Annotated in this window: 109 protein-coding genes (2 of these 109 cut by a window edge); 61 read left to right on the plus strand and 48 right to left on the minus strand. The window is 69.3% G+C overall.

The window, feature by feature from the left end:
* Positions 1-51 carry the 3' portion of a DUF1348 family protein gene (locus ACQHIV_RS04275; protein ID WP_427891859.1) on the plus strand. Its footprint begins 330 nt before the window's first position, so the window shows 51 of its 381 coding nt (coding positions 331-381); its start codon lies beyond the left edge, outside the window; its stop codon occupies positions 49-51.
* A gap of 263 nt (positions 52-314) precedes the next feature.
* Here ACQHIV_RS04275 and ACQHIV_RS04280 read toward each other — a convergent pair whose 3' ends face one another.
* Positions 315-869, minus strand: coding sequence for a TetR/AcrR family transcriptional regulator (locus ACQHIV_RS04280; RefSeq protein ID WP_427891861.1), 555 nt, complete (start codon positions 867-869; stop codon positions 315-317).
* Positions 870-967: 98 nt separating this feature from the next.
* Between ACQHIV_RS04280 and ACQHIV_RS04285 the strand changes: the two genes are divergently transcribed.
* Positions 968-1,885, plus strand: a complete 918-nt coding sequence (locus ACQHIV_RS04285) for an NmrA/HSCARG family protein (RefSeq protein WP_427891863.1) — start codon at positions 968-970, stop codon at positions 1,883-1,885.
* A gap of 4 nt (positions 1,886-1,889) precedes the next feature.
* On the opposite strand, the gene ACQHIV_RS04290 is transcribed toward ACQHIV_RS04285, so the two are convergent.
* On the minus strand, positions 1,890-2,297 hold the full coding sequence (locus tag ACQHIV_RS04290) for a VOC family protein (RefSeq protein ID WP_427891865.1): 408 nt from the start codon (positions 2,295-2,297) through the stop codon (positions 1,890-1,892).
* A 63-nt stretch (positions 2,298-2,360) separates the two neighbouring features.
* Here ACQHIV_RS04290 and ACQHIV_RS04295 point away from each other — a divergent pair, with 63 nt between their 5' ends.
* A complete protein-coding gene (locus ACQHIV_RS04295) occupies positions 2,361-3,095 on the plus strand; it encodes a helix-turn-helix domain-containing protein (RefSeq protein ID WP_427891867.1) in 735 nt (244 codons plus the stop codon).
* Between the two features lie 11 nt (positions 3,096-3,106).
* Here the strand turns inward: ACQHIV_RS04295 and ACQHIV_RS04300 are convergent, their stop codons facing one another.
* The 4 genes from ACQHIV_RS04300 to ACQHIV_RS04315 form a co-directional block, all read right to left on the minus strand.
* The gene (locus tag ACQHIV_RS04300; protein WP_427891869.1) at positions 3,107-3,847 is read right to left on the minus strand and encodes an SDR family oxidoreductase; all 741 of its coding nucleotides are present in this window, start codon (positions 3,845-3,847) and stop codon (positions 3,107-3,109) included.
* Between the two features lie 74 nt (positions 3,848-3,921).
* Positions 3,922-4,752, minus strand: a complete 831-nt coding sequence (locus ACQHIV_RS04305) for a hypothetical protein (protein ID WP_427891871.1) — start codon at positions 4,750-4,752, stop codon at positions 3,922-3,924.
* A gap of 100 nt (positions 4,753-4,852) precedes the next feature.
* Positions 4,853-5,494, minus strand: coding sequence for a nitroreductase family protein (locus ACQHIV_RS04310; protein WP_427891873.1), 642 nt, complete (start codon positions 5,492-5,494; stop codon positions 4,853-4,855).
* Entirely contained in the window at positions 5,491-6,396 is a 906-nt protein-coding gene (locus tag ACQHIV_RS04315; RefSeq protein ID WP_427891874.1) for a LysR family transcriptional regulator, read from the minus strand. Before ACQHIV_RS04315 ends, ACQHIV_RS04310 begins: the two co-directional genes overlap by 4 nt.
* Before the next feature lie 140 nt (positions 6,397-6,536).
* On the opposite strand from ACQHIV_RS04315, the gene sfnG reads away from it, so the two are divergent.
* From sfnG to ACQHIV_RS04345, 6 genes are all read left to right on the plus strand, one after another.
* A complete protein-coding gene (gene sfnG, locus ACQHIV_RS04320) occupies positions 6,537-7,622 on the plus strand; it encodes a dimethylsulfone monooxygenase SfnG (protein WP_427891876.1) in 1,086 nt (361 codons plus the stop codon).
* Positions 7,619-8,893 (plus strand): SfnB family sulfur acquisition oxidoreductase, encoded by a 1,275-nt coding sequence (locus ACQHIV_RS04325; protein ID WP_427891878.1) that lies wholly within the window; start codon positions 7,619-7,621, stop codon positions 8,891-8,893. The genes sfnG and ACQHIV_RS04325 overlap by 4 nt, the downstream gene beginning before the upstream one ends.
* A gap of 10 nt (positions 8,894-8,903) precedes the next feature.
* Positions 8,904-10,058, plus strand: coding sequence for an LLM class flavin-dependent oxidoreductase (locus tag ACQHIV_RS04330; RefSeq protein ID WP_427891880.1), 1,155 nt, complete (start codon positions 8,904-8,906; stop codon positions 10,056-10,058).
* Positions 10,055-10,558 carry an NADPH-dependent FMN reductase gene (locus tag ACQHIV_RS04335; protein ID WP_427891882.1) on the plus strand — a complete coding sequence of 168 codons (504 nt, stop codon included), beginning with the start codon at positions 10,055-10,057 and terminating at the stop codon, positions 10,556-10,558. Before ACQHIV_RS04330 ends, ACQHIV_RS04335 begins: the two co-directional genes overlap by 4 nt.
* On the plus strand, positions 10,555-11,058 hold the full coding sequence (locus ACQHIV_RS04340) for a flavin reductase family protein (RefSeq protein ID WP_380190911.1): 504 nt from the start codon (positions 10,555-10,557) through the stop codon (positions 11,056-11,058). The genes ACQHIV_RS04335 and ACQHIV_RS04340 overlap by 4 nt, the downstream gene beginning before the upstream one ends.
* 503 nt (positions 11,059-11,561) lie before the next feature.
* Positions 11,562-12,452: a quinone oxidoreductase family protein gene (locus tag ACQHIV_RS04345; RefSeq protein ID WP_427891885.1), complete on the plus strand. Its 891-nt coding sequence runs from the start codon at positions 11,562-11,564 to the stop codon at positions 12,450-12,452.
* Positions 12,453-12,454: 2 nt separating this feature from the next.
* Here the strand turns inward: ACQHIV_RS04345 and ACQHIV_RS04350 are convergent, their stop codons facing one another.
* On the minus strand, positions 12,455-12,814 hold the full coding sequence (locus ACQHIV_RS04350; protein WP_427891887.1) for a winged helix-turn-helix transcriptional regulator: 360 nt from the start codon (positions 12,812-12,814) through the stop codon (positions 12,455-12,457).
* 127 nt (positions 12,815-12,941) lie between these two features.
* On the opposite strand from ACQHIV_RS04350, the gene ACQHIV_RS04355 reads away from it, so the two are divergent.
* From ACQHIV_RS04355 to ACQHIV_RS04375, 5 genes are all read left to right on the plus strand, one after another.
* The gene (locus tag ACQHIV_RS04355; RefSeq protein WP_427891889.1) at positions 12,942-13,502 is read left to right on the plus strand and encodes an NADPH-dependent FMN reductase; all 561 of its coding nucleotides are present in this window, start codon (positions 12,942-12,944) and stop codon (positions 13,500-13,502) included.
* A gap of 94 nt (positions 13,503-13,596) precedes the next feature.
* The gene (locus ACQHIV_RS04360; RefSeq protein WP_427891890.1) at positions 13,597-15,306 is read left to right on the plus strand and encodes an ABC transporter substrate-binding protein; all 1,710 of its coding nucleotides are present in this window, start codon (positions 13,597-13,599) and stop codon (positions 15,304-15,306) included.
* Positions 15,303-16,406: an ABC transporter permease gene (locus ACQHIV_RS04365; RefSeq protein WP_427891892.1), complete on the plus strand. Its 1,104-nt coding sequence runs from the start codon at positions 15,303-15,305 to the stop codon at positions 16,404-16,406. The genes ACQHIV_RS04360 and ACQHIV_RS04365 overlap by 4 nt, the downstream gene beginning before the upstream one ends.
* A 119-nt stretch (positions 16,407-16,525) precedes the next feature.
* Positions 16,526-17,281 carry an ABC transporter permease gene (locus ACQHIV_RS04370; protein ID WP_427891894.1) on the plus strand — a complete coding sequence of 252 codons (756 nt, stop codon included), beginning with the start codon at positions 16,526-16,528 and terminating at the stop codon, positions 17,279-17,281.
* Positions 17,278-18,936 (plus strand): dipeptide ABC transporter ATP-binding protein, encoded by a 1,659-nt coding sequence (locus ACQHIV_RS04375; RefSeq protein WP_427891896.1) that lies wholly within the window; start codon positions 17,278-17,280, stop codon positions 18,934-18,936. Before ACQHIV_RS04370 ends, ACQHIV_RS04375 begins: the two co-directional genes overlap by 4 nt.
* Positions 18,937-19,156: 220 nt before the next feature.
* Here the strand turns inward: ACQHIV_RS04375 and ACQHIV_RS04380 are convergent, their stop codons facing one another.
* Positions 19,157-20,287 (minus strand): acyl-CoA dehydrogenase family protein, encoded by a 1,131-nt coding sequence (locus ACQHIV_RS04380; RefSeq protein WP_427891898.1) that lies wholly within the window; start codon positions 20,285-20,287, stop codon positions 19,157-19,159.
* A 114-nt stretch (positions 20,288-20,401) separates the two neighbouring features.
* Here ACQHIV_RS04380 and ACQHIV_RS04385 point away from each other — a divergent pair, with 114 nt between their 5' ends.
* The 12 genes from ACQHIV_RS04385 (at position 20,402) to ACQHIV_RS04440 (ending at position 36,242) form a co-directional block, all read left to right on the plus strand.
* Entirely contained in the window at positions 20,402-22,033 is a 1,632-nt protein-coding gene (locus tag ACQHIV_RS04385; RefSeq protein WP_427891900.1) for an ABC transporter substrate-binding protein, read from the plus strand.
* Positions 22,030-23,070, plus strand: coding sequence for an ABC transporter permease (locus ACQHIV_RS04390; RefSeq protein WP_427891902.1), 1,041 nt, complete (start codon positions 22,030-22,032; stop codon positions 23,068-23,070). Before ACQHIV_RS04385 ends, ACQHIV_RS04390 begins: the two co-directional genes overlap by 4 nt.
* 305 nt (positions 23,071-23,375) lie before the next feature.
* The gene (locus ACQHIV_RS04395) at positions 23,376-24,185 is read left to right on the plus strand and encodes an ABC transporter permease (RefSeq protein ID WP_427891904.1); all 810 of its coding nucleotides are present in this window, start codon (positions 23,376-23,378) and stop codon (positions 24,183-24,185) included.
* Positions 24,182-25,798 carry a dipeptide ABC transporter ATP-binding protein gene (locus ACQHIV_RS04400; protein ID WP_427891905.1) on the plus strand — a complete coding sequence of 539 codons (1,617 nt, stop codon included), beginning with the start codon at positions 24,182-24,184 and terminating at the stop codon, positions 25,796-25,798. Before ACQHIV_RS04395 ends, ACQHIV_RS04400 begins: the two co-directional genes overlap by 4 nt.
* Positions 25,795-27,087 (plus strand): acyl-CoA dehydrogenase family protein, encoded by a 1,293-nt coding sequence (locus ACQHIV_RS04405; RefSeq protein ID WP_427891907.1) that lies wholly within the window; start codon positions 25,795-25,797, stop codon positions 27,085-27,087. Before ACQHIV_RS04400 ends, ACQHIV_RS04405 begins: the two co-directional genes overlap by 4 nt.
* Entirely contained in the window at positions 27,077-28,315 is a 1,239-nt protein-coding gene (locus ACQHIV_RS04410) for an LLM class flavin-dependent oxidoreductase (RefSeq protein ID WP_427891909.1), read from the plus strand. The genes ACQHIV_RS04405 and ACQHIV_RS04410 overlap by 11 nt, the downstream gene beginning before the upstream one ends.
* Positions 28,312-29,856 carry an LLM class flavin-dependent oxidoreductase gene (locus tag ACQHIV_RS04415; RefSeq protein ID WP_427891911.1) on the plus strand — a complete coding sequence of 515 codons (1,545 nt, stop codon included), beginning with the start codon at positions 28,312-28,314 and terminating at the stop codon, positions 29,854-29,856. Before ACQHIV_RS04410 ends, ACQHIV_RS04415 begins: the two co-directional genes overlap by 4 nt.
* Positions 29,853-31,607, plus strand: a complete 1,755-nt coding sequence (locus ACQHIV_RS04420) for a hypothetical protein (protein ID WP_427891913.1) — start codon at positions 29,853-29,855, stop codon at positions 31,605-31,607. The genes ACQHIV_RS04415 and ACQHIV_RS04420 overlap by 4 nt, the downstream gene beginning before the upstream one ends.
* A gap of 10 nt (positions 31,608-31,617) precedes the next feature.
* Complete coding sequence (locus ACQHIV_RS04425; protein WP_427891914.1) at positions 31,618-32,658, plus strand: aldo/keto reductase; 1,041 nt, start codon at positions 31,618-31,620, stop codon at positions 32,656-32,658.
* A gap of 1 nt (position 32,659) precedes the next feature.
* Entirely contained in the window at positions 32,660-33,670 is a 1,011-nt protein-coding gene (locus ACQHIV_RS04430; protein WP_427891916.1) for an aldo/keto reductase, read from the plus strand.
* Positions 33,667-34,923, plus strand: coding sequence for an LLM class flavin-dependent oxidoreductase (locus ACQHIV_RS04435; protein WP_427891918.1), 1,257 nt, complete (start codon positions 33,667-33,669; stop codon positions 34,921-34,923). The genes ACQHIV_RS04430 and ACQHIV_RS04435 overlap by 4 nt, the downstream gene beginning before the upstream one ends.
* Positions 34,920-36,242, plus strand: a complete 1,323-nt coding sequence (locus ACQHIV_RS04440) for an NtaA/DmoA family FMN-dependent monooxygenase (protein WP_427891920.1) — start codon at positions 34,920-34,922, stop codon at positions 36,240-36,242. The genes ACQHIV_RS04435 and ACQHIV_RS04440 overlap by 4 nt, the downstream gene beginning before the upstream one ends.
* Here the strand turns inward: ACQHIV_RS04440 and ACQHIV_RS04445 are convergent.
* A complete protein-coding gene (locus tag ACQHIV_RS04445) occupies positions 36,231-36,413 on the minus strand; it encodes a hypothetical protein (protein ID WP_427891922.1) in 183 nt (60 codons plus the stop codon). The two genes, ACQHIV_RS04440 and ACQHIV_RS04445, sit on opposite strands and share 12 nt — an antisense overlap.
* Before the next feature lie 80 nt (positions 36,414-36,493).
* On the opposite strand from ACQHIV_RS04445, the gene ACQHIV_RS04450 reads away from it, so the two are divergent.
* The 3 genes from ACQHIV_RS04450 (at position 36,494) to ACQHIV_RS04460 (ending at position 38,598) form a co-directional block, all read left to right on the plus strand.
* Entirely contained in the window at positions 36,494-37,216 is a 723-nt protein-coding gene (locus ACQHIV_RS04450; RefSeq protein ID WP_427891924.1) for an ROK family protein, read from the plus strand.
* Positions 37,198-37,962 carry an N-acetylmannosamine-6-phosphate 2-epimerase gene (locus tag ACQHIV_RS04455; RefSeq protein WP_427891926.1) on the plus strand — a complete coding sequence of 255 codons (765 nt, stop codon included), beginning with the start codon at positions 37,198-37,200 and terminating at the stop codon, positions 37,960-37,962. Before ACQHIV_RS04450 ends, ACQHIV_RS04455 begins: the two co-directional genes overlap by 19 nt.
* Positions 37,963-38,058: 96 nt before the next feature.
* Positions 38,059-38,598: a GNAT family N-acetyltransferase gene (locus ACQHIV_RS04460; RefSeq protein WP_427891927.1), complete on the plus strand. Its 540-nt coding sequence runs from the start codon at positions 38,059-38,061 to the stop codon at positions 38,596-38,598.
* A 45-nt stretch (positions 38,599-38,643) separates the two neighbouring features.
* Here ACQHIV_RS04460 and ACQHIV_RS04465 read toward each other — a convergent pair whose 3' ends face one another.
* Positions 38,644-39,498, minus strand: coding sequence for an SDR family oxidoreductase (locus tag ACQHIV_RS04465; RefSeq protein ID WP_427891929.1), 855 nt, complete (start codon positions 39,496-39,498; stop codon positions 38,644-38,646).
* A 129-nt stretch (positions 39,499-39,627) separates the two neighbouring features.
* On the opposite strand from ACQHIV_RS04465, the gene ACQHIV_RS04470 reads away from it, so the two are divergent.
* Together ACQHIV_RS04470 and ACQHIV_RS04475 are read left to right on the plus strand one after the other, a co-directional pair.
* Entirely contained in the window at positions 39,628-41,031 is a 1,404-nt protein-coding gene (locus ACQHIV_RS04470; RefSeq protein WP_427891930.1) for a dihydrolipoyl dehydrogenase family protein, read from the plus strand.
* A 60-nt stretch (positions 41,032-41,091) separates the two neighbouring features.
* Complete coding sequence (locus tag ACQHIV_RS04475; RefSeq protein WP_427891931.1) at positions 41,092-41,832, plus strand: hypothetical protein; 741 nt, start codon at positions 41,092-41,094, stop codon at positions 41,830-41,832.
* A 40-nt stretch (positions 41,833-41,872) separates the two neighbouring features.
* Here the strand turns inward: ACQHIV_RS04475 and ACQHIV_RS04480 are convergent, their stop codons facing one another.
* The 3 genes from ACQHIV_RS04480 to ACQHIV_RS04490 form a co-directional block, all read right to left on the minus strand.
* The gene (locus tag ACQHIV_RS04480; protein ID WP_427891932.1) at positions 41,873-42,349 is read right to left on the minus strand and encodes an NUDIX hydrolase; all 477 of its coding nucleotides are present in this window, start codon (positions 42,347-42,349) and stop codon (positions 41,873-41,875) included.
* Between the two features lie 440 nt (positions 42,350-42,789).
* The gene (locus ACQHIV_RS04485; protein WP_427891934.1) at positions 42,790-43,362 is read right to left on the minus strand and encodes a hypothetical protein; all 573 of its coding nucleotides are present in this window, start codon (positions 43,360-43,362) and stop codon (positions 42,790-42,792) included.
* Positions 43,323-44,783: an ArnT family glycosyltransferase gene (locus ACQHIV_RS04490; RefSeq protein ID WP_427891936.1), complete on the minus strand. Its 1,461-nt coding sequence runs from the start codon at positions 44,781-44,783 to the stop codon at positions 43,323-43,325. The genes ACQHIV_RS04485 and ACQHIV_RS04490 overlap by 40 nt, the downstream gene beginning before the upstream one ends.
* Before the next feature lie 477 nt (positions 44,784-45,260).
* On the opposite strand from ACQHIV_RS04490, the gene ACQHIV_RS04495 reads away from it, so the two are divergent.
* Entirely contained in the window at positions 45,261-45,620 is a 360-nt protein-coding gene (locus ACQHIV_RS04495) for a hypothetical protein (protein ID WP_427891938.1), read from the plus strand.
* 12 nt (positions 45,621-45,632) lie between these two features.
* On the opposite strand, the gene ACQHIV_RS04500 is transcribed toward ACQHIV_RS04495, so the two are convergent.
* From ACQHIV_RS04500 to ACQHIV_RS04510, 3 genes are read right to left on the minus strand one after another with little or no spacing between them, the layout of a single operon-like run.
* Complete coding sequence (locus tag ACQHIV_RS04500; protein ID WP_427891939.1) at positions 45,633-46,310, minus strand: CE1759 family FMN reductase; 678 nt, start codon at positions 46,308-46,310, stop codon at positions 45,633-45,635.
* Positions 46,307-46,768 (minus strand): MarR family winged helix-turn-helix transcriptional regulator, encoded by a 462-nt coding sequence (locus ACQHIV_RS04505; protein WP_427891941.1) that lies wholly within the window; start codon positions 46,766-46,768, stop codon positions 46,307-46,309. The genes ACQHIV_RS04500 and ACQHIV_RS04505 overlap by 4 nt, the downstream gene beginning before the upstream one ends.
* A gap of 1 nt (position 46,769) precedes the next feature.
* Positions 46,770-47,957: a CE1758 family FMN-dependent luciferase-like monooxygenase gene (locus ACQHIV_RS04510; protein WP_427891943.1), complete on the minus strand. Its 1,188-nt coding sequence runs from the start codon at positions 47,955-47,957 to the stop codon at positions 46,770-46,772.
* A gap of 107 nt (positions 47,958-48,064) precedes the next feature.
* On the opposite strand from ACQHIV_RS04510, the gene ACQHIV_RS04515 reads away from it, so the two are divergent.
* Positions 48,065-48,421: a YciI family protein gene (locus ACQHIV_RS04515; RefSeq protein WP_427891945.1), complete on the plus strand. Its 357-nt coding sequence runs from the start codon at positions 48,065-48,067 to the stop codon at positions 48,419-48,421.
* 33 nt (positions 48,422-48,454) lie between these two features.
* Here ACQHIV_RS04515 and ACQHIV_RS04520 read toward each other — a convergent pair whose 3' ends face one another.
* Genes ACQHIV_RS04520 through ACQHIV_RS04550 form a run of 7 tightly spaced genes read right to left on the minus strand, consistent with a single transcriptional unit; the run spans position 48,455 to position 53,853 of the window.
* The gene (locus ACQHIV_RS04520; protein WP_427891947.1) at positions 48,455-49,282 is read right to left on the minus strand and encodes a sterol desaturase family protein; all 828 of its coding nucleotides are present in this window, start codon (positions 49,280-49,282) and stop codon (positions 48,455-48,457) included.
* 5 nt (positions 49,283-49,287) lie between these two features.
* On the minus strand, positions 49,288-49,992 hold the full coding sequence (locus tag ACQHIV_RS04525; protein ID WP_427891949.1) for a FadR/GntR family transcriptional regulator: 705 nt from the start codon (positions 49,990-49,992) through the stop codon (positions 49,288-49,290).
* A gap of 54 nt (positions 49,993-50,046) precedes the next feature.
* Positions 50,047-50,517, minus strand: coding sequence for a nuclear transport factor 2 family protein (locus ACQHIV_RS04530; protein ID WP_427891951.1), 471 nt, complete (start codon positions 50,515-50,517; stop codon positions 50,047-50,049).
* Positions 50,507-51,133, minus strand: a complete 627-nt coding sequence (locus ACQHIV_RS04535) for a CoA transferase subunit B (protein ID WP_427891953.1) — start codon at positions 51,131-51,133, stop codon at positions 50,507-50,509. The genes ACQHIV_RS04530 and ACQHIV_RS04535 overlap by 11 nt, the downstream gene beginning before the upstream one ends.
* 1 nt (position 51,134) lies before the next feature.
* Entirely contained in the window at positions 51,135-51,908 is a 774-nt protein-coding gene (locus tag ACQHIV_RS04540; RefSeq protein ID WP_427891955.1) for a CoA transferase subunit A, read from the minus strand.
* On the minus strand, positions 51,905-52,675 hold the full coding sequence (pcaD, locus tag ACQHIV_RS04545) for a 3-oxoadipate enol-lactonase (protein WP_427891957.1): 771 nt from the start codon (positions 52,673-52,675) through the stop codon (positions 51,905-51,907). The genes ACQHIV_RS04540 and pcaD overlap by 4 nt, the downstream gene beginning before the upstream one ends.
* A complete protein-coding gene (locus tag ACQHIV_RS04550; RefSeq protein WP_427891959.1) occupies positions 52,672-53,853 on the minus strand; it encodes an acetyl-CoA C-acetyltransferase in 1,182 nt (393 codons plus the stop codon). Before ACQHIV_RS04550 ends, pcaD begins: the two co-directional genes overlap by 4 nt.
* A gap of 78 nt (positions 53,854-53,931) precedes the next feature.
* Between ACQHIV_RS04550 and ACQHIV_RS04555 the strand changes: the two genes are divergently transcribed.
* The gene (locus tag ACQHIV_RS04555; protein ID WP_427891961.1) at positions 53,932-54,810 is read left to right on the plus strand and encodes a LysR substrate-binding domain-containing protein; all 879 of its coding nucleotides are present in this window, start codon (positions 53,932-53,934) and stop codon (positions 54,808-54,810) included.
* Here the strand turns inward: ACQHIV_RS04555 and ACQHIV_RS04560 are convergent.
* Entirely contained in the window at positions 54,807-55,622 is an 816-nt protein-coding gene (locus ACQHIV_RS04560) for an IclR family transcriptional regulator domain-containing protein (RefSeq protein WP_427891963.1), read from the minus strand. The genes ACQHIV_RS04555 and ACQHIV_RS04560 overlap by 4 nt on opposite strands.
* A gap of 125 nt (positions 55,623-55,747) precedes the next feature.
* On the opposite strand from ACQHIV_RS04560, the gene ACQHIV_RS04565 reads away from it, so the two are divergent.
* Genes ACQHIV_RS04565 through catC form a run of 5 tightly spaced genes read left to right on the plus strand, consistent with a single transcriptional unit; the run spans position 55,748 to position 60,129 of the window.
* Positions 55,748-56,302 (plus strand): flavin reductase family protein, encoded by a 555-nt coding sequence (locus ACQHIV_RS04565; protein ID WP_427891965.1) that lies wholly within the window; start codon positions 55,748-55,750, stop codon positions 56,300-56,302.
* Positions 56,299-57,846, plus strand: coding sequence for a 4-hydroxyphenylacetate 3-hydroxylase family protein (locus ACQHIV_RS04570; RefSeq protein WP_380199844.1), 1,548 nt, complete (start codon positions 56,299-56,301; stop codon positions 57,844-57,846). The genes ACQHIV_RS04565 and ACQHIV_RS04570 overlap by 4 nt, the downstream gene beginning before the upstream one ends.
* Positions 57,847-57,857: 11 nt before the next feature.
* On the plus strand, positions 57,858-58,703 hold the full coding sequence (gene catA, locus ACQHIV_RS04575; RefSeq protein WP_427891967.1) for a catechol 1,2-dioxygenase: 846 nt from the start codon (positions 57,858-57,860) through the stop codon (positions 58,701-58,703).
* Positions 58,703-59,839: a muconate/chloromuconate family cycloisomerase gene (locus tag ACQHIV_RS04580; RefSeq protein WP_427891969.1), complete on the plus strand. Its 1,137-nt coding sequence runs from the start codon at positions 58,703-58,705 to the stop codon at positions 59,837-59,839. The genes catA and ACQHIV_RS04580 overlap by 1 nt, the downstream gene beginning before the upstream one ends.
* Positions 59,839-60,129: a muconolactone Delta-isomerase gene (gene catC / locus ACQHIV_RS04585; RefSeq protein WP_427891971.1), complete on the plus strand. Its 291-nt coding sequence runs from the start codon at positions 59,839-59,841 to the stop codon at positions 60,127-60,129. The genes ACQHIV_RS04580 and catC overlap by 1 nt, the downstream gene beginning before the upstream one ends.
* On the opposite strand, the gene ACQHIV_RS04590 is transcribed toward catC, so the two are convergent.
* Positions 60,122-60,946: an alpha/beta fold hydrolase gene (locus ACQHIV_RS04590; RefSeq protein WP_427891973.1), complete on the minus strand. Its 825-nt coding sequence runs from the start codon at positions 60,944-60,946 to the stop codon at positions 60,122-60,124. The genes catC and ACQHIV_RS04590 overlap by 8 nt on opposite strands.
* 84 nt (positions 60,947-61,030) lie before the next feature.
* Between ACQHIV_RS04590 and ACQHIV_RS04595 the strand changes: the two genes are divergently transcribed.
* Complete coding sequence (locus tag ACQHIV_RS04595; protein ID WP_427891975.1) at positions 61,031-61,417, plus strand: winged helix-turn-helix transcriptional regulator; 387 nt, start codon at positions 61,031-61,033, stop codon at positions 61,415-61,417.
* Here ACQHIV_RS04595 and ACQHIV_RS04600 read toward each other — a convergent pair.
* From ACQHIV_RS04600 to ACQHIV_RS04610, 3 genes are all read right to left on the minus strand, one after another.
* Positions 61,310-62,155 (minus strand): hypothetical protein, encoded by an 846-nt coding sequence (locus ACQHIV_RS04600; protein WP_427891977.1) that lies wholly within the window; start codon positions 62,153-62,155, stop codon positions 61,310-61,312. The genes ACQHIV_RS04595 and ACQHIV_RS04600 overlap by 108 nt on opposite strands.
* On the minus strand, positions 62,155-62,610 hold the full coding sequence (locus ACQHIV_RS04605; protein ID WP_427891979.1) for a hypothetical protein: 456 nt from the start codon (positions 62,608-62,610) through the stop codon (positions 62,155-62,157). Before ACQHIV_RS04605 ends, ACQHIV_RS04600 begins: the two co-directional genes overlap by 1 nt.
* Before the next feature lie 75 nt (positions 62,611-62,685).
* Complete coding sequence (locus ACQHIV_RS04610) at positions 62,686-63,081, minus strand: Dabb family protein (RefSeq protein ID WP_427891981.1); 396 nt, start codon at positions 63,079-63,081, stop codon at positions 62,686-62,688.
* 72 nt (positions 63,082-63,153) lie between these two features.
* Between ACQHIV_RS04610 and ACQHIV_RS04615 the strand changes: the two genes are divergently transcribed.
* Complete coding sequence (locus ACQHIV_RS04615; protein WP_427891982.1) at positions 63,154-63,786, plus strand: TetR/AcrR family transcriptional regulator; 633 nt, start codon at positions 63,154-63,156, stop codon at positions 63,784-63,786.
* Between the two features lie 132 nt (positions 63,787-63,918).
* Positions 63,919-64,833, plus strand: a complete 915-nt coding sequence (locus tag ACQHIV_RS04620; protein WP_427891984.1) for a PEP/pyruvate-binding domain-containing protein — start codon at positions 63,919-63,921, stop codon at positions 64,831-64,833.
* A 19-nt stretch (positions 64,834-64,852) separates the two neighbouring features.
* Here ACQHIV_RS04620 and ACQHIV_RS04625 read toward each other — a convergent pair whose 3' ends face one another.
* Complete coding sequence (locus tag ACQHIV_RS04625; protein WP_427891985.1) at positions 64,853-65,728, minus strand: universal stress protein; 876 nt, start codon at positions 65,726-65,728, stop codon at positions 64,853-64,855.
* 180 nt (positions 65,729-65,908) lie between these two features.
* On the opposite strand from ACQHIV_RS04625, the gene ACQHIV_RS04630 reads away from it, so the two are divergent.
* The 4 genes from ACQHIV_RS04630 (at position 65,909) to ACQHIV_RS04645 (ending at position 69,093) form a co-directional block, all read left to right on the plus strand.
* A complete protein-coding gene (locus tag ACQHIV_RS04630; protein ID WP_427891987.1) occupies positions 65,909-66,469 on the plus strand; it encodes a hypothetical protein in 561 nt (186 codons plus the stop codon).
* Positions 66,466-67,377: a universal stress protein gene (locus ACQHIV_RS04635; RefSeq protein WP_427891988.1), complete on the plus strand. Its 912-nt coding sequence runs from the start codon at positions 66,466-66,468 to the stop codon at positions 67,375-67,377. The genes ACQHIV_RS04630 and ACQHIV_RS04635 overlap by 4 nt, the downstream gene beginning before the upstream one ends.
* 9 nt (positions 67,378-67,386) lie before the next feature.
* Positions 67,387-68,319, plus strand: a complete 933-nt coding sequence (locus tag ACQHIV_RS04640; protein ID WP_427891990.1) for a universal stress protein — start codon at positions 67,387-67,389, stop codon at positions 68,317-68,319.
* Between the two features lie 120 nt (positions 68,320-68,439).
* Positions 68,440-69,093: a response regulator gene (locus ACQHIV_RS04645; protein WP_427891992.1), complete on the plus strand. Its 654-nt coding sequence runs from the start codon at positions 68,440-68,442 to the stop codon at positions 69,091-69,093.
* Positions 69,094-69,250: 157 nt separating this feature from the next.
* Here ACQHIV_RS04645 and ACQHIV_RS04650 read toward each other — a convergent pair whose 3' ends face one another.
* The 3 genes from ACQHIV_RS04650 to ACQHIV_RS04660 form a co-directional block, all read right to left on the minus strand.
* Positions 69,251-69,793: a flavodoxin domain-containing protein gene (locus ACQHIV_RS04650; RefSeq protein WP_427891994.1), complete on the minus strand. Its 543-nt coding sequence runs from the start codon at positions 69,791-69,793 to the stop codon at positions 69,251-69,253.
* A 207-nt stretch (positions 69,794-70,000) separates the two neighbouring features.
* Positions 70,001-70,342 (minus strand): hypothetical protein, encoded by a 342-nt coding sequence (locus ACQHIV_RS04655; RefSeq protein WP_427891996.1) that lies wholly within the window; start codon positions 70,340-70,342, stop codon positions 70,001-70,003.
* A gap of 167 nt (positions 70,343-70,509) precedes the next feature.
* Positions 70,510-71,196 (minus strand): VOC family protein, encoded by a 687-nt coding sequence (locus ACQHIV_RS04660; protein ID WP_427891998.1) that lies wholly within the window; start codon positions 71,194-71,196, stop codon positions 70,510-70,512.
* An 80-nt stretch (positions 71,197-71,276) separates the two neighbouring features.
* Here ACQHIV_RS04660 and ACQHIV_RS04665 point away from each other — a divergent pair, with 80 nt between their 5' ends.
* Entirely contained in the window at positions 71,277-72,689 is a 1,413-nt protein-coding gene (locus ACQHIV_RS04665; protein ID WP_427892000.1) for a M1 family metallopeptidase, read from the plus strand.
* An 11-nt stretch (positions 72,690-72,700) separates the two neighbouring features.
* A complete protein-coding gene (gene hrpB / locus ACQHIV_RS04670; RefSeq protein ID WP_427892002.1) occupies positions 72,701-75,202 on the plus strand; it encodes an ATP-dependent helicase HrpB in 2,502 nt (833 codons plus the stop codon).
* Between the two features lie 5 nt (positions 75,203-75,207).
* Here the strand turns inward: hrpB and ACQHIV_RS04675 are convergent, their stop codons facing one another.
* The gene (locus ACQHIV_RS04675) at positions 75,208-77,154 is read right to left on the minus strand and encodes a GTP-binding protein (protein WP_427892004.1); all 1,947 of its coding nucleotides are present in this window, start codon (positions 77,152-77,154) and stop codon (positions 75,208-75,210) included.
* Positions 77,155-77,315: 161 nt separating this feature from the next.
* Between ACQHIV_RS04675 and ACQHIV_RS04680 the strand changes: the two genes are divergently transcribed.
* Positions 77,316-77,630: a chorismate mutase gene (locus ACQHIV_RS04680; protein ID WP_427892006.1), complete on the plus strand. Its 315-nt coding sequence runs from the start codon at positions 77,316-77,318 to the stop codon at positions 77,628-77,630.
* 33 nt (positions 77,631-77,663) lie between these two features.
* On the opposite strand, the gene ACQHIV_RS04685 is transcribed toward ACQHIV_RS04680, so the two are convergent.
* Genes ACQHIV_RS04685 through ACQHIV_RS04695 form a run of 3 tightly spaced genes read right to left on the minus strand, consistent with a single transcriptional unit; the run spans position 77,664 to position 80,481 of the window.
* A complete protein-coding gene (locus tag ACQHIV_RS04685) occupies positions 77,664-78,461 on the minus strand; it encodes an SDR family NAD(P)-dependent oxidoreductase (RefSeq protein WP_427892008.1) in 798 nt (265 codons plus the stop codon).
* The gene (locus ACQHIV_RS04690) at positions 78,458-79,528 is read right to left on the minus strand and encodes a pyridoxal-phosphate dependent enzyme (protein ID WP_427892010.1); all 1,071 of its coding nucleotides are present in this window, start codon (positions 79,526-79,528) and stop codon (positions 78,458-78,460) included. The genes ACQHIV_RS04685 and ACQHIV_RS04690 overlap by 4 nt, the downstream gene beginning before the upstream one ends.
* Positions 79,525-80,481 carry a succinylglutamate desuccinylase/aspartoacylase family protein gene (locus ACQHIV_RS04695; protein ID WP_427892011.1) on the minus strand — a complete coding sequence of 319 codons (957 nt, stop codon included), beginning with the start codon at positions 80,479-80,481 and terminating at the stop codon, positions 79,525-79,527. Before ACQHIV_RS04695 ends, ACQHIV_RS04690 begins: the two co-directional genes overlap by 4 nt.
* A 110-nt stretch (positions 80,482-80,591) precedes the next feature.
* On the opposite strand from ACQHIV_RS04695, the gene ACQHIV_RS04700 reads away from it, so the two are divergent.
* A complete protein-coding gene (locus ACQHIV_RS04700) occupies positions 80,592-81,575 on the plus strand; it encodes a Gfo/Idh/MocA family protein (RefSeq protein WP_427892013.1) in 984 nt (327 codons plus the stop codon).
* On the opposite strand, the gene ACQHIV_RS04705 is transcribed toward ACQHIV_RS04700, so the two are convergent.
* The 10 genes from ACQHIV_RS04705 to ACQHIV_RS04750 form a co-directional block, all read right to left on the minus strand.
* Positions 81,553-82,581 carry an ABC transporter ATP-binding protein gene (locus ACQHIV_RS04705; RefSeq protein ID WP_427892015.1) on the minus strand — a complete coding sequence of 343 codons (1,029 nt, stop codon included), beginning with the start codon at positions 82,579-82,581 and terminating at the stop codon, positions 81,553-81,555. The two genes, ACQHIV_RS04700 and ACQHIV_RS04705, sit on opposite strands and share 23 nt — an antisense overlap.
* Complete coding sequence (locus ACQHIV_RS04710; RefSeq protein ID WP_427892017.1) at positions 82,578-83,579, minus strand: ABC transporter ATP-binding protein; 1,002 nt, start codon at positions 83,577-83,579, stop codon at positions 82,578-82,580. The genes ACQHIV_RS04705 and ACQHIV_RS04710 overlap by 4 nt, the downstream gene beginning before the upstream one ends.
* Positions 83,576-84,475, minus strand: coding sequence for an ABC transporter permease (locus tag ACQHIV_RS04715; RefSeq protein WP_427892019.1), 900 nt, complete (start codon positions 84,473-84,475; stop codon positions 83,576-83,578). Before ACQHIV_RS04715 ends, ACQHIV_RS04710 begins: the two co-directional genes overlap by 4 nt.
* 13 nt (positions 84,476-84,488) lie before the next feature.
* Positions 84,489-85,445 carry an ABC transporter permease gene (locus ACQHIV_RS04720; RefSeq protein WP_427892021.1) on the minus strand — a complete coding sequence of 319 codons (957 nt, stop codon included), beginning with the start codon at positions 85,443-85,445 and terminating at the stop codon, positions 84,489-84,491.
* 6 nt (positions 85,446-85,451) lie between these two features.
* The gene (locus ACQHIV_RS04725) at positions 85,452-87,080 is read right to left on the minus strand and encodes an ABC transporter substrate-binding protein (RefSeq protein ID WP_427892023.1); all 1,629 of its coding nucleotides are present in this window, start codon (positions 87,078-87,080) and stop codon (positions 85,452-85,454) included.
* A 109-nt stretch (positions 87,081-87,189) separates the two neighbouring features.
* Positions 87,190-87,960 carry an SDR family NAD(P)-dependent oxidoreductase gene (locus tag ACQHIV_RS04730; protein ID WP_427896403.1) on the minus strand — a complete coding sequence of 257 codons (771 nt, stop codon included), beginning with the start codon at positions 87,958-87,960 and terminating at the stop codon, positions 87,190-87,192.
* Positions 87,960-88,877, minus strand: a complete 918-nt coding sequence (locus ACQHIV_RS04735) for a dihydrodipicolinate synthase family protein (protein WP_427892024.1) — start codon at positions 88,875-88,877, stop codon at positions 87,960-87,962. Before ACQHIV_RS04735 ends, ACQHIV_RS04730 begins: the two co-directional genes overlap by 1 nt.
* Positions 88,874-89,266 (minus strand): RidA family protein, encoded by a 393-nt coding sequence (locus ACQHIV_RS04740; protein WP_427892026.1) that lies wholly within the window; start codon positions 89,264-89,266, stop codon positions 88,874-88,876. Before ACQHIV_RS04740 ends, ACQHIV_RS04735 begins: the two co-directional genes overlap by 4 nt.
* Positions 89,267-89,283: 17 nt before the next feature.
* A complete protein-coding gene (locus ACQHIV_RS04745; protein ID WP_427892028.1) occupies positions 89,284-90,771 on the minus strand; it encodes a M81 family metallopeptidase in 1,488 nt (495 codons plus the stop codon).
* Complete coding sequence (locus tag ACQHIV_RS04750) at positions 90,768-92,087, minus strand: aspartate aminotransferase family protein (protein WP_427892030.1); 1,320 nt, start codon at positions 92,085-92,087, stop codon at positions 90,768-90,770. Before ACQHIV_RS04750 ends, ACQHIV_RS04745 begins: the two co-directional genes overlap by 4 nt.
* A 155-nt stretch (positions 92,088-92,242) precedes the next feature.
* On the opposite strand from ACQHIV_RS04750, the gene ACQHIV_RS04755 reads away from it, so the two are divergent.
* Both ACQHIV_RS04755 and ACQHIV_RS04760 read left to right on the plus strand, forming a co-directional pair.
* Positions 92,243-93,139 carry an SMP-30/gluconolactonase/LRE family protein gene (locus ACQHIV_RS04755; protein ID WP_427892032.1) on the plus strand — a complete coding sequence of 299 codons (897 nt, stop codon included), beginning with the start codon at positions 92,243-92,245 and terminating at the stop codon, positions 93,137-93,139.
* Positions 93,140-93,144: 5 nt separating this feature from the next.
* The gene (locus ACQHIV_RS04760; protein WP_427892034.1) at positions 93,145-93,915 is read left to right on the plus strand and encodes an IclR family transcriptional regulator; all 771 of its coding nucleotides are present in this window, start codon (positions 93,145-93,147) and stop codon (positions 93,913-93,915) included.
* Positions 93,916-93,959: 44 nt separating this feature from the next.
* On the opposite strand, the gene ACQHIV_RS04765 is transcribed toward ACQHIV_RS04760, so the two are convergent.
* Complete coding sequence (locus ACQHIV_RS04765; RefSeq protein ID WP_427892036.1) at positions 93,960-97,028, minus strand: exo-alpha-sialidase; 3,069 nt, start codon at positions 97,026-97,028, stop codon at positions 93,960-93,962.
* A gap of 208 nt (positions 97,029-97,236) precedes the next feature.
* Here ACQHIV_RS04765 and ACQHIV_RS04770 point away from each other — a divergent pair, with 208 nt between their 5' ends.
* A complete protein-coding gene (locus tag ACQHIV_RS04770; protein WP_427892038.1) occupies positions 97,237-100,008 on the plus strand; it encodes an FG-GAP-like repeat-containing protein in 2,772 nt (923 codons plus the stop codon).
* Positions 100,005-100,646, plus strand: a complete 642-nt coding sequence (locus ACQHIV_RS04775; RefSeq protein ID WP_427892040.1) for an SGNH/GDSL hydrolase family protein — start codon at positions 100,005-100,007, stop codon at positions 100,644-100,646. The genes ACQHIV_RS04770 and ACQHIV_RS04775 overlap by 4 nt, the downstream gene beginning before the upstream one ends.
* Positions 100,647-100,650: 4 nt before the next feature.
* On the opposite strand, the gene ACQHIV_RS04780 is transcribed toward ACQHIV_RS04775, so the two are convergent.
* Positions 100,651-101,523, minus strand: coding sequence for a MurR/RpiR family transcriptional regulator (locus ACQHIV_RS04780; RefSeq protein ID WP_427892042.1), 873 nt, complete (start codon positions 101,521-101,523; stop codon positions 100,651-100,653).
* A gap of 142 nt (positions 101,524-101,665) precedes the next feature.
* Between ACQHIV_RS04780 and ACQHIV_RS04785 the strand changes: the two genes are divergently transcribed.
* The 7 genes from ACQHIV_RS04785 to ACQHIV_RS04815 all read left to right on the plus strand — a co-directional run.
* Positions 101,666-102,424: a sugar isomerase domain-containing protein gene (locus ACQHIV_RS04785; protein ID WP_427892043.1), complete on the plus strand. Its 759-nt coding sequence runs from the start codon at positions 101,666-101,668 to the stop codon at positions 102,422-102,424.
* Between the two features lie 52 nt (positions 102,425-102,476).
* Entirely contained in the window at positions 102,477-103,880 is a 1,404-nt protein-coding gene (gene ngcE / locus ACQHIV_RS04790; RefSeq protein WP_427892045.1) for an N-acetylglucosamine/diacetylchitobiose ABC transporter substrate-binding protein, read from the plus strand.
* The gene (locus ACQHIV_RS04795) at positions 103,858-104,778 is read left to right on the plus strand and encodes a carbohydrate ABC transporter permease (RefSeq protein ID WP_427892046.1); all 921 of its coding nucleotides are present in this window, start codon (positions 103,858-103,860) and stop codon (positions 104,776-104,778) included. Before ngcE ends, ACQHIV_RS04795 begins: the two co-directional genes overlap by 23 nt.
* Positions 104,779-104,786: 8 nt before the next feature.
* Positions 104,787-105,590, plus strand: a complete 804-nt coding sequence (locus ACQHIV_RS04800; protein ID WP_427892048.1) for a carbohydrate ABC transporter permease — start codon at positions 104,787-104,789, stop codon at positions 105,588-105,590.
* Positions 105,587-108,184 carry a glycoside hydrolase family 20 zincin-like fold domain-containing protein gene (locus ACQHIV_RS04805; protein WP_427892050.1) on the plus strand — a complete coding sequence of 866 codons (2,598 nt, stop codon included), beginning with the start codon at positions 105,587-105,589 and terminating at the stop codon, positions 108,182-108,184. The genes ACQHIV_RS04800 and ACQHIV_RS04805 overlap by 4 nt, the downstream gene beginning before the upstream one ends.
* An 11-nt stretch (positions 108,185-108,195) precedes the next feature.
* Complete coding sequence (locus ACQHIV_RS04810; protein ID WP_427892052.1) at positions 108,196-110,481, plus strand: DUF4838 domain-containing protein; 2,286 nt, start codon at positions 108,196-108,198, stop codon at positions 110,479-110,481.
* Positions 110,482-110,577: 96 nt separating this feature from the next.
* Positions 110,578-112,699: the 5' portion of a glycoside hydrolase family 20 zincin-like fold domain-containing protein gene (locus ACQHIV_RS04815; protein WP_427892054.1), read on the plus strand. 455 nt of this gene lie beyond the right edge of the window; the window shows 2,122 of its 2,577 coding nt (coding positions 1-2,122); the start codon lies at positions 110,578-110,580; its stop codon lies off the right edge, out of view.

Consider the following 112,699-nt stretch of genomic DNA (forward strand, 5'->3'; position numbering starts at 1 on the left):
AACGTGAACGCTTGGCTGCCGCGATCCGTGACTACTTCGCGGACTGGATAGCAGCCCTGGAGTCCGCGCTCACGCGCGCCGGTCATCCTCGACGGGCAGCCGGTACGCTCGCCGCCGACACCGTTGCCGGATCCAGGGCGCCCTCATCGTCAGCCGGGCCTCCGGTCGACCGGAGGACTTCAGAGGGTCGCTGGCCCGCCTCCATGACCGACTCGGCCCGCCCACGACGGCAGCCTAGGCCGAACCCTGCTGGAGACCTTCGATAGACCGAAGCCAGAGATCGCGTGCGCATCACGTGCGAATGCAGCACGGCATCAGAGGATTTGTGGGCTGAGTCCGTTGACGGTGAGTTGGAGGAGTCTGTTGGCCTGGATGGCGGGTGTGGGGTAGTGCTCGGTCGCCAGGGCCAGCCCGACCGCGAGCGTGATGAGGTCTTCGACGGTCACGTCGGCGGCGACGATGCGTTCGTTTACCGCGCGCTGTAGGAGCGGGCCGGCGGCGTGTTCGAGGGCTTTGGAGCAGCTGTTGTTGTGGGTGTCGCCGTCGTAGGCGAGTGCTTCGGCGAGGCCGCGGGCGGAGACGCAGTAGTCGACGACGTCGCCGAGCCAGTCCAGGAGTGCGGTACGGCTGTCGTCGCTGCTGGACAACTCGTCTGCTCGTGCGCACAGGGCGGCGATGCGCTGGCGGGAGACTGCCTCCAGGAGCGCGCGGCGGGTGGGGAAGTGGCGGCGCACGGTGGCTGAGCCGACGCCGGCGATCCGGGCGATCTGTTCCAGGGAGGCGTTCGGGCCGTGGGTGGCGACTTCTTGCTCGGCCACGGTGAGGACTCGTGCGTAGTTGCGGCGCGCGTCCGCACGTTGCTCGACCATGCGGTCACCTCCGGGTTGCTATCTGGCGGGGTCCGCCATATCGTAGCCGATGATAAGTGGCGGACCCCGCCATTTGTATCCGATCCAGGGAGTGAACGATGGCGAACGACTCCGCGCCGGTCCTCGTGACCGGTGCCACCGGGAGGCAGGGCGGTGCGACCGCCCGCGCCTTGCTGGCAGCAGGTGTTCCGGTACGGGCGCTGGTCCGCGATACCGAGGCAGAGCGTGCCAAGGCGGTCGAGGCGCTGGGCGCCGAGCTGGTGCGGGGCGATCTGCGTGATCGCGATTCGGTGGTGGAGGCCGCGACCGGTGTTCGGGCCGTGTTCTCGGTGCAGATGCCGGCTTTCGAGGGGGACGGCTTCGATTTCGCCGGTGAGGTTGCCCAGGGCATCAATCTCGTTGACGGTGCGATGGCTGCTGGTGTCCAGCAGTTCGTGCATACGTCGGTGTCGGGCGCTGGTCAGCATGTCGATGCGCCGGGCTGGGCCGAGGGCCGTTGGGCGATGATGGAGCCGACCCTCGGCGCGAAGGCTGCCATCCAGGATCACGTCCGTACGGCGGGATTCCCGGCCTGGACGCTACTCAAGCCGGCGTTCTTCATGGAGAACTTCCTGCCGTCCATGGCGTTCCTGTTCCCGCGGGGCATCGAGGGCGGCCTGGTCAGTGTCCTGAAACCTACGACCCGGCTGTCACTCATCGCGGTGCACGACATCGGGACCGCGGCCGCTGCGGCGATCGCCGATCCGGAACGATTCAACCGCGTGGAACTCGAGCTGGCCGGAGACTTCCTCTCGATGGCAGAAGTCGCCGCCGCGCTGTCGAAGACTGTCGGAGTCGAACTCGCTGCGCCCGACATGACCGAAGCCGAGGCACTGGCCGCCGGGATGCCGCCCATGGGCGCCTCACACGAGTGGCTGAACGCAGTAGGCCAGCCGGCACGGCCGCAGTACGCACAAGAACTCGGCATCCCGCTGACAACCTTCAACGCGTGGCTCCACGACAACCTGAAGCCGTAACCGGTCAGCGGTGGTGGACGTACTCGACGATGGTGCCGTCGGGATGGCGGACGGTGAAGCCACGGCCGACGGGTACGTCGATGGGTTGATGGACGACCTCGGCGCCGAGTGCCAGCAGGCGCTCGAAGTAGACGTCCGCGTCGTGAACCAGTTGCGTCCCGACAGTACGGCGGAACGGTTCCAGCGCGTCGTCGTCGCCTTCGATGATCAGGAAGCCGCCCACGGCTGCGAGGGAGAGCCCGCGTGCGGGGTACGGCATCCGCATGTCCGCCTTCACCTGGAGCAACGTTTCGTAGAAGGTGACCGTGGAGCTGAGCTCACCCGGTGCGACGAAGACCCGGATGAAGGTGCGCGGGTGCTGTAGCTCGGACGAGTCCGGGTTCAGCCGCCACAGAGTGTCGTTGTTCGTCATGACCTCGAGCCTGCGGGATCGAGCAATCGGTAGCCAGTCAGGCGGAAGTCATAGGCTGGAAGAGTGAACGGTGCGGCGCTCGGCGCATTTCTGCGGGCTCATCGTGGGTTGCTGGACCCGGCTGATCTCGGCATTACAGGCAATGGACGCCGTCGTACGCCGGGTCTGCGGCGCGAGGAAGTCGCTGAGCTCGCCGGGGTGAGTGTTGCCTGGTACACGTGGCTCGAGCAAGGCCGCGTGTCAGTCTCTCGCCAGGTGATCGACGCTGTGTGCCGCGCGCTGCGGCTGACATCGGTCGATCATGACCATGCGTTGGCGCTGGCCGGCTTTCGTGCCGTACCCCGCGCGGCTGTGCCGGATGCTGCGTTGGCCACCATGATCACGGCGTGGCCGGACAGCCCTGCCCTGGTACTTGACGAGCGGTTCGACATTGTCGCCCGCAACGAGGCCTCGGTGACGGCCTGGCCGGAGGTGCACGGGAACCTGTTGCTGCTGCTGACCGCCGACCAGCACACACAGCATCGTGTGGGGGCCTGGCATGAACTGTCGGTCGACCTGTTTCGCCAGTTCCGTCTGTACGCCGATACGCGTCCAGATGACACTCGGGCTGCCCATGTCGTGAAGGAACTGCTGACCGCGCGACCCGACCTGTCGGCCTGGTGGCAGTGCAGGTCGGTGCGCGAGTTCACGCCCAGAGCGGTGGAAATGCGGACACGGGACGGCCTGAGATGGCTCGAGCTGGCGCTGCTACGGTCTGGCGGCGGCTGGGTCCTCGTCGGCACGCCGGTGGCCAGGTAGATCGCCGACGGTCAGAAGGTTGTCGTGATGCCGCCGTCGACCGCGAGGGTCTGACCGGTGATGAACGACGCCGCGTCGCCCGCGAGGAAGACGACCGCTCCGGCGATCTCCTCGGGCCGGCCCCAGCGACCGAGTGCCGTGCGACTCCGTAACCAGTCCGTCCACTGTGGATCCGACGCCAACTCGGCGTTGACCTCGGTCGCGAACGTTCCTGGCGCAATCGAATTGACGGTGATGCCGTGTGGACCCAGGTCCGCGGCGAGGGCCCTGGTCAGTCCGTCGAGCGCGGCCTTGGCGACCGGATAGGCGACGTCACCGGTACGTCCGAGTTGTCCCATCACCGACGATACGTTGATGATTCGTCCGGATCGGCCGGCTTCGATCAGCCGTTGGGCAACGCATCGGCTGAGCGAGTAGGCCGACGCCACGTGTACGTCGAGCATCCGTCGGAGAGCTGACGAATCCAGTACGCCGAAGCCACGCCGGTCGCGGTGTCCGACGTTGTTGACCAGGATGTCGACCTGCCCGAGGCCGGCTGCCGCGGATCGTGCCGCATCGAGATCGGTGACGTCGAACGCGGCATACTCGACGTGGCCGGGTATCTCGCTCGCCGCCGCGCTCAGCGTGTCCGCGTCGCGTCCGTTGAGCACCACCCGGGCGCCGACGGAGGCGAGCCCGCGGGCCATCTCGAGTCCGAGACCGCGCACCGATCCGGTCACCAGTGCGGTGCGTCCGTTCAGCGAGAAGTCCACGTCGCCACCTCCGATGAACCGATTGTTTCAGTCATGGTAGGCCGGACAGCGGCGCAGTCCGAGCGATATCTCGATCAGGCGCAGTCCGTATCGAGCAGTGGGGAGCGACTCAGCGCTGCGCCCTGCTCGACAGGGAGGTTCGGGTCCGCGGACCATGCCGACCAGGAGCCGACGTACAAGCCGATCGGCTGGCCGATCACAGCGGCTGCGAAGACGAGCAGCGAGCTGGAGACACCGCCGCCGCAGTAGGCCCCGACGTGGTGGCCGCCGATCGCGCGCCGGTGGAGGAACCACTTGCGGAGATCTGTTGCTGGGCGCCATCGTCCGTCCGGCGCGATCAGCTCGGCCGAGTATCCGTACGGCGGTCGAACGTGGGGGATCACCGAGGAGTAACCCGCCCAGGTGAGGGTGAACCACGCGCGGGTTGCGGAGGAGAGCTCCTCGACGCGGCGCGTGTAGACGACGATGTCGTCGGTTGGCCGGACACCGCGTCCGTGGAGGCACCCGGCGAAGTCGTCCTTGACGGAGGTGGTGACCGCGCTGGGGATGCTGCCGTCGATGGGATCCGGGCCGTCCGCCATCGCCCGCCACGGAGCAACCTGGGGGACGAAGACGACTGGGAGGCTGTCCTTCAGGGCGTTGTAGATGCGGCAGCGCTTCTTGTACTCGGCGACGAGTTGGTCGGCGGTCAGGTCGTCGACGCCGTCGATGAAGCACTCCATGATCAAGGTGCCGAGGTAGTCGCCCTCGACCTTGCGCTCGATCCGGGCGAAGATCTCCACCTGTCCTTCGGGCTGCCCGCTCTCGACGAAGTCGTGCCGCAAGGCGTTCAGCGCGCAGGACACAAGTGAGGTGACCAGTAGGTCGAGTGAGCTGGCTTCCTCGCCGGGGCCGCCGCTGCGCACGGAGCCGTCGGAAACGATCTCGTAGCCCGGTCCGCTGAGCGTGTAGCGGCCGCGGACCGCCCGGGTGGCGTCGGTCCCACGGGTGTGTCCGGTTCCGGGATTACCACGTGTCGAAGTGGAGGATTTCGTCGAGGGGTTTGCGGGCGGCGGGTTTGAAGGTGGTTCCGATCGAGTAGGCGGTGGGGATCAGGACCGCCTGGCGCAGATTGCCGGGGAGCTTGAGGAGTTCGCTGATCTCGGTCTCGTACTTGAGGTGCAGTGTGGTCCAGGCCGTGCCGAGCCCGCGGGAGCGGGCGGCGAGCATGTAGCTCCAGGCGGCGGGCAGGATCGAGCCCCACAGTCCGGCCTGGTTGCCGGCCGGCAAGGTAGCGGCTTCGATGCAGGGGATGACGAGCGCCGGCACATCTCCCATGTGCTCGCCGAGATACGACGAGCTGCTGCGGACCCGCTCCTGAACCGCTGCGCGTTCTGGATCCACCGTCGGCTCGGCGGCGTCCCGGTTGGCGAAGTAGGCCTGCAAGGATCGGCGGTAGTAGTCGCCGATAACGGCGCGCTTGTCAGGGTCCGTGATCACCAGCCAGTGCCATGTCTGGCCGTTGCTTCCGGACGGGGCCTGTACGGCGATGTCGATCAGTTCCCGGATCACCTCCCGCGGCACCGGTCGTTCCAGGTCCAGTCGCTTGCGAACGGTTCTTGTTGTGGTGAGCAACTGATCTGCGGACAGGTCAAGCCTGGAATTCATGCGGACAACCTTTGGGAGTTGAGAGTGGTCAGCGTGGTGACGAGGTCGCGGACGGCGGGTGACGGGCGCCCTTGGCGGCGTTGCAGGAGGACCATGGTGACGAGGGTCCGGTCGCCGGCGATCGGGCGGCTGGTGATCAGGCCTGCTCGGGTCAGCGGGTCGTCCACAACGCTGTAGTCCGGCAGTACGGTCAGGCCGAAGCCCTCGACGACCATCGTCTTGCCCATCTCGGCACCGTCGGTGCTGTGCCAGTCGCGGGGCAGCGTGGAGCCGAAGATCCGGTGTGCGAAGCGGTGCATGACGTAGCCGGCGCGCATCCCGACGAAAGGCTCGGCGCGCAGTTCGTCGACCGTCACCTCCGCGCGGGAGGCCAGCTCGTGTCCGGTTGGCATGACCACGACCGGGTGCCCGTGCCGGACCGGCGTACCGTCCAGGCCGGGTGGTGTGTCGTCGCCGCTCAGCAGGTTGACGAGACCGACGTCGAGACCGCCTTCGGCGAGCGAGGTTTCGATCTCGCTCTGTTGCAGGTTCCGGATCTCGACGGTCGCGCCGGGCCGGATGGTCTGGAACTTTCGCAGTGCGGGCAGCAGCAGGGACGACGTACCGGCGTTCACCGTGCCGATACGGAGCATGCGGGCGGCAGCGGTCTGGTCGCCGGCGGCGGACTTCAGCCGGTCGACGGCTTCCAGGACCTCGATCATGTTGCGGAGCAGGTCGCGGCCTTCGGCGCTGATCCGGGCGCCGGAGCGGCGCCGGTCGAGCAGTGGTACGCCGAGTTCGCGCTCGAGTTTCGCGATCGCCTCGCTGAGCGCGGGCTGGGAGACGTGCAGATGTTCGCTGGCACGGCGCAGCGAGCCGTGCTGGGTCACGGCCGCGATGAACTCGAGCTGCTCGATCCGCATCTCCACCTCCGTCGTCCTCGGATCCGCCGATGCGGTGATCGGCGATAGCTGGCAGCAACTCCCTTGAACCTCCTCCATTGTCCAGTAATCCTGTCGACATTGGGTGTCGAGTCAGAACGTGAGACGGGCGGAGCGAGGACATGACCAGCGGAGACGCGCTGAAGTTCGCCTACTGGGTGCCGAACGTGAGCGGTGGCCTGGTGGTCAGCAAGATCGAGCAGCGCACGGACTGGAGCTACGAGTACAACAAGCAGCTCGCACAGCTCGCCGAGAACAACGGCTTCGAATATGCGCTGACCCAGGTCCGTTACATCGCGTCGTACGGCGCGGCGTACCAGCACGAGTCCACGAGCTTCAGTCTCGCGCTGCTGCTGGCGACCAAGCGGCTGAAGGTGATCGCGGCGATCCACCCGGGGATGTGGCAGCCCGGCGTACTGGCAAAGTTCATCGCGAGTGCCGATCAGATGTCCGGTGGTCGGGCCGCGATCAACGTGGTCAGTGGCTGGTTCAAGGACGAGTTCACCAAGCTCGGGGAGCCGTGGCTGGAGCACGGTGAGCGGTACCGGCGCTCGGAGGAGTTCATCCGGTATGTACGGGAGATCTGGACGTCGGAGCACGCCGAGTTCAACGGTGACTTCTACCGGCTGCACGATTTCGATCTGAAACCCAAGCCGGTGTCGACCCCGGAGATCTTCCAGGGCGGGAACTCGAGCGACGCGCGGGGGATGGCCGGCCGGGTCTCGGACTGGTACTTCGCGAACGGCAACACGCCCGACGGCGTCGCGGAGCAGATCCGCGACGTCAGCGACGTCGCCCAGGTGCACGGCCGGTCGGTGCGGTTCGGGGTGAACGGGTTCGTGGTCGCCCGGGACACCGAGGCGGAGGCCCGGGACGTGCTGCGGGAGATCATCGACAAGGCGGACCGCGAGGCGGTCGAGGGCTTCGGTGCCGCGGTCAAGCAGGCGGGGCAGTCGACCTCGGACAAGAAGGGGATGTGGCAGGACTCGGAGTTCGCCGATCTCGTGCAGTACAACGACGGCTTCCGTACCGGCCTGATCGGTACGCCGGAGCAGATTGCGGAGCGCATCGTCGAGTACAAGCGCCGTGGGGTGGACCTGTTCCTGCTCGGCTTCCTGCACTACCTCGAGGACGTCGAGTACTTCGGCCAGAAGGTCCTACCGATCGTCCGCGAACTGGAGGCGGCCGACCGAGAGCGGGTCGGATGACGCTCACACCCGCGAACGCAGAACAGACGCAGAACCTCGACGCAGACAGGACACCACGCGGTTCGGTCCTCGGCGCCGAGGAGGCAGGGACAGTGCCGGTGCTTGGTGCGGAGGAGGCGGTGCGCGTCGCCGGGCGACTAGCGGCGCAGATCGCTGCGGGTGCCGCGGAGCGGGACTCTCGGCGGATCTTGCCGGTCGGTGAGGTCCGGGCCCTCGCCGAGAGTGGGTTGCTGGCGATCAGTGTGCCGGAGGCCTACGGCGGGGCCGGTCTGCCGGCGTCTGTCGTGGCTGAGGTGTTCCGGATCATCGCGGCGGGCGACCCTAACGTCGCGCAGATCCCGCACAGCCACTTCGTCTACCTGAATCAGGCGGTCCGGCAAGGTTCGGGCGCACAGAAGCAGCGGATCTTCGCCGAGGTCCTGCAAGGCCGGACCATCGGCAACGCGCAGTCCGAGCGCGGCACGGCCCACGTCCGCGACTTCCGTACGACGCTGACGCCCGACGGCCCCGGCCGGTGGCGGCTTAACGGGACGAAGTTCTACTGCACCGGCGCACTGCTCGCCGATCGGGTCGCCGTACTGGCACATCGCGGGGTGGACGGCCCGATGGCGGTGGCCTGGGTCGACCGTGACGCACCGGGGCTTGAGGTGATCGACGACTGGGACGCCGTAGGCCAGCGGACGACGGCGAGCGGGACGGTTCGGCTGACAGACGTCGCGGTGACCGACGAGTGGATCACGCCGTACGCCGTCATGTTCGATGCACCGCAGACGTACGGCGCCTACGCGCAGCTGCTGCACGCGGCGATCGACGCCGGCATCGCCCGGGCGGCGCTCGACGATGCTGCGGAGTTCGTTCGTACGAAGAGCCGCCCCTACCCGGACGCGGGTGTGCTGCGGGCTGCGGATGATCCGCTCGTGGTGCAGGCATTCGGTGACCTGGAACTCGCAGTACGGGCTGCGGATGCCGTGCTCGGTGAGGCGGGCCGTGTGCTCGATCGGGCGAACGCTGACCTGACCGCGGAGACGGCAGGCGCTGCCAGTCTCGCGGTGGCGGCGGCGCGGGCGATCACGACGAAAACCTCGGTCGAGGTCTCGAGCCGGCTGTTCGAGGTCTCCGGTACCCGGTCCGCGCTGGCCGAGCTCGACCTCGATCGGCACTGGCGCAACGCGCGCACGCACACCCTGCACGATCCCGCGGCGTGGAAGGTCCAGCACCTCGGCCGCTGGGCCGTCGACGGCGTTCTGCCGCCTCGGCACGGACAGATCTGAGAGGACCTGGATGTCACAGCTCAAGTTCCATTGGTTCCTGCCGACGAACGGCGGCGACGGACGGCAGGTGGTCGGCGGCGGCCACGGGGTCGGTGCGGGCGCGTCCGGCCGCCCCGCCTCGGTTCCGTACCTCGGGCAGATCGCGCGCAGCGCGGAACAACTCGGCTTCGAGGCCGCGCTGACGCCGGCCGGCGCGTGGTGCGAGGACGCGTGGATCAGTACCGCGATGCTCAGCACCGTCACCGAGCGGCTGCAGTTTCTCGTGGCCTTCCGCCCGGGGCTGATCTCGCCGTTCCTCGCCGCTCAGATGGCGGGCACCTTCCAGAACCTGTCCGGCGGCCGGCTGCTGCTGAACGTGGTGACCGGAGGCGAGAGCCACGAGCAGCGCATGTTCGGCGATTTCCTCGACAAGGAGGGTCGCTACGAGCGGTGCGACGAGTTCCTCGAGGTCGTCACCCGGCTGTGGGCCGGCGAGACGGTCACGTTTCAGGGCCGTCATCTCCAGGTCGAGGAGGCGACGCTCGCGCAACGGCCTGATCCGGTGCCGGACGTCTACTTCGGCGGCTCGTCCGACGCGGCACTCAAGGTCGCGGCCCGGCACGCCGACGTGTACCTGACGTGGGGTGAACCGCCCGAAGCGGTTGCGGAGAAGATCGCCCGGGTCCGCAAGCTGGCCGCGGACGAAGGTCGTGAGTTGCGGTACGGCGTACGCCTGCACACCATCGCCCGGGAGACATCGGACGCTGCGTGGTCGGAGGCAGCGCGACTGCTGGAAGGCATCTCCGAGGAGCAGATCGCCAACGTACAAGGAGGGCTGAAACGCAGCGAGGCCGAAGGCCAGCGGCGGATGCTCGCGCTCAACCAGGGCACCAAGGACGGGCTGGAGATCTACCCGAACCTCTGGGCCGGCGTCGGTCTCGTCCGCGGTGGCGCCGGGACGGCGATGGTCGGTTCGTACGACGAGATCGCGGATCTCGTCGAGCAGTACGCCGAGGCCGGTATCGAGGAGTTCGTCCTGTCCGGCTACCCCCATCTGGAAGAGGCCTACTGGTTCGGCGAGGGGGTGCTGCCTGAGCTCGCGCGTCGTGGCCGATGGCAACATCCCGCACCGGTGACAACCCGATCGACCATCCCCTTCGGCGCTCCCGGAAAGGCAGCCTCATGACGAGCACAGCCGTTGTCGTCGGCAACCCGAAGCCGCAGAGTCGTACGCTCGCGGCCGCCGAACATCTCGCCCGCGAACTCACCGGCGGCGAGCCTGATCTCGTCGTCGACCTGGCTGCCGTCGGCGCTGAGCTCCTCGACTGGAAGTCGCCGTCTGTCGGCGCGCTGGTAGAGCAGGTCGGCGCCGCGAACCTCGTTATCGTCGCGAGCCCGACCTACAAGGCGACCTACACGGGGTTGCTGAAGTTGTTCCTCGACCGGTTCGCCGGAGGTACGGGGCTGCGAGGTGTCGCCGTACCGCTCATGCTCGGGGCCGGACCGGGGCACGCGCTGGCAGCGGAGTTGCACCTGCGCCCGCTTCTCACAGAACTCGGCGGCACTGTGCCAGGTCGGGCGTTGTATGTCCTCGACAGTCAGTACGACGACCCGTCGGCCTACAAGGACTGGCTCGACGACACGCTGCCCGCGGTCACGGGGCTGCTGGCAGGGCTACCCGCGTGACCACCTTCCCCACCAACCAGGATCTGGACCCGAAGCTCCTTCGGGCGGCCTTCGGAACCTTCCCGACCGGTGTGGTCGCGGTCGCCGCCGAGGTCGACCAGAGCCTGGTCGGACTGGCGGCGAGCTCGTTCACCTCCGTGAGCCTCGACCCGCCGCTCGTCTCGGTATCCGTGGCGAAGGCCTCCAAGACCTGGCCGGCGCTGCGGCGCGCGACCAGGCTCGGACTCACGGTGCTGGCCGATCACCACGGCGAGGTTTGCCGCCAGCTGGCCGGACCGGTCGAGCGGAGGTTCGACGGGGTGGCGATCAGCGCGACCGCGGACGGCGCCGTCACGCTCGACGACGGCCTGGCTCGCTTCGACTGCTCGATCTACCGCGAGGTCGAGGCCGGCGATCACGTCCTGGTGCTCCTCCGGTTGCACGCCGTCGACCACGCCGACACCTCGCCCCCGCTCATCTTCCACCGCAGCGGCTTCGGCCGCCTGGCCGCCTCAGCCTGAGGCCGGCCAGGGCATCTTGCGGACAAGTTCGTCCCGGAGTTGTCAGGCCGTCGATGCGCGCCGACAACTCAGCCACTCGGGCCTCGCCGATCTCGATCGCTGAGACGCCGCGGTGAATGTCTAGTGCCGTACTAGACTTTCCGATGTGACCTCGTCAGTCGTCGGCGGGGTCACGCCACGAGCTGGATCGTGCTCTGGCCGGTGGTTGCCATCGGCCCCGTTCACCAGGCGGGACCGCGGGCGCACCGTCGACGTACGATCCGGCGCGCCACGAGTGGATGCTCGTGGTAACCGGCGGACCGTGGTGGGCTACCGCCGGCACCGGTCTCCTGGGCGGGCAGGGAGTCCCTGCCCAGGAGACCGCTCGGGTCAGGATGTGAGATCGCGGCCTGCTGTGCTGTGACTGGTGTGAGCCTTCGGGTATGCGAGCGATTGGTTTCAAGAGTGTCCGAGGTGCCCTGGTTCAGCTCGATCGCCCGGTGCCGGTGCCGAGGGATGGCGAGGTGCTCATCCAGGTCTCGCACGCCGGTGTGAACTTCGCCGAGCTGCAGCACTGGCGCGGTGATTTCGGGCCGCCGGAACCAGATGGTGATGTGCCCGGACTTGAGGCGGCGGGCGTGGTGGCGGCAGTCGGCCCGGACGTCGGCAACGTCGCGGTCGGCGATCAGGTGACGGCGTACCTTCCGGGCTTCGGAGGTTATGCGGAGTACGTTCTCGCGCGGGCGGCGTTCACCTATCCGATCGGAGAGCTCGATCGTACGGTTGCCGCGGCGGCGCCGACCGTGCTGACGACGGCGTACGGTCTGCTGGCCGGGACCGGGCGGATCGTTGCCGGTGACACCGTTCTGATCCATGCAGCCGCGGGCGGTGTGGGTACGGTCGCGGCTCAGCTCGCCCGGGCGCTCGGTGCGGGAAAGGTTCTCGGTACGGTCGGCTCGCTCGAGAAGGTCGAGTACGCCGAGGGGTTCGGGTACGACGCCGTCCTGCTCCGGGAGGGTTTCTCCGAGGAGATCCGGAAGCTGACCGGCGGTCGAGGTGTCGATCTGGTGCTCGATCCGGTCGGCGGGTCGGTGCGGGCGGAGAGTATCGAGTTGCTCGCGCCGTTCGGGCGGCTCGCTGCCTTCGGGGATGCCGGCGGCTACCCGGACCTCACGCTGCAGGTGCAGCCGCTGTGGAAGAACACCCGGCTGGTCGGTGGCTTCAACATCGGTGATCTGGCGCGGCGTGCACCCGAGGCGGTCAGCCGGTTCGGTCGTGCTGCTCTCGATCTGGTCAGGTCGGGACAGGTGCGCGTCGACGTCACCGACGTACTGCCGCTCGCCGAGGCCAAGGTTGCGCTTGACCGCCTGGCGAGCGCAACGACCCGCGGCAAGTTGGTGCTCGCGGTCGGTTGAGCTCAGGCGTCGAACCGGCTGCGGTGGTCGGCGACTTCGGCGTGCGTGTTCTCGGCCCACCGCGTCAGCTCGGTGAGTGGCTCGAGAAGTGACCGGCCGAGTGGGGTCAGTGCGTACTCGACCCGCGGCGGCACTTCGGCGTACGCGGTGCGGCTGATCAGGCCGTCGCGCTGGAGTGAGCGCAGTGTCTGGGTGAGCATGCGATGGGAGATGCCGGGCAGGTCCTTCATCAGCTCGGTGAACCGGCGCGGGCCGTCGGTGAGGCGCGCGATCGTCGCCAGCGACCAGGTGTCGCCGACGCGGCGGAGTACCTCTCTCGTGTGCTGCCGCGACGCGTCGGAGGAGCAGAGTTCTGGTTCCATTTCTTCCCTCCGTGTGCATGACGCACTAAATAGTGCGGGTGCCGAGGCCGGTATGGAAGGCGTTCCGTGCTGGTTGGCATCTGTCGACGGTCCGCTCGGGATCGATCATGACAGAAGGTGGAAACGCATGACGAACATCGCGATCATCGTCGGCAGCACGCGTCCGGGACGGTACGGCGAGGCGGTGGGGCAGTGGGTACTGGAACAGGCATCGGAGCGCGGCGACGCCAAGTTTGAGCTGGTTGACCTGCTCGACCACCCGCTGCCGCACTTGGACGAGCCGGTTCCGGCGTCGGCAGGTCAGTACGCCAATGAGCACACGAAGCGCTGGTCCGAGACCATCGACCGGTACGACGGCTACGTGTTCGTGACGCCGGAGTACAACCACTCCGTGCCGGGCGCGCTGAAGAACGCGATCGACTACCTGTACCGCGAGTGGAACAACAAGGCAGCCGGCTTCGTCGGGTACGGCGTCGTCGGAGCGGCCCGGGCGGTCGAGCATCTCCGCTTGATTGCCGCCGAACTCCAACTGGCAACCGTGCGCAGCCAAGTCGCCCTCTCGTTCTACACCGACTTCGAGAACTTCACCGCGCTCCGCCCAGAGCAGCGGCAGGTCGACGCGCTCGGAGAACTGCTCGACCAGGTGGTCGCGTGGTCCAACGCTCTGGCGACCGTGCGCCAGGGCTGATCCAGCAGTCTGCAGTCCGAGGCGTGGACGGCGGTCCTTGGGTCGGTCGCCTTTCCTATTATGTCTACTAAAGAACTAGACATTAGGATCAACGATGACCGACTCATTGACCTCGATCGAGCAGGCGGGTGGGCCGCGGCGTAAGTGGCCGTGGGTGGCTGGAGGCGTTGCCGTAGTACTGATCGCCGTCCTCGGAGTGGTGTGGGCGGTGGGATCCGGGCCGGGCGATACGGCTGCGGCGCAGGGGGACGGGAAGCCGGTCCCCGGTGGCACGCTGGAGTTCGCGCTGCTCGACTACCAGCGCAGTCCGGATCCGCAGTGGGGGAGCAACTATGCCGAGTCGATCATCGGCAACAACGTCACCGACAAGCTCACCTGGCAGGACCCGAAGACCGGTGAGATCACGCCGTGGCTGGCGGAGTCCTGGTCGTACAACAAGCAGTTGACCGAGTTCACGTTCCACCTTCGCCACGACGTGACGTTCAGCGACGGTACACCGTTCAACGCGGCGGCCGTGAAGGCCAACTTCGACCAGTACGTGCACGGCGACCCGAAGCTCGGCATCGTCGCCAGCGGCGCGTCGCTGTTCAACGGGTACGTCGGGACGTCGACGCCGGACGAGTTCACCGCGGTCGTGCGTTTCGCCAAGCCGAACGCGAGTTTCCTGCAGGCGACGTCGTTCACCGCGAACGCCCAACCCGGCTTCCTCTCCTTGTCCACCTTGAAGAAGAGCGCGGACGAGCGGACGAACCCGAAGAACGTGATCGGCACCGGCCCGTTCGTGTACGAGTCCTGGCAGGAGCAGGTGAAGACGGTCCTGGTCAAACGCAAGGACTACAACTGGTCACCGCCGGCGCTGCACCACCAAGGTCCGGCGTATCTCGACAAGATCGTCTTCAACACCATCCCCGAGGCCAGTGTGCGGACCGGTTCGCTGAAGTCCGGCACGATCGACGCGACGCTGGATGTCGGCACGACCGACGAGGAGCCGTTGAAGGCGGCCGGCTTCACGATCATCTCGCGGCAGGTGTCCGGTACGGCGATCCGCTGGGACTTCAACACCTCCCTCTTCCCGACCGACGACCTCGCCGTCCGCAAGGCGATCCAGCGCGGCTGGAACCGCGAGTCGATCGAGAAGACCGTGCTGACGAAGTCCTACTCGATCGCCCGCTCGATCCTGGCGGACTCGGTCACCGGGTTCGTGGACTACAGCAACACTGATGTGAAGTACGACCCCGACGCGGCGAAGCGGCTGCTCGACGCGGACGGATGGGTGCCCGGCGCGGACGGCATCCGGGTGAAGAACGGGCAGCGCCTGGTCGTGAAGCTCGTCGGTATCAACAACCTGGTTGCCAACAAGCCGGCGTACGAGTCGATCCAGCAGGACCTGCGCAAGATCGGCATCGACGTCCAGCTCACCGTCCTCCCGCTCGCGGACTGGGCCGCCGAGCAGTCGAAGGCGAGGACCAAGTGGAACGTGAAGGCGGCGAACCGGTCCCGCAACGATCCCGGCGTACTGCGGCTCGCGTACAGCCCGCAGGCTGACGACGGGTCGTACCTGCCGAAGGACTTCCCCGGGTACGGCGAGATCGTGTCGACGCTCGACAAGCTCGACTCGACCCTCGATCCGGCGTTGCGCAAGGAGTACGCGAAGCAGGCGCAGGACCTGATCGTCGACAAGTACGCGCTGGCGAACCCGGTCTACAACCCGTCGCAGGTGATCGCCGAGGCGCCGTACGTGCACGGCATCGTCTTCGACGCGCAGTCGCGCAACCACTTCGTCGACGCGTGGAAGGGCAGATGATCCGGTACGTCGTGCTGAAGGTCGGGCGGGCGTTGTTCGTGGTGTGGGCCGCGTTCACGGTGACGTTCGTGCTGCTGTTCGTGCTGCCGGCGAATCCGGTGGACCTGTTGTTCGATCCGGCCGAGATCAACAGCATCCCGCCGGAGGTGCGTGCGCAGGTGGTGCACAGCTACGGCTTCGACCGGCCGGTCGTGGCGCAGTACCTCGACCGGCTGGGGCACGCGGTGCGTGGGGACTTCGGTACGTCGGTGCAGTCCGGGCGTGCTGTGGATGCGGCGATCCTCGACTCGTTGCCGAGCACGCTCGTACTGGCGACGGGGGCGCTGGTGCTGGCGTTGGTCTTCGCGTTCGTGGTCGCGGTCGTCGCGACCACGACCCGGCGGCGCTGGGTTCGGGAGGCTTTCGAGTCGTTGCCGTCGGCATCGGTGTCGGTTCCGGTGTTCCTGGTCGGGGTGATCTTCCTGCAGGTGTTCTCGTTCCGGCTGGGGTGGTTCCCGTCGTTCGGGAACGCCGGGGTGAAGAGTCTGGTGCTGCCGATCGTTACGTTGGCGATCCCGGTGTCCGGGCCGATCACGCAGTTGCTGGTCCGGAGCTTCGCGAGCGAGTTCCGCGCCGGGTACGTGACCACCAGCCGGGCGAAGGGCGCGCCGCGGTCGGCGATCGTCGTCGGCGACGTCTTCCGGAACGCGAGCCTGCCCGCGCTGACGATCGCAGGCATCACGTTCGGCAATCTGATCGCCGGCTCCGTCATCACCGAAACGGTCTTCGCCCGCCAGGGCATCGGCCGCCTCACGCAGACCGCCATCAACACCCTCGACATCCCTTTGGTGCAAGGGATCGTGGTCTTCGTCGCGGCAAGCTTCGCACTCATCAACCTCGCCATCGACCTCATCTACCCGCTCCTCGACCCCCGCCTCCGCAGCACACTGACAGGCCGAGCGGCTCGGTCGGGGAGTGGCGCGTCCGGCGGTGGGGCGCCGAGTGGCGGTGTGCGTGGTGGCGTGCCGGCCGACGGTGCGCCGACCGGTGGTGGGCGCGGTGACGGCCCAGTCGCCGGTGCGCCGACCAGTGTGCTTCCTGCTGCCGGGGCTACAGCATGAACCGCCCCACGGAGATGGCTTGGCGGCGCCGCATCCCTGGGCTCGCGTGGCGGTCGGCCCTCGGCGGTCTCGTGGACCTCTTGCGGCGGCCGGTGTTGTTGCTTTCCTGGGTGATCGTTGTGATCGCTGTCGGTTGGGCGGTCGTGCCTCGACTGTTCACCGCGGCCAGTCCGTACGAAGGTGACAGCGACCTGAGTTTTGCCGGTCCGAGCTTGGCGCATCCGTTCGGTACGGACCGGCTTGGGCGGGACCTGTTCGCTCGGGCGGTGTACGGCGCCGGCACCACGCTGACGGCGACGCTGGTCGCCGTACTGATCGCGTTCGGGGTCGGCACGGTGATCGGGCTCGTGGCCGGCTACCTCGGTGGCGCGGTCGACGCCGCGACGATGCGGGTGATCGACGTGTTCCTGTCGATCCCGAGCCTGCTGCTCGCGATGGTGATCGTCTCGGTGCTCGGCTACTCCACCGACAACATCGCGATCGCGGTCGGGATCTCTTCGATCGCCGCGTTCGCGCGGGTGATGCGTGCCGAGGTGCTGACCGTCGCGAGCAGGGACTACGTGAAGGCGGCGTACGGCGTCGGCGTACGGCGGCCCGCCGTGGTGCTGCGGCACGTCGTACCGAACTCGCTCAATTCTGTCCTAGCGCTCGCCGCGCTCGAGGTCGGAACCGCGATCCTCGCGGTGGCCTCGCTCGGCTTCCTCGGGTACGGCGCCCCGCCACCCGAACCGGAGTGGGGCCTGCTCGTCGCCGAGGGCCGTGACTACCTGGCCGTGCACCCGTACGTCTCGATCCTGCCCGGCCTCGCGCTGGCCCTGGTCGTGCTCAGTACCCACCGCATCAGTACGTCGTTCCGGAAGGACCACGCCCGATGACCGAGCCGCCGCCGGATCCTCTGCTGGCGATCACCGACCTCGCGATCGACTATCGGAGCCGACGTGCCTGGGTCCCGGCGGTCGACGGCGTCAGCCTGACGGTCGCGCCTGGCGAGTTCGTCTCGCTGGTGGGGGAGTCGGGCTGCGGGAAGTCGACGCTGATCCAGGGCGCGCTCGGCCTGCTGCCGGACGCCGCGCGGATCCGCGGCGGCTCGATCGCGTACTCCGGGGTCGATGTCACGAACTGGTCCGACAAGCGGCTGACTCGGGTGCGCGGCAACTATGTGGGGTTCGTACCGCAGGATCCCGGCACCGCACTGAACCCGACAAAGAAGATCGGCCGCCAGGTGCTCGAGGCGGTCCGGTTCAACAGCCCGGGTCGGGCGGACCGCGAGGACGCACTCGGCTATCTCCGGACGGCCGGGCTGAAGGACGTGGAGCGACTGTACGAGCAGTACCCGCACGAGCTGAGCGGGGGGATGAAGCAGCGAGCGCTGATCGCGATCGCGCTGGCCGGCAAACCCAAGCTGATCCTGGCCGACGAACCCACCAGCGGCCTCGACGTCACCGTGCAGCGAGTGATTCTCGACCACCTGATCGAGCTCAGCCGCAGTCTCGAGCTCGGTGTGCTGCTGGTCACCCACGACCTCGGCGTCGCGCTCGATCGATCCGATCGCATCCTGGTGATGCGCGAGGGCAAGATCGTCGAGGAGGGCACCGCGCCGGAGTTGGTGGAACGGCCGCTGCGCAGCGAGTACGCACGCCGGTTGCTGGCATCGGCCCACCGCCCAGGTCGCTTGACACCCACCAAGGCGCAGCAGAGGTCGGCGCTCCTACGGTCGGCCGACGGGTCTGAGGCGATCGTCGGCCGTCAGTTGCGCAAGCAGTACGTCGTACGCGGCGGTGGTCGGAGTCACGTCGTACGGGCGTTGGATGGTGTGGGTATTGCGGTTCGGACTGGCACGACGCACGCGGTGGTGGGAGAGTCCGGTGCGGGGAAGTCCACGCTGGCGAGTGTTCTGGCTGGTTTTGTCGCTCCGGACGCAGGTGTGGTCCACGTGGGTGAGGTCGAGCTGACAGGACTCGGTCGCGGTCCGCTGCGTGAGCTTCGGCGGCGACTGCAGTTCGTGTTCCAGAATCCGTTCACCTCGCTGGATCCGCGGTTCGCCGTCAGCCGGATCATCGCCGAGCCCCTACGTGCCTTTGGATATCCCAAACGGGCGCTCCGGGCCCGGGTGCGCGAACTGCTCGACGCGGTCTCGCTCGGTGAGGAGTACCTCGACCGGTTGCCGGAGCAGCTGTCTGGGGGGCAGCGTCAGCGGGTGGCGATTGCCCGGGCGCTCGCGCTGAACCCGGAGATCCTCGTTCTCGACGAAGCGGTCAGTGCACTGGACGTGTCCGTGCAGGCGCAGATCCTGCAGCTTCTGGTCGACCTGCAGGCCGAGTTCGGTCTCAGCTACGTGTTCGTCACCCACGACCTCGGCGTGGTCCGGCAGGTCGCCGACGACGTGACGGTCATGAAGGACGGTGCGGTCGTCGAATCCGGTCCGGCCGACCAGGTACTCCACTCTCCCACACACGACTACACCCGCGAACTCCTCGCCGCGATCCCCGGAGCACACCGGTACGAGACGCCGTCCGAGCAGTCGGCCTAGCGTGCCGGACCTCTGCCACTCATCAACCGAGGCTTGCTGACCCTGCTCACGCGTGCCTGGTGGTCGAATCGCAGCTGCGGCCGTGGTTCGTGAGTGGCTGAGGCCCGCCCGGCCCGCCCGGCCCGCCCGGCCCGCCCGGCCCGCCCGGCCCGCCGGGTTGGCCCGGTTGGACCCGGTTCGGCTCGCCGGGCTCAGGGCGGCTGCCGGTGGCGGACGGGGATCAACCGGCCAGCGCCTTCAGTTGGGCTTCGCGGACTGCGGCGGTCTGGCCTTGGACGAGGAGGAAGAGGGCTGAGCGGGCGTGGAGTTGGGCGGTGTCGTCGTCGGTCAGGCCGTGGCCGGCGCGGGACACGAGCAGCGCGCGGGTGAGGGTGGCGAGCGCTTCGCCGCTGGCGACCTTCAGTGCGAGGCGCTCCTCGACGCGCTGTGGTGCGCCTGGTCCTGCGGCCGCGACCTCGTCGGTGATCGCGTACGCCTGCTCCCGGATCCTCGCCACCCGCGGAGCCCAGGCATCGGCAACCTGGCGGGCGGCCGGATGCGACGAGGCGTGGAGCTCGTCCAGAACCGTTGCCGCCAGCCCGAAATGGTGCGGCCGCGCATCGGCCGCCGCCGCTACGTCCGCGGCGCGCCAGCTCTCGAGATCCTGGACGGCGATGACGTGGTTCTCAGGTACTGCGATCCCGTTGAGTGTGACGCGTTCGGTACGGCTGCCGCCCGCCGCACTCAGCCGCAGTGGCGACGCGTCGACGCCCGCGCCGACGGGGATCAGTCCGTACACCACGCGCGGCCCGGCCGGGTCGCTGTCGTCGACGCCGGCGACGCCGAGCCATTCGTTGAGACCCCAGCCACTGACCCACGAGATCGTCCCGTCGAAGGTCCAGCCGTCCGAGGTCCGGCGTGCCGCGATGTACCGGTCCGGGTACCGCCGTACGTCGCTCAGCGCCGCGCCGAGGAACACCTCCCCGCGCAGAATCCGTCCAGCGAGCTCGGAGTCGAACGCCTCAATCGTCCTCCCAAGGGTGTCGCCCGGATGCCTCACGGCCTCGGCGGTCCGCCCTGCGGCCTCGACGGCCTGGCGGATGCGGCCGATCTGGGGGCCGTGCTGGGCCCACACCAGCCAGGTGTTGAAGCAGGCGCCGGCGATGATCTCGTGCAGCCGGCGATCCGCTTCTCGATCGAGATCGGCGCCGCCGTACTCGGTGGGAGCAAGGTGGCTCAGAGCGCCGAGTTGCCTCAGGTCGCGGATGACCTGTTCCGTGACGCCGGAGCGTTCGGTCTCCAGCGCGCGCGGCCGCAGGTGATCGGTGGCGTACCTGCCGACCTGTTCGAGCAGCGAACTCACCGTCGTCATCTCGTCTCCCGCCCGTTGATCGTCTGGTGAGACGCGACTCTACTAAGCAACTTATGTCTATAGATTTACTAGACATAACGTGAGACTCGGGGCCGTACCAGAAGGAAGTCCACCATGCGCATATCCAGGAGATCCGTGGTCGCCACGGCCGCGTTGACGGCCGCTGCCTTGTTGCTGTCGGCCTGTGGTGGATCGTCCGCGGGCAGCGAGACCGGCAGCGGCACACCGCAGTACGGCGGCACGCTGACCTTCTACGACCCGATCCAGTACGTCGCGTGGAACGCGACGAACTCGACCTGGTCGAACAGCAACGTCAGCGACAACCTGGTCGAGCGGTTGATCTGGCAGGACCCGGCCACCGGCGACTTCAAACCGTGGCTGGCGACGAAGTGGGAGATCAGCCCCGACCACCTGACGTACACGTTCCACCTCCGCAAAGGTGTGACGTTCAGCAACGGCGACCCGCTCGACGCGGAGACAGTCAAGCTGAACTTCGACCAGCACGGCCTGGGTGACAAGAAGCTGGCCATCCCGCCGGACTCGTTCTGGGTGAACTACAAGGGAACCACGGCCGTCGACCCGCAGACGGTACGCGTGACGCTGACCAAGCCGAATGCGGGCTTCCTCCAGGTTCTGTCGAACTACCGTGCCAGCTCGATCCTCGGCAAGCCGTACCTGAAGCAGGACTTCAACGGTCAGAGCAAGCTGGAGAACTGGGTCGGCACCGGCCCGTTCGTGGTCGAGAAGGTCGACGGCACCACTGGGGTCACCCTCAAGCGCCGCGACGACTACAACTGGGCGCCGGAAGGGTCCGGCCATCAGGGCAAGGCATACCTGGAGAAGATCGTCTTCAAGACGGTTCCCGAGGCCGGCACGCGGGTCGGTGCGCTGCAGTCCGGCGAGGCACAGATCGCCCGCAACATCGCGCCGTACGACGAACAGACCGTGGCGGCCGGCGGCGGCACGATCGACGCGATCCCGGTGCAGGGTGAGACCAACAAACTCGCGTTCCAGCTGGATGCGAACCCGTTGACCCAGGACAAGAGCATCCGGCTGGCGCTGCAGGCGGCGACCGACCGGCAGGAGATCAACAAGACCGTGCTGTCGCCGAGCTACCCGGTGCCGACGAGTCTGCTGGTGAAGGGCACGCCGCTGCGCGGTGACTCGAGCAAGTACCTCACCTACGACCTCGACAAAGCCAAGTCGCTGCTCGACGCCGACGGCTGGAGGGCCGGTGCGGACGGCATCAGGGTCAAGAACGGTCAGCGCCTGCACTTCGACATCTGGGTCTCGCCGTACTACCAGGTCTCGCAGTCGGTGCTCGAGCTGCTGCAGTCGCAGTGGAAGAAGGCCGGCGTCGAACTCAAGATCAACAGTGCGTCGCTGACCGAGTACCAGGCCCTCGAGACGGCGCGTGGCGCCAAGTGGTCCTTCACGCAAGGGCAGACCTCGACCGGTGAGCCGAGCGTGCTGCGGGCGTCGTACGGCAGCGATCGCTACAACGTGCTCCATAGTCCCAAGCCGGACCTGAAGCTCGACGGACTGCTGACCGCGCAGGCGCTGGAGTTCGACCCGGTGAAGCGTAAGGCGGCGATCCAGGCGATCGAGGACTACGTACTCGGGCAGGGCTACGTGATCCCGCTCTACGACGAGACGCAGGTGTTCGGTCTCGGTCCGAAGATCCACGGCTTCGCGACCGAGTCGACGGCAAGGTCCTGGTTGTACGACACCTGGTTGTCGAAATGACGGCGTACGTCGGGAAACGCCTGGCGCAGGCCGTCCTGGTGCTGTGGGCCGCGTACACGTTGTCCTTCGTGCTCCTGAGCGCGCTGCCGGGCGACTCGGTACACAACCGGATCGCCAACCCCGAGGCGCAGATCTCGCCGGAGGAGGCGAAGGTGATGCTGGCGTACTACGGCCTCGACCGGCCGCTCGCCGAGCAGTACCTGCATGCGCTTGGCGGCGTCTTCCGAGGTGAGTTCGGGTACTCGTTGAGCAGCGGGGACTCGGTTGGCCACCTGATCACTAGTGCGCTGCCTAGCACACTGCAGTTGACCGGGCTCGGTCTTGTGTTCGGGGTGCTGTTCGCAGGCGTTGTAGCGGTGCTGATCAACTACGGGCGCTGGCGGTGGTTGCGTTCGCTGGTCACCGCGGTGCCGTCGTTGTTCGCTTCGGTGCCGACGTTTGTGGTGGGCATCGTGGCCTTGCAGTACTTGTCGTTTCGGCTGCGGCTGATTCCGTCGGTGGACGACGGGACGGTGCGGGCGCTGATCGCGCCGGCTGCCACGTTGGGGCTGGTGGTGGCTGCGCCACTGGCACAGGTGCTGGCGACCTCGATGCGGGCGACACGTCGACAGCCTTTCGTGCATGTGCTGCAGGCGAAGGGGGCCGGTGAGGGGTACATCTTCCGGCAGGATGTACTGCGCAACTCGTCGCTGCCCGTGCTGACGCTGCTCGGTCTGGCGGTCGGTGAGCTGATCGCCGGTTCGGTCGTGACGGAGTCGGTCTACGCCCGGGCGGGGATCGGCCAGCTGACCGTGAGCGCCGTCAATACCCAGGACCTGCCGGTGGTACAGGGCGTTGTGTTGCTGAGCACGGCGGCGTACGTCGTCGTCAACCTGGTCGTCGACCTGGTGTACCCACTCGTAGATCCACGGATCCTCGTCGAGGGCAGATCACGCCGATCCGCACGCTGGCGTACGGACGGGCAGGCGGTGGAGTCAGCCGCTGACCTACCGGCCGGGTCGGCCCGCCGGCTCCCGGCGGAGGTGGCGATGCCATGAGCAACTTCGTTGCCAAGGGCACCGAGCCGGCCGGCGGGCGCGCCGGCGCACGAGAGGCTGGGCCGGCCGGCAGAGCGCTCGGAGTTGGCGATGGCGTGCCGGGACGTGGGGATGCCGTCGGCACCCGTGATGTTGGGAAGGGAGGTGGGGCCGTCGGCGTCCGCGATGGTAGGTCAGGCGCCGGAGGCGACGGCGCGCGGGGCGCCCTGCGAGGCTCCGAAGGGCCTGCACCACAGCGCGGTGCAGGGGCCACCGGGGAATCTGAGTCCGGCGCGCGGCCGCGCAGTTCGGCGAGTGCAGCGGTGGTGTTGCGGTGGGTTGGTGGGCATTGGAGTTTGTTGCTGGCGGGTGCGGTGGTGGTGCTGGTGCTGCTCTGGGCGGTGGTGCCGGGGTTGTTCACGGCGTACGGACCGACGCAGGTTGATCCGGCCGGCAAGTTGCAGCCGCCGTCCGGTGCGCACTGGATCGGGACGGATCAGTTGGGGCGGGACCAGTTCGCCCGGCTGGTCTACGGTGCGCGTGCCTCGCTGAGCGGATCGGCGATCGCGGTGCTCGTGGGCGTGGTGGTGGGATCCCTCGTCGGGGCATTGGCCGGCTGGTTCGGTGGCGTGGTCGACAACGTGGTGATGCGGCTGATCGACGTACTGCTGTCGATTCCGGGGTTCCTGTTCGCGATCACCATCGTGGTGCTGCTGGGGTTCGGGATCGTGCAGGCCGCGGTCGCGGTGGGGTTGACGTCGTCCGCGACGTTCGCGCGGCTGATCCGGGCGGAGGTACTGCGGGCCCGCGCGAGCAACTACGTCGACGCCGCGGTGACGAGTGGCGCGTCGACGTACTCGATCCTGCTCCGGCACGTACTGCCGAACTCGATCGCGCCGACGGTCGCGTTGATCACCGTGCAGTTCGGGATCGCGATCATCTGGATCGCCTCGCTGAGTTTCCTCGGGCTGGGCGCCCAGCCGCCGGATCCGGAGTGGGGCCGGATGGTCGCGGACGGACGCAACTACATCGCGACCCGCGGCTACCTGACCCTGTGGCCGGGGCTGACCGTGGTCGCCGTTGTCCTGGCGACGAACCACCTCTCGCATCACCTGTCGGGAAGGCGGCACGCATGAGCGAGTTGTTGAGTGTCGACAATCTGAGCGTCGACTATCGCCTTAAGCATGGGGTCACTCGGGCCGTCGACGGTGTGGCGTTCGAGGTGGGCCCGGGACAGGTTCTGGCATTGGTAGGTGAGTCGGGCTCGGGCAAGACCACGACAGGCCACGCGATTCTCGGGTTGCTCGCGGACAACGCGGTAGTAGCCGGCGGCTCCATCCGGTATCGCGGTGAGCCGATCCACGACCTCCCTGCCCGCAAGCTGCGTGAATTGCTGGGTACGTCGATCAGCCTGATCCCGCAGGACCCGATGGTCTCGCTCGATCCGGTCCGCCGGATCGGCCACCAGATCGAGGACGTACTGCGGCTGCACAGCGACCTGGATGCACCGCAGCGGCGTGCGAAGGTCCTCGCGCTGCTCGAGCTGGTCGGCTTCACCGATGTCGAGCAGCGGTACCGTCAATACCCGCACGAGTTGTCCGGAGGCATGCGCCAGCGGGTGCTCGTCGCCGCGGCGGTTGCCGCCGAGCCGGACCTGATCATCGCGGACGAGCCGACCTCGGGGCTCGACGTGACGGTGCAGGCCCAGGTGCTTGACCTGATCGACGACCTTCGTGCCCGGACCGGTACGGCGGTCGTGCTGATCACGCACGACCTCGGCGTGGCGTCGGACCGGGCGGATCTGATCGGCGTCATGTGGCGCGGCGAGCTGGTCGAGCTCGGGCCGGCGCGCGAGGTGCTGGACAACCCACAACACCCGTATACGCAGCAGTTGCTGGCGAGCGTCCCGTCACGCCTGGAGTTCACCCGCGAACGCCCTGCGCCTGCGGAGCCGGTGATCGAGGTTCGGAACCTGCGGAAGGAGTACGACGGGTTCGTCGCGGTGGACGACGTGTCGTTCACCGTCGAGGCGGGACGGACGCTGGCGATCGTCGGGGAGTCGGGCAGCGGGAAGTCCACCACGGCGCGAGTGCTGACCGGCTTGACCCCGGCGACCGGGGGCAGCGTGCACCTGCTGGGAACGGAGATCACCGGGCTCTCCCGGGGCGATTTCCGTCCGCTGCGCCGCGACATACAGATCGTCTTCCAGAACCCGTACTCGTCGTTCGATCCTCGGTTCGACGTATACGACGTCGTGTCCGAACCCCTGCAGTCGTTCACGCCTGGCAGGCGATGGCCGCCGCGACGTAATCGCCGTACTCACGAGGACCGCGTGGTCGCCGCGCTGGAGGCCGCGGCGTTGCCGGGGGACTTCGTGGATCGGCATCCCCGCGAGCTGTCCGGCGGCCAGCGGCAGCGGATCGCGATCGCGCGTGCACTCGTGCTCGAACCGCGGATCGTCGTACTCGACGAACCGATCTCGGCGCTCGACGTATCGGTCCAGGCGCAGATCCTCGAACTGTTGCGTGACCTGCAGGAACGGCTGGGGCTGACGTACGTGTTCATCTCGCATGACCTTGCCGTCGTACGAGCCATCTCGGACCAGGTCGCCGTGATGCACCGCGGCCGCATCGTCGAACAGGGCGACGCCGAGCAGGTCTTCACAGCGCCAACAGCCGACTACACAGTCCAACTGCTCAGCGCCGTCGCCGGGAAAGACCTTGCCGGCGCGGGGAAGGGAGCATCATGAGCGGTTCAGCGACATCCTCTCGAGTTGCTGTTACGGGTCCGCCGACGCTGGCGGAGGCGTTGCCCGGGTTCCGTGACGTCTTCGCCCGCTTGGCCGAGGGAGCCGGAGAGCGGGACCTGACTCGCACCCACCCGTTCGAGCTGGTGCGCGAACTCGCGGACGCGGGATTCGGGCGGTTGCGGGTTCCGGTCGAGTACGGCGGGTACGGTGTCGACCTGCCGACGTTGTTCGACCTGCTGGCCGAGGCCGGCGCCGCCGACTCGAACGTGCCGCAGATCCTCCGCGGGCACTTCTCGGCCATCGAGATCCTGCGCAACAGCGACGACCCGGAGAGCGCCGCGTACTGGCTCCGGCGGATCGCCGCCGGAGCGGTCTTCGGCAACGCGCAGTCCGAGCCGGCCGGAGCCGCTCGGGCGGATGCCGGCAAGAACGGGGCCGTTCGGACGGATGCCGCAAGAGCCGGCACCGGGTTCGAGATCACCACTCGGCTGCACAGGATCGACGGACAGTTGGTTGTCTCGGGCACCAAGTTCTACTCGACCGGGTCGCTGTTCGCGGACTACATCCGGGTCGCGGTGCTCGACGAGGACGGGCAGCGGGCGTTCGCCGTCGTACCGGCGCGGCACGACGGGGTCGTCCACGCGGACGACTGGGACGGCGTCGGGCAGCGCCTGACAGGCAGCGGTACGACGTACTTCGAAGCGGTCCCGGTTGCCGAACACGGCCGGCTGGGACTGGTCCGCGAGGCGCTGCGATCGCTGCCCGCCTTCTTCCAGATCGTGCACCTGGCGAACCTCGCCGGGATCGCCCGCAGCATCCGTGAAGAGACCATCACGCTCGTACGTTCTCGGCAGCGGACGAGCCTGCACGCGCTGTCGACCGAGGCGACCGCAGACCCGGAGGTGCTCGCCGTCATCGGCACGCTCCACGCCCGGTCACTGACGGCGGACACGTTGCTGCGGCTGGCCGCGGAGGGACTGGAAGCGGCCAACACCGCCGGCACCCGGGAGGCGTACGCCGCGAACTTCGCCGACGTGTCCGCCGCACAGGTCGCGATCATCGAGGCGGTCCTCGACGCCGCGACGATCGCCTTCAACGCCGGCGGTTCGTCGGCCGTCCGGGAGCGTACGCACCTCGACCGGCACTGGCGTAACGCCCGCACACTCGCCTCCCACAACCCGGTCGTCTACAAACCGCGGGTGATCGGCGCCTATCTCGTCAACGGCACCCCACCGGACAGCTCGTTCGACCGTGTGCTCGTCGATCGGAAGGACAACCATGAGTCGTGAACTGCATCTGAACGTGAACATCCTGAACGCCGGCGTCTTCGGCGGATCCTGGCGCTTCCCGGGCACCGACGCGACCGCGAGCTACACGATCGACCACTACACCGAGATCGCGAAGAAGGCCGAGGCCGCGCAACTGGACGCGGTCTTCCTCGCCGACGGACCAGTACTCGACCCGCAGGTCCGGCACCGTCCCGGCAACAACCTCGAGCCGACGACGGTACTCGCGCGGATCGCGGCGCAGACCGAGCGGATCGGGTTGATCGGCACGCTGTCGTCGTCGTACAACGATCCTGCCGAGCTGGCCCGCAGAGTCGCCGACCTCGACTACGCCTCCGGCGGTCGCGTCGGCTGGAACGTCGTCACCACCGCCGGACCGGTTGCCGCCAGCAACTTCGGACGGGACGGTGAGCCGGACCACGCGCTCAGGTATCGCCGGGCGGCCGACTTCGTCGAACAGGTCGTCGGGACCTGGGCGGAACGTACCGAACACAGGTCCCCGCAAGGCCGGCCGGTGGTGGTGCAGGCCGGCGGGTCGAGCGACGGGCGCCGGCTGGCCTCGCGGATCGGCGAGGTGATCTTCTCCGCCGATCAGGACCGCGAGCATGCGCGTGCGTTCCGCGACGAGATCCGGCTCGGTGCCGCGGACTTCGGACGCCGGCCCGAGGAGGTCGTCGTACTCCCAGGGCTGTCGACCGTCGTCGGCAGTACCGAGGCGGAGGCGAGACAACGACGGGAATTGCTGGACGAGGTGCTGCCCGACGCGTACGCGCGTGGGCGGCTGGCTGGGCAGTTGGGTTTCTCGTTGGACGGGTTGGACGACGACAAGCCGATCCCTGCCGAGTTGCTGGTCGAACCGGATGCTGCTGGTGGATCGCAGACCTTCTACCGGATGGTCAAGGGCATCATCGACCGCGAGAACCCGACGCTGCGGCAGTTGCTGAAGAAGCTGAGCGGCGGCGGTGGTCACCGGATCGTCGTCGGCACACCGGAGCAGATCGCCGACGACATCGAGCGCTGGTTCCACGCGGGCGCCGCGGACGGCTTCAACGTGATGCCCGACGTACTGCCGTCGGGATTCGACCACTTCGTCGAGCAGGTCGTTCCGGAGTTGCGGCGGCGCGGGCTGTTCCGGCACGAGTACGCCGGTACGACGTTGCGCGACCACCTCGGTCTCGGCGTACCGGACGTGCCGCGCGGTGTGTGGGGTCCTTTGGAGGCGGCGCGATGATCGTGTTGGAGTTGGGCGTCGGGCAGCTGATCGACGCCGACCGGCGCGGGCCCGATTCGCCCTTGGTGGGCAGCTTGTCCGACGCGGTCCGGATCGCGCAGGTGGCCGAGGCGGCCGGAGTTGCCGGGCTGCGGTTGCTCGACGCGGTGCCGGGTTTCGCTGTCCTTGATCCGACGGTGGTGGTGTCGTTCCTGGCCGGGCGTACGTCGGTGCTCGGGTACCTCGCGGACGTGCCGACGTCGCATCATGCGCCGTACAACCTGGCTCGGCGGATCTTGTCGATCGACCGGGCGACCGGCGGTCGTGCGGGACTCGTGCTGCGGCCGGGGGAGGGCGACGAGGTGACCGACGCCGTCGTACCCGATGCGGCGGCTAGTGATTCGAAGGAGCGCTGGTGTGAGTACGCCGAGATCCTGCGGCGGCTGTGGGACTCGTTCCCGTCCGAGGCGCTGGTCGGGGATCAGGAGGCGGGAATCTTCGTTCGCGACGAGCTGATCCGGCCCGCGGGGTTCGACGGGCGCTTCTATCGAGTGGCGGGGGCGCTGGACGGTCCGTCGTCGGTGCAGGGCCGGCCGGTACAGGTCGCGGCGGTCACCGACGCTGCCGAGATCGCCTGCGTCGTCGGGCATGCGGACGCGGTGATCGTCGACATCGCGGCCGCCCCGCTCGCCGACGCCGCCCTGACGACCGAGCTGGAACGACGCGGCCGCACGCGCGGTGAGGTCGCCTTGCTCGGCCGAATCCAGGTCCCACCGGGCATCGACGCCGACTGGCTCCACGACCAGGTGACCAGCCAATCCCTGGACGGCCTGGTGCTGACGCTGAACGGCACATTCCACGAGTTCCTCACACTGATCGAGAGCACCGTGTCGAGACTCGTCGCCCCAGGCTCGACCCGCAGCCTTCGAGAGGCGCTGGGCCTCACACCGGTCGCGCCCGTCGCAGACCCACCGGACGCAGGAACAGTCGTAACACCGACCGCGACACCGGGCCGGCTGCCGGTCCCGGAGCAGGCAACGGCGCCGGACTCTGCGCCGGACTCTGCGCCGGACTCTGCGCCGGACTCTGCGCCGGACTCTGCGCCGGACTCTGCGCCGGACTCTGCGCCGGACTCTGCGCCGGACTCTGCGCCGGACTCTGCGCAGGATCCCGCGCAGGGCGCGCTGCCCGGCCCGGAGCGCGGAACGGCGCAGGACCCCGCGCTGCCAGGCTCGGAGGGGGAAACGGCGCAGAGCGCCGCGCAGGGCCCCGCGCACGACGCGGTGCAGGACTCCGCGCAGGACGCGGTGCAGGACTCCGCGCAGGTTCCCGCGCAGGGCGCGCTGCCCGGCCCGGAGCGGGGAACAGAGCAGGACTCCGCGCAGGACGCGGTGCAGGATCCGGGGCCGGGAGCGGTGCCGGCTGCGGTGCAGGGTGCAGGGCGGGAGGGCTTGCGGGACACGGCACTGGATGCAACGCAAGACGCAGAAGGGGAAGTGCTGCCTGGGGCGGCGGATGGTGAGCGGAGTTCCGTTGGCGTTGGACGGGAGGGGACGGCATGACGGCCATCGCATCGCCTGCTACCCAGCGGCTGACCGTTGACGGGATCCGGGCGGGGGTTGCTCCGGTGTTGGAGCGGCTTGCTGCGGCGGCGCGGGAGCGGGAAGGTACTCGGGACTATCCGTTCGAGGAGGTTCGGGCACTGGCCGAGCAGCGGATCACGCTGATCGGTGTTGCGGTCGAGGACGGGGGTGCGGGCGGGACGTTGCGTGACGTCGTGGAGTTGGTCATCGCGATCGGGCGCGCCGACTCGAACGTCGCGCAGGCGCTTCGCTCGAGTTTCCTGACCGCCGCGAGTGTGATCGCACGACGGGATCTGCCGCACCGGGATCGGACACTGGAGCGACTGCGGAACGGCGACCTGTTCGCTGGTACGGCCAACGAACGCGGCGGCGCCGCGGGTGCGGTCGCGACGAGACTGCTGCGCAAGGGCGACGGACAGGTGATCAGCGGCGCGAAGTACTACTCGACCGGCGGCCTGTTCGCGCAGTGGTTCGGGGGTACGGCGACCGACGAGGACGGCAAGATCGTCCGCTTCACGATTCCAACTGACCGGGAGGGCGTGGAGCGGCTCGACGACTTCGACGCGATCGGGCAGCGGCTGACAGCGAGCGGGACCACCCGGCTGAACGACGTACGGGTCTATCCTGACGAGCTGATCCGCGCCGACGAGGCGCCACCGCGGAACCCCTGGCAGGGTTCGTTCGCGCAGTTGTACCTCGCGTCGATCGAGGCCGGCATCGCCGGCGCCGCACTGGACGACGCGGTCGAGTTCGCCCGGGAGAAGGCACGACCGATCAAGCACAGCACGGCGGACCGCGCCGTCGACGATCCGTACGTACGCCACGTCATCGGCGAGATCGCCGCCCGAGCAAACGCCGCCCGAGCCGTCGTCCTACTCGCCGCCGAAGAACTCGGCGCAGTCCCAACCGGCGCTCTCCAGGGCCCGGCGGCGGGCCGAGGCGCCGCTGCTCCTGAGCAGGATGCTGGCGGTTCCGCGTCCTTCCGCGAGTTGGGCGCGGTCCCGACCGGCGCTCTCCAGGGCCCGGCGGCGGGCCGTGGCGCCGCTGCTCCCGAAGTGGGCGCGTCCGGAGCCGCATCCGCCCGCGAACTGGGCGCGGTCCCGACCGCCGACCTTTACGAGTCGGCGGCCGTCGGACCCGTATCCGGCCAAGAGGAGGCCGCCGGAACATCCGCCCACGAAGCGGCGGCCGGCAACGCCGCACCTGACCACCTGCCGGGCGGTGACCGCGGCGCACCCGCTCACGGACTGGGCGCCGGCGGCGCCGTACCCGCCCGCGAACCGGGTGCGGTCCCGACCGCGGCCCTCCGCGGGGCGGCGGCGGGCCGTGGCGCTTCCGCTGCCGAGCAGGGCGCCGCCGGGGCTGCATCCGCCTACGAGCTGGGGGTCGGCGGCGCCGTACCCGCCCGCGAACTGGGTGCTGGCCGCGCCGCGCTCGTCTCTGGTGCGCCTGCTGCAGACATCCCGGCCGATCCGGTGCGTGTTGCGGGGGCTCGGGCGGCGGTGGCGGTGGCGCAGGCGCAGTACGTCGCGGTGGAGGCGGCGTTGCGGGCGGGGGAGCTTGTGTTCGACGTCGGGGGTGGTTCGGCGACGGATCGTGGTACGGCGCTCGACCGGCACTGGCGGAACGCGCGGACCGTTGCCAATCACAACCCGCGCAACTGGAAGGCCGCGGTCGTCGGCGGCTTCCATCTGACAGGTGACGAGCCGCCCACGTCCGGACTGTTCTGAAAGGATCCGCATGGCACTCGACCCCAACCGCCGCCTTGGCCGGACCGGTGTCCTGGTACCGCCGCTCACGCTCGGTACGATGAACTTCGGCCGCTGGGCGACCGAAGACGACAGCATCCCGATCATCCACGCCGCGATCGACACCGGGGTGACAGTTCTCGACACGGCCGACGTCTACGGCAACGGGCGTTCCGAGGAGATCGTCGGCAAGGCGATCGCGTCGGCGTCGATCCGCCGCGAGGACCTGTTCCTGGCGACGAAGTTCCACGGCCAGGTAGGAGGCAACCCACAGCACGCGGGCAACAGCCGACGGTGGATCACCCAGGCGGTGGAGAACAGTCTGCGCCGTCTCGGCACCGACTATCTAGACCTCTACCAAGCGCATCGACCCGATCCGCACACCGACCTGCTGGAGACGTTGCAGACCCTCGACGGTCTGGTTCGCGCCGGCAAGATCCGGTACTACGGCACCTCGGTCTTCCCGGCCCACCAGTTGGTCGAGGCGCACTGGCTCGCGGAGAAGCACGGGCTGATCGCGCCGCACACCGAGCAGGTGCCGTACTCGCTGCTGGTCCGAGGCGTGGAGCGGGAAGTGTTTCCCGTCGTCCGGAAGTACGGCGTCGGCGTGCTCAGCTACGGCCCGCTCGCGGCAGGGTGGTTGTCCGGCAAGTATCGTCTCGGCGGAGAGCAGCCGGAGTCGGCGCGCGCGGACCTCATCGCCGGCCGCTTCGACATCTCGCTGGATCGCAACCAGCGCAAACTGGCCGCCGCCGACGCACTCGCGAAACTTGCCGAGGACAACGACCTGACACTGGTCGAGCTCGCGATCGCGTTCGCGCTGAACCACCCGGCCGTCAGCAGCGTGATCATCGGACCGCGGACGGGGGAGCACCTGGATGCCTACCTGCGGGCGGTCGACGTACAGCTCAACGACGAGCTCCTCGACCGCATCGACGAGATCGTCGATCCGGGCACCCAGTTCCTGGAACGCGACACCGGTCGCGACACCCCGTCCCTGCAACCAGCCGCCCTCCGCCACCGAGAGGTATGAGATGACCTACAGCGCCGACCCAGCGAGATACGAGACCCTGCCCTACCGCCGGACCGGTTCCTCGGGGCTCGTCCTCCCCGCCGTGTCCTTCGGCCTCTGGCAGAAATTCGGCACCGACTACGCGTACGAGACGCAGCGCGAGATCATCCTGCACGCATTCGACCTCGGCATCAGCCACTTCGACAACGCGGACCGCTACGGCCCGCCGCACCGCGCCGCGCAGGCGAACTTCGGGCGGGTGCTCGCGTCGGATCTGGCGTCGTACCGTGACGAGCTGATCCTGTCCACGAAGGCCGGCAACCCGATCGGCCCGAGCCCTTATCTGAAAGGGGGTTCGCGGAAGTCGATCCTGACGTCGCTCGAGCACAGTCTGCGCGACCTCGGCACCGACTACGTGGACATCTTCTATCACCACAGCCCGGATCTGGAGACGCCGCTGGAGGAGAGCGTCGGCGCGTTGGTCAGCGCCGTACAGCAGGGCAAGGCACTGTACGTCGGCATCAGCAACTACCTGCCGGACCGGGCTCATGCGGCCGTGGAGCTGCTGCGCGAGGCCGGCGTACCGCTGCTGATCCACCAGACCCGGTACTCGATCTACGACCGCCGTCCGGAGCAGAACGGTCTGTTGGAGACCGCGAACCGGGACGGGTTCGGTGTCATCGTCTACAGCCCGCTCGCTCAGGGTCTGCTGACCGACAAGTACCTCGACAGCATTCCCGACGGGGCACGTGCGAAGAACAGCACGTTCCTGTCACCCGACGTCATCGACGAGACCTACAGACGTCGTACGACGGAACTCAACAAGCTGGCCGAGTCCCGCGGGCAGTCCCTCGCGCAGCTCGCGCTGCAGTGGGTCCTGCGCCGGGACGAGGTCACGTCCGCGCTGATCGGGGCCAGCTCCACCGCGCAGCTGGACCACAATCTGCAGGCGTTGAGCTTCCCGGCGCTGACCGACGAAGAGCTGGCCATCGTGGACGAGCACGGCGTCCACGGCACCGGGCTTAAGCTGTGAGCGAGGTCGTGGCCGCCAGCCGGATCGGGGCCGGGGTGGGGGACGGGCGGCCGTTCCGGCTTGGGTTTCTGCTGCATCTGGACAACGACAGTGCGCCGGCGGACGCGTACCGGCAGGCGATCGAGCTGTTCCGGGCCGCCGAGGAGCTCGGGTACGACTCCGGCTGGGTCATCCACCGGCACTTCCGGCAGGGCAACGAGCACGTCTCGGCGCCGCTCGTACTGCTGGCCGCGATCGCCGAGCACACCACCCGGATCCACCTCGGCACCGGCGTGTACGTTCTGCCGCTGGAGGACCCGCTCGTCGTCGCGGAGGCGGCCGCGACCCTCGACGAACTCAGCGGCGGCAGGCTGCAGCTCGGTGTCGGCTCCGGCCCGTTCCCCGGCGCCTGGGAAGCCTTCGGCAAGGACCTCGCGGATCGCCACACGCTGTACGACGACCGCGTGACGAGCCTGCACCGCTTGCTTTCCGGCCATCCGGTGAACAGCCTCGGCGAAGTACTCCATCCACCGGCTCGCGGTCTGCGAGGGCGATTGTGGCAGGCGACGTCCTCCGACCCAGCGGTCGCGATCGCCTCCGCCCAGGCGGCCGGCCGCGCGGGTGACGGTCTGCAACTCTCGCGTGCAACGTCGTTCAACCGGCAGCAGACGCCGGAGCGTCAGGCGGAGATAGTCGCGGCCTTCCGGACCGCACACGCCGCCGCGCACGCCGCCGCCCACACGAAAGGGCACACGAACGGGCACACGAACGGGCACACGGACGCGGACGGGGACGCGGACGGGCACACGAACAGGCACGCGGACGGGGACGCGGACGGGCACACAGACGGGCACGGGCACGGGGACGGGGACGGGCACCGGGACGGGGACGGGCACGGGCACAGGGACGGGGATGCCGTCGGGCGACCCGGGACAACGCCGCGGGTGCAGGTGTCGCGGGCGATCTATCCGCATCCGGATCGTGCCGCGGCCGTCGCCGCGGTAGCGCCAGGAGCGAGCCGCTGGCAATCGTGGATCGCGTCGCGCCAGGGCCTGCCCGAGCTGACGGTCGAGGAGTTCCTCGAACGGGACAACGCACTGCTCGGACCTCCGGAGGGAATCGCCGAGTCGCTCGCCGCCGACCCGGCCCTCGAACACGTGACCGATCTCCTGGTGAGCTTCGTACCCGGCGTACCGCCGGTGGACGAGCACCTCCGATTGTTGCAGGCAGCAACGGAAGTCGCCGGCCTGCTCGGCTGGGAGCAGCCACGATGACCTTCCACCTGATCGCCTCACTCATGACCCCCGGACACTTCCGGAGCGCGTGGCGGCTACCGGACGCGGACCCTCGCGCGTACCTCGACATCGACTACTTCCGCGGACTCGCACAGCTCGCCGACGAGGTAGGCCTCGACGCGATCTTCCTCGGCGACGCGCCGGCGCTCGGTCCGGAGGTCGGTACCAACCCGGGTACCGGCATCGATCCGCTGATCCTGCTCGGACACCTGGCGGCGGTGACCGAACGCGTCGGCGTACTGATCACCAGTTCGACCAGCTACAACTCGCCATACAATCTGGCGCGTCGCTTCCAGGCGCTAGACATCGTCACCAAGGGCCGCGCCGCGGTCAACCTCGTCACCACCTACGCCCCAACCGCGGCGGCGAACTTCGGGTTGACCGAGCCGATGGCCAAGGAGACCCGGTACCGGCGGGCATACGAGTTCCTGACCGTCGTACGCCGGTTGTGGGACAGCTGGGAGCGCGGCGCGATCATCGCCGACAAGCGGACCGGCCGGTACGCCGATCCCGCGCGGATCCATCCGGCCGACCACCACGGTGAGTTCTTCTCGGTCGCCGGACCGCTACCGGTGCCCGGCGACCATCCCGTGGTCGTGCAGGCCGGCGGCTCCGAGGGCGGCCTGAAACTCGGCGCGGAACTGGCCGACGTCATCTTCACAGTCGCGCAGACGCAGACCAAGGCCGTCGACTTCCGGGACGAGATCCGTCGCCGTGCCGTCGCCGCCGGGCGTGGGCAGGACGACGTGAAGGTCTCGCTCGGCGTCATCGTTCTCGTCGGCGAGACCGAGGACGACGCCCGCCGACGGGCCGATGAGTTGTACGGCACATTGCCGATCGACGACCTGGCGCGCGGCGTCCTCACCAGCCTGGGCCTACCCGAGCGAGACCTCGACGAGCCGATCCGGATCGACGACCTCCCGCACGTCCCGGTGGCCGAGGCCGGATCGGTCGGCTTCCAGGTCAGCACCCGGGCGCTACTCGCCGAGCGCCCGCTGTCCGCGCGAGAGCTCGCCCGTCTAGCACCCGGCAGCGGCCACCGCCTCGTGATCGGCACGGCCGAGCAGATCGCCGACGACCTGGAATCCTGGTGGCGCGCCGGCACCGCCGACGGCTTCACGATCATGTACGCCGACACCTCGGTCGACTTCGAACGCTTCGCCCGTCAGGTCGTCCCGCTCCTCGTCGACCGCAACCTCTTCACCCCGCCCCCGCCCGACACCACGCTCCGTCAACGTCTCGGCGTACCGTCGTGGGATCGCACCAGAGCGGCCGCGACCCGCGCTTCAGTGCTGTGACGGCACCAGGTCTCTGGGTTGCCAGATTGCCTTCTCGTACACCGCCCGCAGCGACTCCGGTTTCGGTGGAACCGGAGTCGCTGCGGGCGCCGGGAGGTGCTGGTCCTCCAGGAACAGGTCACGGCCGATCGCGTCGACCAACCGCGGGATGCCGGTCGCCAGGCTCTGCACGTCCCCGACCGGGATCCCGAAGCTGACCCCCGCCGCGGCCGAGAAGACGTGGAGCCGCCCCGCCCAGGGCGCCGTACTCGGTGTCGGCAGCCGGGATCATCGACCCGGACACGGGATGCGTGCTCGCGTCGACGGAAGTCCTGCGGGGCTGGGCCGGCGTCCCGCTACGCGTCGCCCTGAGCCGGCTGACCGGTATCGCTGTTGTTGCTGTTGACAACGATGTGCACGCGCATGCTGCCGGAGAGGCCTGGCTCGGGGCGGCGTCGAAGGCGAGTAGTGCCTTCTTTGTTGCTGTCGGCACCGGCATCGGAGCCTCGATCGTCATCGAGGGCAAGATCTGGCACGGTGAACGGAGCGTCGCGGGGCACTTCGGCCACCTGCCGGTCCCGCACGCCGGCGGCCTGCGGTGCGTGTGCGGCGGATCAGGCCACGTCGAGGCGGTCGCCGCGGGTCCCGCGATGGTCTCGGCGCACAACCGGCGTACCGGCATGCGCCTGAGCTCGCTGGCAGAGGTCGCCGTACTCGCGGAAGCCGGGTCGGAGTCGGCGATCGTGGCCCTCGACTCCGGAGCGCGTGCGCTCGGCTGTGCGGTCGGAGGAGCGGTGAACCTGCTGGATCCATCGGTCGTCGTCATTGGCGGCGGGGTCGTCGGTGCCGGTGAACGCTGGTGGGCTCCGATGGAGCAGTCACTGCGCGCGGAGCTCCTGCCGCCGCTGCGCGATATTCCCGTCGTACCCGCTGCCCTCGGTTCGGACGCCGCGCTGATCGGTGCGGCCAGGCTGGCATGGAAGGAGCTCGGATGAGTGTCGTCGAGGCGTTGAAGGGCGGGCTGGTCGTGTCCGTCCAGGCCTATCCGGGAGAGCCGATGCGTGACCCGGACACGATGCGCCGGATCGCCCAGGCCTGCATGCTCGGTGGCGCCATCGGGATCCGCGCTCAGGGGATCGCCGACCTGGTGGCGATCCGCCCGGTGATCGACCAGCCTCTGATCGGCCTCTGGAAGGACGGCACGACGGGTGTGGTCATCACGCTGACCGTCGAGCACGCGATCGCCGTGGCGCGCACCGGCTGCGAGATCGTCGCCATCGACGGCACGCTCCGCCCCCGGCCCGACGGTTCGTCCGTCGCCGACTCGATCGCCGCGATCCACGCCGCCGGCGCCCTCGCGATGGCCGACTGCTCCTGCCGCACCGACGGCCTCGCCGCGGCCGCGGCCGGCGCGGACCTGATCGGTACGACGTTGTCCGGCTACACCGATGACACAGATGACACCGCCAAGACCGACGGACCCGACCTGGCTCTCGTCGCCGCCTTCGCCCGCGAACTCGACCGCCCCGTCATCGCCGAGGGCCGCGTCCACACCCCGGCCCAAGCCCGAACCGCCCTCGACGCCGGCGCCCACGCCGTCGTGGTGGGCACCGCGATCACCCACCCCACCACCATCACCACGTGGTTCGCCGACTCCGTACGGCAATCTCACCCGAGAACGACCTTCAGGCAGACGACTGCTGTCCCGTCGACCATTGGGTTGCCCAAGTCCTCCCGGTAGCGTCGGCGGCCAACTCTCCATTTCAGCTCGCGATCCCCCTCACAGGCCGAGGAAAATGGATTGCCTCGGGGGCGTCGCTCACGTTGGCTGGGCAGCATGGTTGAACTGCGCACCGATCGGCTCGTGCTCCGGCGATGGCAAGACTCCGACCTTGAGCCGTGGGCGGCGATGAACGCCGATCCCGAGGTCCGGGAGCACCTGGGCGATCTGCTCACCCGCGAACAGAGCGATGCTTCGGTCGCGCAGTTCCAGGTCGAATTCGACCAGCGTGGGTACGGATGGTGGGCAGTTCAGGTGCAGGCCACGCGCGAGTTCATCGGCTTTGCGGGTTTGGATGCGGTGGATGACGGCATGCCGTTCACAGGCGTGGAGATCGGTTGGAGGCTGGCTCGTTCGGCCTGGGGTCAGGGTTACGCGACCGAGGCAGCCCTGGCCGCCTTGGCCTTCGGCTTCGACACGCTCGAACTCCCCGAGATCCTTGCCGTGACGACGGCCGGCAACCTCCGCTCGCAAGCGGTGATGCGCCGGATCGGCATGACCTACGACCCGGCCGACGACTTCGACGACCCCACCGAACCCGACGGACCTCTGCGCCCGAACGTGTTGTACCGAATCACGCGTCGTACAAGCGCCTAACGGACTGAGGAGGCTTCGAGCCTGAGGTAGGGGAGGGTGGGCAGTTCAGTGCTGCGTGTCGACTCGGGCGCGGAGCTTGCGCTGGGCGCGGCGGCCGTGGGCGACGGCGAGTGGGAGGGCGCGGAGTCCGAATCGGGGCGCGGCATCGGCCAGCCGGACCTGTAGGCCGCGCCAGGCCGGCACCGACGTCACCGGGCGTGGCTTGTCCAGGACCTTCGCGACGGCGGCCACGACCTCCTCCGGCTGCAGGAGTTTGCCGGAGAACGACAGCGCGGACGCCGGGTCGTCGAGCTTGTCGTGCAGCATCGGGGTCCACATGCCGTCCGGGCAGATGCACGAGATGTCGATGTTCCTGATGCCTGCGATCCGCAGGTCGGCGAGGGTGCTGAGGCTGAAGCCGATCGCGGCGTGCTTGGAGGCCGCGTAGACCGCCTCGCCCGGCACCGCTGTGAGTCCGCCGAGCGACACGATGTTCACGACGTGTCCGCCGTACGAGCGCATCGCCTCGATCGCTGCGACGGTGCCGTTCATGGTGCCGAGTGCGTTGACCTCGATCATGAACCGCCGGGTGTGCTCGTCCTGTTCCCACGCCGGACCGGTCCGCAGAATGCCGGCGTTGTTGACCCATACGTCCAGACGACCTGCTCGTTCCACGATCTCGTCCCGGGCCGCGGCGAGCTGCGCGCCGTCCCGTACGTCGAGAACGTAAGGAACCGCACGCTCGCCCAACTCCGCGGCAGCCGTCTTCGCGGCCTCCGCGTCGACGTCGGTGAGCAGGACCGTGTGCCCGCGCTCAACGAGCAGCCGGGCGAGCTGCCGGCCGAGTCCGCGGCCTGCGCCGGTGACGACGGCCCCGGCGGGCCGCGACACCTTCACCGCCGGCCTGCCGTGATCGCGCACTGCGGGCTGCCCAGGTGCCGGATCATGACTCGCTCCTCGGAGGGTAGAGAGCTACTCGTGGGTAACGACCTTAACAGCAGCGGCTCGATCCGGACCTACTATCGGGACAGTCGTGGTCCCGAAGGAGGCGTGGCTGACGTGCCCGAGGACGTGGATCTGCTGGTTGTCGGCGGGGGTAAGGCCGGCAAGTCGTTGGCGATGGACCGGGCCAAGGCGGGCTGGTCCGTGGTGATGGTGGAACGGGACAAGATCGGGGGCACCTGTATCAACGTCGCGTGCATCCCGACCAAGTCGCTGGTCGAGTCCGCGCGCACGATGGTGGTGGCGAGGGATGCCGACGTGATGGGTGTGGAACTCGACAGCGAGCCGATGGTGTCGCTCGCTGCGCTGCGCCGCCACAAGGAGTCGGTCGTCGGCGGGATGGTGGACGCGCACCGGACGCTGTTCACCGATTCCGGCATGGACTTCGTGATGGGAACAGCCCGGTTCGTCGCGCCGAGAACCGTCCGGATCACGACCCAGGACGGTGGCACCCGGACAGTTCGCGGCAAGGATGTCGTGGTCAACGCCGGCACCACGCCGGCCGTACCGGATCTGCCGGGTGTCGCCGAGTCGGAGGTGTGGACGTCCGAGACGATCCTGCGCCTCGAGAGGCTTCCACGTACGCTGCTGATCCTGGGCGGCGGCTACGTGGGGTGCGAGTTCGCCTCGATGTTCGCGCTCTTCGGTACGAGAGTTGTACTGCTGCAGGGTTCGGGGCAGGTGCTTCCTCGCGAGGACGCCGACATCGCGGGCGCCGTCTCCGAGATCCTCGTTGACCAGGGCGTCGACGTACGAACGGGTGTGCGGGCCACCGCAGTACGTCGCGAGCCGAGCCACGGACCGGTCTCGGTCACCTTGGAGGACGGGTCGTCGGTGACGGGCGACGAGTTGCTGGTTGCCACCGGACGAACTCCGGTCACCGCCGACCTCGGGCTCGATGCTGCGGGGGTTGAGCTGACCGCGCGTGGGTTCGTACAGGTCGACGATCACCTTCGCACCAGTGCTGAGCATGTCTGGGCCGCTGGAGACGTGGCCGGCAGTCCGCAGTTCACCCACGCGTCGTGGAACGACTTCCGTATTCTGCGGGCCAACCTGACCGGCCGGGACGCGTCGACGGCCGGACGGCTCGTTCCGTACACCGTGTTCGTGACTCCGGAACTGGCTCGGGTCGGCCTGACCGAGGCCGAGGCGCGCGCCGCCGGGCACCAGGTGACGGTCGCGAAGATTCCCGTGTCGGCGATCCCGCGCGCGAAGACGATTCATGACCGGATCGGCGTCTGGAAGGCGGTGGTCGATGCCGAGACGGACCAGATCCTCGGCGCGGCGCTGCTGGGCCACAACGCCGGAGAGGTCATCTCGGCCGTCCAGTTGGCGATGCTCGGGGGGCTGCCGTACCAAACCGTTCGGGACGCCGTACTGACCCATCCGACGATGGCCGAGGGCCTCAACCTGCTGTTCGACACCCTAGGCGACGAGCCGCACCACCCCTAGGAGCGGGGGGTCGGGTCATCAAACGCGCAGTCTTGGTGCCGCTGGTGGGACTCTTGAACGGTGAGGACGGTGCGGCCCGATGAGGCGCTTGCGTTGTGGGACGGATTCCCGGTTGGCCGGCAGCCGCGGCCGATCGTGTTGATGGGGTCCGCGATCGGCCCGGGCGGGGGCCCGATGGTTGAGGACAAGACCGTTGTCTTGCGGAATGCGCCGGTGGTGTCGGAGGTCGAGATGCCGTCGTGGCTGCTGGAGGCGCTGCAACCGGCATTTCCGGAGCAGCAGCAGTCCGATCCGGTCGAGGTGAGGTCGGTTCGGCGGGTGTACCCGGAGTTCCGCACGGATCGTGGGCACCGGCCGCTTCCGGCGTACCGCGTGGAGTTCAAGGGCACGAGGTTCCGGCCTGGGCATGCGCCTGATCCGAAGTCCGAGGGGAGGGGATTCCCGGCGATGCTCGCGCTGGACCCGCAGGTGGAGGCAACCATGTGGTGGCCGCCTGGCCTTGATTCCGTGTATCGCGGCGGGGTGCGTCACCTTCCGCCCGCCGTTCTGGTCGATGGCGAACGAACGATCAGGGTGACGGTGTACGGTTCGCCGCCGGCCTACACCGACGTCCGGGTGTCCGCCGTACTCGAGTCCCGCACGGCCGTACTGCTCATGATCGAGCACATGCCGCATCCGGGTGTCGAGGTGATTCCCATGGTCGCAGTCGGACGGCTGGTCATCGCCAGACTCTCCACGCCCCTGGGCGCGCGCGTCCTGCTCCAGGCGGACGGTCTTCCCCTCGAGGTTCTGCCCGGTTAATGGTGGCGAAGTTGTCTTCCCGCTGATCGGTCCGCTCCAGTTAGTCGAAGTAGAGCGTTGCGCCCGGCTCGAGGTAGTGGTCGATGCGGCGACGCATGGTCGAGTTCATCTGGAGGTCGTTGAGTTCGGATTGTGGGATCCAGCGGACCCGGGTGCTTTCGCTGCTGGGCGTCGGTGTACCGCCCGTTGCGCGTCCGTGGAGGAGGATCGAGAACTCTTGGCGGGCTTCGCCGTTGCTGGTGTAGAGGATGATGTGTTTGGGGTCGGTGTAGATGCCGAGGACGTCGAGGATCTCGCAGGCGATGCCGGTCTCTTCCTTGGTTTCGCGTACGCCGGCTTGCGACATCGATTCGCCGAGGTCGATGGCTCCGCCGGGGAGTGCCCAGTTGCCGTTGTCGGAGCGTTCGATCATCAGGATCTCGCCCGCGTCGTTCTCGATCACGACGTTCACCGACGGGACCATGCTGTTGGCGGCCGGCGCGTCCGGATCGTCGTAGTAGTCGATTCGCCCGGCCATCACGTCTCCGTCATTAGGGCCGCGTCATCCCAGACGCGGTGGAAGCTCTGCAGATAGTAGCCCTGCAGGCCCGCCGACCGGGCTACGGCTCGGGGCCGTCAGGAATCGCTGCGCGAGTGCTTCACGAGCGGGTACCCCATAAGGTGATTGCGACGGTTGCCGCGAGCAACACGACCAGGAACGCCAGGAACGCGGTCCCCAGCAGCCGGTTACCTGAGCCGCCAGGCCCTACCTCGCCCACCACACTTCCTTCCGTGACAGACCCCGAGCTACAGCTCGGATGTTGCCAGTCCGAGCGCCGATTTGGAAGGAAACACCGACCCCTGGTGGCATATTGCAGGTTGTTGCAACCAGGGACTGGCGGTGGGTGATGCTGCAGCCACGAAGCGCGCATGAAGGCGTCGCGAGGTTTGAGTTGGCCGACCACGACAACCTCGTAGCTATCGGTGCGTGGGTCGCAGAGCCGGGGTGAGCGCGGGCGATCCGAGGACCTGACCCGGGATCGGCGTCGTCTCGAACGGGAGCGCGAGCCCGGATCGCCAGGCGAGAAGCCTGACATGGTCCCCGGCGTCGAGCGCGATCGCGAGCCAGCGACTGTCCGCGGAGAACGCCAAACCGGGGGAGGTCTTCGCGGGGATCTCCAGGCCGGGCACGGTCTCGACCCGGCCGGTGTCGAGGCGAATGATCGCGATGTCGCTGGGTGGGGCCGGATGGGCCGCGTCGTACCGCGGGTCCGTCGTCGCGCGTTCGAGGCGGAACGCCAGCAGGTTTCCATCCGGGCTGACGATGGCGCCGTCGGCCCGGCGGGGAAACCGGTAGTTGGTGGTTGCGCCGGTGCTGATCGATCGGCGGTGCAGCCTGCAGGTACCTGCGCCGTACGGGTCGCATCCGGTGGTCCAGGCGACCTTATCGTTGCCCGCTGCAACAAATGAAGCGCCCGGTCCGAGGTCGGCTCTGCCGAGACCTTTTCGGCTCAGTCCAGATGCCGCAAGAGCGCCCAGATCTTGGCCCATGGCAGTCGTGGTGCTTCGCAGACGGCGACGGGCTGTCCTTGTTCCTCGTTGTCGACGCCGACGCGGTTGTCGAGGTGCGTGACCACGTGGCAGGTGAATGCCGTTCGAGCCAGGTCGAGTTCGCCACCCACGAACACCACGGTGGTCACGTCGTCTGCCGGCCGGGCCTGGTCGTGGAGCGCGTTCTGGGCGCTGTAGACCGGGACGTCGGGACGATAGCGCGCGACTGCCCCGGCCTCGCCGTAGTTGGAGGTCACCACGACCGCGTCCCCACCGCGGGAAGTGTTGTCGTAGACCTCCGCGATCTCAGCGACGTACGTCGGCCAGCCGACCGAGTCGGGCACTGTCTGGTTGATCGACGGGATGGGCGTTGCACCAACCGACGTCGCGGAGGCCAGCGGGAGGCCGATCGCCGCCGACACCGCCCCGTTGAGGACGAACAAAGCGGCCCATATCCGGCCCAGGTGCCTTTCCATCGCGACGATCCCCGCGGCGAACGGCACGGGCAGCAGGAAGATCGGATAGTACGCCTGGGTGCCGGCGACGAAGGTGAACGCGACCAGGACGATGAACGCCACGACGAGGAAGCGGACACGGACGTCCCGCGCCAGCGCCCGCAGACCGGCCAGCCAGATCACCACCATCGGGGGCCCCAGCAGCACCACGAGCAAGAACCACATCGAGGTACGTACGTCGGCGGCGTTGTGGTCGGCGAGGGCGCGTCCCATGTCCAGTTCGGGCCAGCCGTTGACCACCTGGTAGACGATATTGGGAGCCGCGAGCAGCAGTGCGAGAACCGTCGCTCCCCAAAGGTAGGGCGAGGAAAGCCGCCGGCGTGGGCCGACGAGCGCAAGACCGAGGGCGATCCCAACGATCGGCACACCGATCAGAAGTTTGTTGTACGTCGCAATGCCCGCGACCGCCCCGGCGGCGAGCCACCAGCGTGGCTGCATCCGCAGCTCGGCCCGAAGTACGCAGAGACAGGCCGCGGGCCAGAAGACGAGATCTGGCGTCGAGGTCAGGAACACGTGGCCGAACACGATGACCGCGGACGTTGTCGCCATACCCCATGCCGTCCAGGTCTGAGCCTTCGTGCCGCCGCCGAGTTCCCGGGCGATCAGGGTGGTGATCAGCAGGCATCCGGCGGCGCACAGCGTCGCGGGGACGCGAAGCAGCCACGGCCCGCCGCCGGTCATCGAGGCGAGCGCGTGCGAGAGGAGGGGCACCAGCGGCGGCTGGTCGACGTACCCCCAGGCGGGCTTGAGCATCGAGAAGTAGAGTTCGTCACGCTCGAAGCCGTACCGATTGCTGAACACCGACAGCAGCGTCACGACCAGCACGAGGGGCGGGACGAGTCCTCGCCAGGCGATCGCGGGCACTTCCCTGTTCGTGGCCGGGTAACCCGCGAGGTACTCCGGCACCGTTCACTCCTTCCATCCACGGACGATCTTCACATTGACCCCCGTTCGCCGGCCCCGGGCAACCCCGAGCGAACGGCCAGCCGGCCTACAGCTCGTACGCCCTCGACGCCACCACCGGCATCTGGCGGGCCAACGGCTTCTTCGTACTGACCCTGGCCGGAGACCGCGTCCACGAGATCATCCGCTTCGAGCTCCCGATGATGGAACGCTTCGGCCTGCCCCGAACCCTGCCGCGGTGAGGGCTTTGGTGAGGACCAGGTCTGCGTGAACAGCACCGTGAACAAGCACCAGCCGGCTGTCGGCGAAAGACTACTTGCTGGCGGCAACCTTCTTCGTACTGTCTCCGCCGCCGACGGCCGGCGTGCCGGCGGGCGATCGGGTCTCCAGGTAACGAAGTACTACCTTCAACGAGTTACGCATTGCCACAGGTCGTGCGGCTGCGGTAGGCAACCGGTAACGAGGAGGGGAGTGCGGTCGATGGAGGGCAACGAGGTGACGACGGCGCTGCAAGGCGCGTATGCCGGTCTGGTGCGGGCCGTGGACGTGGCCAGGCGACGGCCCGACGATCGGGTGGATGCCACAGTGGTGGTGTCAGATCTTCATGAGTTGCGCTCGTTGATGTCGGCGGCGGCGCAGCTGATGCGGTCGTTCCGGTTGGTGCGGTACGGCGCGGCGGTGAAGTGGGGGCCTGCCGGCGAACCGGACGACTCGGGCGGATTGACGCCGGCGGAGTACGTCGAGGCGGCCGACCGGGACCTCGATGAGGCCTACGCCCACCTGGAGCGGGCCGCCGTCAGTCTGACCGCGGCCCGCCGCAGGATGGCGGAACTGCGCTGAGCCACTCAGGTCTCATCGTGAGCTGCCGCCGGCGGCGAGGCGCATGAGGTCGGTGGTGAAGTCGAGGTCGTCGGCGGTGTGGTCGGCGCGGGTGGCGTTGCCGGCGAACTGGTGCTGGTAGCCGTCCCAGTTGCCGTCGGCGATCTGGTCGGGGGCGCCGCTGCGGATGAGTACGGCGAGTTCGTTCGCGGCGCGGGTGATGCGTTTGGTGAGGTCGGGGTCGCCCCAGTCTTCGGGGGCGGCGTAGAGCGAGGTGGGGACCGGGATCGCGCGGAGGAACGCGAACAGGGGGCGGAGTTGGTCGTCGGGGACCATCGCGTGGCGTGCGGTGCCGCCGGTTGCGGCGAGGATGACGGGTTTGGCGACGAGCAGGTCGTTGTCGATCAGGTCGACGAAGGATTTGAACAGTCCGGACGCGGCGGCCTTGTAGACCGGGGTGCTGGCGATGATTGCGTCCGCGGCGGCGAGCCGGTCGATGGCGTTCTGGACTGTCTGGTCGGGGAATCCGCGGACGAGGGACTGGGCGATCTGCACCGCGATCGGGGCGAGGTCGATGACGGTGACGGAGACCTGGCGGTCGTCGGTGCGCAGTACGTCGACGGTCTTCTGGGCGATGCGGTCGGCGAGGAGTTTCGTCGAGGAGGGGTCGCTGGTGCCGGCCGTGATGACGGCGATGGTCAGCGGGTTCATTGCGGGTTCCTGTCCGGCCGTGTGGTGGCGGCCTCGGTGAGGGCGAGGCAGAGGTCTCGGAGGGTGGTGAGTTGTTCGGGGGAGAGGGCGCGGGTCATCGCGGTGTTGACGTGCCGGCCGTGGTTGCGGCCGACGCGGCGGCGTACGTCGCGGCCGTCGGGGGTGAGCCGGATCCGTGAGGCGCGGCCGTCGTGCGGGTCGCCGGTGCGTTCGACCAGGCCGCGGCGTTCGAGGCGCGCGACCAGGCGGGACACGCCGGCCTGGGTCAGCAGGGCGTCGGCGCAGAGGTCGATGATGCGCAGGCCGTCGCGGGCCCGGGCGAGGGCGTACAGGACGCCGTACTCCCGGGGGAGCAGGTCGTCCCATTCGCCCTCGTGCTCGTACTCGCGGGCCAGGGTCGACTCGGCGCGAAGCAGTGCTTCCCAGGCCTGGTTGGCCAGGCGCGACGTGTTCTCCATGTCAGAAGGCCGCCGGGAAGTTCGCCTCGACGTCGGGGTTGCTGTCCTGGTACGGCGAGGTGCCGGACAGGTTGTCGCCGCGGTTCGGGTTCGGTCGCGGCCGGCGCGGTGCGGCGTCGCCGTACTTCGCGATCACCAGCGACTCGTGGGTCGGTGCGTCCGGTACGCCGGGCGCGCGGCGGGCCTCCATTTCCTTGCGGAGCACCGGGACGACCTCGGTACCGAGCAACTCGATCTGCTCCAGCGCGGTTTCCACCGGCAGCGCCAGACCGTCGAGTGCGAACAGTTGCCGCTGGTAGTCGCCGAAGCCTTCCTGGAACGTGAGCACCTTGTCGATCACCTGCTGCGGGCTGCCGACCGTGATCGGCGTGGCGGCCATTTGGTCCTCGAGCCGGGATCCGCGGAACACCGGGTAGTTCTCGAAGTACGGCCGGAACGCGTCGATCGCGTCCTGGGAGCGCTTCGCGATGAACGACATCCCGCCGAGCCCGACGATCGCCTGCTCGGGCGTTCCGTGGCCGTAGTGCGCGTAGCGCTTGCGGTACAGGTCGACGAGCGGCTTGAAGTGGAAGTTCGGCGCCAGGATGTGGTTGGCGAAGAAGCCGTTGCCGTAGAACGCGGCCTGCTCGGCGATCTCCGGCGTACGGATCGAGCCGTGCCAGACGAACGGCGGTACGTCGTCCAGCGGGCGCGGCGTGGACGTGAAGCCCTGCAACGGCGTACGGAACCGGCCTTCCCAGTCGACGACGTCCTCACGCCACAGTCGGTGTAGCAGGTTGTAGTTCTCCAGCGCGAGCGCGACCCCCTGACGGATGTCCTTACCGAACCACGGGTAGACCGGCACGGTGTTGCCGCGGCCGACCATCAGATCGAGCCGGCCCTTCGCGACGTGCTGCAGCATCGCGTAGTCCTCGGCGATCTTCACCGGGTCGTTCGTGGTCATCAGCGTGACCGACGTACTCAGCATGATCTGCTGCGTCCGCGCCGCGATGTGCCCGAGCAGGGTCGTCGGCGACGACGGCACGAACGGCGGGTTGTGGTGCTCACCGAGCGCGAACACGTCCAGGCCCACCTGATCGGCCCGCTCGGCGATCCGGATGATGTTGTCGATCCGCTCCGCCTCACTGTACGTGTACCCGGTCACCGGGTCCGGCGCGATGTCACCGACCGAAAAGATCCCGAACTGCATGACGCCCTCCTGTCGACAGCCAGTCAACTATATGACTGCGCATGCAGTTCAACAACATGACTACGCATGTATTCCCGAGAGCATGACCGGCGGGCTAGGTTGCGGGTATGAGATTCGACCGGTACACCGTGACCCTGCTGACGCTGCGCACTGACGCGCCTGACCTGACCGCCGAGCAAGCCGGCGAGTTGCAGGATCGCCATCGTGGCTACGGCGCGGAACTGCAGGAGCGCGGTCTGATCCTTGCTCGCGGTCCTCTTGTCGACCAGGACGACGAGCGCTACCGCGGCTTGTCTGTTTGGTCGGTCGACGCGGAGACTGCGCGGTCCCACGCCGAGGCCGATCCCGCCGTCCGGAGCGGCCGCCTTGCCGTCACCGTGATGACCTGGATGATGCCGGCCGGCAACCTCCAGTTCGGCGTGGTCCACCCACCTCGTTCGGTGGCGGAGGCGGCAGACGGTTAGGTTCGTGCAGCACTGGGGGATGCGCCTGGGCGCTCAGGGTTGGGGGGACCAGCCGGGGCCGCGGATGAGATGGTTGAGGCGGGTGCGCCAGTTCGGTGCGCGGCGTACGTCGTGCCAGATGGCGGCGAACTCGTGCGTGGCGACGCGCAGTGGGTTGTGCGTGCGGATGTTCGTGGTCAGGCCGTAGACGACGCGTTCGCGTTCGGGTTCGAACGTGGTGAACAGGCGGTCCCAGACGATCAGGATGCCGCCGTAGTTGCGGTCCAGGTAGATCGTGTTCGAGCCGTGGTGGACGCGGTGGTGGGACGGGGTGTTCAGGACGAGTTCGACGGGTCGCCAGAGAGTTCCGATCCGCTCGGTGTGGATGAAGAACTGGTAGACGAGGCTGATCGACTGCTGCAGCAGGATCATCCACGGCGCGAACCCGAGCAGGGCCAGTGGCAGCCAGAACGGCAGCGACGTGAACGGCGTCCAGGGTTGCCGGAGCGCGGTTGAGAGGTTGTAGAACTCGCTCGAATGGTGAACGACGTGGCTGGCCCAGAACACGCGGATGCGGTGGTGGCCGCGGTGGTACCAGTAGTAGGCGAGGTCGTCGGCGACGAACAGCGCGACCCAGGTCAGCGGATTGCCCGCGGGCAGGTGCAGCGGGGTGACCAGGTAGGCAGCGGCGTACACGGTGACGACCACCAGCTTCCAGCCGATGTTGATCACCACGTTGCCCATGCCCATGGCCAGGCTGGTCCGCGAGTCGCGCAGGTTGTACCCGAGCTCGTCGTCGTCGGGCAGCAGGTAGAACGAGGCGGCCTCCAGCGCCAGGCAGACCACGAACACCGGGATCGCGTGCAGGATCAGGTCGAACATCGTCCTCACTCCCTCGGGTTCACGGCATCGACGAAGCGGCTGAGCAACCGGTGCGCGGTGCGGTGTGCGGCGGTCGCGTCGCGGGCGGCGATCAACGCGGCGAGTTTGCGGTGCTCCGCGGCCGCGGCGAACTCGGCGGCCAGCCCGAGGTCCGCGACGACCTGCCAGCCGACCTCGCCGAAGGCGGCCACCAGGGTGTTCAGCCCGAGCAGGTACGCGACGTTGCCCGATCCGGCAACCACCGCGGTCCAGAACGCCAGGTCCCCGGCGAACACCTCGGCGCCGCCCGCAGACGGGTAGTCCGCAGCCGCCCGCGTCACCGCGGCCAGCTCTTCCTCGGTCGCGTTCACAGCGCACAGCCGCGCGGCATCCGCGGCGACGCACCGACGCATCTCGGCGATGTCCCGCACCACCCGCAGTGGCGGGATCGCCCCGGACGCGGCCAGTGCCGACAGTACGTCGAGCCCGGCATGCGTACGCCAGTCCTGTACGGCGGTCTTCCCACCGTGCGTGATCCGGATCAGCCCGGCCTGCTGGATCCGCTTCAGCGCCTCCCGGATCGCGTGCCGGTTGACCTGGAACGACTCGGCCAACTCACGCTCGGCCGGCAGCACCGCACCGGGCGCGAGCCGCCCGGACAGGATCTCGTCGACCAACTGCCCGAACACGACGTCCGACACCGCGGCCCTCACAACGGGGGTGACCTCCATGACGACCCAGGATGCGGGCGCCTCCGCAACATGTCAACTGGTTGGACCAGTTGTTCACGAAGGCAAGTCGGCTGCCGGGTAGTCGTAGCGGCCCGGGAACCAGGGTGTGCCGGAAGTAACCCAGTAGAAGAAGCGGACCCGGCGGACGGCGAACCGCCACGCCCCGTCGGGTTCGCGCACGATCGAGTCGGTGTAGCGGCCGGCGGCGATTTGGGGGGTGCCTTGGACGACGCAGGGCTGGTAGAGCCAGGTCTGGCCGGTTGCGGTGTCGCCGTCGAGGTCGATCGTTTCGTTCGAGCTGAAGTGCCACCAGGCGTCGAGTGGTCCTTCCAGGAGGTTGGGGAAGAACGTACGGAGGGCGGCGCGGCCGCGGACCAGGGACAGGCCGTCGAAGCAGCCGTCTTCGGTGAAGAGGTTGGCCAAGTCGTCCCACCGGCGGTCGTCCAGGAACTGGCAGTACCGGGCGCGCAACTGGCCGATCGCGTGCAGATCCTCCAGGCGCTGGACGCGTTGCTCAAGTGACATCGGCCGCGGTCGCCTCCCTGACCTCGTCGGCGGAAACGCCCGGTGCCAGTTCGACGAGGGCGAAGGAACCCTGGCGTACGTCGAGGACGGCGAGGTCGGTGACGACGCGGTCGACGACGCGGCGGCCGGTCAGCGGCAGCGTGCAGGACTCGACCAGCTTCGGGGCGCCCGTGCGGGTGCGGTGCTCCATCAGCACGATCACCCGGCGGGCGCCGCTGACCAGGTCCATCGCGCCGCCCATGCCCTTGACCATCGAGCCGGGCACCATCCAGTTCGCGAGGTCGCCGTACCCGGAGACCTGCATGCCGCCGAGGACCGCGACGTCGACGTGGCCGCCGCGGATCATCGCGAAGCTGGTCGCGGAGTCGAAGTACGACGCACCCGCGACAACCGTGACCGTCTGCTTGCCGGCGTCGATCAGGTCCGGGTCGACCTCGTCGTCGTACGGGAACGGGCCGAGGCCGAGGACGCCGTTCTCGGCCTGCAGGGTGACGGCCGTGCCGGGCGGCAGCTGTTCGGGGATGAGCGTCGGCAGCCCGATCCCGAGGTTCACGTACTCGCCGTCGTTCAGCTCCTGGGCGGCGCGGGCGGCCATCTCGGCACGGGACCACGGCATGTCAGGCCTCCGGTCGCGGTCGGGTGGTGCGCTTCTCGATGCTCTTGCGGGCGGCCTGTTCCGGCGTCAGCGGTACGACGCGTTGCACGAAGACGCCCGGGAGATGGACCGAGTCCGGGGCGAGCGAGCCCGTCTCGACGACCTGCTCGGCCTCGACGATCGTCAGCCGCCCGGCGGTCGCGGCGACCGGGTTGAAGTTCCGCGCGGCCGCGTGGAAGACACAGTTGCCGGCCCGATCGGCCACCGCGGCCCGGACCAGCGCGACGTCGGTGACGATCGCTTCCTCGAGGACCATCTCGCGGCCCCCGATGGTCCGCACCTCCTTCGGCGGCGAGGCCACCGCGACTGTTCCGTCCGGGTGGTACTGCCAAGGCAGGCCGCCGTCGGCGACGAGCGTGCCGACCCCCGTCGGGGTGAAGAACGCGCCGATTCCCGCACCGCCCGCGCGCAGCCGCTCGGCGAGGGTGCCTTGTGGGGTCAGCTCCACCCGCAGTTCGCCTGCCAGGTACTGCCGGGCGAACTCCTTGTTCTCCCCGACGTACGACGCGACCACGCGGCTGATCCGTCCCTGTTCGAGCAGCAGGCCGAGGCCGGCGCCGTCGACGCCGCAGTTGTTCGACACGACGGTCAGGTCCCGGGCGCCCTGTTCGAGCAGCGCCTCGATCAGGAACCACGGGATGCCCGCCAGCCCGAAGCCGCCGACGGCGAGGCTGCTGCCGTCGGGAATGTCCGCGACCGCGTCGGCGGGTGTCCCGACGACCTTGTCCACGCTCATTCGGCGCTCCCGAGCAGGTGCGCGACCACGGCCGGGTTGATCAGGTCCGGTCGTTCCGCGGCAGCCAGGTGCGCGGCGCCCGGCACGACCAGAAGCTTGCCGTCAGCAACCGAGCTCGCGATCCGCTCCAGCTGCCAAGGGGGAGTGGCCGGGTCGTCGGCCCCGGCGACCGCCAGGGTGGGAGCGCTGATGCCCGCAAGGTCGGGCAGCAGGTCCATGGTCGCGATCACCTCGCAGCACGACGCGTACCCCTCGGCGGGGGTGGCCGCCACCATGGCCTCGGATCGCTCGCGCAGCAACGGATCCGACTCCAACAGTGCGGCAGTGAACCACCGGCGTACGACGGCTTCCGCCACCGCCTCGGAACCCTTCGCGCGGACGAGTTCGGCGCGCTCGAACCAGGCCGAGGCCGGTTCGAGGCGGGCGCCGGTGCACAGCACCACCAGCCGGTCGACGCGCTCCGGGTTGCGCGCGGCGAGCCGCATCCCGGTCATCCCACCCAGCGAGAGGCCGACGAAGTGCGCCCGCTCGACGCCGAGCCGGTCGAGGAGTACGACGACGTCGTCGGCGAGGTCGTCGATGTCGTATGAGCCGGCCGGGACCGGTGAGCGCCCGTGGCCGCGGGTGTCGAAGCGGACCACCCGGAAGTGCTGTTCCCAGGCGGCGAGGTTGGCGTCCCACATCTCCCAGGTGGACCCGAGCGAGTTGGCCAGTACGACGGTCGGCGCGTCCGCCCGGCCGCTGACGACATGGGCGACGTCGGTCATCGGACGGCCTCGAAGATCGCGGCGATGCCCTGGCCGCCGCCGATGCACAGCGTCTCCACCGCGTAGCGCCCGCCGCGACGGTGCAGTTCGTGCGACAGCGTGGCGAGGATCCGGGCGCCGGTCGCGCCGACCGGGTGCCCGAGCGAGATGCCGGAGCCGTTCGGGTTCAGGCGCTCGTCGGTGGGATCGACCTTCCATTCCCGCAGACACGCGAGTACCTGTGCCGCGAAGGCCTCGTTCAGCTCGATCAGGTCGAGGTCGTCGAGGGTCAGGTCGGCGCGGGCGAGCGCCGCGGCGACGGCCGGTACGGGTCCGATCCCCATCACCTCCGGGCCGACACCGGCGACCGCCCAGGAGCGGAGCGCGACGAGCGGCCGGAGACCGCGGCGCTCGGCCTCGTCGCGGGTGGTCACCACGCACACCGCGGCGCCGTCGTTCTGGCCGCTCGCGTTCCCGGCGGTCACGGTTGCCTCGGAGTCTGCCTTGAGCATCACCGGTCGCAGCCTGGCGAGACTTTCCAGCGTGGTGTCGGCCCGCGGGTGTTCGTCGGCGGTCACACCGGCCACCGGCACCAGTTCGTCGGCGAAGCGGCCCTCGGCCTGGGCGGCGATCGCGCGCCGGTGGGAGCGGAGCGCGAACTCGTCCTGCTCGGCACGGGAGATCCCGTACTCGCGCCGGACGTTCTCGGCGGTCTCGAGCATTCCGCCGGGGACCGGGTGGTACTTCCCGCCGGCGGTCTCGCGGGCGCGGACCAGGCGGTCGTTCAGTTCGACGTTCCCGCGGACGCCGGTCCGCAGCCCGAGCGCATAGTGCTCGACCTGCGACATGGATTCGGTGCCCCCGGCAACAACCACCCGGGCGGCGCCGGTCGCGACCATGCCGGCGGCGTACAGCACGGCCTGCAGGCCCGAGCCGCAGCGGCGGTCCACCTGGACGCCGGGCACCGACGTACCGAGGCCGGCATCGAGGGCGGCGATCCGGCCGATCGCGGGCGCCTCGCCGTTCGGGTAGCACTGGCCGAGGACGACGTCGTCGACATCGCCTTCGCCGAGGCCGGTCCGCCGTACCAGCTCGGTGAGGGCGGCGGTGGCGAGGTCGGCCGCGGAGAGGGCGGCCAGCGCACCGCCGAAGCGGCCCACCGGTGTACGGATCGGCTCACAGATCACCACGTCGCTCATGCCCTCGACGGTAGGCCGCGCGGACCGATATGGAGAAATACTCATTTACGCTCGATCAAGACTCTGAGAGTATGAATCGTGGAGCTTCGCCATCTGCGGTACTTCGTCGCCGTCGCCGAGGAACGGCACTTCGGCCGGGCGGCGGCCCGGCTGCACATCGCCCAACCACCGCTGTCCCAGCAGATCCGCCAACTGGAGGGGGAGCTCGGTGTGCAGCTGCTGCGCCGGACGACGCGCCGGGTCGAGCTGACCGCCGCCGGCAAGGCCTACCTCGACCGGGCGCGGCAGATCATCGCGGCCGTCTCGTCCGCGGCGGGGGAGGCGCAGCGGGTGGCGGCGGGGCTGCAGGGCCGGCTGGTCATCGGCTGCGTCGGGTCCGCGACGTACAGCCTGCTCCCACAGCTCGTGCGGACCCTGCGCGAGGAGCTTCCGGACGTGGAGGTCTCGGTGCAGGGGGAGATGCTGGCCCCCGATCAGGCCGGCGCGCTGCTGGCCGGCCGGATCGATCTCGGCCTGCTCCGGCGGCCGGTCGACGAGGACGCGTTGCGGGTACGGACGCTCCGCGCCGACCGGCTGATCGTCGCGGTTCCCGACGGGCATCGGCTGGCCGGACGGTCGCGCCTGCGACTGCGGGACCTGGCGGGCGAGGACTTCGTGATCCATGCCGGTGGCGGGCGGTCGGTCATGCACGACGCGGTCCGGGCGCGCTGCCGGGAGGCCGGGTTCGAGCCGCGGGTCCGGCACGAGGTCGCGGAGACGTCGACGCTGGTCACCTTCGTCGCGGCAGGTCTGGGCGTCGCCGTCGTACCCGAGCCGACGGCGGAGCTGCTGGTCCCCGGCGTGGCCTACCGCCCGCTGACCGGCCGCGCCACGGTCGAACTCGCCGCCGCGACCCGCGCGGACGACGAGGCACCACACCTGCACCGCACACTCGCCGTACTGGCGAACCTCGTCTAGAAGAATCCGTCGCGAGGGGTGGCGTCGAGTTGCCGGGAGCCGCGGAGCAGTCGTAGGTCCGCGGTGATCGCGGCTGCGGCCTCCTGCATCAACGGGACGATCTTGGTCACGATCTGGTCGGTGCTGGTCCGCCCGACGGTCGTGGAATAGGCCAGCGCGGCGAGGACTCCGCCGTCCGGTGCGTGGACCGGGACCGAGGCGGACAGCAGGCCGTCCTCCAGTTCCGACTCGACAACGGCGTACCCGTCCTGCCTGACCTTGTGCAGCGCGTCGCGGAAGGCCGTCGCGTCCGTAATCGTGTGCGCCGCCAGGCGTTGCAGCCCGCCTGCGATCACGGCGTCGACGACCGGCGCGTCCGCCCACGCGGTCAGCACCCGGCCCATGGAGGTCGCGTGCGCCGGGACACGGCTGCCGACGTCGATCTGGATGCTGAGGATCCGCCGTACCTGGACGCGCGCGACGTACACGACGTCGGTGCCGTCGAGCTCCGCGAGCGACGCCGACTCCTGGGTCGCCTCGGCCAGCCGGAGCAGATGCGGTTGCGCGGTCTCGACGAACGTGTGCGTCGCCGCGTAGTGCTGGCCGATCGTGAGTACCCGTGGCGTCAGCGTCCACCGGGTGCCCGCGGCTGCGACGTACCCGAGCCGCTGCAGCGTGAGCAGGATCCGCCGTACGGCGGGCCGCGAGAGCCCGGTCGCGGCCGCCACCTCGGCGAGCGTCGGGTTCGGCCGGTCGGCGTCGAACGCGAGCAGTACGGCGAACCCGCGCTCGATGCTCTGCACGTAGTCGCGCTCGTTTCCCTCCCCAGTCATGCGGGTCATCCTCCCAGAGAAAAGTTGTTGAGCTCTTGACAGTCGACCGCACTGGCTCCAAGGTCTTGCTGTACGCCAAGCGTACGAGATGTACGCAGAGCGTACAATCCGAGGAGGTAACGCTGATGGACTCGCGAGAACTCCGGAACGCGTTCGGCCAGTTCGCCACCGGCGTGACGGTGGTGACCTGCACCAGTGCGGACGGCCGTCCGCACGGCGCCACCGTGAACGCCTTCACCGCCGTATCGCTCGAGCCCGCGCTCGCGCAGGTCACGCTGACCCGCACGTCGAAGGCGTGCCAGTACCTCGACGGCAAGCCGTTCGCGATCAACGTGCTCGCCGACGACCAGCTCGACGTCGCCTGGCACTTCGCCGGGCGTCCCGCAGACCGCACCCCCGGCTGGGTCGACGGTCCGCTCGCTCCGCTGCTCCAGGGCGCGGCCACGACGATCTCGTGCCGGCCGTGGCGGACGTACGACGGCGGCGACCACCTGATCGTGATCGGTGAGGTGGCCGCGGTCGAGATCACCGCCCGGGACCCGCTGCTGTTCCACGGCGGCCGGTTCCGCTACCTGGGTCCGGTCGAGACCCACTGGTCCGGCTCGCTCGACTGCCCGGACTTCGGCTGGTTCGACACCACCGCCGTCTTCACGCCACTGCTCGAAAGGAACCTTCGATGACCACTGTGGTCGAACAACAGACCAAGCGCCCGATGACGGGCGCGGAGTACCTGGACTCGATCCGCGACGACCGCGAGATCTGGATCTACGGCGAACGGGTCAAGGACGTCACCGAACACCCGGCGTTCCGCAACCCGGCCCGGATGACGGCCCGGCTGTACGACGCCCTGCACGACCCCGCGACGCACGACGAGATCACCGTACCGACCGACACCGGCAACGGCGGCTACACGCACCCGTTCTTCCGGACGCCGCACAGCTCCGCGGACCTGCAGAAGGACCGGGTCGCGATCGAGCACTGGGCCCGCCAGACCTGGGGCTGGATGGGCCGCAGCCCGGACTACAAGGCCAGCTTCCTCGGCACGCTCGGCGGGAACACCGACTTCTACCAGCCGTACGAGGAGAACGCGAAGCGCTGGTACAAGGAGTCGCAGGAGAAGGTCCTGTACTGGAACCACGCGATCATCAACCCGCCGGTCGACCGCAACCTGCCGCCGGACGAGGCGGGCGACATCTTCATGCGGGTCGAGAAGGAGACCGACGCGGGCGTGATCGTGTCCGGTGCGAAGGTCGTCGCGACCGGGTCCGCGATCACCAACTACAACTTCATCGCGCACTACGGGCTGCCGATCAAGAAGAAGGAGTACGCGCTGATCTGCACGGTCCCGATGGACGCGCCGGGCGTGAAGCTGATCTGCCGGCCGTCGTACACCATGCAGGCCGACGTGATGGGCAGCCCGTTCGACTACCCGTTGTCCAGCCGGATGGACGAGAACGACACCATCTTCGTGTTCGACAAGGTCCTGGTGCCGTGGGAGAACATCTTCCTGTACGGCGACGTGGACAAGATCAACGGGTTCTTCCCGCAGTCCGGGTTCATCCCGCGGTTCACGTTCCACGGCTGCATCCGGCTCTCGGTGAAGCTCGACTTCATCGCCGGACTGTTGCTCAAGGCCCTCGAATGCACGGGCAGCAAGGACTTCCGCGGCGTACAGACCCGGGTCGGTGAAGTGATCGGCTGGCGCAACCTGTTCCGCTGCATGGCCGATGCGATGGCCCTGAACCCCGACCCGGGTCCGAACGGGACGGTGCTGCCGAAGCTCGACTACGGCCTGATCTACCGCCAGTTCATGATCACCGGGTACCCGCGGGTCAAGGAGATCATCCAGCAGGACGTTGCCTCCGGCCTCATCTACCTGAACTCGAACGCGATCGACTTCAAGACGCCCGAGGTACGCCCGTACCTGGACCGCTTCGTCCGCGGCTCCAACGGGTACGACGCCGTCGAGCGGACCAAGCTGATGAAGGCGCTGTGGGACGCGGTCGGCACCGAGTTCGGCGGGCGGCACGAACTGTACGAACGGAACTACTCGGGCAACCACGAGAACGTCAAGGCGGAGATCCTGTTCGCCGCCGAGGCGCAGGGCGAGACCGCGGCGATGAAGGGCTTCGCCGAGACCATGCTCGCCGAGTACGACCTGGACGGCTGGACGGTGCCGGACCTGGTCAACCCGACCGATGTCAGCCGGATCCTCAACCGCTGAAGGAGCGCATGATGACAACTGTGCAGCACTCTCCGACCGCCGCGGGCTCCGGCGCGAACGCGAGCTCCAACTTCAAGTCGAAGCAACGCTCGGCTGCCGACGTCGCACCGGAGCGCGTGAGCGCCGTGGTCACGGCCGTTCTGCAGGGCGTGCACTCCGCCATCCGGTCGCAGCAGGTGACCTATCCGGAGTTCCAGGCCGCGAAGGCGTGGCTGATGGAGGTCGGCGAGGTCGGCGAATGGCCCCTCTTCATGGACGTGTTCGTGGAGCACGTCGTCGAGGAGGTCGCAGCCACGACCCAGCAGGGCACCAAAGGAACGATCGAAGGCCCTTACTACCTTCCCGACCAGGTACGGCTTTCGTCCTCGTGTGAGTTGCCGCATCGCGAGGACGAGCAAGGTACGCCGCTGGTGCTCAGCGGTCAGGTCCGTGATCTCGACGGTACGCCGCTGGCCGGCGCCGAGGTCGACATCTGGCACGCGGACGCGGACGGCTACTACTCGGGCTTCGCGCCGCACCTTCCGGACGGCAACCTGCGTGGCGTGGTGGTGACCGACGACCAGGGCCGGTTCGAGATCCGGACCGTCCAGCCGGCGCCGTACCAGATCCCGACCGACGGTCCGACCGGCAAGTTGATCGAGGCGGCCGGGTGGCACCCGTGGCGGCCCGCGCACCTGCACCTGATGGTGCGGGCCGGTGGGCATCGCACGATCACCACCCAGCTGTACTTCGCCGGCGGCGACTGGCTCGACTCCGACGTCGCGGAGGCGACCAAACCCGAGCTGATCCTCGACCCGGCCGACGACGGGACCGGCGTCCGGCGGGTGGCGTACGACTTCGACCTCGAGCAGGCCTGATGGATCTCACCATCGACCGGCTGGAGACGGTCATCATCGACGTACCCCTCCGGCGGCCGCACCGGTTCGCCCGCGTCACGATGACCGCCCAGCCGGTTCTGCTGGCCTTCGTCCACACCCGCGACGGTGTCGTGGGCGTGGGCGAGGGCGTGGTGCCCGGCGGGCCGTGGTGGGGAGGCGAGTCGGTCGAGTCGATGAAGGTCACCCTCGACACGTACGTCGCCCCGCTGCTGCCGGGCCGCCGGGTGTCGGAGATCGCCGCGATCTGGCAGGACGTCGCCGATCACGTCAACGCCAACCTGTACGCCAAGTGCGCTCTCGAGGTCGCCCTGCACGACGCGTGGGCGCGGTCGCTCGGCGTACCAGTGCACGTCCTGCTGGGCGGCCTGGCGCGGACGTCGGTCGACGTGACCTGGGCGCTCGGCGCGGACCCGGAGGAGGTCGTCGTCGAGGAGGCGCTGACCAAACTCCGGTCGGGGCAGCACAAGACCTTCAAGCTGAAGATGGGCGCGCTCGACCCGGAACAGGACACCCGCCGGATCTGCGCGATCGCCGAGAAGCTGGCCGGGTCGGCCGGCGTCCGCGTGGACCTCAACGCCCGCTGGGACCTGACGACCGCGAAGTCCTACCTGCCGCGGCTCGCGGCGGCCGGGGTCGAACTGGTCGAGCAACCCGTTCCGGGCGAACAGGTCGAGGCGCTGGCCGAGCTCAACCGGGTGCTGCCGATCCCCGTGATGGCGGACGAATCACTCCGTACGCCGGTCGACGCGCTCCGGCTCGTGAGGCTGCGCGCCGCGGACATCTGGTCGATGAAGACCACCAAGGTCGGCGGACTGCGCCGGGCCCGGGACATCGTCGCGATCGCCGCGGCCGCCGGGATCCCGTGCCACGGCGGCACGTCGATCGAGACCGGGATCGGCACCGCCGCCTCGCTCCAGCTGGCCTGCGCGGCACCCGGTGTGACCTGGGGCAGCGAGCTGTTCGGCCCACTCCTGTTCGCCGAGGAGATCCTCCGTACGCCGCTGCGCTACCAGGACGGTGCGCTCCTGCTCCCCGACGGTCCAGGCCTGGGCGTGGACCTCGACCTCGACGCCGTCGCCGCCCTCCGCCGTACCCACCTCACCCGGGAGGACTGATGCTGTTCCACGTCCGCATGGATGTCCACCTGCCGCCCGACCTGCCGACCGAGACCCGCACCGACCTGCTCGCCCGCGAGAAGGCGCGCGCGCTCGAACTGCAGCAACAGGGCGTCTGGCCCGAGCTGTGGCGCATCGTCGGCGAGTACGCGAACTTCAGCATCTTCGACGTCGCCTCGAACGACGATCTCCACACCCTGCTGTCCAGCCTGCCCCTGTTCCCGTACATGACCATCCACGTAACCCCGCTCGCCAACCACCCGTCAAAGCTCCGACCCGACGTCACCTGACAAACATCCGCATCGCGGAGGCCAGGGCCTCGGGTTGTTCGAGAGGGATGATGTGGCCGCAGTCGGGGATTGCTGCGTGTGTGAGGTTGTCGGCCACCTCGAGCAGCTGGGCGTGGAGCGCGTCGCCGACAACGCCGCCGCTGATCGCGAGAGTGGGGACCGTCAGCCGCACCTCCTCCAATGCGTCGCGGATCTGCGCCGCGTTGTTACCGGCTTCCCGGTAGAGCTCGAATCCGGCGCGGAGGGCATCGCGCCCGGTGTAGGCCGCGACGAAGTTGTCGCGGGCGTCGGCGCCGATGTCACGCCGTACGCTCGGACCGGTCAGGAACCAGCCGAGGTACTCCGCCTCGTGCCCAGGCAGGACGCTCTCCGCGAGCCCGGGGACCGAGTGGAAACCGAACCACCACGGGGTCGGGAACGCCTCCGCGCCCGGCAGGAGTCCCTCCATGAGGACCAGTCGCTCGACCCGGTCCGGATACCGCAGTGCTGCCAGGAAGGCGGGCGGTACGGCGGCATCGATCGCGACCAGTGTCGCGTCGGCGAGGCCGAGTGCGTCGAGGAGCTGGATCACGTCGCTCGCGAGGGTCGCCGCGTCGCGGCCGCCGGGTGTGCGGGTGCTCGCGCCGAGGCCGCGGAGGTCCGGCGCGACGACGCGATGATCCTGCGACAGCAGCGGGATCACGCGATGCCACAGATAGGAGGTGTGCGGCCAGCCGTGCAGGAGGACCATCCCCGGACCCTCGCCGGCCGTCAGTACGTTGAGCTCGGCAGCACCGATCTTGACGCGGTGGGAGTCCACTGAATAACCACCCTTCATCAGGTAACCTTTGGTTACCGCAAGCCTGGCCGGGGTCGGCGGCGGCCGCAAGAAGGCACTTTCGCGAAAGGTGGTGAGCCGGCGGTGACCGACCGCAGGGGTGACCTGTTCTCGGCCGAGTGCCCGACACGGCACCTGCTGGACCGGATCGGCGACAAGTGGACGTCGATGACGGTGAAGCTGCTGGCAGAGCGGCACCCGCAGACCGCACGGTTCTCGGAGCTCCGGCGCGCCATGCCGGGAGTGAGTCACAAGATGCTGTCGCAGACCCTGCAGCGGCTCGCGGCCGACGGCCTCGTCACCCGCCGGGTCGAGGACTCGGTGCCGCCGTCGGTGCATTACGGGCTGACGGATCTGGGCCGCTCACTCGACGAGCCGCTGGCGATGCTGCGTGACTGGGCCGAAACCCACATGTCCGAGATCGAGGCGTTCAAGGGGCGCGAAGGCCAGCCAGCAGATCACGGTCGGTAGGAAGGTGATCCCGAGCATCGCGGTGTTCGCCACATGGAAGCTCAGGAAGAACAGTGCCGCGAGCAACAACCATCGGCCGCGCAGCCAGAGGACGATCGGGGACAGTATCTCGCCGGCGAAGCCGACCCATTGCATGACGTGCAGCAGCCAGGGGTAGTTCAGCAGCCGCACGCCGAGCGGGTTGGGACGCCGTACGATCGCCCACGTCAGCACCGAGCTGTCCGGCCAGGTGAACGCCCAGCCCGCGCTGCGGATCTTCGCCAGCGCCGACAGTGCGTACGTCGCGACGACGGCGATCTGGACGCTCCGCACCGCCCAGCCGGCGATCTCGCTCGGCCGCGGGTCGCCGTACCGTGCGGCGCCGACCGTAGGGAGGACCCACAATGCCACGACCAGGGCAAGATGGTCGTGGTCGACCTTGCCGTCGCTCATCCCGATCAGCACCCACCAGGTGAAGGCGGGCGCGACGACCCAGCCGGCGAGGCGGGGGAGCCGGTTCGTCGCGCCGACGAGGCAGGCCACGATCAGGACGCCGTACAGCGCGTCGGTGAGCGGGACGCTCGGCCTGGGAAGGTCGAGGAGCCGGGCCAGGAACAACGGCTGGTACAGCTCCGGCGAGTGGCCCTTCATCCGGGTGTCGTTGACGAAGAGGTGCATGTCGAGGATGACGAACAGATAGAGGATCGTTCGCAACCAGGCGATCCGGGCGAGCGCGACCGGTGGCATGAACCAGCGCATCACCGCACCTGCCAGCGGGCGAGTACCTTCGACGCGGGGTGGCCGGAGACCCGGCCGTGCACCAGCGTGGTGGTGTCGCGGACCAGTTCGAGCCGGACGTACCTGGGCTTGTCCGGATGCTGGCGCGCCCAGTCGTCCGCGACCGACTGCAGCAGGGACGGATCGGCCACGATCGCGCCGGTGCGTGCCTCGATCTCGGCACGCCGGATGCCGGCGCCGTTGGTGTCCAGCGGAACGTCGACCGTCGTACCGGCGTCCGTCAGCGCCACGACCCGGATGGAGTCGATCGAGGCGTTGCCCGGGACCGACATCGCGTACTGCGACATCGGCCCGAACGGCCACAGGTCGTCCGTGCCGCGGACCGTGCCGTGGATCAGCAAGCCGATCCCCGCGACCACGACGGCCAGCCGGACGAGGCGTCCGGTTCTGCCCGCCCGTATTACCTCTACGGTCATTGCCTACCCCCTTGATCGCCCGAATTATCCACCCGCGGGGGTGGTGACGCGGGCACCGGACGGGGCGCGCCTCGGTCAGACGTTGTCGCCGAAGAGTTCGTCGATGCGCCGGGCCCAGTCCGGGTACTTCTGCATCTTGCGGTTGGCGATCTCGTAGACGGCCTTGCCGAGCTCCGGGTCGCCGTCGTCGGTGAAGCGGACGGCGCTCATCTTCTCGAGCTTGTCCAGGATCAGGTCGTCGCCGGCGAGATGCACCGGGTCGTGCATGTACCGCTCCAGCGCGTCCAGGTCCGGGATCGCGGCCAGGTACGAGTGCGTGAACCCGTCCGCCGGGTTGCCGAAGTCCTTGCCGACGGCACCGAACGCGACGGTGCCGAGGGACGCCGTACGGCGCATCACCGCGAGCACCTCCTCCTGCTCCGCGGCGGTCACGCCGTCCTTGAACCGGATCCGCAACAGATTGACGATCATCGATCCTCCTTGTGATTGCACTGACCGGTGCAGTTTATCGTACGGCAGAGTTCGATGGGCTACCCTGATTAGGTGACGGTCAACCGGGGCAGGATCGACAAACGGCAGGCGATCCTGGACGCGGCGTTCACGGTCTTCGCCCGGGACGGGTACCGGCAGGCGAGCGTGGACACGGTCGCGGCCACTGCCGGAGTCGCGAAGCACACGATCTACAACCACTTCGGCGACAAGGAGTCGCTGTTCCGTGCGGCGGTCGCCGCGCTGGCCGACGACGCCCTCGCCCGGAACCTTGCGGCCGTCGACGCGCTCCGCCCGGACCGCGAGCCGGCCGAGGTGCTGACCGAGGTCGGACGGAAGCTCGCGGACTGCTACTGCGACGAGAAGTCCTGGGCGTTGCGCCGGCTGTTGCACGCGGAGTTCGGAAGCATGCCGGAGCTGCAGGACATCGTCCGCGACCGCGCGACCGACAAGGTGAACGACGCCCTCGCCGACCGCCTCGCCCGGCTGGCACTGGCCGGCAAACTCCGGATCGCAGATCCCGCCGTCGCGGCCGAACAGTTCGGCGCGCTCCTCACCGCACCGTTGGAGACCCGCTCCCGCCTCGGCACCCGCAAGCTCACCAGGTCAGAGCTCGACGAGGTCACGGACAACGCCGTACAGACCTTCCTACGCGCCTTCGGACCAGAGCAAGCACGCTCGGTCTGAAACCTCAACGCTTCGATCCGGCGGGTCACGGCTGAAACGGGACCTTCGACCCTGACCGGCCGTGTGTGGGGGCGCGAGTCTGGAACCCACCAAGAGGCATTGTCCCGGGGCGTCGCTGCGGTAGGAGGAGTTATGGACAGCGCGTACGTCGTGCGGTTGAACGGCGAGGTGGATTCCGACGAGGCCAAGGCTGCGCTGGATCCGGCGCAGGTCGGGCTCAAGGTGTCGGGACTGGCGGAAGTGGCGCAGCTGGGGATCCGGGTCCCGAAGGGTTTCCCGGTGACGGCGGCGGCGTACGAGGAGTTTGTCCTCGACGCGCGGCTGGCGCCGACGATCGCGCGGGCGATCCGGAGGTTCCGCGCCGGCCGCGACCTGGGCGTGGCCGCGGCCGGGATCCGGTCGGCGTTCCGCGACGCGTGGCTGCCGCCGGCGGTGGGGGACGCGATCGTTGCGGCGTACGAGGAACTCGGCGGGGACGGTACGGACGTTGCCGTGCGGTGCAGTCCGCGGACGGCTGAGGCGCTGCCGGACGAGGTGTTCCTGCATCTGCGCAGCAGTCGGGACGTGCTTGCGGCCTGCCGTTGCTTCGCCGCGCTCTACAGTACCGTTGCTGTCGGCAACCGCGAGGCCTTGGGAGTGGACCAGCTCCGGGTCGCGATGCCGGTGGTTGTGCAGCGGATGGTGCGCTCCGACGTCGGTGGGTCGGGTACGGCGCGTGGCGAGAGCACCTTCGTCCGCGTGCGCGCATCCTGGGGGATCGGTCCGCACCGGGACGCCGACCTGTACTCGGTCCACCCCGGAGCACGCCCGCTGATCGTCCGGCATCGCGGCGCCAAGCTGACCAAGACGGTGTACGCCGACCCGTGCGGGACGCGGACTGTCCCGACCACGCCGGACGAACGAGCCGGCCTGGTCCTCACCGACGAGGAACTCCAGCAGCTGGCCCGCTGGTCGGTCGCGTCGGACGGCCACTTCCGCCACCCGACGACGCTCGACTGGGCGAAGGACGGCCACACCGGCGAGCTGTACGTCCTGGAGGTCCGCTGAGGCCGACGCGGGGCGAGGCTCAGTGGACTACGGCGATCGGGCAGTGGGTGTGGTGCAGGACGTTCTGGCCGACCGATCCGAGCAGGAGTCCGGTGAATCCGCCGTGGCCGCGGGTGCCGACGACGACCAGGTCCGCGGACTCGGAGTGCCGTACGAGCGCCTGGCCCGCTGATCCCGTCGGTAGGTCGCTGGTCCACGGTACGTCGGGGTGTTCGGCGTCAGCGCCGGCCACCGACTCGGCGACCAGGAGCCGCGCCTCCTCGCGGACCTTGTCCTCGTCGAACTCGAGCATCGACTCGCCGTCTTGGTACGTCAGGTACGGCGTGGTCCACGCGTGGACCGCGACCACCCGGGCGTGCAGTGACTCGGCCTGGTCGAAGGCGAAGTCGATGGCGCGGGCGGAGTACTTGGAGCCGTCGGCACCGACGACCACGGTCGGTCCTTCCTGCGTCCGCGGTTGGAAGTCGTGCGGGATGACCACGACCGGGCAGGTCGCGTGGGCGGTCACCTGGACGGCGACCGAGCCGACCAGCAGGCCGCTCCAGCCGCCGAGTCCGCGGGACCCGAGGACCACGAGCCGGGCGTCCCGGGCCGCGTCGACGAGGGTTTTCGCGGCGGCGCCGCCGATCAGGCCGGTCTCGACACGTACGTCGGGATGCTCCAGGCGGAGCTTCGCGGCGAGCTCGTCGAGCCGGTTCTGGCGGGCCGTCCGGACCGCCTCGAGCGGTACGACGTACCCGGGGGACGGGCGGGTGACGATGACGAGCTCGAACGCCTCGACGATCCGCAGCGGTGCCAGCGCGCGGCCGGCCGCGGCCGCGGCCCAGTCCAGCGCGGACACGCTGCCGGGCGAGCCGTCGTACCCGATCACGATCGGTGCGGGATGTGTCGTCATGGTGGCCTCCGGTCTGCTTGGTCCGGACCTCAGCGTCGTCCGGCGGAGGCGGCGTGGGCAGTGGCGGACGTCCCGGTCCGGCAGGGCCGTTCGGCAGGTAGCTGGGGTGAGAACGGCTCTGACCGATGCCTTCGGGAGGTTCGACGATGAAGGCGTCGGATCGATCGGAAGGACGGCATCATGACCACAACGCCGCATCGGCGGCAGCACCTCCCTGCTCCCTTGATGGAGCCCGATGGTGATCGGCGCCCGATCATCGGTACGTCGGCCGGGCGTGCGCTGGCCGTACTGCGGATCGTCTACGGGCTCACGTTCCTGTGGGCGTTCTTCGACAAGCTGTTCGGTCTCGGGTACTCGACCAAGTCGGGCAAGGCCTGGATCGACGGCGCGGACGTGACGGCCGGGCTCCTGAAGGGTTCGACCGGCCCGCTGTCCGGGTTCTACCACTCGCTGGCCGGCGACTGGTGGGTGAGCCCGCTGTTCATGGTCGCGCTGGCGGGTATCGGGCTGGCGCTGACGCTGGGCATCGGGATGCGGGTCGCTGCCGTCAGCGGCGTACTGCTGTACCTGCTGATGTGGTCCTCGAACCTGCCGCCGACCACGAACCCGGTGCTGGACGACCACATCCTCGGCGCGGTCGCGGTCGTGGTCCTCGCATTGGTTGCTGCTGGCAACGTGTGGGGTCTCGGTAAGTGGTGGAGCGGCCTGGACTTCGTCCGGAAGTACCCGTGGTTGCGATGACCAAGCCGGTGATCCACGTAGGGTTCGACGACTCGTGGCGTGACACCGGTGCGCTGGAGTGGGCCTTGCAGGAGTCGTTGCTCCGGCAGGAGCCCCTCCAGGCGGTGCACGTGATCGACGAGCGGATCCGGACCATTGCAGGTGTTCCGCCGGACCTGGTCGACGACCAGGCGACGGAGCTGGTCAACACCGTGCAGACCTATCTGGACGAGCGGCGGGACAAGGCAGGAGGCCCGGGTCTCGGCGAAGGGCTGGACGGGAGCCCGGACGACGGCGAGGGCGTGCTCGACCACGAGGCCGAGCTGATGGTCGGGCCGCCCGCCCGGACACTCACCGAGGCGGCGGCGGAGAGCCGGATGCTGGTGGTCGGGCGTCGGGGGATGGGGACGTTCCAGCGGCTGCTGATCGGATCGACGTCGGAGGCGGTCGTGTCGCGGACGACGGTTCCGGTGGTGATTGTGCCGGACCGCTGGAAGCCGTCCGACCACGCCGGGGCCGTGGTGGTGGCGCTGGACCAGGGCGACGACGGCGCCCCGGTGCTCGAGTTCGCGATCACCGCCGCGCGGGAGCGGAAGGTCCCGGTCCGGATCGTGCACGTCTTCGACCTGCCGGGCCTGTACGGCTGGGAGGCGGTGAACGTGGACGACGGCCTGCGCGAGAGGGCCGAGCGGCACTTCGAGAACGTGGTCGCCGAATGGCAGCAGAAGTACCCGGACGTGGACTTCGAGGTCGACGTACGGCGGGGGCACCGGGTCGACGGCGTACTGAACGGTGCCGCGAAGGCCGACGCCCAGTTGCTGGTCGTCGGCGCTCACCACCATGCGCGGGTCGCGGCTGCCTTCCTCGGCTCCGTGACGCGCGGTGTGTTGCACCACGCGGCGTGCCCGCTGGCCGTCGTACCTGTCTGAGGGAGAACGATGAGTACCTGGAACCGGACCGGACCTGTCGTGGTCGAGGTCGACGGCAGCGCGGAGAACCTGCGCGTGGTGGACTACGCGTGCGCCGAGGCGCTGCGGGTCGGCGCCAAGCTGGTGCTGATCGCGCCGTACTCCACGCACGACCCCGCTCCCGACCCCGTCCACGACTCTGCGCCGGGTTCGCCGCCGCAGTACGCTCCCGTGCCGCCGGGCGAGTTGGCCGACGCCGCCGTACGGGCCGCGGTCGCGCACGTCCGGTATCGCGACGGGTCCGCGACCGAGCTGGCCGCGGTCACCGAACAGGGGTCCCGGCTGCGGGTACTCGCGCACGCGGCACGGAACGCGCGGATGCTGGTGGTCGGCCGATCCCGCAGCCGCGGGCCGCAACGGTTGCTGCACACGCAGGCGAATCTGCGGCTGGCGGCGCGGGCCGGCTGCCCGGTCGTCGTCGTACCGCTGTCGTGGCGGCCGTCGGTGCTGGACCGGAAGGTTGCTGTCGGCATCGATGGTACGGCGCTGTCGGCCGAGGCGCTGGAGTTCGCGTTCGGGGAGGCCGCGGGACGCGACGGCGACCTGACCGTCGTCCATGCCGGGCTGCCGGCGGAGCGGGCGTGGTCCGAGGAGGATCCGGAGTGTTCGTGGATCAGCCGGGCCGACTACCTGCTGTCGGAGACGCTCGCGCCGTGGACCAGCCGGTTCCCGGACGTGAAGGTGACCCGGTTCCTGAGCAGCCGGCCGCCGGCGGCGGCGCTCGTCCACGAGAGCAGCTCGGTCGGGCTGGTCGTCGTCGGTGCGCACGGCGGCGTGTTGCCCGTCGATCCGGTGGCGCGGCGCTCGCTGGCCGCGATGACCTGCCCGGTCGCCGTCGTACCGCACCGGCTGACCGACGGCGAGCGGCAGGTCGTACCGCGTCGTGACGCGGTGGTTCGCTGAGGGCGCAGGGCCGTGCCGAAGGTCCTGGGTGGGGTGGGACCGAGGTCCCTGGTGGGTGGGGGCGTGGCGGGGGATGCTGGGGTGGTGCCCGGTGGGGATCCGGGGCAGAAGGAGACGGTGATGGGGATCAGGGTGTTCCTGCTCGACGATCATGAGGTGGTGCGGCTGGGGCTGCATCAGTTGCTCGAGGCGGAGCCGGACATCGAGGTGGTCGGCGACGCGGGGACGGCGGCGGAGGCGGTCGCGCGGATTCCCGCCGTTCGGCCGGATGTTGCCGTGCTGGATGTCCGGCTGCCCGACGGGGACGGGGTGAGCGTGTGCCGGGAGGTGCGTTCGAGGATGGCGGAGCCGCCGGCGTGTCTGATGTTGACGTCGTTCTCCGACGACGAGGCGCTGTTCACCGCGATCATGGCCGGTGCGTCCGGGTACCTGCTGAAGCAGATCCATGGCCAGGCTCTGGTGGACGCCGTACGGCGGCTGGCGGCGGGGGAGTCGTTGCTCGACCCGAGCATGACCGCGAAGGTCCTGGAACGCCTCCGTCATCCGGCGGAGGCCGAGGACCCGCGGTACGCGGCGCTGACCGACCAAGAGCGGCGCATCCTCGCCGAGATCGCCGCCGGCAAGACCAACCGCCAGATCGCGCAGTCGTTGTATCTGGCCGAGAAGACGGTCAAGAACTACGTCTCCTCACTCCTGCGCAAACTGAACGTCGAACGCCGCACCGAAGCCGCCGTCTTCGCCCTCGAACACGACCGGAAGCAGCAACGCCGTTAGTGGAGGTCGGCCCTGTTGTCGTCCGGGCTCGGACTCGGCGACATCACAAGGTTGCCTTCCATGAGCTCGGAGCGGCCGCAGTCGTCCTCGCCGAGCGCGGCGTACTCACCAACGGTGAGCAGATGGGCCGGTGGCGACGCCCGGTTGCACCGGGTGATCAGCCGAGGAAGTGACCGGCCGGTGGGCGGTGCCAGGTGCTGCGTTGGGTGGCTTCGATCGCGGCGCTGATGTCGGCCGACCAGCGGCGGATCTTGTCCCAGTCACGGGCATCACCGGCCAGCGACCCAGTGGCGAGGCGGCGGGCCAGGAAGCCGGTGGCGGTGTCCTGCTCGAGGCGGCCGGCGAACGTGACTGCGGGGGTCGCGCCGATCTGGTGTGCTAGGTGGCGTACGGCGGGCGGCATTGCCTGGTCCTGGTCCTTGTCGGGACCGACCGGGCCGCTGTGGAACAGCCAGACCTGGCGTTGGCGCAGTTCGTCGACGTGGTGCCGTAGGAAGTGCACGGCTTCGCGTCGCCACCGCCTGAGGTAGATCGCGCTGCCCAGGACCACGGCGTCGTACGGTGTGATGTCCTGGACGCGGGCGACGTCGAGGACGTCGACGTCGTGCCCGTGCGCGCGCAGTTCGTCGCCGATCGCCTGGGCGATGCCGGCGGTCGCTCCCATCTTGCTGGCGTACGCCACCAGAACCTTCTTCGACATCTCGGCCTCCTTCAATCAGCTCAACAAGCCCCGCCGTCAGGCAGAGCCGAAGGACCCTGTTCGCCGAGTCGTGGATAGGGGTTGTGGTTCGGCGCCGTTGTCCACGACTCGGTGAAGGGGGGCTGCGCCATTCGCCACGACTCGGTGAGGCGAGGCGCGAGGGGTTCGGGAGCAAGATCCTCCCCAACGCGCGCCCTGCGGCAAGCTTCATGGCGTGGGCTCCAGGCGGAGGGCCAGTTGGACCAGGGCGCGGAGGGCGGCGACGGTTTCGGCGATCTCCTGGTGCGAGGTGACCGGGTGGACGGTCCGGAACAGGTCGTTGCGGAGGTCCTCGAGGCGGTCGACAAGGTGTTCGATCTCGGTCGCGACGTACCGGTCCTCGGGTTTCGTGAGCAGCGGCAGGATGCGGCCGCGGTACGCGACGACGGTCTGCTGCGCCTCGGCGAGCCGGCGCTCCTCCAGGAACCAGTCGTCGGCCTCGCCGGTCTCGGCGAGGTCGTCGAGCTGCCCTTCCCAACGGTCGATCTCCTGCTGCAGTTGCGTGCTCATCCCTGGCTCCTTCGCTCACCTCCAGCCTCACCCGGAGCCAAGCCGACCGCACCGGCCAAGAGTCCCCACCCACCAGGCCGTTCGGCCACTACATTCGAACCATATCTCTCGTAGACCGAGCGCTCTCGGCGGAGGCGAGTGGTACTACGTCGTACTGGACAACTAAGTCAGTTGTCGCGACCCTGCCAGGTGGTGATGCAGGCTTCGTTGCCTTCGTGGTCGGTGAGGACCCAGAAGGCGGGGGCGCGGGTGGCGGAGACGAGGCGGCCGCCGGCGGCTAGGGCGGCCTCGAGTCGCCGGGGTGCTTCGTCGTGCGGAACGCTGATGTCGAGGTGGATGCGGTTGCGTTGCGGCCGTTCCCGGTCCATCTGCTGGAACCAGACGGCCGGCCCCTGCCAGAGCGGGTCGATGAGCGGATCCTCCGGCCCCGCGGCGCCCGGCTCGTCGGCATACCCCAGCACGGCCTTCCAGAACGGCCGGATCCCGGCGATGTCCATGGCGTCGATCGCGATCTCCAGCAGCTGAACCGACCGTACGGCGCCCGTTCCAGGCTCGGGCGTGAACCCGGCCTTCTCGACGGTGCCGGAGATCGTGCGCGCGAGCTCGGCATCGCGGGTCGTGACCGCCGCGTGCTCTGTCGACTGCAGCGTGAGGACAGCCCGATCAGCCCGTACGTCGACCCGCAGATGGCGATCCGCGTCGTCCCCGCACGCCGCGGCCGCGTCCGCCGCCACGCCGATCGCCTGCGCCAGCGTCGGCACCGGAACCGAGGTCTGGAAGGCGCCCAGCACATACCGCCACCCGTACTCCTGAACCGCCTCCGACGCTTCCGGCCGACCGAGTCTCCGCTCCATACCCGCATCCTGCCAGTCGCCTCGGACAGGACTAGGGTTGGCCCGATCGTGCCGGTCGTCGAGGCTGCAGTGGAGGAATTGTGAGACGTTTCGCCGGTTGCCTGCTGGTCGTCAGCGCGTTGACCCTCGGTCTGGTGGCCGCGCCTGGTCCGGCGGCGGATGCCTCGCCCGGGCGATCACCGTTCTCGCCCGGCGCGCCCGGTGCCGGGGATCCGTACTTCCCGGACATGGGCAACGGCGGGTACGACGTCGGCCACTACGACATCAAGCTGGCGTACGACCCTGGTACCAAGGCGATCAGCGCGACCACGACGATCGTTGCCCGCGCCACGCAGAACCTGTCCCGGTTCGACCTGGACTTCCAGGGGCCGTTGAAGATCAGCAAGCTCTCGGTGAACGGGCGCGCCGCGGCGTACACCCGGACCGGTGCGCAGGAGTTGGTGATCACGCCTCCGCACGGCCTCTGGCGGGGTACGACGTTCGTGGTGTCGGTGACCTACGCGGGCGTTCCGCGCAAGATTGACGACCCGGCCCTGGGCATCTCCGGCTGGGTCGCCACGAAGGACGGGGCGGTCGCGCTCAACCAGCCGATCGGCGCGGCGACGTACTACCCGGTGAACGACACGACCGACGACAAAGCGACGTACACCCAGACCGTCACCGTGCCGACCGGCCTCACCGTGCTGGCCAACGGCGAACCCGGGCCGACCACCACGCACAGCGGCCGGACGACCTTCCGCTGGCAGATGAACCAGCCGATGGCCAGCGAGCTGGCGATGCTGGCGATCGGGAAGTACGACGTCACCCGCGGGAGGACCGCGGACGGCCGGCCGAACATCACCGCGATCGGCCGGTCGATCGACACCAAGGCCGGGCAGGGCAAGGTGTTCAACCAGACCACGGCGCAGATCGTGCAGTGGGAGTCGTCGCTGTACGGGCGGTACCCGTTCAGCTCGACCGGCGGCATCCTCGCCGACCTCGGCGTCGGCTACGCGCTGGAGACGCAGGGCCGGCCGGTGTACGACCAGAGCAGCAGCAAGGTCAGCGGCGACCTGCTCGCCCACGAACTCGGCCACCAGTGGTTCGGTGACAGCCTCTCGCCGGTGCACTGGTCGGACATCTGGCTGAACGAAGGCTTCGCCACCTACTCGGAGTGGCTGTACCAGGAGAAGTTCAACGGCGTACCTGTGCAGCAGAGCTTCGCGGAGACGTACGCCGGCGAGAAGGACTGGTCCGGCAAGGTGGCCGACCCCGGCCGGGACCACATCTTCGACGACCTGGTCTACAACCGCGGCGCGATGACGTTGCAGGCGCTCCGCCTGAAGATCGGCGACCGTGCGTTCTTCCAGGTGCTGAAGGAGTGGCCGGCGACGTACCGGCACGGCAATGTGTCGACGCAGACCTTCATCCGGTTCGTCGAGCGGGTGACCCACCGCGATCTCGGCGCGTTCTTCCAGACCTGGCTTTACCAGCCGGGCAAGCCGGCCCTCTGACGATCTCCGGCGTGTTGCTGCCTGAGTCGTCGGTTCCGGGGGCCGACCTGCCGGTCCGGGCGGTGCTGCCTGCCACGGTCGACGCGGTGCGTTCGGGCGGTACGGCGGTGCTGGTCGCGCCTCCGGGATCCGGAAAGACCTCGCTGCTGCCGCTTGCTCTGGGCGACGCGCTCGACGGGACGATCGTTGTGGCCGAGCCGCGACGGCTGGCGACCCGGGCGGCCGCGGCTCGGTTGGCGGCGTTGACCGGTGAACCGCTCGGGCAACGGGTCGGCTATGCGATGCGCGGCGAACGGGTCGGCGGGCGCGGCCTGCGCGTCGAGGTGGTGACGACTGGGCTTCTGGTACGGCGTCTGCAGCAGGACCCTGAGTTGCCGGGGGTCTCGGCGGTTGTGATCGACGAGTGTCATGAGCGGCATCTCGATGCGGATCTGTTGCTGGCGTTCTGCGTCGACATACGGGCGAACCTCCGGGACGACCTGGCGATCGTTGCGACCTCGGCGACGCCGGACACGGTTCGGCTGAGTCGTCTGCTGGGCGGTCCAGCGCCGGTGATCACCGCGTCTGCCGCGTTGTACGACGTGGCCGTCGAGTGGGTGCCGCCGCCGGTCGCCGTACCGCTGCTTCCCGGTGGGCGGGTCGATCCGCGGCTGCTGGATCATGTCGCGGGCGTCGTACGGCGGGCGTTGGTCGAGAACGACGGCGACATCCTGGTGTTCGTGCCGGGGGAGGCCGAGATCAACGGGGTGACTCGGCGGTTGGCGGGTGCGAACGTACTGCCGTTGTTCGGGCGTCAGTCGCGGGCCGAACAGGAGCGGGCGTTGACGGCGACCGCTGCTCGCCGGATCGTGGTCACGACGTCGGTGGCGGAGAGTTCGCTGACTGTGCCTGGGGTCCGGGTGGTGGTGGACTCGGGGCTGGCGCGGGAGCCGCGGACCGATCAGTCTCGTGGGCTTGGTGCGTTGGTCACGTGCCGGGTGTCGAAGTCGTCGGCCGACCAGCGTGCGGGGCGTGCCGGGCGGGAGGCGCCCGGCCGGGTGTACCGGTGCTGGTCGGCCGCCGACCACACGCATCTCGACGATCATCCGGCGCCGGAGATCGCGATCGCCGATCTGGCCGCGTTCGCTCTCGACCTGGCGGCGTGGGGTGCACCGGCCGGTGAGGGCCTGACGTTGCTGGAGGAGCCGCCGGTCGTGGCGATGACCGCGGCCACCGAGTTGCTGCACCGCCTCGAGGCCGTCGACGACACCGGCCGGATCACCGAACGAGGACGGCAGATGGCGGCGATCGGAGCGCATCCCCGGTTGGCCCGCGCCCTGCTCGACGGCACACCCCGAGTCGGCGCCACCCGAGCCCGCGAGATCGTCGCCATGCTCTCGGACACCTCCACCGGCGACACCACCGACGACCTACCAGCCCGCCTGCGAGCCCTACGCCGCGGCGACAACCACACAGCCACCACCCGCTGGCAAGAAGAACTGAACCGCCTCACCCGAACCACGCCCCCAGGCGCGGCCGCACCAGCAGTTGGCATGGGGGATGAGGTTGCGGTGGGGGTGGTGGTGGGGTTGGCGTATCCGGAGCGGGTGGGGCGGGGGCGGGGTGCCGGGGCGGTGGCTTATCAGATGGCTGGGGGGACGGGGGCTGTGCTGGACGAGGGGTCGGGGTTGCGGGGGATGAGGTGGTTGGCGATCGCGGTTGCGGATCGGGCGCCGGGGCGGGCCGATGCGCGGATTCGGGCCGCTGCGCCGATCGATGAGCGGACGGCGCGGGACGTCGCGGGTGAGCTTGTCTCGACCACGGACCAGATCCGTTGGGACGACGGCCGGATCGTGACGCGGCGGGTCGAATCACTGGGCGCCATCGTGCTCAACGACATACCGCTGGCAAATCCGGACCCGGTCCTCGTCCAAGCAGCCGTCCGCGACGGCATCCAGCGCAGCGGTCTCTCCGTACTGCGTTGGACAGACGCCGCCCGCGCCCTGCGGGAACGCCTCGCGTTCTGCCACGCCCACGTCGGACCCCCGTGGCCCGCGGTCGACGACGAAGCCCTGCTGGCCGGTCTCGACGACTGGCTGGGCAGCGAGCTCACCTCCGTGCGAGCCTCGCGCGATCTGGCCCGCATCGACGTGACCTCGGCGCTCCGCCGGCTCCTGCCCTGGCCCGCGGCAACCCGCTTCGGCGAACTCGCACCAGAGCGCCTCCACGTCCCCTCAGGCTCCGACGTGCGACTGACGTACGACGGCGCCGAGCCGCCGGTCCTCGCCGTCAAACTGCAGGAAGTCTTCGGCTGGACCGCCACCCCGACCGTCGCGGACGGCCGCGTGCCAGTCGTCCTGCACCTGCTCTCTCCGGCACGGCGCCCGGTGGCGATCACCAGCGACCTCGCCTCGTTCTGGCAGCAGGGCTACCCCCAAGTCCGAGCCGAACTGCGAGCCCGCTACCCCCGCCACCCGTGGCCGGAAGACCCACTCACCGCCGTACCGACCAAGCGCCCGAAACCGCGCCAATAGCAGCGTCACTCTCCACGCCGAGGCGGCCGCCCGTGAACGGGCTGATACCCGTCGAAGCGATACTGCAGAACCCCTTCTCCACCGGTCAGGTCCGGCAGTTGGTGCTGGAGCTCATGCAGTCGCGCCGCAACGAGCCGCGCCTCGATCCGTGCCAGCACCCCGGTTTGCCACTGACCGACAGGCTCTGCGCCCATCCGGCCAAGAACGGATTGCAGCGCGGCCGCATGGTCCTCAGGCACCTCCAGCGAGACCCGCAGCACCGGCTCACACACCTGAGTCCCGGCACGGCGAAGCGCCTGCCCGCACACGACCGGCGCGACCTTCCGATAGTCCAGCGCCGTACTGCGAGGTCCGCGCTTCGACGGCGGTCCGTCCGCCACGCTGTACGCGACCTCGTTCAGCGTGACGACACAATCGGTCACGGACCAGCCGTACAGCCCGGCCGCCAGCGCTCCGCGAATGTGCTGCTCGACCGTCGCCGCGAACCGGGCAACGTCGCCGTACAGATACAGCGGTACGTCGCGAGCCGGCACCGCCACGACGAACCGGATCCCCGTACCGGGGTCGGCCGGCTCGATCCGCAAGCCGATGGTCGCCTGGTACGGGTTGCTCGGGGTGTTGAGCCGCTCGACCGCGGTGCCGATGCCGCTCGGCCGTTCGATGTGCAGTACGGACGCATCGGCGAACCGGGCCTGTACGCCGTACTCGTCGGCCAGCGTCGCCTCGAGGACCTCCTGCTGCACCCGGCCGTACAGCGAGACGGTCGGCCGCCCGGACGCGTCGACGTGGACGTTGATGAGCGGGTCCTGATCGGCCAGCTGCGCCAGCGCGGACCGCAACGCAGGCCCGTCCTCGGGGCGCGTCGTCTGTACCGCGGCCTCCAGTGTCGGCGGCGGGAACTGCGGTTCGGCCGGGTCGTGGACGTCGCCGGCCGTATCGCCGACCCGGACCGCCGGCATCCCGTGGATTCTGCCGATGGTGCCGGGACCGAGGCGGTCGACGAGTTCCCACCCGTGGTCGCCGTACGTCTCCAGCGCGCTGGGCTTGCCGCTCCGCCCGCCGGGCAACTCGAGCAACTGGCGCGGTCGCACTGTGCCGCGGAGCATGCGGAGGTAGGCGACCTTCTCACCGCCCGATCCGCGCTCCACCTTGAACACACGCGCGGAAACCGCATCATCGGCCTGGCCGGACGCGGTCGGCAGGAGCGTCGACAGCGACGCCATCAGGTCACCGACGCCGGCGCCCGTTGCCGCAGACCCCGCAAAGACCGGATGCAGCAACCCCGCCGTCGTCTGGGCCGCGATGGCGGTTCGTAGCCTGCGGTCCGAGACGACGGCGCCGTCGACGTACCCGCGCAGCAGCCGGTCGTCGTGCTCGGCAAGCGTTGTCGTTGCCCGCTCCGCGAACGCCGGGTCGTCGTACCTGGAAACACAGAACTCCGCGGCGCGCGATCCGGGCCGACGAACCTGGCCCATCACCAGGACGTCAGGGCTCAGCCGGGTACGGACGGCGGCGACCACCCGGTCGAGGTCGGCGCCGACCCTGTCGATCTTGTTGACGAACAACAGCGTCGGCACCCGCAGACGCTGCAACGCGCGCATCAGGATCCGGGTCTGCGGCTGCACACCCTCGACCGCCGACAGCACGAGGATCGCGCCGTCGAGGACGCCCAGAACGCGCTCGACCTCGGCGATGAAGTCCGGGTGGCCGGGGGTGTCGACGACGTTGATCCGCCGGTCGCCGAGCGTGAACGACACGACCGCCGACTTGATCGTGATACCCCGGCGCCGTTCGAGCGCGAGGGTGTCCGTCCGGGTGGTACCGGAATCGACCGAGCCGGGCTCGTCGATCGCCCCACCGAGGTGCAGCAGCCGCTCGGTGAGAGTGGTCTTACCGGCGTCGACGTGGGCGAGGATGCCCAGATTCAGGAAGCGAGCAGGAGCTGGTGACACGCGAAGTCCTCAAGACAGGAGAAGCCGAATGAGTGAGGCGAAGGTTCGCGTGTGCTGCTCGCATCGAAGACTCCTGTATCGCGTGCCCAACAGAGCTACCAGCGCCAGCCTAGGACCGCGCACGAGGCCGGTGCCAGCGCTTTTCAAGTAGCCTGCCGGTTATGACTACGGGCAACGCCGTGCAGGACGAGCTGGAGCGGCTGCGGGACAGTATCGACAACATCGACGCGGCCGTCGTTCACATGCTCGCCGAGCGGTTCAAGTGCACCCAGCAGGTCGGACGGCTGAAGGCCGAGCACGACCTGCCGCCGGCCGACCCCGATCGGGAGGCCGACCAGATCGCGCGACTGCGGCGGCTGGCGGAGAGCGCGAAGCTGGACCCGGCGTTCGCGGAGAAGCTGCTCGGCTTCATCATCAGCGAGGTGATCCGCCACCACGAGCAGATCGCGGCCGACGCCGAGGTCGCCCGCAACTGACGGCTCAGCCCGGCTTGTTGCCGTACCAACAGGTCAGTAGTGCACCCAGCCGCCGTCGACACACAGCACCTGGCCGGTGATGAAGGCGGCGTCGTCGGACGCGAGGAAGAGAAAGGCCCCGGTGAGGTCATCGGCGGTTCCGCGACGCTGCAGGCACTGCCGGGGCAGGATCTGCGCGGCGACCGCGTCGGCGTCCGGATCGACCTCGGCCTCGTGCTCGGTCCGGATCGCGCCCGGCATGACGGCGTTCACGCGTACGCCGTCCGGGCCCCACTCGCGGGCCAGGGCCCGGGTGATACCGACAATGGCGGCTTTGGACGCGGTGTAGTGCACCGCACCCGGCTGACCGGTCTCGATCATCACCGAGGTCACGGTGATCAGGCTCCCATGGCGGGAGGCAACCAGATCGGGGTACGCGGCCCGGGCGAGCAACCAGGTGCCGCGCGTGTTGACCTGCTGTACGGCGTCGAATTCCGGCACCGGGATCTCCACGGCCGGACCTCGCCCGGTCGCCGCCGCGTTGGCAACAACGGTGTCCAACGGCCCGACCGCGGCCCGGGCGGTCTCGACCAACTCTCCGGGACCGTCCACCGACGCCAGATCGCCGGGCACGGCGATCGCCTCGTAACCGCTCGCCCTGAGCTCGGCCGCTCGGGCTTCGGTCAATGCCGTCATACCGGCATTCGGTTGATGGCCGAGAACCACCCGGGCCCCTTCGGCCGCGAACCGTGCGGCCACCGCGAAACCGATGCCACGCGAAGCCCCGGTCACCAAGACTGCCCGACCTGCCAAGCGATCACGCCCCGCGGTCTCCGGCGCCACCGCGCTCACCGGGTTGCTCCGGCCGAGGTCGTGGGTGCGTTGTCGTTGCCGAGATGCCGGCCGATCCGCGTGCCGAGTTCGTCGGTGCCGCAGACTTCCAGTGGAGCCTTCGCGGTGGTGTAGCGATGCAGGTCTTTGAGGCCGTGGCCGGTTAGGACGACAGCTACCTGGTCGTCGGGGCCGATACGACCGGCAGCCGCGTCAGCCGCCATCGCGGCGAGCGGGACAGCGGCTGCTGGTTCCACGAACAAACCCTCCTCACGGGCCAACAGGTCCTGTGCGTGCCACGTCTCCTCGTCGGTGACCACCGTGCCCCAGCCGCCCGATTTCCGGACCGCGGCAGTTGCCGCGTCCCCATCCGGCGGCTCCGCGAGTTGCAGTCCGGAGATCGCGGTGGTGCACTCCGCGACCACCGGCCGGTCGAGCCTCCCGTCCGCTGCGAGCGCGATCGGCGCACAGCCCGCCGGCTGCGACGCGACCACCGCCGGCCCCGATCCAGTGCCGTGGTGGCTCGCTTGCCTGGCGGTGGTGAGGCCTCGCGCGGTTGCGACGAGTAGACCTCCACCGCCGCACGGGACGTACACCTGCGTCACCGCCGGCTGTGCCCGCAGGATCTCCGTGCCGATGGCGTCAGCTCCCTGCATCCCGACGGGGTTGTGCCGATGCGTGGTGATCGTCAGCAGCAGTCGCGTCGCGGCGGCGATCCGCTCGAGTTCGTCCATCACGGCAGGGCCCATCCCGGGCACCTCGAGCATCAGGACGTCGTACGGCCGGATCGAGGCGAGCTTCTCGGCGGGTGCTCCGGACTGCACGCACAGTACGCCGGTCAGCCCGGCACGCCGCCCGTACGCCGCCATCGCCGCGCCGCCGTTGCCCGAGGAGGTCGCAATCCAGCCGCGCAGTCCGCGGTCGACCGCGGACTTCATCGAGGCCGCGGCGATCCGGTCCTTGTACGAGCCGGTCGGATTGAGGTGCTCGCACTTCGCCCACAGGCCGCCGAGACCCCAGCGGCGGGCCAGCCGGTCGAGAGGCACGAGCGGAGTGTCACCCTCGCCGAGAACGCTGTCAAGGTTCACGATTCTTCTCCGCTCTCGACATCGGCGAGGATCAGCACGGTGTCACCTCGGCGGACCCACGGACTCCTGACGAGAAGCATGACGGCCGAACGGCGAACCGCGCGGAACTCGTGCAGGATCTCTGCCTGGTCGTCCATGAGCTGGGCGACGAGATCCCCCGGCTCGACCACGTCACCGGCCGACCGGGCGACCACCAGATAGCCGTCCATCGGTGCTAGTTCGCCGCCGTCGGTGTCACCGTCTCCGGACACGATCAGACTGGGACCGCCTGGCAGGGGCGGTACGGCGAGCATGTCGAGGTCCGCGAGGACGCGCCAGACTCCGGCCCGGTAGAGCTCGAGGTCCGCGGCCTGGATCTGCCGGCCGCCGCGGCCTTCGACGTACAAGGAAGGGACGCCGAGGTTCGTCGCGGCACTCAGGGAGCGGCCTGGGTGGATGACCGGGTGCTGCCAGGTGATCGGTGCCGCGAACGCCTTCGCCGCTCGCGCGGCCCGCGCGGCGAGTGGGCCGGTCGAGGCATGCCCGCACAGCACGGGCATCTCGAAGCCGCTGCCGGCCGAGTGCAGGTCGATCAGCAGGTCGGCGCCGGCGATCAGCTCGCGGGTGAGGTGGTCGGCGATCCGCTCCGCCGTCGAGCCGTCGGCCGCGCCCGGGAAGACCCGTGCCAGGTTGGCGCCGTCGTTCGGATCGGACCGCGTACCGGCTGTCCAGGCCGCCGGGTTGGCGGGCGCGGCCCAGCGCAGCTCGCCACGGATGCCGGACCTGGCGAAGTCGGCGGCCAGCCGGCGGGTCGCCAGCACGCCTTCGTACTCGTCGCCGTGTACGCCGCCGAGCAGCGCGACGACCGGCCCGGCCGGGCCGGCCGCGATCCGCCGTACCTCCGGCAACGTCGCCCGATCCGGTGGTGCCGGCCGGGTGGGCGGAGCTGACCGGACTGGCTGCGTCGGGGGCATCGGAATCGGATCCCTTCGGTCGGTGCGGACAGCCGCTGCGCGCTGTTAGCCTAAGCGACAATGGTTCATCAGGTGAACCCCGAGTTTCACGTGACGAAAGGCAGCCGCGGATGAGGCGGATAGCGATCAGCGGTCTCGGATCCATCGGCAGGCAGCACCTGGCCGCTTGCGCGGGGCTCGCGGACGTGCGGGTCGACCTGTTCGACCCGGATCCGGCGCTGCTCGAACGGGCGGACAGCCCGCTCGTCGACCGCCGTACGCGGGATTTCGCCGACCTGCTGGCGGCACGGCCTGACGCGGTCGTGCTGGCCGGCCCGGACCGCACGCACGTACCGCAACTGCTGGCGGCCCTGGACGCCGGCGCCAAGGTGCTGGTGGAGAAGCCGGTGGCCGAGTCGGCCGCGGTGGCCCGGACGGCGATGGAGCGGATCGCGGACCCGGGACGGGTGCTGGTGGGCTACGTACTGCGGCACCGGCCGGTCGTCCAGCGGCTGCGGACCTTGATCCACGACGGAGCGATCGGCCGCCCGAGCGCGGCGCAGGTGCTGCTCGGTGCGTACCACACGATCACCGTCGCGGCCTCCCGCTTCGCCCACCCCGAGCCGGATCGCCTCTACCGCGACTACTCCCACGAATGGGACTACCTGCGGCAGCTGTTCGGACCGATCGGCAGCGTGTCCGCCGTTGCGCGGACGACGGAGTACGCCGGCCACGTGGAGCACCCGAATCTGGTCGACGCCATGCTTCGCCACGACGAGGTCGTCTCGCACTGCCACATCGACTACGTGGACACTGTCGGCGCGCGGACGGTGCAGGTGATGGGTACGGCGGGATCCCTGTTTGCCGACCTGGCCGACGGCGACATCCGGCTCCGCCGGGGCGACGGGGTGACGTACGAGAGCCACGCCGCGTCCCCGGCGGACGGTCTGCTCGCGCAGCTGCGCCATCTGATGGAGATGGTCGAACGCGGGACGGCCCCGGTGGCGGGCTTCGCGGACGGCGTCGCGGCGCTGGAAGTGGCCGATGCGTTGCGGGCCTCGGCGGTCACCGGGGAGTGGGAAGGCGTACCCACTACCCGTTCTTCTGCACGGTGAAGTGGCAGGCGGACAGGGCACCCGAAGACGTGGGCTGCAGCTGGGGGCGTTCGGTGCGGCAGATGTCCTGAACCTCCGGGCAGCGGGTGACGAACGGGCAGCCGGCGGGGATCGCGGTGGGGGAGGGCAGGTCCCCGGACAGGAGCTGACGACGGCTGTGGTCGCGCAGCCGTGGGTCCTGGATCGGCACCGCGGACAACAGTGCCCGCGTGTACGGGTGCTGTGGCGCGGCGAAGATCGTTGCCGCCGGCCCGGTTTCGACGATGGTGCCGAGGTACATGACGGCGATCCGGTCCGAGATGTGCCTGACCACCCCGAGGTCGTGGGCGATGAAGACGTACCCGAGCCCGAGGTCGGACCGCAGCCGGTCCAGCAGGTTCACGACCTGCGCCTGCACCGACACGTCCAGCGCCGACACCGGCTCGTCGAGGATGAGCAGCTTCGGCTCGAGCGCGAGCGCCCGGGCGATCCCGATCCGCTGCCGCTGTCCGCCGGAGAACTCGTGCGGATAGCGGGACGCCACGTCCGGGCGCAGGCCGACGAGCTCGAGCAGCTCGAGAACCCGCGCGCGGCGGGCCGCCGGGTCGCCGACGCCGTGGATCTCCAGCGGCTCGCTGAGGATCTGCGCGACCGGCAGCCGGGCGGGCAGTGACGCGTACGGGTCCTGGAAGACGTACTGGATCCGCCGCCGGACCGGCCGCAGCTCGCGGCGGCTCATCGCCCCGATGTTCGCGCCCTCGAACTCCACCGTCCCGGCGGTCGGCGGATGGAAGCCCATCACCGTCCGGCCGACCGTCGACTTGCCGCATCCGGACTCGCCGACCAGTGCGAACGTCTCGCCGGCGTCGACGTGGAAGGACACCCCGTTGACCGCGTGCACGGTCTTCGGTGTGCGCAGGAATCCCTTGCCCACCTGGAAATGCCGCACGAGATCGGTGACGGTCAGCAGGCGATTATCCAACGCCCGCCCGGCCTTGGACGCCTCGGCCGCCGGTGCGCCGCTCATCCGGCCACCTCCTCGCTCTGTGTCAACTCGTCCTGGAAGTGGCACGCGGACCGGTGGCCCGTGGAGACCACCGTGAGTTCCGGTTGTACGAGGCAACGGTCACGTCCGGCGGCCAGGTCGCACCGGGGCGCGAACGCGCACCCGGACGGCAGTTGCCGGGGATCCGGCGGCGCGCCCGGAATGGCCGCCAGCGACGTACGCCGCTCGGCGGTGCCCGGCATCGAACGCAGCAAGCCCCGGGTGTACGGATGTCGGGAGGCGTGGAACAGGTCGTCCACGCCACTCGACTCGACCACGCGGCCGCCGTACATCACGACCACCTGGTCGGCCATCTCGGCGATCACGCCGAGGTCGTGGGTGATCAGTACGAGCGCGGTGCCGTGCTCGTCGGACAATCGCCGCAGCAGGTCCAGGATCTGCGCCTGCACGGTGACGTCGAGCGCCGTGGTCGGCTCGTCCGCGATCAGCAGCGACGGCCGGTTCGCGAGTGCCATCGCGATCATCGCGCGCTGCCGCATGCCGCCGGAGAACTGGTGCGGGTACTGGTCCTTGCGTTCCCGCGGCGCGGGGATGCCGACGTCGGTGAGCAACTCCACGATCCGGTCGGCGCGATCGCCCCGGCTCAGCTCGGTGGAGTGCCGCTTGAGCGTCTCGTCGATCTGCGCGCCGATCGTCATCACCGGGTTCAGCGCGGTCATCGGGTCCTGGAAGATCAGCCCGATGTCACGGCCGCGGACCCGTTGCAGCTCGCGCTCCTTCATCGTCAGCAGGTCCCGGCCGCGGAAGAGGGCCTGCCCGCGGACGGTGGCGGTCCGGGGCAGCAGGCCGAGTGCGGACATCACGGTCACGCTCTTGCCGGATCCCGACTCGCCGACGACGCCGAGCGTCCGGCCGGGAAGTACGTCGTACGTCGCGCCGTTGACCGCGCGCACGCGGCCGGACAGAGTCGCGAACTCGGTGACGATGTCCCGCAGCCGCAGGACGGGTTCGGTACTCATCGGGTCTGCCTCGGGTCGACGGCGTCCCGGAGGCCGTCGCCGACGAAGTTGACCGCCAGCACGGTCAGTGCGATCGCGATCCCGGGCGGCGCCCACATCCACGGCATCGACCCGAGGATCCGCAGTTGCTGGGCCTCGTTGATCATCCCGCCCCAGGTCGCCGTCGGCGGTGGTACGCCGAGGCCGAGGAAGGACAGCGCCGCCTCGGTCATGATGACCGTTGCCGTCAGCAACGTGAACGACACCGCGGCCTGCGGCAGCACCGCCGGGACCAGGTGCTTGCGGACGATCCGCCACGAGCTCGCGCCGAGGCCCTCGACCGCCTCGATCGAGTCCTGCTCACGCAGCGACAGCGTCAGGCCCCGGGTCAGCCGGAACGCCTGCGTCCACTGCATGAACCCGAGCGAACCGATCAGCAGCCAGAGGTTCGGCCCGAGGAACGCGGCCGCCACGATGATCACGATCAACGTGGGGAACGACTGGAACACCTCGGCGATCCGCGACAGCGCGGCCTCGATCCGGCCGCGGAGATACCCGGCGGTCACGCCCAGGCCGACGCCGATCACCGTGGCCAGCGCCGCGGCGACCAGCCCGATGGTGAGCGACACGCGGCCACCGGCGAGCAGCCGCGCGAGTACGTCCCGTCCGGCCGAGTCCGTGCCGAGCGGATGCCCGGCGCCGGGGGGCTGCCGGTACAGCAACGGGTCCACCGCGTTCGGGTCCGTCCGGTACAGCAGCGGCCCGAGCGCGGAGGCCAGCACCAGCACGGCCAGTACGACGAGACCCGCCATCGCGAGCCGGTGCGCACGGAACCGGCGCCACGCGAGCGCGCGCGGGCTGAAGCCGCGGGCAACCGGCAGGTCCTGCGCCGAAGCGTGCGTTGAAACAGTCATCATCGGATCTCCTGTCCTACAACCTGATCCGCGGGTCGACGATCGCGTAGAGCACATCCGCGATCAGATTGCACAGCACCACCAGAACCGCCACGAACATCACGAAGCCCATGATCGCGGGGTAGTCGCGGGCGCTGATCGAGTCGACGGCGAACCGTCCCATCCCGGGCCAGGCAAAGATCTGCTCGACCACCACGGCACCGCTGAACAGGGTCGGGATCTGCAGCGACACCACGGTGATCAGCGGGATCAGCGCGTTGTGCACCCCGTGCCGCCAGATCACCCGCGAGGTGGACAGTCCCTTCGACCGCGCGGTCACCATGAAGTCCCGGTCCAGTACGTCGAGCATGCTGGCCCGGCCCCAGCGCATGTACGCCGCCGCGCCGCTGACGCCGAGGATCGACGCCGGCAGGACCAGATGCCGCAGGCCGCTGAGTGCACCGCCGCCCGGGTCGTTCATCCCGGCGGTCGGCAGCCAGCCGAGCTTGACGCCGAAGAAGTACATGCCGATCAGCGACAGGAAGAAGACCGGGATCGACAATGCGACGAGACCCGCCGCAGACAGGACGTAGTCGACCACGGTGTTGCGCTTCATGGCCGCGAACAGCCCGGCGGCGATCCCGATCACCAACGAGACGAGCAGCGCGGTGAGCATCAGCGACGAACTGTTCTGCAGTCGTTCCAGCATGACCGCGGAGACCGGCCGCCCGCTGACCAGTGACCGCCCGAGGTTGCCCTGCAGCGCCTCGCCCAGCCAGACCAGGAACTGGACCGGGAGCGGCTTGTCGAGCCCCAGTTGGGCCCTGGCGGCGGCGACCGCCGCGTCCCGGTCAGGTCCCTGGAAGGACATCGGGTCGAAGTACATGTCGACCGGATTCCCCGGCGCGCTGCGCACCAGCGCGAACAGCAGCACGCTGATGCCCAGCAGGACCACGACGCTGAACATCAGCCGGCTGAGGACGTAGCGGAGCACTGTGGATCAGCCCTGGATCTTCCACTGCTCGGCGCTGGTCAGCATCAGGCCCGGGGAGACCGTGGCGTCGAACCCGGCGATCCGCTTGTTCAGGCCGTAGTTCGCGGTCGGGACATACAGCGGCAGGATCGGCACGTCGTCGTTGATGATGCTGTTCGCCTGCTGATAGGCCTGCTCGCGCTTGGCCTGCTCGGTGCTCGCCATCCCCTGGTCGAGCAGGTCGTCGAGCTTGTGGTTGCAGTAGCCGGTGATGTTGATCCCGGCCGGGGCGACCTGGTCACAGCGCAGCCGGACGTTGATCGCGGCGGGCTCGATCAGCGGGACCTGGTTCAGCATCGTGATCATCAGGTCGAAGTCGTTGTTCTTCACCACTTCGGTGACCTGGGCCGGCTGCAAGGGGGTGATCTGCGCCTTGATACCGACCGCCTGCAACTGCCCCTGGACGATCTGCATCACCGCGTCCCGGTCCGCCTGGCCCGGGTTGATGTCCAGCCGTACGACGGTGTCCGCCTTCCAGCCCGCCGCGGCCAGCAGTTGCTTCGCCTTGGCCGGGTCGTAGCCGTAGTGGACCAGGTTCGGCGGCTGCGCCCAGCCGGGCGCGAACAGGGCCGTGTCGACGACCTTCGCCTGGCCGGACAGGACCTTCTTCACGATCGAGTCCCGGTCGATCGCGTACAGGATCGCCTGCCGGACCCGCTTGTCGGCGAGCTTCCCGTTCTTCAGCGCGGTGTGCAGGGTCATCTCGCCGGAGCCCGGGCCCTGGGCGACGGTGATCTTGCCGTCAGCCTTCTGCGGCTCGACCTCGGCGGCGGGCAGCTGGGCGATGTCCACCTCACCGGTCTGCAGTTGCGCCAGCGCGGCGTCACCGGTCAGGTACTTCGTGACCAGCTTCGCGGCCGGCACCGGTGCCCAGAAGTGCGGGTTGGCGGCGAACTCGATGGTGTCGTCGTTGATCCACTGCGAGAACACGTACGGTCCGCTGCCGACCTTCGGGGTGTGGAACGCCTCGTTGCCCTTGAACTTGTCGTGCGCGATCGCGCCGTACACGTGCTCCGGCACGATGCCGACCTGCACCAGGTTCGCCAGGAAGCCGGCGTGCGGCTGGGCGAGCGTGATCACAACGGTCCGGTCGTCCGGCGTGGCGATGCCGGAGATCGTCTTCGCCGTACCGTCCTGGAACTCCTTGGCGCCCTTGATCGGCGCCATCGCGCCGGCCCAGACCGCGGCGGTCTTCGGATCGGCGGTGGCCGCCAGCGAGAACGCCACGTCCTTGGACGTGATCGGCTTGCCGTCGCTCCAGGTCGCCTTCCGCAGGTGGATGGTGTACTGCGTGGCGTCGGCGTTGACGTCCCACTTCTCGGCCACCCGGGGCACGTACTTGTCGCCGGTCACCGACAGCAGCGGCTGGAACTGCAGGAGCGAGACCTGCCCGTCGCCGCCGGTGAGCGCGGTGAACGGGCTGAACGCCGACGCCTGCAGGTACAGCTGGTAGGTGATCGTCCCGGCCTGGCCGGCGCCGGCCGACGAGCCCGTTGTCCCGCCGTTCGGGGCGCCCGCCTCGCTGCATCCCGCGACGGCGATCGCCAGGGCCGCGACGATCGTTGCCCATCGCAATCGTTTCGTGAACCGTGCCACGTCCGCCTCCTCGCTCACGCCTGTTTCATTAGATGAAACTGCTAGTTTCAGTAGGTTGAACCTTGGTTGACCGCCGGGTGGATGTCAAGAGATCGCGGCGGCCGCGGGCTCATTGCGCCGTGAAGCCGCCGTCCACGGGTAGCGTGACGCCGGTGATGTAGCCGCCGGCTTCCGATGCCAGCAGCAACAACGCGCCGGCGACATCGGTGCCGGAGGCCAGCCGGCGCAGCGGTGTCCGCGCCGCGTACGCCGCGCGGAACTCCGGCGGCGCGGTCCCGTCGTCGAGACCACCCGGGGCGAGGCAGTTGACCCGGATCCCGTCCGGGCCGAGGACGCAGGCCAGGTAGCGGGTCAGCCCGATCATGCCCGCCTTGTCGTAGGCGTAGTACGCCGGCATCGACATCGCGGTGCCGGCGTACAGCCGCAGGTCGGGACCGGTGATGCCGTAGATGGAACCGATGTTGACGATCGAGCCGCCGCCCCGGTCGCGCATCGTCCGGGCGACCCGCTGGGTGAGCAGGAACAGCCCGCGCCCGTTGACGTCCTGGGTCGCCGACCAGTCGTCCGCGGTGATCCCGTCGAGCCCGTGCCCCTGCCGGTGGACGGCGTTGTTGACCAGTACGTCGATCCGTCCGAGGTCCTGCTCGGTCCGGGTAGCGAACGCCTCGATGCTGTCCGGGTCCGCCTGGTCGAGCGCTGCCGCCCGGACGTCGCCGCTGCCGGACAGCTCGGCGGCGGCCGTTGTCGCCTTGCCGAGCGATCTGCTGGTCAGGACGACCGTCGCGCCGGCCGCCGCCAACGTCCGGCACAGGTGCGCGCCGTACAGCCCGGCACCGCCGGTGACGACCGCCACCTGTCCGTCCAGCCGGAACGTCGGCATCACGTCCGCTCCGCGGCACGCCGTACGACGGCCGCGACGGCTGCCGAGAACTCCGCGGTCGGTGTGGTGAGTGGCGGCGTACTTCGTGGTACCGGCAGGCCGAGTGCGGTTGCGGTGGCGCACTTGATCGCACCGATGGCGCGGGCCGGGAACCCGGAACCGGGGAGCTCGGCGGACAGGATGCCGAACAGCTCGAGGTAGCTGTCCTGCGCCGCCAGACTCTCCTTGTCGTTGCTCCCGGCGTGCTCCCACAGGGTCACCGCCGAGCCGGGCAGGATGTTCGCGAAGCCCGGGACGATCCCGTGGAAACCCGCCGCCAGTGCGGAGTCCAGCGTCAGCTCGCCGCCGGAGTACACCTTGGCCGCGGTGTCCGCCAGCGCCCGGCACAGCAACCGGCCGGACGCCAGATCGCCGGACGAGTCTTTGATCCCGGCAATGACGCCATCCCGGACGAGCCGTTCCTGGAGCGGTTGCGACAACGCCCGCGGCGTACGGACCGGCACGTTGTACGCGATCACCGGAACGTCGACCGCGGCGGCGACCGCGGCGAAGTGCTCGTACAGCTCGTCGTCGCTGCAGTCGAAGAACAAGGGCTGCAACGCCAGTACGGCGTTCGCTCCGGCGTCGACGCCGTCGCGGGCGGCCTGGACGGTGTCGAGCGTCCCGAGCCCGCCGGCGCCGGCCCACACCGGGACCCGCCCGGCGGCCGCGTCGGCCACTGTTCGCACCGTCGCCCGGCGGCCGTCGGCATCCAGGCTGCCGACCTCCCCGGTGGAGCCGATCGCGAGCAGCCCGTGCACGCCGGCCGCGATCTGGGCCTCGACGAGGACCTTCAGGTGGTCGGCCCGTGGCCGGGTGCCCGCCTCGTCGAGGAAGGTGACCAGCGGGGTGACCACGCCGTCCGGCAATACGTTCATCGGTCCGCTCCTTCGGTCGGGATGTGCGCGATCACGTCGACCTCGAACTTGAGGTCGCCGATACCCCCGGCGGTCGTGGTCCGGGCGGGGTAGGGCGTCCCGAAGTACCGCGGGTAGAGCTGGTTGAACTCGTCGCGGTCCTCCCAGCGGCCGAGGTAGCAGCGCACCTGGACGACGTCGTCCAGCGAGCCGCCGGCGCTGGCGAGGATCCGCTCGACGTTGCCCATCGCCCGGGCGAGCTCGCCGGCGAAGGTGTCGGTGACGATCTGTCCGGTGTCGTCGACCGAGGCCTGGCCGGACACGAAGACCAGGTCACCGGACCGGACGGCGGGGGAGAACGGCAGGTGCGACCGCGGTGTCGCGGCATCGATGACGGCGGTGCGTGGCATGGCTGTTGACCGATCCTTCAGTTCGGGTACGTCGTACCGGGCTCGTAGGGGTACATGGGGACCCGGCGATGCCGGTACGTCAGTTCGGTGACCGAGTTGCGGGTGACGCCGGGCGAGTCGACCACCACGACCTCCGGCGCGCAGGTCCGGGCGTAGCCCGCCCGAGGGCCGTTGACGCCCTTGGCGATATGCGCCCGGAGCCGGTCGGGGTCGATGCCGACGGCCCGGTACTGGGCGGGGGAGACGGGCTGGATCACCTTCGAGGTGAGGACCACCAGCGGTCCTTCGTCGGTGCGGATGCCGACCATTTCGCCGGCGTCGAAGAACCGGAACCCGCCGTGCGCGACATGCTCCTCCTCGTACGGTCCGTCGTGCCGCCCGACCAGGACGCCGGTCAGCCGGACCGGCGTACCGTCCTGTTCCGGGGACCGGCCGCCGGCCAGGACGTCGACCCGGCCGCCGGGCCCGACGCCCGCGAGGCTCCGTACGGCGTCCGGATCGTTCAGGGTGGTGCCGGCTCCGGTGACCCGGCGGCGCAGCGCCTCGGCCAGCAGGACCGTCGAGTCGCCGGGACCGCCGCCGCCGATGTTGTCCCCGACGTCGAGCACGAGCAGTGGCCGGTCGCCCTGGTGGCCGGCGATCACGGACATCGCGGTGGCGACCCCGATGCCGTTGCCCTGCAGGGATTTACGTTCGGCCCAGACCGCCTCGGCCAGGCGGCGCGCGGCGTCCGTGGCGCGGTCGCGATCGGCGTGCATCGCGATCACCGACATCCCCATCTGCCGCGTGTCGGCGTACGGGAAGCCTTCGAGAAGGCTCAGGTCCAGCAGACCTTGGCGGCTCTCGAGCTCGCGGGCTTTCGCGAGCAGGTCGGCCATCGGCTCCTCGCCGGTGTCCTGGCGGACGATGGTCACCACCAGCGGCAGCTGCTCGACGACGAGCGCCGGCCGGGTCCCCGAGCGGATCGCGTCGAGGACGAGCCGGCGGCACTTGGCGGCCTTCCGGCGCGCGTCGACGTGGGGATTGGTCTGGTACGCCGTCATCACGTCGACCGCGTCCACGAGCCGCTGATCGACGTTCGCGTGCATGTCCAGCGTCGTCCCGATGACGGCTTCCGGTCCGACGGCCTCGCGGACCCGTTCGGCGATCTCGGCGTCGGCGGCCGGGTGCCCCTCGGCGACCGCCGCACCGTGCAGGACTAGCAGCACGCCGTCGACGCGACCGGCCGCGGCGAGCTCGCCACACATCCGGTCGACCAGTACGTCGAACGCCTCGGCCGAGACCGGGCCGCGCGGCGTCACGTACGCGACCGGCAGCGGCAGCAGTTCGACATCGGCGCCGGCCGGTTCGAGGAAGCCGCCCGGCACTGCCTGCGACTCGCGGTAGTGGTCCACCAGTTCGGTGCCGGTGTGCAGCCCTCCGTCGAGATAGGCGGCGAGGCCGGCCAGTTGCGAGGAGAAGGTGTTTGCCTCGTGCAACAGCCCGGTCACGGCCAGGCGGATCATCCGACGTCCTGCAAGGTGCCGCGCGGCAGGCCGTTGGTGCCGACGGTCGCGGACACCGAGTCGGCGAACGCGTCGACGGTCGTGTCGACGTCGGCCTGGCTGTGCGCGGTCGACAGGTACCAGCGACCACCGGGGAGGGTGAAGAGGCCGCGGCGCAGCATCTCGACGGTCAGCACGTCGTACCACTGCTGGTCCCCGGCGAGGAACTGCGTGAACGTGTCGCAGCGGTCCAGGCCGGGGAGCACCTGGACGACCGGACCGACCTGGTTGACCGCGGCGGTCACGTCGTACCGCTCGAGCGCGGCCCGCATGCCGTCGGCCAGCCGGCGACCGTTGGTTTCGAAGGCCGGGTAGATGCCGGGCTCGGACAGCGCCTCGACCGTCGCTTTCACCGCGGCGAGTACGATCGGATTGCCGTTGTAGGTGCCGGCGTGGACGACGCCGTGCAGGGACTGATCGAGTACGGCGGCCCGCCCGGCCACCGCCGCTACCGGGTAGCCGCCGGCCAGGGCCTTCGCGAGGACGATCAGGTCGGGTTGTACGCCGTACAGCTCGGCCGCGCCGCCGCGGGCGACCCGGAAGCCGGTGATCACCTCGTCGAACACCAGGAGCGTCCCGGTCTCGTCGCACAGCGACCGCAGGCCGGCGAGGTAGCCGTCAGGGGGCGCGATCACGCCCGAGTTGCACAGCACCGGTTCGACGAACAAGGCCGCGACGTCCTGGGCCGGGTCGCGCAGAATCGTGCCGACCGCGTCGAGGTCGCCCCACGGCGCCAGGCTGACGTCGGACAACGCCGCGGGGTTCTGGCCTCGGGTACCGGCCCGGTCCAGCCGACCGTCGGCGTCCGGCCGGTAGCCGAGCAGGAAGGCGTCGGACCAGCCGTGGTAATGACCGGTCATCTTGACGAACCGGTTCCGTCCGGTCGCGGCGCGCGCGAGCCGCAGCGCGATCTGGTCCGCCTCCGATCCGGTGTTGGACCACAGCACCCGCTCCATCCCGGGCAGCGCGTCGAGGACGGCCTCGGCGGCCAGGTACTCGAGCTCGTGCCCGGCGCCGAACGTCGCGCCGTCCGGCAGCCGCCGGGTCACGGCCTCGGTCAGCCCAGGGTGGCCGTGGCCGAGTACGACCGGGCCCCAGCCCAGTACGTAGTCCAGGTAATCGTTGCCGTCGACATCGGTCAGGACCGGGCCACGGCCGCCGCGGAAGAACAGCGGATGTGGTCGCATGGACGCGCGCATCCCGGTCGAGACACCTCCGGGCAACGAGCTCTTCGCCCGGTCCCACAGGCGGGCGGAGGTGGGCCAGCTGTCGATCATTCGATGCACCATGGTTTCGTTCAATGAAATGAGCGTTCTGGTAGCTCGAACGCTAACCTGCTGTCGGCGAGGTGGTCAACGGTGCGTTCGATGCGCGTTGCGGAGTTGACCGCGCGCTCAGGGTGGTTCAGTATTCAAAACCAGCGATTCGCCAAGTGGAACCGAAGCAGGAGGTCGAGATCACCTCGCAGGTGCTGCTGCCCGTCGACGGTCCCCGTTGTGAGCTCGCCGAGAGCCCGCGCTGGGACGGCGTCGCATGGTGGTGGCTGGACGTGCCCGCCGGCGCGGTGTACCGGATGGTGCCCGGTGCGGCGGCCGAGCTGATGCTCAGGACCGGGCGTCGCGCGTCGTTCCTGGCGCCCCTTGGGCCGGGCAGGTTGGTGCTCGCCGAGGAGAACCGGTTGCAGCGGTTGCGGCTGGTCGGCGGCACGGTGCGCATCGAGCCGCGGATCCGGGTGCCGCTGCCCGCCGGATGGCTGCTGAACGACGGGTGCCTCGGCCCGGACGGCTCGATCTGGGTCGGCTCGGTCGCTCCGGCCGGTGCCGACGGGCGGCGCCCCGCGACCGGATCGCTGATCCGCGTCACCACGCACGGCGAGATCTCGGCGCCGGTCTCCGGGTTCGCGTTGTCCAACGGTCTCGGCTGGATCGACTCCAGGACCCTGCTGCACGCGGACAGCGGCACCGGTATCGTCTGGCGGCACCGGTTCGACACCGCGTTCGCAGCGATCGAGTCGAAGGAGTACCTGCGAATCCCTGCTCCGGAAGGCTTGCCGGACGGTCTCGCGATCGACTCCGCCGGCCTGATCTGGCTCGCGGTGTACGGTGCGGGCGAGGTCCGGGCGATCCGCGACGGCCGGACGGTCGCCCGGGTTCCGGTGCCGACCGCGCAAACCACGGCGGTCGCCGTCGGCGGCCTGGCCGGCGACGAACTGCTGGTCACCACCGCGCGCGAAGGGTACGACGACGTCCGGTCGGCGGCCGAGCCGCTGGCCGGCCGGATCTTTCACGGCACGGTCTCTACGATGAACGCATCGGAAGAAAGGGGTTGACGGCGATGGCAGCCACCACGAGCGAGTCCGCTTCGGCGTATCCGATCCGGAGCGTGGATCGGGTCTGCGACATCCTCGACGCGCTCGCCAACTCCGACGGCGGCGCCAGTCTCACCGAGGTGGCCGCGGCGACCTCCCTGCCGAAGAGTTCCGTCTTCCGGTACCTGAGCGCCCTGGAGGCCCGGCACTACGCGGAACGGGACGCCGAGGCGTCGACGTACCGGCTCGGGCCGGCGTTCCGGCCGCAGCACACCCGAGGTCTCGAGCGGCTCGTCGAGCTCGCGCGCCCGGTGCTGGAGCAACTGCGCGACGCGACCGGCGAGACGATCAACCTCGGCCTGCTGGACGGCACGATGATCGTGCACCGGCTGGTGATCGAGAGCCCGCACGCGATGCGGCTCGCGGCCCGCGTCGGCGAGCGCGGCCACGTGCATGCCACCGCGCTCGGCAAGGCGATCTGCGCGGAGCTCCCGGAGGGTCGGGTCCGGACCATCCTGCACGCGGCCGGCATGCCCCGGTTCACCGCGGAGACGATCGTCACCGAGGACGCGTACTTCACCGAGCTGGAACGCGTCCGCGAGCAGGGCTACGCCCTCGACGATCAGGAGAACCAGGACGAGGGGCGTTGCCTGGCGGTCACGATCCCGCGCCTGAGCTTCCCGGCCGGGCTGAGCCTGAGCGCGCCGATCAGCCGGTTCGAGTCGGACGACGTACCGGCCGTCGCCCGCCGCCTCCGCAAGGCTGCGGCGGGGCTCGGCAAGAAGCTCGCGGACTGACGGCACCGTGGCCGGTCCGCGTCACGCGGACCGGCCACCGGTCGCTACGTGAGGTCCGTTGCGGTCCCGACCGCGGTCAGGGCCGGCAGGCCCGCGCCGGTGTCCTGGACGATCAGTTCGTCGAGTGCTGCGTCCACCGCGGCGGCGCCGGACCAGCCGAGCAGCAGGAGATGGGTCACCACTTCGGCCGGCGCGAAGACCGGTACGGTGCCGCGGTTCTGGCCGTTGACGGTGACGGTCACGGACCGGGCGGGAAGGTCGACGCCGAGATCGATGGTGGCGTAGCTGTTCGCGGGCAGCGTGGTGGAAACCGGAAGCGGGCTGAGAGCCCGGGTGAAGGTCATGATGACGCGCTTGTCGTTGACGAAAGTGAACGCGGCGTCGGCCTTGGTCTGGGCGATCTTCACGTACCGCGTGCTGATCGTCGGTCCGGCCGCGGTGAAACTGCCGGCCGATCCGGTGACCGTCCAGCCGGCTGGCTGGGTCCAGTCGCCGTTGTTGGTGTCGGAGACCCAGACGGACAGGTCGGCCGCGGTGAGCCGGCTCGCGCCGTCCGGGTCGGCGATCTGGATCTCGCTGAGCTGGGCCGGCGTGCTGAACGAGGCACCGATACTGCGGCGGTTGTAGTCGAAGGCGATGTTTCCCTCGTACCCGAAGCCGCCGAGGTTGCCTGCCGCCGGGTTCACGTCGTTGTCCACATAGCCGATCGTCGACTCCCCGCGAGCGGCGGCCGCGGCGAGCAGCGCGCCGTCGGGGGTGATGCGCAGGACCTGGACCGTGCCGGTCGCCTGCGGCTCTCCGCCGAAACCTTCCTGGATCGCCAGGTCCAGGTGCGAACCGACAGCCGCCCAGCGGACCCGGAAGCGGATCCGGCCACGCCGGATCGCCGGGAACAGCCGGGACGCCCCGACGGTCGAGCCCGCCGGGCCTTGCAGCCGGAGCGCGCTGGACGCGCCGCGGGCGCCGTCGGTCAGCGTGAGCGACCCGGCGCCCGACACCCGCCACCAGCGGTCGTGTGCCAGCTCGGACCCTTGCCCGATCAGCGAGCTCACCGACGAGCGGAAGCCGAGGGTGTCCAGGGCTCCGTGGCTGTCGCGGAGGTACCGCACCTCGTCCTCGACGTACATCGTCTGCGGTCCGCCGTCGGGGAAGGTGAGGGTCCAGGTGCTCCAGCCGAAGAGCCTGTCCTCGCTGCCGATCCGGACCGAGTCGGCCTCCAACACCCGCATGTAGTAGTTGCTGGCGGATCCACCGGGCGGGGTGATGCCTGGAACCGACAATGCGGTCGCGCCGATCAGGTCGTGGTATCCGTTCCAGCTGGCGCCGCCGTCCTGGCTGTGCGCCATCGTCAGGTTGTTGCGCCAGTAGCTGGCCTGACCCTTCGAGTTGTGACCGGACCAGTTCAGCTGCAGGTCGCCCGGGCGGCCCGTGGAGAGTGCCGGCATCGTGTTGACCGACAGCACCTTGCTCTCCGTCAACGGCGACCACGTCAGCCCGGCGTCGGTCGACTGGCTGGTCATCATGTAGTAGCGGCCCTTGCCTTGGCCACGGGCCAGCAGCAGCACGGAGCCGTCGGCGCGGACGGCCAGCGTGGTCTCGCTGACGCCGACCTCGAAACCGCCGCCGGGGATGGTGAACTCGACCGGAACCTGCTGCCAGGACGTGCCACGGTTCGTGGAGCGGAAGATCGTCACCGCGAACGTTCCGTCGGAGGTGTACGGGTAGCTCACCGGGACGATCCAGGTGCCGCCCGGCGTACGGACCGGGTTGGCGTAGGTGAGCGACCAAGCGGCGTTCTGCCCGGCGGCGGGGGAGTAGGGCAGCAACTGCTGCACGCTCGTGAAGTTCGGCGACCCGTCGGCGGCGAACGTGCTCGCCTTGGCGACCCAGCAGGTGCAGTCCTTGTCCGCGGGATTCAGCCAGTTCGAGCCGGCCGACGTACGGAGGCGGTAGAACAGGAAGTGCAGCGAGCCGTCGACGGGGTCCACCAGGTAGCTTCCGGTGCTGTACCCGCACTGGGCGTTGGTGCCGACCGCGGTCCCCGGGACGAAGTCCGTGACGTCGCCGAACGTCCGGCCGCCGTCGTAGGAGTACCGCGCGCCGATACCGCCCTTGCCGGCACTGTCGTGCCAGCCGCCGGTGGACACGACGACGCCGGAGGCGAGGATCAACGGCCGCTGGTCGTTGCCCCAGGTCTTGCCGCCCGCCTGATGATCCAGCCGTTGCAGCGTCCGCTGTCCGTACTCGACCTGCAGCGCCGCCGCGTCCTGGTGTACGACGTCCCGCGCCGAGGGGTTGCCGGTGAGCGCCTGGATCGTGAGTTGCTGTCCGGCGTCGATCGACGGGATGCGCACGAACACACCGCCGGAATCGGCGTACGCGTGCAGGTAGTTCCCCAGGCTGTCCGCGAACCGGAGATCGGCGACATCGTTGCGCAGCTTGCCGGCCGCGACCAGCGCGCTGGTGCCGAGCTGGGCGTTCGTGATGTAGACCGCACGGTCCTTGAGGGTCGCGGCAGTCGGGTTCTTGACCGTCACCGGCACGCTGGTCGTCCAGCTACCGGTGCCGCCGGCAACGAGTGCGGGCATCGGCAGCCGGTACGCCGTGAGCCCGGTCTGCAGGTCGTTCAGGATGAAGGTGCTGCGGGCGACGTCGGTGAACTCGCGGTGGCAGTGCACCTTCAGGTACCGGCGCGACTGTTCCGGGAACACGAACCACACCTGGTCGCCCAGGTCGACCACCTGTACGTCGGTGACCTTCGTCCAGGTGGCGTTGTCGGTGCTGGTGTAGATCGACCAGTCGCGCTGGTTCAGGCCGTGGAGGCCGCGGGAGGCGGTCAGCGCCAGCGCGTTCACCTGGCTTGTGCCGACATCGATGCCGATGCTGCGGTAGTCGTAGTCGGCGGCGTACGCGACGTGCACGCCCCACTCGGCGAGCGGGCCGGTCGTCGGGTTCAGGTTGTGGTTCTGGAAGCCGATCGGCCCGGTGACCGGGACGGCGGGCTCGGTCGCCGCGGCGCAGCGCCGGCGGGCGGCACCGGCCGGGGTGGCCAGCAGGGCGGAGGCGGCGCCGGAACCGGCGACCATCAGAAAACCGCGGCGGGTGAAGGGCATCACTGGGCTCCTCGCGGACGGGGCGGGCGGGTGATTGCGTTTCGCTCACTGAAACAGCAGTTTCGATGCGCTGGCCAGACCTTAAGTTGGCGCCCAGTCCGCGTCAACGGCTCACGCGATCATTGACCGCGCCCGCGGGACCCGGCTAGCGTTTCGTATGTCAGTACCCGGGTTTCATTAGCTGGAATCGAAGGGAACTCCTCCGACCATGACGACACAGTCGCCGGCGGATGCCGTCCGGCTGCGGGACCGGGGATTCGCGGACTTCCGCGCGGGAACCCCGGGGAACGCCGGCCAGAACCTCTACGTCTCGGCAGCCGGTGTCCTGCAGCGGATCCACTACAGCTCGGTCACCGGGAGCGGCTATGTCGACCTGCCGTTCGCCAACTCCCACGACGACTCCCCGAAGGTGCCGATCGACGTGTACGCGGACGTTCCCGGCGAGCCGCTGCGGCTGCCGACGTACGGCGCGATGGCGGGCGCCGCCGCGGACCTCACCGGCAACGGGTACGACGATCTCGTGGTGGCGAACCAGTACGACGGCTGCGGCAACGAGGTGCCGGGCCAGATCTACTACGGCGGACCGGCCGGCTACTCGCTGAACGCGGTCGCCGAACTGTGGGCACCGGACGCGCGCGACGTCGCCGTCGGGCGCTTCGACGGCGGGCGTCCCGCGATCGTGTTCGTGAGCCGCGGGACGCTGCGACTCTTCCCGCAGGATGAGGACGGATTCGTCGCGGACCGGTACGCCGATCTCCCGTACGGCGTCGAGATCCAGGCGATCACCACCGCCGACCTGGACGGCGACGGGTACGACGAGCTCGTCACGCGTGGCACCGACGGGATCGTCCGGGTGCTGTGGGGTGACCGCGTGGAGCCGCTGTCGTGGGACCGGCACACCGCGTTGCCCGTCGCGCTGACGGGCACCATCGAGGCGACCGTCGGTGTTGACGCCGCGGGCTCGGGCGCCGCCGAGGTCGGTGCTGACGGCAACGTTCTGGACCCGGTGGCGTACAGCCGTTCGGTGGGGTCGATCCACGCTGAGGATGCCCCGACCGCACCGCGGCTGAAGGTGGTCGACTGGCGCGGGCAGTCCGCACTGTTCTGCCCGCGGGACGACCACACCGTGCTGCTGGGATTCACCGCGGACCGGGAGCCGGTCGACTTGCTGTCCGTGGCAACCGGGCCGGCGCAGTCGGTGGACGTCGCGGACCTCACGGGTACCGGGACCGTCGACCTGATCGTGCTGGATCGGCACCCGGGCGAATCGGCCGACGGGCAACGCTGCACTGTGTACTGGGACGCCGTACCCGATCGGCACAGTGCGGTTGACGTGGACCGGGCCGTCGACGTGCTCGCGGTGGATGTCGCCGGACGGACCGGCATCGTGGTCTGCCAGGGCGCGGGCGAGCGGGACTATACCCACGAGAGCCTGATCCTGCGGACACACGACGGCGTCCTCGAACGTGCGGAGACGTTCGTGACGCACTGCGCGACCGGCATCCTCCCGTTGCGCGGTCCGTCGGGTCCGCCCCGGCTCGCGGTCGTCAACCACAAGGCGAACAGTCGATTCGGCGACGTCGCGACGTACATCTATCTCGGCGGCCCAGGCGGGTACGACGCCGCCCGACGGCTCGAGCTGCGCGGATGGGCGGCCACCGAGATGCGGTACGTCGACCTCACCGACTCGGGACGTCCGGACGTGTACCTGTCCAACTCCAACGAGAACGACCTCGACCGGCCGCACGGCTCGTTCATCTACTACGCGACCGAGAACGGTGTCGACCCGGAGCGCCGCACCGAGCTCGGCACCACCCGGAACATGTCCACGGTGATCGCGGACCTGAACCGGAACGGATACCTGGACCTGATCACCGCCGGCTTCTCCCGGGACCGGCTGCAGATCTTCCCGGGCGGTCCCGACGGGTTCGGCGAGCCGGTCGACGTACCGCTGGTGATCGACGGCGTCACGTACCAGCAGGCGCGGTTCATGTCGATCGGCGACCTGACCGGAGACGGGTACCTCGACCTGGTGGTCCCGGAGCTCGGTCCGTCCGGGGGAGTGATCCTGCTGTGGGGCGGCCCGGACGGGTTCTCGGGCGAGCGCGCGACCGTACTGCGGTGTGGGAAGGCGGTGTCGAGCCGGATCGCGGACCTCACCGGCGACGGGTGGCCGGACCTGGTCATCGGCGGCTACCAGGGCAACGATCCCGGCGACCGGTATCGCGCGTCCGTCTTCGTCTACTGGGGTTCCGAGCACGGCTACAGCGATGCGCGCCGGTCGCAGCTGCCCGCGTCGTTCCCCGCCGACGTCGCGGTCGCCGACCTGAACGGCGACGGCCGGCTGGACATCGCGGTCGCCTGCTACAGCGGCCACCGCACCCGCGACATCGACTCGTACATCTACTGGGCGGATGCGGACGGGTTCGCACCGGGACGGCGTACCCGGCTCTTCCAGCATTCCGCGTGTGGGTTGCTCGCGGCCGACTTCACCGAATCCGGCCGGATGGACCTCGCGGTCGCGAACCACAAGACGGACGGGAATCACCCGGGCGAGTCGACGATCTGGTTCGGGGGCGGCGAGTTCGCCGAGCATCGGACCCAGGCGCTGCCGACCCGCGGCCCGCACGGGATCTTCCACGCCGACCTCGGCAACGTGCTGGACCGCGGCATGGCCGAACACTTCACGTCCCGGGTCCATCAGATCCCGGCCGGCGGGCGGCTGGTGGCGGTCGAGTGGGAGGGACGGGTCCCGCGCAAGACCTGGGTCACTGCCCAGGTCAGGTCCGCCGATGACGAGGCGGCGCTCGGGACGGCGCCGTGGACCGGTCCGGACGGTTCGGCGGACACCCACTTCACCGACGACTCGCCCTGCGACCTGCCCCTCGGCCGGTTCGCGCAGTACCGCCTGACCCTGGGCGCGGTGAACGCGGTGGCAACTCCCCGGATCACTTCCGTAGCACTGGTCGTCACCGCATGACGGCCGCTGCGCTGCTGCACCGATCCGGCCCACTGACCTGGGCGTTCGCGGGTGACAGCGTGACGCAAGGCGCGCGGCACACGAACGGGTGGCGCGACTACACCGAGCTCTTCGCCGAACGCTGGCGCTGGGAACTCGGGCGCCGCCGCGACCTCGTGATCAACACCGGCGTCTCCGACCGCCGGATCGGCGATCTCGCCGGCGACCTCGACCACTGTGTGCTCCGGCACCGGCCCGAAGTGGTGGTGCTGATGTTCGGGCTCAACGATGCGAGGCTCGGAGCGGACGGTCTGACGTCGTTCGCCGATGGGTACGGCGAGGTGCTGCGACGGCTGGCCGAGGAGTCCGGCGCCGTCCTGGTGCTGCAGACGCCGAACCAGGTGGCGCGGTACGACGAACCTCGCCGTACCGTCCTGCCCGAGTACGCCGCGGTCGTCCGCGAGCAGGCCGATCGGTTCGGCGCGGTGCTCGTGGACCACCATCGGGTCTGGACCGAGGCGGGGGAGCGGACGGAGTACTGGATCTCGGAGGGCTGCCATCCGAACGAGTACGGGCATCGGGTGCTGGCCTCGGAGTTGTGCCGGAGCTTGGGGATCGACGCGCCCGAGTCCTCCCTCGGTCGGTCGTACCTGCCGTGAGCTGCTAGCGGCGGCGGTGGTCGACCAGGTGGGGCTGGACGGCGTGGGCGACTTTTTCGAAGGTGGTCAGCGAGCGGTCGAAGTTTTGGTTGGCTACGGCAACGAAGATCAGGTCGACCAGGAACAGCTGGGAGTGCCGGGCGGCGAGGGCCTGGGAGCGGAACAGTGAGCCCTCGTTGACGGCGGTCAGCAGGCAGTGGTCGGCGGCGGTGGCCAGTGGGCTGTCGGTCGAGTTGGTGATGGCGACCGTGACGGCTCCGGAGGCGGCCGCGGTCCGCAGGACCTGGACGGCTTCGTGGGTGCGGCCGCTGTGGGAGAAGGCGACCAGGACGTCGCCCGGTGCGAGCGCGGCGGCGGCGCCGAGGCCGTCGTGGACGTCGGACCAGGACCAGGCGGGCAGGCCGATCACGTTCAGCCGGTGCCGCATCTCGGCGGCGGCCAGTGAGCTGCCGGAGACGCCGTACAGGTGGATGCGGCGGGCGGCCGCGAGGGCGTCGACGACCGCGGCGAGGGTCTCGCGGTCGAGCTGGTCGACGGTCTGCTGGATGGCGAGCATGTCGCCGCCGGCGATCACCGCCGCGGTCCGTTCGAGGGAGTCGCCGGGCTGGACCTCGGAGCCGATGGCCTGCTGCCAGTTGGCCTGTTCGGCGCGGCCGTTGTCGGTCGCGATGGCGACCTTCAGTTCGGCGTAGCCGGTGTACCCGAGCCGGCGGCAGAACCGGTTCACGGTCGCCGGGGAGGTGTGACTGAGGTCGGCCAGTTCGTTGATCGTCGAGCCGACCGCACCGGCCGGGTCGGACACGATGTACGACGCGATCCGGCGCATCCCCTCGGGCAGGTCGTCGGCGGTGGTGGCCAGTTGGGACAGAACGCTCACGTCGTCATCGTGGCGCTCGATGAGACGGTCCGTCAAGCGGGGTGAGTGAAAATTTTCGCTCATGATCTTGACACCATCCTCCAGAGATGAATGATTCTGTCTCAACCCCACGAGCTCAACGACCCCTCCAGGAGGTGCCGGAGTGCAACTGTCATCTGGCGGTACGGCGTACCTGTCGGCGATCCAGGAACTGCTGCCGGCCGTTGCCGAGCGCAACCGGACGGCGATCGCCGCGGCGGCCGGGCTGATCGCGGACGCGGTCGGTGCCGGTGGTGTCGTCCAGGCGTTCGGGACCGGGCATTCGGAGGCGTTCGCGATGGAGGTCGCGGGGCGTGCGGGTGGTTTGGTGCCGACCAACCGGTTGACGTTGCGCGACCCGGTCCTGCTCGGCGCGGAACCGCCCGAGTTCCTCAAGGACCCCGCGCTGGAACGGGATCCGGGCGTGATCGCCAGGCTGCTCGAGCTGGCCCCGCTGCAGCCCGGGGACCTGTTCATGATCGCGTCCAACTCCGGCGTGAACGGCGCGGTCGTGGAGCTCGCGCTACGCGTCCGGGAGCGCGGTCATCCGGTCATCGCGGTGACGTCGATCGAGCACACTACCGCGGTCACCCCGAAGCATCCCAGCGGCCGGCGGCTGGCCGAGATCGCGGACGTCGTCCTGGACAACGGGGCGCCGTACGGCGACGCGGTGCTGCCGCTGCCCGGCGGCGGGTCGATGAGCGGCGTCTCGTCGATCACCTCGGCGCTGCTGGCCCAGATGGCCGTCGCGGACGCGGTGCGGGTGCTGATCGACCGTTCCGTCGTACCGCCGGTCTACCTGTCCGCGAACGTTCCCGGCGGCGACGAGCACAACGCCGTCCTCGAGGCCCGCTACCCGGGCCGGCTGCGCCGGATTCCCTGAGCCGGATCCCTGAGCCGGATCCGCTGATATGTCCCACCACAAGGAGAACGTGATGCCCCCGATCGATCGTCGTACCCTGCTCCTCGGTCTCGCTGGTGGTACCGGCCTGCTGCTCACCGGCTGCGCCGTCCCGTCCGGCGGCAAGGACGGCGGGCAGAAGGCCGACCCCACCGTCGCGGGTAGCGACCCGAAGAACCCGTTCGGCGTCAAGGCGTCCGACCCGCTGGACGTGGTGATCTTCAAGGGCGGCTTCGGCGACGACTACGCGAAGGCGGTCGAGGAGACCTACAAGCAGGCGTTCCCCGGCGCGGACGTGAAGCATTCCGGTCTGCAGAAGCTGCAGGAGACGCTGCAGCCACGGTTCGTCTCCGGCCACCCGCCGGACGTGATCGACAACAGCGGCGCGTCCGCCCTGAACGGCGTCACCCTGCAGAAGGGCGGCCAGCTGCTGGACCTCAAGGCGCTGCTCGACGCGCCGTCGGTCGACGACCCGAAGGTGCTGGTCCGCGACACCCTGCTGCCGGGCGTGATCGAGTCCGGGACCCTCGGCGACATCGTTGCCTCCGTCAACTACGCGTTCACGGTCGGTGGCTTCTGGTACAACCAGGACCTGTTCGAGAAGAACGGCTGGGAGTACCCGAAGACGTGGGACGAGCTGCTCGCGCTGTGTGCCAGGATCAAGGCGTCCGGGATGGCGCCGTTCACCTACCAGGGGAAGTTCCCCGGGTACTTCCTCGAGCCGCTGATGCAGATGATGGCCAGGACCGGCGGCGAGCAGACGATGGCGGCCGTCGACAACCTCGAGCCCGGCGCCTGGCAGTCGCAGCCGGTGGCGGACGCAGCCGGCGCGATCGAGAAGCTCGTGAAGAACGGCTACATCCTGCAAGGCTCGGAGGGGTTGTCACACACCGAGGCGCAGCAGGCCTGGGTCGACGGCAAGGCGGCGTTGATCCCGTGCGGGTCGTGGCTGGAGAACGAGATGAAGTCGACCACGCCGAAGGGTTTCCGGATGGCGGTCGGCCCGACCCCGGCGGTGACCGCGCAGGACAAGCTCCCCGCGACCGCGATCAGCGCGTCCTCGTCGGAGGGCTTCATCGTCCCGAAGGACGGCAAGAACACCGCCGGCGGGCTGGAGTTCCTGCGGTTGCTGCTGAGCAAGCAGGCGGCGTCCAAGTTCTCGGAGCTGACCGGTTCGATGACGACCGTCAAGGGCGCCGGTGCGGACGTGACCAACAGCCCCGCGCTCACCTCGGCCCGCAAGGCGGTCGAGGCGGCCGGCAAGGACACGATCGCCTTCCGCTTCGGCGGCTGGTACGGCGACCTGTACACCGCGGGCTCGACCGCGATGGGGGAACTGCTGACCGGGCGGATCGACGCCGCCGGATTCATGAAGCGGACCCAGGCCGCTGCCGACAAGGTCGCCAAGGACTCCAATGTCGTCAAGTACCACCGCTAGCCGGTCCCGGGCCCGGTCGAGCCGGCAGCCGAAGCATCGCGGCCTGATCGCCGGTTTCCTGGTGCTGCCGATCGTCCTGTACGCCGTGTTCGTGCTGTCGCCGTACGTCCAGGCGATCTACATCTCGCTCACGGACTGGACCGGCTTCGCCCGGCAGCTGGACTTCGTCGGCTTCCAGAACTACGCCCGGGTCGCGCACGACGAGCTGTTCTGGACCGGGCTGAAGCACAACCTGGTCATGCTCGCGGTGCTTCCCGTGGTGACGATCGGGCTCGGGCTGTTCTTCGCGTCGATGCTGAACATCGACCGGGCGGGCCGTGGGGTGCGGGGGAGTTCGGCGTACAAGATCGTGTACTTCTTTCCGCAGGTGCTGCCGGTCGCGGTGATCGGGGTGCTGTGGCAGTTCGTCTACACGCCGCGGTCCGGCCTTCTGAACGGCATCCTCGGCACGCACCACGCCTGGCTGGGGAGCCCGGACACCGCGCTGGCCGCCGTACTGGCGGTGGGGGTGTGGAGCTCGGTCGGGTTCTACGTGGTGCTGTTCAGCGCGGCGATGGGCGCGATCCCGCAGGAGATCTACGAGGCGGTCGCGCTCGACGGCGCGGGACGCTGGCGGACCTTCTTCCAGGTCACCCTGCCGTTGCTGCGCGACACCGTCCGGGTCGGGCTGATCTATGTGTCGATCGGGGCGCTGGACGGGTTCGCGATCGTCCAGCTGATGACGGTCGGCCCGGGCGGCCCGGACAACGCGACCGAGGTGGTCGGCATGACGTTGTACCGGCGGGCGTTCGCGGACGGGCAGTTCGGCTACGCCTGCGCGATGGGCGTGGTGATGCTGTTCATGACGCTGACGCTCGCGGTGATCCTGCAGTACAAACGGCGGGAGGTCGCCCGGTGAAGCGCTCGGTGATCCATATCCCTCTGCTGGCCTGGGCAACCGTCGTCGGGCTGCCGTTGTTCTGGATGGCGATCAGCGCGTTCAAGAACGACAAGGAGATCATCGACGACCCGTTCTCGCTGCCGAGCCGGCTGCACTGGGACAACTTCGCCCGGGCCTGGTCGCAGGCCAGCATCGGCCGGTACACACTGAACACGCTCGTCGTCGTCAGCGGCGCGCTGGTGCTGACGATGACGCTCGGCGCGATGGCGGCGTACATCCTCGGCCGGTTCGAGTTCCGCGGCCGCAAGCTCGTGTACTACGGGTTCGCGGCGAGTATGACGTTCCCGATCTTCCTCGCCCTGGTGCCGCTGTTCCTGGTCGCGTCGAACCTGCACCTGGTCGGCACCCTGTACGGGCTGATCCTGATCTACGCGGCGTACGCGCTGCCGTTCACGATCTTCTTCCTGACGCCGTTCTTCGCCGACCTGCCGCACGAGTACGCCGAGGCGGCCCGGATCGACGGCGCCGGCGAGATCGGCATCTTCGTCCGGATCATGGTCCCGCTGGCCCGGCCCGGCCTGGTCAGCGTCGCGATCTTCAACTTCCTCGGCCTCTGGAACCAGTACCTGCTGCCGATCGTGCTGATGCCCGACGAGAAACAGTTCGTACTGTCCCAGGGCCTCGCCGCACTCGCCGTCAACCAGGGCTACCAGAGCGACTGGAGCGCCCTGTTCGCCGGCCTCACGATCGCGGTCGTCCCCGTCCTCGCCGTCTACCTGTTCTCGCACCGCACCATCCAGTCCGGACTCACAGCCGGAGGCCTCAGATGAACCATCCGCCCAAGGGAATCGTGGCCGTCCTCGCGATCCTCCTCCCGTTCCTGATCGCCACGCCGTCCACCGCGGCGACCCAGGCAGCCGCGCCGCGGACGATTCCGGCGCTGCAGCAGTGGTCGCCGGGACCGGTCGCCACTACCGTCGCCGCCTCCTCCCGCGTCGTCGTCGACGCGAACGCCGGTACGCCGCTGTTCGCGGACGCGCAGACGTTCGCCGCCGACGTCGGCCTGGTGACCGGAACGACTCCGCCGGTCGTGACCGGCGTACGGTCGTCGGCGAAGACCGGCGACATCTACCTGACGATCGACCCGGCCGTTGCCGTCCACAACAGCGAGGGCTACCAGCTGGAGTCCGGCGGGTTCATCGCGATCTCCGGTACCACCACCGACGGCGTGTTCAACGGGACACGTTCCGTCCTGCAGCTTCTCCGGCAGTCGCCGACCGTTGCCGGGGGCATCGCCGTCGACTGGCCGGTCTACCCCGAGCGCGGGATCCGGATCGACTCGGTGCCGCGGACGTTCTCGTCGCAGTGGTGGCACAACCTGATCCGGGAGCTGTCGTACACGAAGCTCAACATGCTGCAGAGCCTGCTGCTCGGCGGGTACGGCCTGACCTCGGCCGAGGTCACCGACATCACGACGTACGCCGCGAAGTACCACGTGAGGTTCACGCCGACGCTGGCGCTGTCCGGGCACGCCGACCCGATCCTGGACGCGAACCCGTCGCTCGAGCTGTTCGACTCGACCGGCGCCCGTCCGGCGACCGGCCGTTCGCTGGACTACTCGAAGCTCGACTTCACCAGGCCGAACGTGGTGCAGCAGTACCTCGACCAGTACGTCGCCCGCTCAGGCAGCGACTACTTCCACGTCAGCGGCGACGAGTTCATCGCGTATCCGGGCTGGGCCGACGGGCAGTGGTCGAAGTACCCGCAGCTCGACACCTTCGCGAAGCAGAAGGTCGGCCCGACAGCCACCGCGCGGGACGGCTACCTCTGGTACCTGAACTGGCTGGACGACCAGATCAAGGCGCGGGGCAAGAAGATGCGGGTCTGGAACGACACCCTCGAGAAGAGCCCGCTGATTGCCCTGCACTCCGACATCCAGGTCGAGTTCTGGTACCAGCCGGCCCGGTCCGCGGGGCTCACCCCGGTGGACATCACGGCGACGAACAAGCTGCTGAACGTCCGCGAGGACCTGCTGTACTACGACATGGCGGTTCGCTCGGTCGATCCGCAGAGGGTGTACGACCAGTTCGTGCCGACCCAGTTCCCCGGGTACACCGTGCCCGCGACGAACGTGTCCGGCGGGATGATCGCGGTCTGGCTCGGCGACCAGGGACCACAGGCCGGCCTCGACACCAACGAGCAACTCCTGGACCGGCTGCGGATGCCACTGCGGGCGCTGGCCCAGAAGACCTGGGCCTCGCCGAACCCCGGGACGTACGCCGACTTCGCCGCGATCGACTCCGCGCCCGCACCGGGCGTCGTACCGACAGCAGGTGTGGCGACCGGGAAGGCGGCCTGGTTCGCGGACGGCCGGTTCCTGATCCGCACCACGGCCGGCGAGCTCCAGCTCGGCGCGTACGCCGCGGACGGGATGTTGCGCATGACAACGATCGCAACCGGCGTCAGCGGAGACCCGGTCACCGTCACGGCCGGAGGTACGCCGCACTTCGCGATCCGTACGACTGACGGCCGGCTGCTGTACGGGTCGCTGCAACCGACCGGGTGGCAGTTGGCGTATGCACTGTCCGGTGTGGCGGGTGATCCGGCGTTGGCGCTGGATTCGCTCGGGCGGGTGGTGTACGCCGCCAGGCTGTCGAACGGCGAGTTGTGGAGCGGCCGCGAGGACCTCGCACCGGAGCGGCTGACCACCGGACTGGCGGGCGATCCGGTGCTGATCGCCGACGTGAACAAGAAGCTGACGTGGTTCGCGCGGACCACGGGCGCGACAGTCAGGCACGGGTGGCAGAGCACGGCGGGAGGACCGTGGGACCCGACCACGGCAGAACTTGTCACCGGTGTCGGTGGGCAACCCGTGCCGGCATTGGATGCCAACGGCAAGCTCACACTGTTCGTCCGCGCTGCCAACGGCGACCTCGTCCATCGCTGGCAGACGGTTGCAGGTGGTGGTTGGGATCCGACGCAGGCTGTGCTGGTCAATGGCGCGGTCGGGGATCCGGCGGTGAGCCTGGACTCCGAGCAAAAGCTGACGCTGTTCGTCCGGAAGACCGACGGCAGCCTGGTCCATCGTTGGCAGGCCACCGCCGGCGGCGGCTGGTACCCCGGTGAGGTCGCCCTGCTCACCGGTGTCGCGTCCGACCCGACCGTCACGCTGGACAGCGCCGGCCGGCTCCGGCTGTTCACCACAACGACCGACGGCAATCTCTGGACCCGTCGGCAGAGCGTCCCGGCGGGTGCCTGGGGGAGCTCCGAGTTGGTGTTCTCCGGTCTCGGTGCGGTGCCGGCGATCCGCAGTACGACGGGACTCCTCGACTACCTCGCGGTCACGCCGTACCGCTATCTCGTCCACGGCTGGCAGTCCGACAGCGCCTCCCGGTGGTGGCGCTGGCTGGTGATGACCTCATGAAAGGAACTGAGATGAGCTCTTCGAACGTTTCCCGCCGGACAGTGCTGGCTGTCGGAGGGATCGCGGCGGCCGCGACGATGGTGCCGACGGCCGCGCAGGCTGCTTCGCCGACGCTGGAGTTGGTGCACAAGGGGTCTGCGCGGTACACGATCTATCACGGGCCGGGGGAGGGGCCGGTGGTTCGGCAGGCGGCGCGGGAGTTGGCGGAGACGGTCGGTGCGATCACCGGTGTCAGCCTGCCGATCGTGGTCGGGGCGCAGCCGCCGCGTGGTGCCGAGCGGCTGATCGTGCTCGGCCAGGAGAACCCGTTGACCGCGGCCCTGGCGCTCGACTACAGCACGCTCGGCGACGACGGGTTCGCGCTCCGGACTGTTGGGCAGACCATCTATCTGACCGGGCCGATCCCGCGCGGCACGCTGTACGGCGTCTACTGGGTGCTCGACCGGTTGTGCGGTGTCCGGTGGTGGTCGCCGGACTTCACCAGCATCCCGAAGTCGCCGAGTCTGGCGCTTCCGGTGGCGGCGCTGAACGGCGACCAGGTGCCGCGATTCCGCTACCGTGAGATCTCGACGCTCGACGGCAAGGATGCGGTACACCGGCAGCACAACCTGCTGAACGGGCTGCGCGGCCAGGACGAGTTCGACACGCTGCCGCGGACCGCGGGGATCGACACCTGGTCGCGGTACTGGCCGGAGGACCACCCCGAGTTCTTCAACACGGTCCTGCCGGAGTCGAAATGGGAGTCCGGCGGGCAGATCGCGATGATGGACGGGACCGTCCGGGCGACGGCCGCGGACCGACTGCTCTCGACCCTCAAGCAGCTGGTTGCCGCCGGTGAGCTGCCGACTGCGGCGTTCGCGCAAAACGACCAGCCGTGGACCCCGGACGCGGCCAGCAAGGCGTTTGCCGATCTGCACGGCGGGGCCCTGTCCGCGCCGCTGATCGACATGATGAACGACCTCGCCGCCCGCGTGACCAAGCAGTACCCGGACGCGATGCTCGAGACCGAGGCGTACAACTGGAGCTTCCCCCCGCCGGCCGGGATGAAGGTGCACGACTCCGTGGTGATGACGGTTGCGCCGATCACCGCCGACTTCGGCAAGTCGCTGATGGGCCCGGGCAACCCGGACATCGACGCGGGCATCCGGGGCTGGGGAAACATCGCGAAGAACATCGTGATCTGGGACTACATCACCGACTTTCACGCGTATCCGCAGCCGTTCCCCAACTGGTGGTCGATGTGCGAGGCGTTCCCGGAGTTCGCCAAGATCCCGTCCATCCAGGGGTATTTCGGCGAAGGCCCGTGGAACGGCCGCGGCGCCGAGCTCATGCTCCTGCGCCAGTGGGTGCTGGCCCGGCTGATGTGGAACCCGAACGAGAACCCGGACGCACTCATCCGCGAGTTCCTCCAGGGGTACTACGGACCCGCCGCCGGGCCGCTGTACGAGTACATGAAGCTGATGGCCGACGCGGTCGCGAAGACCAACACCGAGTTGACCTGCTACGCCCCGGAGAAGGCGCCGTACCTGAACTTCGACTCGCTCACCGCTGCGGATGCGCTGATGGCGAAGGCGTACGACCTGGTCAAGGACGACGCCGTACTGTCCGCGCACCTGGCAGGCGTACGGCTCGGGATCGACTTCCAGATCCTGATCCGGCGCGACGAGTTCGGCCGGTACGCCCAGGCCCATGGAATCACCTGGGACCCGGACACCAAGCGCCGGCTGGACCGGTTCCAGACCGAGATCATGCAGTCCGGGCTCAACCAGTACTCCGAAGGCGGCGGGACGACGCAGTCGATGCTCACACGTGCGACGAACGTCATCGACCGCGTGGCACCGCCGCCGCCGGCGGTCGCGGCCGGGCTGCCCGCCTCGGACTGGTTCGAGATCCAGGACTACGACCTCACGGTCTGGGCCCCGGTCGTTCAGGACGACCTGGCCTCCGACCACGGCGCGGTCAAGATGCCGGGCGACAGTACCACCTGGTTCGTGACGTGCATGCTGGACAAACTGCCGGCCAGCGGTACGTGGAAGCTGTACATCGCTGCCCGGATCCCGGCCTCCACCACTGGCACTGGCACCAACCAGGCGCTGACCACCGGGGTCTACAAACCGTTCGGGAACGACGTGTCCCCGTCGGTGGACTCGATGCGCGACGGCCGGTACCACGAGATCGCGATCCCGGGCACGTACTCCAAGGCGGCGGATTCGGACCGCTTCTGGTGGATCGCTCCGGTCAACAACCCGGACGTCCCGTTCGTGTACGTCGACCGTCTGATCGGCGTACGCGCGTAACACCGACGGGTGCGGGCGCGCCCTGGATCCCTTGGAACAGGACGTGCCCGACCCATCAGCAGTTCCGGTCCCATCACCCGCCCCAGAGGAGGCCGCATGTCGCGTTACGTCCGCCTGTTGATGCCGCTGCTGTTGCTGGCGGCACTGATCACCGCCGGCCCACCATCCGCAACCGCTCCGGCGGCTGCCGTGGCCAACAAGCCAATCACCATCCCCGCACTGCGAGAGTGGACGGCAGGAACCGGGTCTTTCACGTTCAGCGCCGCAAGCCGGATCGTGCTCGACCCGGCGTACTCCACGAAGCTGACCGGAGACGCGCAAACTCTCGCCGAAGACCTCGCCGACCTCGAGGAAAGCCCAGCTCCCCAGGTGGTCACCGGATCACCGGGAGCCGGCGACGTCTACCTGACGATGAACTCCACCGATACACAGCTCGGCAAGGAGGGGTACCGCCTGGACGTAGGGCCGACATTCCAGGTGAACGCCCCGACCACCACCGGTGTCTTCTACGGCACCCGGTCGTTGCTGCAGCTGCTCCGGCAGTCCAACCAGATCCCGGCCGGTAGTGCGCGGGACTGGCCGACGTACCCGATCCGGGCAACGCTGACTCACCCCCCGGGGTCCGACCCGACCTGGTGGCGTAACAACATTCGCGACATCTCCTACCTGAAGTTCAACGAGGTTCACTTCTACGCCGACTTCGACAACGTAACCGCGGCAAGGCTTACTGATCTGGACGCGTTTGCCACCAAGTACCACGTCAAGCTGACCGGCCAGATCAACATGCCCGGGCACATGAACGGTCATCTGTCCGCGTATCCGCAGTATCGGCTCGTCGACAACAAGGGAATCCCCAACAACGCCGCGCTCGACCTCACCAATCCGGCCGCGCGGACCTGGGCCACCGGGCTTGTCAACGACTGGATCGGCTACTACAAGTCAGGCGACGCCTGGCACATGGGCGGCGACGAGTACCCGGACTGGCCCGGGACGATCGGGATGCCGGGCAACTCGTCGTATCCGCGGCTGCACACGTACGCGAACCAGCTGTACGGCGGGACCGCGAACGGCTGGGACCTGTTCAACGGGTTCGCCAACGACGTCGACGCCCTGGCCAAGTCCAAGGGCAAGTCGATGCGGATCTGGAACGACATGATCCGGACGGCCGCGACGACGGTGCAGCCGAACAAGGACATCACCGTCGAGTACTGGTACAGCAACTTCCCGACGACGGTCCCCGGCACCACCATCCCGGTACCGCCGGTGAAGTCCGCGGCGACGCTCGCGGCCGAGGGCTACAAGCTCGTCAACGCCAATTACGACTACCTCTACGACTGCGGTAGCTGGAACACCAGCGGCGGCCACAACTGTGTCATGGATCCGAAGAAGATCTACGAGCAGTTCAACCTCGGGATGTTCCAGGGATCGACGCTGTCGCCGACCGACCCCGCGATCCAGGGTCTGCGCCTCGCGCAGTGGAACGACGGCTACCCGAACACGCCGGAGAGCCCGCAGGCCCTCGCCGACTCACTCATGGAGCCGCTGCGCGCAACGGCTCAGGTCGCCTGGGACTCGCCCAAGCTCTTCACCACCTGGGACGAACTCCGGCCGTTCGTGACTGCTATCGGCCGGCCACCAGGGTTCGTCGCGACACCGGCCGAGTCGAGTGGTAACGGTGTCGGTGCCACCCGCGACGGGTACGACCGGCTGACGTTCTTCGCCCAGCGCACCGACGGGTACATCCAGCATGGGTGGCAGCCTCGGCCCAGCACCGGCCCGTGGTCCAGCGGCACGATCGGCGGGTTGCTCGGCGGTGGTGTTGTCGGCGATCCCTCCGCCGTACGCGACGTCAACGGCAAGAACACGTACTTCGCCCGCACCCGCAACGGCACGATCGAACACGGTTGGCAGACCTGGATCGACACCGGACCCTGGCAGGAGTACGCGGAGCTCGGCAGCTCGGTGGCCGGCGACCCGGCCGCATTCATGGATCAGACCGGGCGGCTGATCTTCATGGCCCGCCAGACCGACGGCCGGATCCTGTTCGGCAGGCAGGCCGTCCCCGGCTCCGGGCCCTGGAAGTACAGCGTGATCGACAAGGTGATCAGCGGTAAGCCGTCGATCCTGATCGACAAGGACCACAAGCTGGTCTTCTTCGCGACGACCCCGACAGGAACCCTCACCCTCGGCCGGATGTCCAATGGCGTCTGGACGTTCA

The sequence above is a fragment of the Kribbella polygonati genome (assembly GCF_050320105.1).
Taxonomy (GTDB): domain Bacteria; phylum Actinomycetota; class Actinomycetes; order Propionibacteriales; family Kribbellaceae; genus Kribbella.

Bases quoted from the DNA above. Each gene is read 5' to 3' on its own strand.
- ACQHIV_RS04550 (WP_427891959.1), bottom strand. From the start codon at position 53,853: ATGAGCGACGTGGTGATCTGTGAGCCGATCCGTACACCGGTGGGCCGC.
- ACQHIV_RS04635 (WP_427891988.1), top strand. From the start codon at position 66,466: ATGACCAAGCCGGTGATCCACGTAGGGTTCGACGACTCGTGGCGTGAC.
- ACQHIV_RS04315 (WP_427891874.1), bottom strand. From the start codon at position 6,396: ATGCGGATCGAGCAGCTCGAGTTCATCGCGGCCGTGACCCAGCACGGC.
- ACQHIV_RS04740 (WP_427892026.1), bottom strand. From the start codon at position 89,266: ATGCCACGCACCGCCGTCATCGATGCCGCGACACCGCGGTCGCACCTG.
- ACQHIV_RS04795 (WP_427892046.1), top strand. From the start codon at position 103,858: ATGTCGTCAAGTACCACCGCTAGCCGGTCCCGGGCCCGGTCGAGCCGG.
- ACQHIV_RS04715 (WP_427892019.1), bottom strand. From the start codon at position 84,475: ATGATGACTGTTTCAACGCACGCTTCGGCGCAGGACCTGCCGGTTGCC.
- ACQHIV_RS04525 (WP_427891949.1), bottom strand. From the start codon at position 49,992: ATGGAGGTCACCCCCGTTGTGAGGGCCGCGGTGTCGGACGTCGTGTTC.
- ACQHIV_RS04280 (WP_427891861.1), bottom strand. From the start codon at position 869: ATGGTCGAGCAACGTGCGGACGCGCGCCGCAACTACGCACGAGTCCTC.
- ACQHIV_RS04350 (WP_427891887.1), bottom strand. From the start codon at position 12,814: ATGGAACCAGAACTCTGCTCCTCCGACGCGTCGCGGCAGCACACGAGA.
- ACQHIV_RS04455 (WP_427891926.1), top strand. From the start codon at position 37,198: ATGGAAGGAGCTCGGATGAGTGTCGTCGAGGCGTTGAAGGGCGGGCTG.
- ACQHIV_RS04625 (WP_427891985.1), bottom strand. From the start codon at position 65,728: ATGACGACACATCCCGCACCGATCGTGATCGGGTACGACGGCTCGCCC.
- ACQHIV_RS04645 (WP_427891992.1), top strand. From the start codon at position 68,440: ATGGGGATCAGGGTGTTCCTGCTCGACGATCATGAGGTGGTGCGGCTG.
- ACQHIV_RS04560 (WP_427891963.1), bottom strand. From the start codon at position 55,622: ATGACTGGGGAGGGAAACGAGCGCGACTACGTGCAGAGCATCGAGCGC.
- ACQHIV_RS04330 (WP_427891880.1), top strand. From the start codon at position 8,904: ATGTCACAGCTCAAGTTCCATTGGTTCCTGCCGACGAACGGCGGCGAC.
- ACQHIV_RS04610 (WP_427891981.1), bottom strand. From the start codon at position 63,081: ATGATCGTCAATCTGTTGCGGATCCGGTTCAAGGACGGCGTGACCGCC.
- sfnG (WP_427891876.1), top strand. From the start codon at position 6,537: ATGACCAGCGGAGACGCGCTGAAGTTCGCCTACTGGGTGCCGAACGTG.
- ACQHIV_RS04335 (WP_427891882.1), top strand. From the start codon at position 10,055: ATGACGAGCACAGCCGTTGTCGTCGGCAACCCGAAGCCGCAGAGTCGT.
- ACQHIV_RS04680 (WP_427892006.1), top strand. From the start codon at position 77,316: ATGACTACGGGCAACGCCGTGCAGGACGAGCTGGAGCGGCTGCGGGAC.
- ACQHIV_RS04730 (WP_427896403.1), bottom strand. From the start codon at position 87,960: ATGCCGACGTTCCGGCTGGACGGACAGGTGGCGGTCGTCACCGGCGGT.
- ACQHIV_RS04695 (WP_427892011.1), bottom strand. From the start codon at position 80,481: ATGCCCCCGACGCAGCCAGTCCGGTCAGCTCCGCCCACCCGGCCGGCA.
- ACQHIV_RS04510 (WP_427891943.1), bottom strand. From the start codon at position 47,957: ATGCAGTTCGGGATCTTTTCGGTCGGTGACATCGCGCCGGACCCGGTG.
- ACQHIV_RS04650 (WP_427891994.1), bottom strand. From the start codon at position 69,793: ATGTCGAAGAAGGTTCTGGTGGCGTACGCCAGCAAGATGGGAGCGACC.
- ACQHIV_RS04400 (WP_427891905.1), top strand. From the start codon at position 24,182: ATGAGCGAGTTGTTGAGTGTCGACAATCTGAGCGTCGACTATCGCCTT.
- ACQHIV_RS04485 (WP_427891934.1), bottom strand. From the start codon at position 43,362: ATGGGCCAAGATCTGGGCGCTCTTGCGGCATCTGGACTGAGCCGAAAA.
- ACQHIV_RS04710 (WP_427892017.1), bottom strand. From the start codon at position 83,579: ATGAGTACCGAACCCGTCCTGCGGCTGCGGGACATCGTCACCGAGTTC.
- ACQHIV_RS04770 (WP_427892038.1), top strand. From the start codon at position 97,237: ATGACGACACAGTCGCCGGCGGATGCCGTCCGGCTGCGGGACCGGGGA.
- ACQHIV_RS04480 (WP_427891932.1), bottom strand. From the start codon at position 42,349: ATGGCCGGGCGAATCGACTACTACGACGATCCGGACGCGCCGGCCGCC.
- ACQHIV_RS04505 (WP_427891941.1), bottom strand. From the start codon at position 46,768: ATGGAGAACACGTCGCGCCTGGCCAACCAGGCCTGGGAAGCACTGCTT.
- ACQHIV_RS04655 (WP_427891996.1), bottom strand. From the start codon at position 70,342: ATGAGCACGCAACTGCAGCAGGAGATCGACCGTTGGGAAGGGCAGCTC.
- ACQHIV_RS04290 (WP_427891865.1), bottom strand. From the start codon at position 2,297: ATGACGAACAACGACACTCTGTGGCGGCTGAACCCGGACTCGTCCGAG.
- ACQHIV_RS04600 (WP_427891977.1), bottom strand. From the start codon at position 62,155: ATGCGCTGGTTCATGCCACCGGTCGCGCTCGCCCGGATCGCCTGGTTG.
- ACQHIV_RS04515 (WP_427891945.1), top strand. From the start codon at position 48,065: ATGAGATTCGACCGGTACACCGTGACCCTGCTGACGCTGCGCACTGAC.
- ACQHIV_RS04700 (WP_427892013.1), top strand. From the start codon at position 80,592: ATGAGGCGGATAGCGATCAGCGGTCTCGGATCCATCGGCAGGCAGCAC.
- ACQHIV_RS04285 (WP_427891863.1), top strand. From the start codon at position 968: ATGGCGAACGACTCCGCGCCGGTCCTCGTGACCGGTGCCACCGGGAGG.
- ACQHIV_RS04410 (WP_427891909.1), top strand. From the start codon at position 27,077: ATGAGTCGTGAACTGCATCTGAACGTGAACATCCTGAACGCCGGCGTC.
- ACQHIV_RS04805 (WP_427892050.1), top strand. From the start codon at position 105,587: ATGAACCATCCGCCCAAGGGAATCGTGGCCGTCCTCGCGATCCTCCTC.
- ACQHIV_RS04660 (WP_427891998.1), bottom strand. From the start codon at position 71,196: ATGGAGCGGAGACTCGGTCGGCCGGAAGCGTCGGAGGCGGTTCAGGAG.
- catA (WP_427891967.1), top strand. From the start codon at position 57,858: ATGACAACTGTGCAGCACTCTCCGACCGCCGCGGGCTCCGGCGCGAAC.
- ACQHIV_RS04580 (WP_427891969.1), top strand. From the start codon at position 58,703: ATGGATCTCACCATCGACCGGCTGGAGACGGTCATCATCGACGTACCC.
- ACQHIV_RS04535 (WP_427891953.1), bottom strand. From the start codon at position 51,133: ATGCCGTGGTCCCGTGCCGAGATGGCCGCCCGCGCCGCCCAGGAGCTG.
- ACQHIV_RS04420 (WP_427891913.1), top strand. From the start codon at position 29,853: ATGACGGCCATCGCATCGCCTGCTACCCAGCGGCTGACCGTTGACGGG.
- ACQHIV_RS04405 (WP_427891907.1), top strand. From the start codon at position 25,795: ATGAGCGGTTCAGCGACATCCTCTCGAGTTGCTGTTACGGGTCCGCCG.
- ACQHIV_RS04430 (WP_427891916.1), top strand. From the start codon at position 32,660: ATGACCTACAGCGCCGACCCAGCGAGATACGAGACCCTGCCCTACCGC.
- pcaD (WP_427891957.1), bottom strand. From the start codon at position 52,675: ATGACCGACGTCGCCCATGTCGTCAGCGGCCGGGCGGACGCGCCGACC.
- catC (WP_427891971.1), top strand. From the start codon at position 59,839: ATGCTGTTCCACGTCCGCATGGATGTCCACCTGCCGCCCGACCTGCCG.
- ACQHIV_RS04520 (WP_427891947.1), bottom strand. From the start codon at position 49,282: ATGTTCGACCTGATCCTGCACGCGATCCCGGTGTTCGTGGTCTGCCTG.
- ACQHIV_RS04605 (WP_427891979.1), bottom strand. From the start codon at position 62,610: ATGACCGTAGAGGTAATACGGGCGGGCAGAACCGGACGCCTCGTCCGG.
- ACQHIV_RS04745 (WP_427892028.1), bottom strand. From the start codon at position 90,771: ATGATCCGCCTGGCCGTGACCGGGCTGTTGCACGAGGCAAACACCTTC.
- ACQHIV_RS04325 (WP_427891878.1), top strand. From the start codon at position 7,619: ATGACGCTCACACCCGCGAACGCAGAACAGACGCAGAACCTCGACGCA.
- ACQHIV_RS04570 (WP_380199844.1), top strand. From the start codon at position 56,299: ATGACCACTGTGGTCGAACAACAGACCAAGCGCCCGATGACGGGCGCG.
- ACQHIV_RS04310 (WP_427891873.1), bottom strand. From the start codon at position 5,494: ATGAATTCCAGGCTTGACCTGTCCGCAGATCAGTTGCTCACCACAACA.
- ACQHIV_RS04355 (WP_427891889.1), top strand. From the start codon at position 12,942: ATGACGAACATCGCGATCATCGTCGGCAGCACGCGTCCGGGACGGTAC.
- ACQHIV_RS04705 (WP_427892015.1), bottom strand. From the start codon at position 82,581: ATGAGCGGCGCACCGGCGGCCGAGGCGTCCAAGGCCGGGCGGGCGTTG.
- ACQHIV_RS04630 (WP_427891987.1), top strand. From the start codon at position 65,909: ATGACCACAACGCCGCATCGGCGGCAGCACCTCCCTGCTCCCTTGATG.
- ACQHIV_RS04765 (WP_427892036.1), bottom strand. From the start codon at position 97,028: ATGCCCTTCACCCGCCGCGGTTTTCTGATGGTCGCCGGTTCCGGCGCC.
- ACQHIV_RS04415 (WP_427891911.1), top strand. From the start codon at position 28,312: ATGATCGTGTTGGAGTTGGGCGTCGGGCAGCTGATCGACGCCGACCGG.
- ACQHIV_RS04750 (WP_427892030.1), bottom strand. From the start codon at position 92,087: ATGATCGACAGCTGGCCCACCTCCGCCCGCCTGTGGGACCGGGCGAAG.
- ACQHIV_RS04620 (WP_427891984.1), top strand. From the start codon at position 63,919: ATGGACAGCGCGTACGTCGTGCGGTTGAACGGCGAGGTGGATTCCGAC.
- ACQHIV_RS04810 (WP_427892052.1), top strand. From the start codon at position 108,196: ATGAGCTCTTCGAACGTTTCCCGCCGGACAGTGCTGGCTGTCGGAGGG.
- ACQHIV_RS04375 (WP_427891896.1), top strand. From the start codon at position 17,278: ATGACCGAGCCGCCGCCGGATCCTCTGCTGGCGATCACCGACCTCGCG.
- ACQHIV_RS04460 (WP_427891927.1), top strand. From the start codon at position 38,059: ATGGTTGAACTGCGCACCGATCGGCTCGTGCTCCGGCGATGGCAAGAC.
- ACQHIV_RS04360 (WP_427891890.1), top strand. From the start codon at position 13,597: ATGACCGACTCATTGACCTCGATCGAGCAGGCGGGTGGGCCGCGGCGT.
- ACQHIV_RS04530 (WP_427891951.1), bottom strand. From the start codon at position 50,517: ATGTCACTTGAGCAACGCGTCCAGCGCCTGGAGGATCTGCACGCGATC.
- ACQHIV_RS04500 (WP_427891939.1), bottom strand. From the start codon at position 46,310: ATGAACCCGCTGACCATCGCCGTCATCACGGCCGGCACCAGCGACCCC.
- ACQHIV_RS04390 (WP_427891902.1), top strand. From the start codon at position 22,030: ATGACGGCGTACGTCGGGAAACGCCTGGCGCAGGCCGTCCTGGTGCTG.
- ACQHIV_RS04440 (WP_427891920.1), top strand. From the start codon at position 34,920: ATGACCTTCCACCTGATCGCCTCACTCATGACCCCCGGACACTTCCGG.
- ACQHIV_RS04365 (WP_427891892.1), top strand. From the start codon at position 15,303: ATGATCCGGTACGTCGTGCTGAAGGTCGGGCGGGCGTTGTTCGTGGTG.
- ACQHIV_RS04385 (WP_427891900.1), top strand. From the start codon at position 20,402: ATGCGCATATCCAGGAGATCCGTGGTCGCCACGGCCGCGTTGACGGCC.
- ACQHIV_RS04640 (WP_427891990.1), top strand. From the start codon at position 67,387: ATGAGTACCTGGAACCGGACCGGACCTGTCGTGGTCGAGGTCGACGGC.
- ACQHIV_RS04425 (WP_427891914.1), top strand. From the start codon at position 31,618: ATGGCACTCGACCCCAACCGCCGCCTTGGCCGGACCGGTGTCCTGGTA.
- ACQHIV_RS04380 (WP_427891898.1), bottom strand. From the start codon at position 20,287: ATGACGACGGTGAGTTCGCTGCTCGAACAGGTCGGCAGGTACGCCACC.
- ACQHIV_RS04775 (WP_427892040.1), top strand. From the start codon at position 100,005: ATGACGGCCGCTGCGCTGCTGCACCGATCCGGCCCACTGACCTGGGCG.
- ACQHIV_RS04590 (WP_427891973.1), bottom strand. From the start codon at position 60,946: ATGAAGGGTGGTTATTCAGTGGACTCCCACCGCGTCAAGATCGGTGCT.
- ACQHIV_RS04565 (WP_427891965.1), top strand. From the start codon at position 55,748: ATGGACTCGCGAGAACTCCGGAACGCGTTCGGCCAGTTCGCCACCGGC.
- ACQHIV_RS04760 (WP_427892034.1), top strand. From the start codon at position 93,145: ATGGCAGCCACCACGAGCGAGTCCGCTTCGGCGTATCCGATCCGGAGC.
- ACQHIV_RS04540 (WP_427891955.1), bottom strand. From the start codon at position 51,908: ATGAGCGTGGACAAGGTCGTCGGGACACCCGCCGACGCGGTCGCGGAC.
- ACQHIV_RS04495 (WP_427891938.1), top strand. From the start codon at position 45,261: ATGGAGGGCAACGAGGTGACGACGGCGCTGCAAGGCGCGTATGCCGGT.
- ngcE (WP_427892045.1), top strand. From the start codon at position 102,477: ATGCCCCCGATCGATCGTCGTACCCTGCTCCTCGGTCTCGCTGGTGGT.
- ACQHIV_RS04735 (WP_427892024.1), bottom strand. From the start codon at position 88,877: ATGAACGTATTGCCGGACGGCGTGGTCACCCCGCTGGTCACCTTCCTC.